The organism is Streptomyces sp. NBC_01717 (genome assembly GCF_036248255.1).
In the GTDB taxonomy this organism is placed as follows: Bacteria; Actinomycetota; Actinomycetes; order Streptomycetales; family Streptomycetaceae; genus Streptomyces.
Map to the genome: position 1 here is coordinate 228411 of NZ_CP109178.1, position 113674 is coordinate 342084.

A 113674-nucleotide genomic window follows, 5' to 3' on the forward strand; every position below is an offset into this window, starting at 1 on the left:
ATCGCCACACTGGTCTCCGATGAGAGCCGCTGGGTCACCGCTCAGAACATCGAGGTATCGGGCGGCTACAACCTCTAGCAGAAGATCAGTCAACGTGACCCGGCCCTGAAGGGCCGGGCTTGGAGGTAGCGCCCGACCGGCTGCTGGGTTGGCGCAGACGCGGGATCAAGGCGGTCATCCGGGAAAAGGCCGATCAGGCCGCGAACCGTAAGAAGCGCGGCAGGGACGGCGGTCGACCGGTGGCCCATGACGCTGAGCAGTACAAGGAGCGCAACACGGTGGAACGCTGCATCAACAAGATCCGGGCGTGGCGGGGCCTGGCCACGCGCTACGACAAGACGCCCGCAAACTACACGGCGGGGCTCCAACTGCGCGGATCCATCATCTGGATGCGCAGCCTCAACCCGAACCCGCGGTTGCGGCGCCCGGCTTGCCGGCCGGGCGCCGCAACCGCTCAGGTCAGGCCGACACGGTGACCGCTCCGCCGAGGTGCCGGGCGAAGAACCGGACCGCGCTGTCGACCTCGAACCGAGGCAGCTCCTTGTGCTTACCCGAGTTCACGTGCAACGACTTCTCCTTCGAGGCAAAGGCGTCGAACAGCGCGAGACCCTCCTCGCGCGAGATGTGCTCGTCGTCCCACTGCATGTCGAACTCGATCGGGATGGTGATCTGCTTCGCCTTCTCGGCCAGGACATCGGGCCAGTGCTGACCGAAGACCGCGGCGGCGATCCTGGGTTCGATCGCCACAAGCGGCACGCCGATCGCCGTGCCCATGTTGATGCCCCAGAAGCCAACTAGCCCGTCGGTGCCGATCTCCGGGAGTTCCTGGAGGGCATCCAGGGTCGCCTGGTACTCGGGCACGGCGAGCTCCGCCAGGTGGTCGTTGTAGCGCACGACGATCGGCCCTTCCGGCTCGCCCGCCGCCCTCGCCCGGAACAGCTCGGCGATTTCCGCCTCGTCGTGCGCGGTGCGCGGCCGGTCGCCATGACCTGGCGCGTCGATGACGGCGGCATGGAAGCCGCAGCCGGTCACGACGCGCTGGGCGCGGCCGGACATCGCCGGGTGCTTCTTGTGGTTGCCGCCGCCGTGGGCCATCAGGATCAGGGGCGCGTGATCGGCCGTATTGGAGGCCGGCGACCACAGGACGCCGGGGACGTCGCCCACGGTGAAGTCGCGCTCGACCATGCCGTTCGACGACGACTCGGCGGTGAACTGCAGAGAGTGCATAGGTGTTGCCTTTCGGAAGTGCCTTGTTGTCGAGGCGCTCCCGGCGACACCTGCGTCAATCGCCTGACCGTGATGAGAGGGGGAGCACCCATATGGGTACAGCGTTCATGGGTCTCACCTCCTCGGGCGGTGTCGCGGTCGACTGAAAGCTAGCAGCCCGATCGCGATCCCGCCCACCCCATTTTTTTTCCGCCACGTGATCACAACTCCCGACAGGCCCTGGTGGCGGGCCGTTTCGTTCTTCCGCGCCCATTGCAGTCGCTCGGCAGAGGCGGACAGGAAAGCAGCCTCGCCGACGGGGGCGGCAAGGCTGCAGCCAGTGTGGCAGGACCAGGCGACCGTTGCGCCCGATTCGCCGCACAGAGCGGGTAGAGCATCGGCGGGCGTCGGCTGCCCGCACGGCTACCCCGATCGGGAGGGCGGGACACCAGCCCACCGTCCGCCCGTGGACCTTCAGAGATAGACCACTGCTGCATTTTCGTCCGAAGGCCTCTTCTCTCACCCCGAGCACCTGCGGACCCGAAGCCATCACGGTACGTGTTGCATCCGCGACCCTGCGGCCGACTTCAGCGCTGACACCGGCCAAGTAGGCAGTTGGCTCGTCCGGCCGACTACGGCGCTCAGTCGTCAGCGATTTGCAGGGCCAGCGCGAAGTGCTCGCCCTGCATCCCCGCGAGCAGGCTGTCGAAGACCGGGGTGAGCCCGTTCACGGCGCCGCATTCGGCATCGTGGTTAGTCCACCAGCTGGCCTCCGGTCCCAGTAGGGCCACCACCCGCTCTGCCATGCGCTCCGCCGCCTCGGCGGGCAGGTGCCGATGACTCCGCCAGACGAGGTCGACGCCCGCGACCTGGGCGAGGAACGAGGCAGCCTCGTGCGTTTCCACCGGTTCCAGAGAGGCGCAGATCGCAGGAACGGACGGCGGGGTGTACCCGGGCAGGAAGCGCCGCCAGGCATCGTCCGCCGCGATCGCGGCCAGCAGCGTGCGGATCCGGGCTGCCAGCTCTGGCAGGTCAGGTTCCGGCTCGGTGAACCGCCCGGCCTCCACGTACACCCGCATCGGCGTGGCCAGCTCTGACATGCTGACTTCCAGCTCGGCCAAAACCTCAATCGACGTCACAGTGGGATTCTGCCCTACGCACCGCCCGCTCCATGTCGCACACCCGGGCCGACTACAGCGCATGGTGTGACGGAGCACGGCTGTTGGCCCGAAGGGACAACTACGAAGCTCAAAACGCAGAACGCCTCAACCCTGCGGCTCCAGGTAGGAGAACCAGCGCTGCCTGACTCAATACTGTGACGGGGTCGCTGTGGGCGATCGATCAGCAGCCTGTCACCGGAGGTGCATGACGCCGGGAGCGCGATCGTCAAAGATCTCGACCAGCCAGTCGAAGACAACGGTTCCGCAGCGTTGCCCGGTTGGGTCAGTGACCTGCAAGGGCGTCCTCTGATTCCACGACCTGCGCCAGCAATCCGTAGTACTGACTGGTGCGGCTCTCGAAATCCGCCCGTGCTGACAGGCCGAGGTTCCGGTCGTCCGGTACGCGCAGCAGGTCGACAGATGTCTGGGCGAAACGGGCGGGGAGTCCTTCTTGTTCGGCGATGGCCATGAGGGAGCGCAGCTCTATGACGGCGGAGCGGGCGTTCTCGCGCTGTTCCCGTCCGGCGCGCAGCATGCTCAAGTACCCGGATGCGGGTTCGGCCTCAGTGAGGACCCGTTCGAGCTCGCCGGCGAGTTCCTCGCCGGCGCGTGCGGTCTGGTGGGCCTCGCCCCCGGCTTCCAGCAGGACTTGCAGCGCGACGAGCAGGGCGACGGTGTGCGGTCCGGGGACGACGGAATCGACGCGCACCAACAGGGTGGCCTCCATGTTGTCGGCAAGGCGCCGGGCGGCATTGTAGGCGTGTTCGGCCGACCTGCGGTCCATGCCCATGTGCCCCAGACCCGGCACTCCGGCGTCGAGTACATCGCGCGCGGTGCGGGCGCCGGCCGCCTCTACATCCTGCACCGCCCGGCTGACCGACGCTTCCTTGAACAGTCGCGCGACGGGGACGGCGCTCAGCTTCGCGTCGATCTGCTCGCGGCGCAGCGCGGTCCACGTCACGCGCACGGCGTCGCGAGCCTGTGCGTGGTCCCGGGCTACCTGGTCGGCGACCTCGTACAACTTCCGTGCCCTTGCCACGGTGTTGGGGCGTACGCCGGCCAGGCGTATCGAGGCGCGGCTGTTCCCCCCGATGAGGCCGACGGCGATCAGGGCCAGTCCGATCAGCACGAGCACGTCGGACAGGCCGTAGGGCTCCTTCTCCTCGAGCGACGGCTCCAGGTCGCCCTTGTGCTGGCCTTCGGTGAACATGAAGGCGCTGTCCCAGCCGTACCCCGTGTCCTCGTCGTAGTTCGGTGGCTTGAGCAACGCATCGCGGTCCGGATCGCACTGGTAGGCGGTCTCACGCCAGCGGCCCCCGTCGCTGTACGGGTCCTTCCAGCGAACCGTGCACCGGCCGTCAGGCTTCTCGCTGGTCACAGTGAGGTCGACCTGCCGCGTCTCGGGATACGACGCGTAGAGGTACGCCGACCAACCGAACAGCAAAACGCCGAGCGTCAGTACCCAGCGAAAGAACGGCCGGTGCCGCATAGTGTCTCCCCCTCGTCCCCCGGCCGACCTCGCACCCCGACCGCTGCCTGGCCAGCCCGAGTTCATGGTCTGCCTGCACGGCACCTTTGCTCAAGCCTTCAACGGTCTCTCTTGCGCGACGACCGCTACGCCTCACCCCGGTCATCGCGGACCCGCAGAACCCCACGATCGACCAGATCAGCGCCATCATTCCGCTCCGCGAGCCACCTATCGCGCACACGGGCCGGCTATCAGAGGGGCCAACTATCGCGCTCAGTAACAATAATGTGACTGAGCGTTGCACTTGGCCCGTCTGGCCAAGTAGGTGCTCTGTGACTGACCCGGTCGACCGCCGCGCGGGGCGCGGCAATGCGAGAGGCAAGCGGTCCACGCACGGTGCGCAGGGGGAGCAGGGCGTGGTCATCCTCGGGACGGGCCGCTGCCGGAGCGTTGTACGGCGGCCCACCGAATGTGTGTGACTGGGCACGTAGTTGGCCAAGATGAGCACCGCAGTCTCGCCTTGGGCCTCAAGGTAGGACCTTTGTCAGGCCCTCACCCCGGGCTTGGCCCAGTAGCCGTGGGTGATCACCTTTTCCTGCATCAGCCTTTCCAGCTCCGTGTTCGACAGCGGGTGCAGCGTGTTCAGGAGGCGGTGCAGGCCGGGTTCGTCGAAAAACTGGCTGGTGACCTCGACCTCCGCGTCGTGGTGGCGGCGGGTGAGGGTGATGTCGCGGGTACCGCCGGGGAGGCGGCGGATCATACGCATCTCGCCGTGCACGTCCACCGTGCAGGTCACGCTCTTCTCCACGAGTTTTGGGCATCGTGGTGTCTGCGTGAGCGATGGACGCACCACGAGGCCCACGTACCCCAACTCGTATCCCTCCCGGACAGGGTGGTATTCGACGCTGAAGTAGGCGGGCCCGACCACGGCACGGGACAGCCGCATTCCACGCGGCGGAGCGCCCAGATACATCAGTTCCGGATGCTCCCGGTAGCGCGCGATCTCCGCCGCGTGTCGGCGCTGCTGTGCCTGCACCGGGCCGATGGAGCCCCCGTAGACCACGCCGGCCGCCAGCACTGCCACCGCCCCGAGCCGTACCCACCGGCTTGGCACGAAGAACGCCGCGGCGACGGCGTACGGCACCCCCGTCAGCGCGACCCGGGTGCCGGCACTCCCCAGGTCCACGTCCCCGCCGTAGGCGGCCAGGCCCGCCAGGACGCCGAGCGTGCCGAGGGCGAAGACCACGGCAGCCCAGCCGATCCGCCGGCGCACCGAGCCACACAGCGGCACCACGGTCCTCGCCGGTATGCCCGCGATGGCCAGCAGGCCGACCATCAGCGGCACGCCCAAGGCCAGGACCGGCACCGCCGCCCCGGCACCGCCGCCCCAGGCCGTCACCACCAACTCGAAGCCGAGCACAGGCATCGCGGCCGTCATCGTCGCCCAGACCAGCAAGAGATGCAGGGCCGTCAGCGTCCCTCTGCCACTTGTCATGCCGCGGAGCCTGCCAGCCCGCCTCCTGACGCACATGAGTTCTCCTACTCAGTACGTCCTCTCCCACCCTCCACCGGAAGGTGCTCATCCGCCCTCGCCGAACCGAAGCTGGAAACGACCACTGCGAAGGGGCACTGTCAGTCCGTCAATCAACGCTGTTTGTCGATGAGTACGGCAGGCGACTGGAGTGGAGGCCGGGTTCAGGTGGCCACTACCGGCTGGCCGTTCGGCAGCGGTTCGCTGTCCTGGCTGATTGAGGCCGGCAGCGGCAGGGATCTCGCCTATGGGCTATGAGCGTCACGCACCGCGCGTCACGACTGCGATCTTGCTCGCTGGGTCGGCTGAGAGACGGGTAAGGCCACCGCTGATCATCGGTGTGTGAAGCCTGAAGATCTTGCGGTGGCGGCGGGTCGCGGCATGGACCCTGCCCGCTGGCAGGAGGCGCTCGAGGTCCTGATGGGCCGGATAGCAGGTCGGTTCACGCGAGTCGAACCCCGGCGCCGGGTGATGGACTTGGCGCGGGGGCTGCTGTCGGACCTGCCACGCAAGAATTGCTGAACGATCACCGAGTGGGCCGGGGAGGCCAGTCCGGACGGCATGCGTGACGACGTGCGTCAGTACTGGAGCATCCGCACGATCTACGTCCTGCCCAAGTGTGTGCGCAACGAACTTGGGCTGGATCACTGAGATCTGCCGCACGCATGGTCGCCCAGGCGCCGAGGAGTTACTGGGCCGCGCGATCACTGCGCCTCTATCGTCCGGATGTCGTCCAGGTGGTCCTCGACCCAGTACCTGAGACCGGCGAGTGGCTCGGCGACACTGTGACCGAGCTCCGTCAGCTCGTACTCGACATGCAGGGGAACGGCCGGGTAGACGGTCCGGGTGATGAAGCCCTTGTCCTCCAGACGACGCAGGGTGTTGGTCAGAACCTTCGGACTGACACCGTCCAGGCGCCGCTGCAGGGCCCCGAAGCGCTGGGCCCCTTCCTCCATCGCGCCGATCGCCAGCGCGGACCACTTGTTCGCCAGTAGGTCGAGTACATCGCGGCACGGGCACTGGGCCGCGTACACATCGTGAACATCGTGCCGATCCGTCGCACAGCTCATAGTCATGACTGAGCCAACCTCTCCCTCACGTGGTTACTTCCCAAAGGAAAGTACTTGCCCTTGCAGGTTACTACCACCCCCTAGGTAGTTTCGACAGTGTGATCAACCACCCCGCTCGCGGGGCTGAACCAAGTAAGGGAAGAAGCATCATGAGCACACCCACAATGCGCGCCATCAGCCAGGACCGGTTCGGAGGCCCCGAGGTTCTGCGGCTCGTGACGGTGCCCCGTCCCGAGCCGCTGCCCACCGAGGTGCTGGTGCGGGTTGTCGCCGCTGGGGTCAATCCGGTCGACTACAAGACCCGCGAAGGCGGCGGCATGGCCGGTGTCCTGGGCGACCCCCCGTTCGTGCTCGGCTGGGACGTCTCCGGCGTCGTGGAAAAGGTCGGCTTCGGCGTTCACACACTCAACGTCGGCGACGAGGTGTACGGCATGCCGTGGTTCCCGCGCCCGGCCAACGCCTACGCAGAGTATGTGACCGCGCCCGCCCGGCAGTTCGCCCGCAAGCCGGCCACCATCAGCCACGACCAGGCCGCCGCCGTTCCGCTGGCGGCGCTCACCGCGTGGCAGACCCTAGTCGACGCCGCCCATGTCGAGGCGGGCCAGCGGGTGCTCATCCACGCCGCAGCCGGCGGCGTCGGCCACTTCGCCGTCCAGTTCGCCCACCACCTGGGCGCCCACGTGATCGGAACCGCCAGCTACGCCAAGCACGATTGGCTGCGCAAGCTCGGCGCCGACGAGCTCGTCGACTACAGTGCGGCGCGCTTCGAGGACGCAATCAGCGACGTCGACGTCGTCATCGACCTCGTCGGCGACGACCACGACCACACCAGCACCCGCTCGCTGGACACCCTGCGCCCCGGCGGCCTACTGGTCGCCGTCCCCTCCGGCGTCTCCACCGAACTGCTGGACCACGCCGAGGCACGCGGCCTGCGGGCCAACGCATACCTCGTCGAGCCGGACGGGCACGCACTGGGCCAGATCGCGGAGCTCATCGACGCCGGCGCCGTCTCTGTCGAGATCGAGGAGGTCTTCCCCCTGGAGAGGGCCGACGACGCCCACCGCCGCGGCGAATCGGGACGCACCCGCGGCAAGCTCGTCCTGCACATCGCCGACTGACTCCTACCACCCACCACGGAAAGCGCCGCCCCGGTTGGGCTTCGGGAAGGTGGCACATGCGCACCCACGAGGTGCGCTCGACAAGGGGCGCGCGTTCCGTGGCCGTCGGTCGTCCAAGGCGGGCTGAGCCCGTCGGCGCGGGCGATGGTCCCACCCCAGCCCCCAGGACCGGCGCGTGAAGGCCGGCATCACTCGGAGGCGGCCAACCCGGTCGCCGTACCGGGTCAGCTGCGGCGACGGAACAGGGCGCGGCGAGGCTTGCCCGGCTCCTGGTCGTGGTCGTCCTCCGGCTTGGGGATACGGCGGCCTGGACGCCGGCGGCTTCGGCGGCAGCTTCCCTGCCGGCGAGGTAGTGGTCGTAGCAGTTGTGGCACATGGACGGGATTGCCGACCTCCCAGGCGTACCCGGGTGTGGTGGTCTCCTCCCATCGCTGGTCGGTGAACTTCTCACTACACCGCGTGCACACCGGCCGCTGCGCCTCCCGCTCAGCGGCCCGCCGCTGCTCCTCTTCCGCTTGGGCCTGCGTGGCCGGGCGGCGGTAGAGGGCGTCGCCGTCGGGGTTGTCGAGCGCGGCCGTCAGCGTCTGCTCGTCCTCGCGCCCCAGGAGGCGGGCGCCGGGGTCGGTCGACGCCGGCGGCCACGACGGTCTCGGCCAGCCACGCGTTGTCCCGCTCGATGCGCGCTTCCAGCACCCTCTCCGCGAGGCCGTCTCTGGAGGCGCCCTCCCGGGGCCGCACGGCGGGCCTCTGACGGCGCGATCTTTGAAGTCCCCACTCGCCCTTAGCCCCAGTCGATTGCGGGCTCAGCGAAGAGGCACATCCCCACAACCAGGCCAACTGTGGCATGCATCACATCGATCTCATGTCACGGACCGGCTCGCTGCCTCCATCCACTGGTCGTCAACAGCGAGTGCAGGAAGGCAAAGCGATGAACGCACGGCACGAAACCGGCACGGCGACCACCACCCACCGCGTTCTGATCCTGGGCGCGGGTTACGCGGGCATGTCCGCGGCCATACAGCTCGCGCGCCGGGTCAAGCGGCGCGACGACGTGCAGGTGACCCTGGTGAACGCACAGGAGCGGTTCACCGAGCGGCTGCGGCTGCACATGACGGCGACCGGGCAGCAGCTCGCCGAGCTGAGCATTCCGGAGCTGCTGGAGGGGACGGGCGCACGGTTCGTGCGTGGCTGGGTGACGGCGGTGGATGCGGACGCACGGACGGTGCGGATCGACGACGACCGGGTCCTGCACTACGACACGCTGGTGTTCGGCTTGGGCAGCATGGCCGATACCACTGCGGTGCCGGGCGTCGACGACCACGCGTACACCCTCAACGGTCCCAAAGACGCCGAGGTGCTGGCCGACCGGCTGGCGCTGCTCGGCAACGGCACGGTGGTGGTCGCCGGCAGCGGGCTGACCGGCGTCGAGTCGGCCGCGGAGATCGCCGAGCGGCACCCGGAGCTGAACGTCGTACTGCTGGGCCGGGACGAACCCGGTGCGGCCATGAACCCGAAGGCCAGGACGTATCTGCAGTCGGCGCTCGACCGCCTCGGCGTCCAGGTGCGCAGCGGCGTCGAGGTGGTGAAGGCGCTGCCCGGGTCGGTAGAACTGGCGGGCGGGGAGAGCCTCGCCGCCGATGTCGTCCTGTGGACGAGCGGTACGCGGGTGCCGCAGCTGGCAGCAGCCGCCGGACTGGCCGTCGACGAGCACGGCCGTATCGTCACCGACACCGTGCTGCGTTCGGTGTCGCACCCCGACGTGTACGCCATCGGTGACGCCGCGGCGATCCGCCAGGGTTACGGCGTCATGCACGGCACCTGCCAGGGCGGGATGCCGACCGGGGTGCACGCCGCGCTGTCGATCATCCGCACACTGAAGGGCAAGCAGTCCAAGCCGTTCCGCTTCGGCTACTACCACACGCCGGTGAGCCTGGGCCGGCACGACGCGGTCGTGCAGTTCACCCGCCCCGACGACAGCCCGCGACGCATTCATCTGACCGGTCGGATGGCGGTCCGGTATAAGGAAACGGTGACCGCCTCGCCCTGGCCGACCTTCGGCCGTATGAAGAAGATGCCCGCCTCGGGCGCGTTCTGGCCGCACGGCGGCCGCTTCACCCGCGTCGCCGACGGTGCCCAGTGAGCACCGGCCAGCAAGTCTTTCACGAGCACCGCAGACTGCTGTTCTCGGTCGCCTACCGCGTCCTCGGCTCCGCGGCCGACGCCGAAGACGCGGTGCAGGACGCCTGGATCAAATGGTCGTCCACCGACCGCTCTCAAATCACCCAGCCCAAGGCCTACTTGACGCGGATCGTGTCCAATCTGGCACTGGAACACCTGCGTTCCGCCCGCCACAAGCGCGAGACCTACGTCGGCCCGTGGCTACCCGAACCCATCCTCACCAGCGGCGACACCACCGACACGGTCACGGACGCCGAGTCGGTATCGATGGCGATGCTCGTGGTACTGGAGACGCTGAGCCCGCTGGAGCGCGCAGTCTTCGTACTGAAGGAAGTCTTCGGCTTCAGCCACGCCGAGATCGCGAAGATGGTGGAACGGTCCGAGGCGGCGGTACGACAGGCCGCACACCGCGCGCGTGAGCACGTACGGGCCCGGAGGCCCCGCTTTGCCGCCGACCGCTCTCAGCAGCGCAAAGTAACCGAGCGATTCTTCGCCGCAACTACCGGTGGTGACATCAACACCCTGATGGAGCTGTTGTCGCCCGACGTCACCCTGTGGACCGACGGCGGCGGCAAGGTCCGTCAAGCGCTCAAGCCGGTCGTGGGAGCGCAGACGGTGGCCTCGTGGTTCGCGGCCATCAGCACGGTCACCTACCAGGGCGTCCAGCCCGCCGACATGCGCGCCGAGCTCGTCGAGATCAACGGCGGCCCAGGCATGGTGTTCAGCGCCCCGGACCGGGTGATCGCCACCGTCACCTTCGACTTCGACGCCGACGGCCGTATCACCGCCATCCACAACGTCGCCAACCCCGACAAACTCCACGCCATCACCAACCGCACCACCCACGACGTCGCGACGCGGTGAGCTTTGGGCGGGAACTACCGCTCGGCACCGAGGTGCAGCCGGCAGGTCTCCCTAGCCTCCGTCCTCACAAACGCGGCAGTGACGTCGCCGCGGGCCGCCGCGCCCCGGGCCCTGAACCAGGGGGTTCATGTTTCCGTGGCACTCTCGTGCATCCTCTGGCTCAGCTACGTGGTGAAGCGCTTGGCCGCCGGTACTTTCCATAGTCGTAGCCGCCGCCGGCCAGCAGGACGTCCGGCCGTCGGCACGGCCCGCCGACCCGTCCCGCTACCGCCGGGATCTTGTCCAGCGGAGGCAGGAGCTGGGTGACGTCGTTGCGGTTCCTGCCGGTCAGTGACACCGCGAGCGGGGAACTCCTGGAAGGCAAAGGCCTCCTGGGGGATCCTGCGACGGGTCATGAGCGCGCGGGGCAGATGGCCGGGCCGCGAACGGTGATGTGCCGTGCCGGTGCAGGGCGCCCGCTGGGTGCGGGCCATACCGGCCGCGGCTGGGCACGGCCGCTGTCGGCCCCGGGGTGGAGTCAGATGGCGAGTACGAGCGCCACGGCGGTGGCCGCAAAGAATGGGATAAGAACGACGGCGGCCAGGGCATTCCCCCGTGTCTCGGGGTTGGCGTAGTCGCCCACCTGAATGTGGTATCCCACTGCACCGATCATCATGAGGGCCATGCCGATGGCGGCCGCGATGCCCAGGGGCTGCCAGAAGAGTCCCACGATCAGGCCTACCGTGGCGGAGACCTCGGCCAGTCCAATGAAGCGGACGAGGCCGGCACTCAGCCCCATGTGCGACTGCAACCCGGCGGAGACGTCGCCCTTGAGGACCGTCTTGGGCGCACCCGCAGCCAGGGTCACGAGGGCCAGGAGCACGCTGAGGACGGCAGCGGTGACGTACATGAGGTAGTTCCTTTCTTGCGGCCACGCCGGGATGGCGTGGTCCTGATAGTGCTTGACCTGTCAAGGAGTAATTGGAAGGACATTGGGTGCGTCGCCGACCAAGCAGACGAGCTATTCCTGCTCGCGGCCCCGCGGAAGAAGGTCCGCGAGCTCGAGGAGGAACCCGAGGTCCTGCGGAGGGCGGCGAAGCACTTCGTCGGGGAGACGCGCTGATAGATCGCTCCCAGTTCGTCGCTGATCACCAGCACCGCCTCAGCGTGAACCGGCCGTGCAGCGTTCTGGGCATCGCCCGCTTCAGCTTCTCCCCTGGCGCCACGTGCGGCCCGCCGGCGACCCGACGCGGAAATGAGCGCGAAGCCGGCCACTTCCTGACGTTCACCAGCGTCGCTGGAAGCCTCATCTGCTACCGCAGGGGCCTTGTGGTCGGAACGTCGGGGCGCGCGGGCCGCCGCCGGAGCGGGCGCCCAGCCCGACCTCAAGCGGCCCGGTTGACCGCTTCGGCCTTGCAGTCCGGAATGTGCGAGCTGCGGGTAGCGCTACCAGGCGCTCGCGCCGCCGTCGACCGCATAGTTGGCGCCTGTGATGTATGCCGCCCGGTCAGAAGCGAGGAAGGCCGCCAATTCGACGATCTCCTCGGGCTGGGCGAAGCGCTTGAGGAGCGTCTTGCGGGTGATCGCGTCCCGGGTCGCCTGGTTGTCGCCGAGATCGCGGTCGCTGGCCGGGGTCAGGACGGGCCCGGGGCTGATCGCCACCGCACGGATCCCATGGGGCGCGCCTTCGAGCGCGAGCTGTCGCGTCATGCCGATGACGCCGGCGTTCGCCGCAGTGTGCCCGACCATCGGGGGGTTCTCGCCGGCGATCATGCCGGCCATGGACGCGACGTTGATGATGACGCCGCCACCGCGCCGGGCCAGGTGCGGCCATGCGAACTTCGACACGAAGAAGGGTATGTCGAGTTCGCCGGCCACGGTCGCCCGCCAGTCGTCGACAGAGAAATCGGGCATCGAGCCGAAGCGCAGCGAGGCCGCGTTGTTGTAGACCACATCGAGCCCGCCATAGGCCGCCACGGCGCCTTCGACGAGCCGCTGCGCCTGTTGCGGGTCGGTGAGGTCGATCGGCGCGATGCCCGTCATCTCACCGCCCGCGCGACGGACGAGTTCGACAGTCTCCTCGTTGGCATCGACCTGGATGTCGCACCCGACGACCTTTGCGCCTTCTCTCGCAAAAATCAGCGAGGCGACACGGCCCATACCTCCTCCGGTGCCAGTGATCAGCACTACTTTCTGTTCGAGCGTTCCCATGGAAATTCTCCTATCAGTGCATTCTCCGGTGGCTCTGTCATTGCGTCCGCGGGTGGTTCTCCGGGCGCATCCTGTGTGCGGTGTGCCCGGAGGACCAGTCGACCACCGAGGCCGAGGCCAGAGCCTCCCGCCAAGGCCCCGAGTGAGTCGCCGGGCAGCACTACTCGAGGCTGGGGGTCTCGCCACGGAGCTCGTCCAGGAACACACCGAAGTTCCCTTCCGACCAGTGCTCGACGGACTGTCCCTTCACCACGCGGTCGATGGAGATGCCACTGAGGTGGACCTCCCGGCCAGACGCAGGGATCCCGAAGATCGTCCCTGTGTGAACGCCTCCGAAGCTCCAACGCGTGACGACCTTGTCGCCTTCGACGATCTGGTCCAGCACAGTCATCTTGAATCCGTTGAGCCCAGCCTTGATCTCGAGGTCTCCCTTGATCCAGTCCTCGCGGCTCTCGGGGCCGTTGAACCCGTGGAGCACCAGGTCCTTCGAGATGTACCGATCGAAGGCAGCGGCCAGGTCCCCGTTGTAGCTGTTGTAGTACGCCGAGGTGACCTGCAACGGCGACAGGTGGTGGTGCTGCGAGGACGAGTGTCCGGACGCCGCACCGTGCGATCCCTGACCCTGCGCCGCGGCCGGGACGGCTGCAGCGACCAGGGTGGCGGCGACGGCAAGGCCGGTCATGGCGCCGTTCACCCTCTTGCGCCGTACAGGCGCGGAGGCCGGGGTGAGGGCGGCCGCGGCCTCGCGGGCCTTCTTGGAGATCATGGGGCAACTCCTGTCGAACGCGGTCGGTGACTTCCGACCGGCATTTCCTTGACTCGTCAAGCATGCATCCGAGCCTGACAAGCGTCAAGCGCTTCATGATCGGTTGCGCGCAGCCACCTGCACCCGTTTCCGGCATGACAGACTTCGGGTTCGTGACAAGTCGCCGAGCGGCAGCCCGTGTGGCGGCGAGCGAAGACCCTGGGTGTCCGGATCGGCTCACCAGTCCATGCGCCGGTACCGGCAGAGGCGGCGAGCTCGACAGAGAGCGCAAACGATCAAGATCAGGGCGACTGAGGCCGAACGGAGCGACGCCGGAGTGACCGACGGAACACAGGCAGAGGCGGGGACCTTGCCGGCGCGCGGGAAGTACGCCCCCGTGCAACTGGACGAGAGAGAGATTCTTCGGCGGGGTCTCGACACCTTCGCCGAACTCGGTTATGCCGCAACCACGGTGAGGGAGCTGGCGCGGCGGCTCGACGCCAGTCACAACTTCATCAACGATCGTTACGGGTCGAAGGAGAACTTCTGGCGCGCTGCGGTGGACTTCGCACTGCGGGACGCCCAGCCCGCGCTCAACCAGTTGCTGGCGGAGTGCCACGACGATGACGAACGGCTGAGGAAGGTAGTCGTTCAGCTCTATCGTCTGGCCGCGAATGCCTCGGGTTTGAATCGGTTGATGTCGGATGAGTCAACTCGCGACTCCAGCCGCTTGGACTATCTCCACCAACGGTTCGTCAAGCCGTTCTGGGACAGCATCGAGCCGACTGTCAACAGTCTCATGGCGGCCGGACGCATTCCACGTGTGCCGGCGCACATCCTGTACTTCGCCGTCACCGGTCCCGCGCTGGCCCTGGCACAGGACCCGATCGCCGACCGGTTGAACCCCGCGGCCTCACCGACGGCGGAGCAGGACAGAAGCAGCATGGCCGACGCGCTCTCCGGTCTTGTCCTTCACGGCCTGCTGCCGCCCCCGGGCCAGTGACGGAGCCCGCGGCAGGGCAAAGACCGACACCCGCGACGCACCGGTGATCGCCGACCGGGCCCGCGGGCGTCACGCGTAGTGGCGCAGTTCGGGCCACATCTCACCCCAGGCGCGGCGAGGGCCTGTGCAGACGTAGACGTGGCCGCCCCATTCGACGTTGTGCACGCCGTCGGGGTTGGAGAGGGTAGCGGCCACGCGGACGTGTCCGAAGTACCGGCGCAGGTAGGCGGCATACCCGGGGGCGTGGTCGGGGCCGGGGGCGATGGCCACCACGGTCGTGGCGTGCGGATTGCCGGGGCCCCACCACCAGTCGGTGTTGTGGGCGCTCACGGCCGTGGGCAGCCCGGTACCGCGGCCGAGTTCGTTGATGGCGCCGACCTCGCCGTAGTCCGCCGCGAAGATCACTGCGTTCGCGCGCTGTTCGGGCGGGAGCCCGGTCCATACCTGCCGCACGGTGCCCACCAGTTGGGGCCAGCCCAGGGATTCCCCAGAATTGGCGCTGATGCCGTACGTCCAGGCCGCGCTGGAAGGCGGCAGTACCGGTAGCACGATCACGGCGAGCAGCGCCGCCGAGGCGGCGGTTCCGATCATCAGGCTGCGCAGCCGGTCCGGGCGGGAGTGCAGCCACCCGTCGAGTCCCACCGCCCCGGCCGCCAGCAGACACACGTACAGGCCGCCCAGGTAGTACACCTGCGCTCCGGTCGTCACGGCGAACAGCACGAACAGCACGGCGTACGCGGTCACCAGGCACCGCCACAGCGGCCGGCCGGACCGCCACAGGAACCGCAGGCCCGCCACCCACAGCACCGTCATCGCCAGACAGGACATCCCGAGCTGCCCCACGATCCAGGTGAGGATGTTCCCCGCGCCTCCGTTCTCCCCGTTCAGCGCCCGCGTCATCGCGAACATGGCCCAGCCGTGCCGCGCCTGCCACCACAGGTCGGGCAGCACGAGCACCACGGCTATCGCAGCGCCCGCAAGCAGGCGGCGATCAGCTACGGTCCCGCGGGCCGGGCCGAGCAGCGCGGCGGCCAGCAGGACGATCCCAAAAATGGCCGCGAGGTGGTTGAATTCCGCGCCGAGGCCGACCAGCGCGCCCGCAGCGAGCCACCACCGCGTGTCGCCCGTGCGGCCGATCCGCACGACCACGAACGCGATCGCCGCCCACGCCAGCACTTCGTACGACGTCGTGTTGGCGACGTGCGCGCCGCCCAGCAGCACGGGCATGGTGCCGGTCGCGACCGCCGCGAGCAACTGCGCCCGCCGCGCGCCACCGAACTCCCGCGCGGTCAGCCCGCCCACGATCACCGTGCCCGCCGCCGCCAACGCAGGCCACAGTCGCAGGCCGGCCTCCGAGACCCCGAACAACGACAGCGAGAGCCGGGCCAGCACCGGCGCCAGTACCGGCTGGTCCACATAACTCGCCTGGAGATGCCGGGCGCAGTCGAGGAAGTACAGCTCGTCGATGTGGAAGCCGTAGCGCGGGGACAGCGCCATCAGCAGGGCGAAGACCGCCCCCGCGACGGCGAACACCCGCCGGTCCAGCGGTACGATCCGCCCGCCGGCCTCCCCGACCTCGCCAGCACGCCCCACGTCCACCATCCCCCGGTCCTCGGCCCCTCGGTCGCACCGTCCGCGCGACCGAAGTGGCCCGGCACGCACGGCCCTTGGGCCGCTCGTACCTTACGCACCCGGCCGCGCACGGTGAAGAGCCCCCGACCGGCACTTCCGGTCGCGGGCCCGCGAGGCCGAGCAACAGCGCGGCCCGGGCCCTGCGAATGCTGCATCACGGTCCGGATGCCCGGACGGCCGCTTCCTGAGGCCTGGATGATCATCCGCTTCGCCATCCGGGACCAGATCACCGGCGTCGCCGGCTGACCCACCACGGCGTGAACACTGACCCGAAGCCCGACCTCCGCCACTCCCAACGCGCCGTCACGGACCTGCGCACCCGACAAGTGGCAACGACCCGACGCAGCATGTCGTCTGCGCTACCGCGCACCTCGGTCGGCCGTGCCGCGGAGGGGGACGATCAGCGGGAGGCGAGGGGCGTTTCGGACTCGACGCGGGTGAGCTTTTCGGGGTTGCGGACGTAGTAGAGGCCGGCGACGCGGGCGTTCTCCACTCGGAAGGCCAGCACGCCGTCGATCACACCGTCCAGGCGCAGGATGAGTCCGGGGTTGCCGTTGACCGTCGTGGGCTCACTGACGAGGGTGCCGCCTGCCTTGTCGAGACTGCCGGCCATGTAACGGAGCACCTTGTCGGCGCCGACGACCGGCCGCAGGGCCGCCAGCCTGAGGCCGCCGCCGTCGCTGACGAAAACAACGTCCGGGGCGAGTACGTCGAGCAGCCCCTGCAGGTCCCCGGTCACGAGCGCGGACTGGAACGAATTCAACGCTGCCCGGGCTTCTTCCGGGGAAACCGGTGTGCGCGGCCGACGGGCGTCGACGTGCCGGCGGGCGCGGTAGGCGATCTGGCGTGTGGCGGCGGGGCTCTTGTCGACCGCGGCCGCGATGTCGTCGTAACCGATGTCGAAGACCTCGCGCAGCACGAAAACGGCGCGTTCGGTCGGTGAGAGGGTTTCGAGGATGAACATGAGTGCCAGTGACAGGTTCTCGGACAGCTCGATGTCCTCGGCCACGTCCGGCGCGGTGAGCAAAGGCTCGGGCAGCCAGGGGCCGACGTAGGCCTCCTTGCGCCGTTTGAGGGTGCGTAGCCGATTGAGTGCTTGCCGGGTCGTGATCCGTACCAGGTAGGCGCGCTGGTCCCGCACCTGAGCCAGATCGACCTTGACCCACCGCAGCCAGGCCTCCTGGAGGACGTCCTCGGCGTCCGCCGCCGATCCGAGCATCTCGTAGGCGACGGTGAACAGCAGGTCGCGGTGGGCGACGAAGGCCTCCGTCGCGGGGTCGGTGAAGTGGTCGTTCATGTCGTGCGCTTCACTCTCTCGTGATCGGCCCCATGGGCCGGAAGCAGGCCGTGGAACATGTACCCGGTCTGATGACGGAGTTGTCGGCAGCAGCCCCTCACTGATCAGGCCGTGTGGGGCGGGCTGGTGGGGATGTCCCCCCGGCACCCGGCCACGGCGTACGAGGCGTTGTGTGTTTGTCGCTCCGGCTCGGTCCTCCTTGGCGGCTAGGCCGCGCGTCGGGTGCTGGACGGCGTCGTGCGGTGTTCCGACTGAGACGATTCCGGGCGGTCGGTGCTGTCGCCGTGGGATGCGCGGGAACTGGCCTTGCGTGCCCCGGACACCAACTTGTTGAGGGTGAACTGGCAGGCGATCTCCTTGACGCCGGCACCTGGCCGCCCGCTGATGTGGAGTGCGTTCACCCTGTCGTTCAGGTAGGAGAACTGGGTGACGCCCTCGTTTCGTCCGAGGCTGAGGCACTGCCCGGCGAACCACATCCGGACGGGAGCGGGTGTTTTCCCCGCGATCCGGCGCAGGATCGTGGCGGCGGCTGCCGGGCCCAGCTGCACGGCGGCCTGGCAGCTCATGCGGAACGGCCGGCCCGTCATCACCGCCGCGTCCCCGGCGGCGACGATGCGCACGTCGTCCACACTGGTCAGCGTCACGTCGGTGAGCAGGCGGCCCTCGGTGTCGGTGCGCAGCCCGCTGCGGGCGGCCAGGTCCGGGACACGGAATCCCGCGGTCCAGATGGTCACAGCGCTGGGCAGGTCGCGGCCGTCGTCGAGCTGTACGCCGTCGCGGGTCACTTCCGTCACCCGCGCACGGGGACCTTCGAGGACGGTCACACCCAGCTTGGTGAGCCGGCGGGCGACCGGGCGGCGGCCCCGGGCATGCAGGGAGGGGCCGATCACGTCGCCGCAGACCAGGGTGACCCTGCGACCCTGTTCGGCCAGCTCGACGGCGGTCTCCAGGCCGGTCGGGCCCGCCCCGACCACGGTCACCGGAGCGGACGCGGGCGTCGCGGCAAGCGCCGACCGCAGCCGTTCCGCCCCCTCGAGATCCGACACCGAATGGGCGAACTCCGCCGCTCCGGGCACGCCGGGATCCGAGGCGCCGCTGCCCACGGCATAGACGAGGTAGTCGTATGAGACCGTGCCGCCGCCCGCCAGCGACACCCGGCGCTCGGCAGCGTCGATCCGGGTCGCGGTGTCGACCACCAGCCGGACGTTCCCGCCCAGAACCTCACCGAAGCCCTCGACCGCGTCATCGGAGCCGGTCACGAGCTGGTGCAGGCGGATCCGCTCGACGAAGTTGGGGCGCGGATTGACCAGGGTCACCGACACGTCCTCGTGCCGAGCCAGGCTGTTGGCCGCCGTCACGCCCCCGTACCCGCCGCCGACGACGACCACCTCGACGTTCCCGTTCATCATGTCTCCCTCGTGTTGTGGACTCGGCATGGAGACACCAGCCGCCCGTCCGGTATAACGGTCCGCGGATGAGACATAGCGCACATCGGACTCGGCGGAAACGTCGGCACGGGCGGTGTCGCCGTGCCGGGTCAAACTTGAACTGTCCACATGAAGTCGGAGATCGGGGTCGGCATCATTCGGCTGCTGACCTTCTACCTGCTGCCGCGCATCAAGCGGATCAACAAGGTCAAGCTGCACCGGTCGGCGGCCGGTGAGGCGGACGCCTACCCCCGCCTCACGCCGGCACTGACTCGCCCGATCCGCTGGGAATTCATCGCCCAGCAGTACGACCATGGGGTCCTTGGTGTTCTCCCCCGCGCAGCGGGCCAACCTCGGGCGCGACCAGCGTCAGCTCGGCAAAGTCGGCATCGCCCTACCGGATGACGTCCTCCGCGCCGCCCAGGATCCCCAACTCGGCGCGGGTGGGCAGTCCTTCCCAGTCGCCGGGCACTGTGCAGGCGAAACACCCGAGGTCACGGCGCTATCCAGGCGTACGATCGGTGGCGCGTCGGCCAGTAGTTCGGAGGCGACGCGTTCTGAGACCACACCAGAGAATCTCTGACTCAGGTCACTAATAGGGCTTGGTCAGCTTCACTCGTGGGTGGCGTGTCTGCTTGTTGGTGAGTGTCGTTGAGGTGGTGTGACACCTGAAGAGATGGCCGGGGTCCGGGAGGACCTGGAGGCATTCACGACGGAGATGTTCGACGGGTTCTTCCGTGCGGATCAGCGGCGGTGGGGGCAGGTGTATGTGCGTGGGCTGCTGCTGGAGGGTCGGCGCAAGTCGGTGGAGCCGATGGCGGCGCGTCTGGGCGAGGACGGCAACCGGCAGGCGCTGGCCCACTTCGTGACTACCAGCCCGTGGGATCCAGCGCATGTGCGGGCCCGGCTGGCCTGGAAGATGCAGGATGTGATCGGCGCGGAGGCGCTGATCGTCGATGACACCGGCTTTTTGAAGGACGGGGACGCCTCGGCGTGTGTGTCCCGGCAGTACACCGGCACCGCGGGCAAGGTCACCAATTGTCAGGTCGGGGTGTCGTTGCACCTGGCCCGCGATCATGCCTCGGCCGCGGTGAACTGGCGGCTGTTCCTGCCCGCTTCCTGGGATCCGGGCTCGCCGGAGGCGGATGCGGACAAGGTCGCCCGCCGGGGCCGCTGCGGCATTCCCTCCCAGGCGGGGCATGTGGAGAAGTGGCAGCTGGCCCTGGACATGATCGATGAGACCCGCTCGTGGGGCATCGACCTCCCCTTGGTCGTCGCGGACGCCGGATACGGTGATGCCGCCGCCTTCCGTCTGGGCTTGGAGGAACGCAACCTGCCTTATGCGGTGGGCATTTCTTCCCGCCACACCGCCCATCGGGCCGGCGCCCGGCCTGTCCAGCCTGCCTATGCGGGCACCGGCCGGCCACCGAAGATGCAGTATCCCGAGCCTGCACAGACCATGAAAAATTTGGTCATCGCGGCCGGCCGGGCTGCTGCGAGACCGGTGTCCTGGCGGGAAGGATCCCGGCCAGGCCAGGGCCAAAGCGGCTTCAAGCGCATGCACTCACGCTTCGTCGCTCTGCGCGTCCGACCGGCCGGACGCGGTGCCCGCACAGCCGGCGACGGTCCAGAACTACCAGAGCGCTGGCTGCTGGCCGAATGGCCCGCCACCGAGCCCGAGCCGGTGCAGTTCTGGCTCTCGAACCTGCCTTCCGGGATGCCGCTGGCCACACTGGTGCGGCTGGCCAAACTACGCTGGCGCATCGAGCACGACTACCGCGAGATGAAACAGGCCCTGGGACTTGCCCACTTCGAAGGCCGCACCTGGAACGGCTGGCATCACCACGTCACCCTCGTCTCCGCAGCTCATGCCTTCTGCACCCTGCAACGACTGGCACACCACCCAAAAGACTCAGCGCAGGTCTGAGCCTCTACCAGGTCCTCCGCGAACTCCAGACACTCCTCGCCCTCTGGGTCGGCGCCTGCCCCACCTGCCACCGCAACATACCCACCCCCATACGAACCTGACCAAGCCCTACTAAGGGCTGTCCCGTAATCCCTGGCGGGCGCGCGACGACAGCTACGGCACCTCGCCGCGTTGTCGGAACGCCCGAATACGCCCAGTATGAGGACGCCCCTCCGCCTTGCGATGCACCGCATCTGACGCCGCCCGCTGATCCACCAGGGATTACGGGACAGCCCTTAGCGGGTCAGCGTCTCGAAGCCGACATCTCCGCAGTACTGCACGACGCGCCCCTCCGCCTCGGAGTCACTGTTGTTCATCGCCGCCACCGTCGCCTCCGCCAAGGTGCGGCCTCCGCCGACGGGCTCATCACGCAGCGGTCGCATTGCGAGGAAGGCGTCCTGAGCGACCGCCCCGACCTCGTCGTACCCTGACGACTCCGGAGTGTCCGTGGCCGCCGCGTTCCGCGCTTTCTGCCACGCCCCCAGCTGCGTGCAGTAGTTCTCCCGCTGCGCGGTCAGCCGCTCCTCGTCCTTGCCCTCGGACGAGGAACACCCCGCCGCCACCGCCACCAGGGCGAGGACCGGGACTACCGCCTTAAGCACGCGCACCACGTTGCCCCCCGGCTGAAACTGCGTCCGCCCGCCCCTGCCACCCTCAACTCCCGCAGCAGAATACCCGCGCCGGATACCTTGCCCCCACTCGCTCCCCCATTGAGCCGACCCGAGGCCGCCGACAACACATCAAACCCGGGCGTAGCCACCACCCGAAGAGACCTATCGGCACCTGGCTGAGGCGCCCACACATCCGCGGCCAAAATCAAGAAGAAGTGTTCGGCTACAAAGGTCCAAATGGCTGCGCGGCATCGAGTACATGGCGCAGGACTACCGCGGATTCTGGGAGGAACGCGGCGACCACAACATCGCCGACCCCGGGGCCGGCCAACGCCACTCGCGGCCCGGTCATCGGTGGGACCCGGGCGGCCAAGTCTCTTCAGCCACAAGCGGCAACACCTCACCAGCCCCTCCCGGAATCCCCAGGCGACGGGACCCTACGAATGGCCCAATCCACCCGCCTAGAAGGTAGGACACCTCATGCGGCTAAGCCATCAAAGGGAGAACGGTCCCCGGCGGAAATCGGGTACTCGATGCGGACACAGCCTGGGAGGCTGTGCGGGTGACTGAGACGACCCCCTATGACGCCGACCGTGCCCGATTCACCCGCCAGGCGCTGGCACGCCTGGTCCTCTGCGACCACGCCGTGGACGTAGCCGATAGCGCAAGGGGCCTGGTCGCCACCGAGAACGACCCTGACGCCGGTCCCGGGGGTCGGATCAGCCAAGCGTTCCAGCTCATCGAACTCACGGAGCGTGCTCTGGTATCGGCCGTGATCTACGAACGCGAGCGAGGGAGCTCCTGGGCGGAGATCTCCCAGTACCTGGGAATCGGTCCAGCGGAAGCGGAAGAGCGTTTTGCTGCCAACTTGGACGGCTGGAACACGGCCTTCGACGTCCCGTACCGGCTCGACGACACCGGCCGCAAGCGCATACCCCAGCTGCCCACGGCAGCGTACGACCCCGCATGGGCCTGCGACCACCTCGACCGCTGGGCCTACCTCCAGCGCCTTGGGATCGATCAACACCAGGCCGTGAGTTCCGGACTGATCACGGCCGCGCCGGAGGACGAGTCCTCGTCCGTCACCCCGTAGCGGCGTTCACTGGAAAGGCGGTCACTTCGTCGAACGGCGGGTCTGAAGGCAGTGGCGGAGCTGTCCGAGCATGCGGTTGAACAGGTGTCGCAGAGTTTGGACCAGTCGCCTGCCTCGCGTCGTCGCCGCTAGTGGGCCTTCGCTCCCTTCGAGTGTGTGAGGGAGGCGAAGGCCCATAGGTAGCCGGCGCAGTTGGTCGGTGATCTTGGTCAAGAATCCGTCCACCATGGGCTTCGCTGAAATTTCAACTCAACTGCCAAGCTCACGCAGCAGTTTACGAACCGCCCGTCGGTGTGTGGATCGGCAACGCCATGGCGCGCCCGGGCCTACTGGGGAGTCGTGAAGCGGGCTCGCCACAGGTCCCGGAGCAACGCGATCTCGGCCATGTGGTGGATGAATTCGAGGCTGGCCCCCCACAGCACGGAAATGAACGGTTCCTCGGGGTCGGAGCCGTACGGGTACTGCGAGAGGCCGACCGTGTCTAGCTGGTCCTCGGTGAGGGCGCCGACGTCGGCGCGCCAGCGGTCGATCACCGGCCAGAAGCGCTCCAGGGTCAAGGCCGCCGAGGGGGAGAAGTCGATCATCTGCTTCGGGTCCTGCCGTCGTTCGCCGAAGGTCCACTCCCAATTGCCCGCGAACTCGTAGTGCAGGTGGCCCAGCCGCCACGCGATGGTCGTGACCGGCGTCTCGTCCGGCTCCGGCTCGCCGGTGTGGGCCAAGATCTGCTCGACCCGCTCGACGGTCACGCTCCAGTCCTCGGCGATCTTCTCCACCGACATGCCGCCGGCCGCCTGCCGGGCGACCTCCGCGTACTCGCTCGCCGGGATGTCCGCGGCGCCCAGGTCCAGCAACCACTCGCCTGGCCCGAACGCCCGCGGCGTCGTCGCCTCGGCGCGCCGCCGGAGCGACCAGCAGCCGGGCACCGGCTCCCACAGATACTCCTCGTCGCCGAGCCCCGCCAGCCGCACCCCAGCCATCTCCCTGGCCTTGTCGAACTGGTCGAGCAACAGGCCCAAACGGTCGGTCCGTACACCCTCGATCTCCATGAACAGCCCCCTTCGCGATCGTGTGTCGTACCCCACTGCGCTCCGGCGGAGGTTAACGACCCACCTCACAGGGCGCGACCGATTTACGTGCCCACGAAGCGGTGCAGGTGTGCCGCCGACACGCCTCCCCTCACCACAACTCCCAGGGGCGGGGCGGCTCCCGGCTGAAGGCAGGAGGAACGGGCGCCCCATGAGGCTGTGCACCCTGCGCCCACAAGTACGGCGCACCTGGACCGTGGAACTACCCCCGCAGCAGGGCGGAACCGCGCTCCATTGCGCCTTGTGCGCACTACGCGGTCACGCTCAGGCAGCGTCTGCGGCCCGGCCCACGGTCCTGGCGCACCTGACCCACCACGCGCGGCACGATGTGCTGCCCCCGCACCTGCGTACCTGCCAGTGCCATGAACGCGGATGCCGGTTGCGCCGGACCCGTCCTGCTCGTCCTCGCGCGTGAACGCGGGGGTCGTCTCTGGCATCTGGCCGACGTCTGCGGGTCGCCCATCTCGGCGACGCGCACGTGCGCGGTGCCCCCGGCGCCCTCGATCTCGGCCTCGCCTTTGGCCTTGGCCGGCTTGTCCGCGCTGTGGGCCACCGGGACGGGGATGCCGCCCTAGGCAGCCACCAGCAGCGCGGTGGCGCGTCCGATGCCCGAGGAAGCACCAGTGATGACGACGACTTTGTCGGTCAGTCGCAGATCCATGACGTTCTCCTTCGGGGGTGAGGTCAGTGGGGTGTCGGCCGGGTCAGCGTGAGGTCCCGGGCCCCGCGTCAGGAGAGCTGGTCGAGCAGGTCCTGACGGTGCGCGGCGGCCCACGAGGCGAAACGGATGGGTTCGCGGCCGAGCAGGTCCTCGACCGTGCTGGTGGTGACTGCGGAGTAGTCCATGCGGCCTTCGAAGGTCTGTCGCGCCCAGATCAGCGTGCTGGCCGCGTACGCGGCGTCCATGTTGGGAGGCGCGGTGTCCAGGCCGGCATCGATCATGCGCTGCAGATCGTCCGGGGTCATGACCAGCGCGGGGATCTCCCGCCCGACGGCGGTGGTGAGGACCTCGGCTACCTCGGTGCCGTTGAGGAGATCGGCGGACAGTTTGTAGACCTGGCCTGCGTGCGTCTCGGGGCCTTCGGCCAGGACCTTGGCCACGACCGCCGCGATGTCGTCGTTGGCGATCCAGCCGACCTGCTTGTCGCCCATCGGCCACACGAACTGGCCGTCGCGCAGCCGGTTGATGCCGAGCAGGTTCTCCATGAACACGTGCGGGTGCACATTCGCCCAGGCGATCTTGGAGCCGGCGATGTAGCGCTCCACCAGCTCGTGCCAGGCGAAGTGCGGGTCGGTGGAGCGCCCGTCGCTGAACACGCCCAGGTGCGCCAGGAAGCTCACGCCGGCGTCCTCGGCGGCGTCCACCAGCGACTTGGTCTGGTGGTTCATCGCCGAGGTGTAGCCGGTCATCACGAACAGCCGGTCGATGCCCTCGAGCGCGGCGGGGAAGGTGTCGGGGTCATCGAGATCGATACGGACCGCGTCCTTACCCTCCTTGATCCACTGGTCGACGGTGGCCTGGCTGCGCGACGTGCGCACCGGGACCACCTGGCCGGGGGTCTCCTCCAGGATCTTCGCGACCGCCGCTCCGGTGCGGCCGGTGGCCCCGAGAACCAGTACCCGCGGGGTGTCCGTCTTCTGCATCTGTCTCTCCTCCGAATCATACGAAAGCAATCACTTTCGCATGACGCGATAGTGGCTGCTGTCGTATGCTCTGTCAAGTCACCGTGAGACCGGAGGAAGATCGTGCGTACCTGGGCCGAGAACGACCCCAAAGCGCGCCTGATGGCGCGAAAGCGCGAGGCGATCATCAACGCCGCCCTCGCGGCCTTCCTCGAAGAGGGGTACGGCGGAAGCTCCGTCAACCGCATCGCCGCGAGCGCAGGCGTGTCCATCACGACCCTGTACCGGCACTTCGACAGCAAGGACGATCTCTTCGTCGCCGTCATCCAGGAGGCCTGCGACACCTCCGCGCAGACCGCAAACCCGCAATGGCTGAACCTGCCGCCTCTGGAAGGCCTGACGGAAGCGGGCTGCGAGCTTCTCCAGCACATCCTGTCCGAGCAGCAGTTGGCGCTGTTCAGGGTGGTGACCCGGGACGCGCAGCGCTTCCCCGAACTCGGCCGCCGCTACCAACAGGAGATTCTCGGCGACCGCGTAGCCCTGTTCACACGGCACCTGTCCCACTGGCCGGAAGATCTGCGTGCCAAGGTCAGCGACCCGACAAGGGCCGCGCACGTCTTCTCCGCCCTCGTCCAGGCGGAGATCGTCGACTCCGCCCTGCTCGGCGGACCGGTCCCCGACCCGACCGGCATCCGGATCCGCTCCCAGCAGGCCGCGAACGACCTGCTCGCCCTCGCTCAGGCCGGACGGCTGTGAGCCGACGCCGAAGTGACCACGCGCGCACGCATGCACCGCACACCAGCCGCGCCACGTCGCCTCGCAAGACCGCCTCGACTCGCCCGGTCCCCGCGCCTGGCCCCACAGCCATCCGCGGACAGCACGCTCGGCGCGCCGCCGACGAGCAAAGCCGAGTCAGCCGAGCCCGAACGCCGTGGGCACGCCCATCAACACCGCGAACCGAGCCAGGCCCACGGCGACCATCACCGGCCGGCCGTGCCGGCCTGCGGCGGCGGATGCGGGACCATCTGCGAGGCCTCTCGCCCCCGCCGGCCGCAAGAACGGCCGGCAACTGGCCGAGCTCGCCGGGCACCGTACCCCTGACGGCCTCCAGTGACCGCCGAACGGGGCGACCTGGAACACCGACGACGTCCTCCAGCCCTACGCAGCCGAACGCCTCGCCCACGATCGCGGGGTGCTCAGTGCTCGCCACCGACGACACCGGCTTCGTCAAGAAGAGCACCACCTCTGCCGGGGCCAGCCCCAGTGCTCCGGCACCGCCGGCCGCACCGAGAACTGCCAGTGGGGCATCTTTGTCGCATACCGTCATCCAAGAGCCGCACCCTGGTGCGCTGGGAACGGCATCTGCCCAGGTCCTGGCCGACCGCGAGCTCTGCCGGGCGGCGAAGGTCCCGACGAACGCGTCTTCGCCACCAACGAAAACCCGGCCAGGCGCCTGATACTGCACACCCGGCCTCAGACCTCCCTCTCCCCTGGGTGGCCGAGAACGGCGCCTACGGGCAGGACGCACACCTTCGCCGCATGCCGGAGCAGTCCGTCTCGACTACGTGCTCGCAGCGCCTGATCCAGAAGGCGTACGCGAGACGCGTCAGGCGCCCGAGCCTTCACTTCTCCTCATGCGGGTACACGCATGGATGCCACAACCTCCACCAATGGCGCGAGCTCCGGGTTCCCCGCCGCCTCCTCGTAGGCCTCGCGCAACGCCGCATTGTTGGTCGGACGCGCCTCTTCGAGAAGTTCGAGGCCCGCCTTGGTGACGTTCGTGTAGATGCCGCGACGGTCGGTGGGACACAAATAGCGGGAGAGCAGACCACGGTCCTCGAGCCGGGTGACCAGCCGAGTGGTGGCACTGTGACTGAGGACGACCGCGTCGGCAACCTGCTTCATCTGCAGGTGACCGCCGTCACCGTCGTGCTGGCGGCTGAGTACGTCGAGCAGGGAGTACTCGCGCGCACTCAGGTTGTGCCCGGCCTGCAGCGCGCGCTCGATGCGGGCCTCGATCCGCCCATGCAACAGGGAAAGAGCGCACCATCCCTGGGCAAGGGCGGTGAGCGAGGGATCCGTTGCGGTCATCGTTGCCTACTCCTCCGTCACACTTCGCTACCGACCACCCTACGACATAATTGAAAAAAATAAGCGTGCGCATTTATTCCGCGAATGCAAGTAATTTTCGGAATGTTCACCGCACAGTGACACTCACCGGCGCCCCCGTCGCTCCGCCCCCGGCCTCACCGCGGCCCTCTGTCACACTCCAGACAATCAACTCAGCCGTCAGCAGCGACAAACAGCGTCACCCGTCCAGCCAAACGATCGATAACCACGCAGCTCATGGAAGCAGTCGTGCACACGCCCCCGGCCGTGGAAAGCCTCGCCCCCGAGCTCGCTCGGGTAGTAGATACGGTCAGCTGCGACCAACGGGTTGAAGACGAGATTGGCTATGCCGGTCTCGTCCTCCAGTGCGCCGGCCGCCCCGTTGGCGGTCGGCGGACGCTGCAGGTACGTGGCGAGTCCGCCGAGCCGTAAGCGGGTCTGGTCGGCCAGGCCGCGTACGGCTCCGGCGGTCACCCTTGCGCCGTTCCTGCTCTGGTCAAGATCCGTTTGCAGACGGACCAGAACGCCCTAGCGGACGAGAGCTTCGGATACGGCCCACAGCCGGGCGGCGTTGTCCCGGTCCAGGGCGTACGGTGCCACACCGGCGATGGCACCGGCTCGTTCGGTGACCGTCTGGGCCTGTGCGCAGTCCTCGAAGTAGCGGCCGGTGATGCCCTCAACGATCGGCGAGGCCGCCAGCAGGACCGAGGTCGCAGCACCCTGCTCGATGGTTTTCCCCGGAGGCAGCGCGAGTCCGGTCGTGTCCATGAAGCCGGCCAGTTGCTCCAGGTCCAGGTGCCGGGCCAGCGACGTGTCGGCGATGTTGCCCGGCATCAGCGCGTTGGCGGCGATGCCGTCGTCGGCCCACCGTTCGGCGGCCCCGACGGCGAACAGGACGTTGGCGGTCTTCGACTGCCCGTAGGAGGTCCAGGGGTCGTACGGGCGGAAACGGTAGTCCAGGTCGTCGAAGACGACTGGTGAGAAGAGGTGACCGATCGAGGCGACTGAGACGATCCGCGCGCCGTCAGCCGCCGCGAGTGCCGGGCGCAGGCCGACGGCGAGCGCGAAGTGCCCCAGGTGATTGACGGAGAACTGCATTTCCCGGCCGTCAGGCGTGCGGGTGAGTTGGGGCAGGGCCATCACGCCCGCGTTGTTGACCAGGATGTGCAACGGGCCCGTCCAGTCGGCCACGAACGTCTCGACCGTCGACCGGTCGGCCAGGTCGAGCCGCCCTACCGTCAGCTGTCCCGACTTGGGCGGCAGTTCAGCCTCCAGGCGCGCCGCCACATGGTTTCCCGCGTCGGTGTTCCGTACGGCCAGGGTGACGTCGGCGCCCGCGGCCGCGAGCGCCCGAGCCGTCTCCACCCCGATTCCGGAACTGGCTCCGGTCACCACGGCTCGACGGCCGTGCAAGTCCACGCCGTCGATCACTTCGGTGGCGGTAGTGGTTGCCCCGAACGTGTGGGGCGCATGGGGTACGGACATGTGGGGATCTCCTGACTTGAGGAACGTGAATTTCAACGCGTGCGGCTCACTCGCCGAGCATGTGCGCCAACCCCGGACGGGTGGGGTTGCACGGTCCGGGTGGGTCGGGCCGCACCCGGATCATGCATGTCCACTCGGGTCACCGGTGTGCGGCGAGCGGCCGAGAGGCGCCCAGGCGTAGGCGTCGCCCACCGATGTGACACGGCCGAACACACCGTCCGTGAAGTGCCCGGCGGCAAGCACGGTGTCCGGTCGTGCCAGCACACGGTCGCGCACGACTCGGGCTTGGTCCGGAGCGACATCGGAGGAGAACACCAAGGCGGGATCGCCGACCTGGGCCGGGGAGTGAAGGATGTCTCCCACGATGCACACCGATTCGGGGTTGGCCCCCGACGGGTCACGCACGACGATCGCCAGGTGCCCCGGGGTGTGTCCGGGCGTGGCCTCAACGGTCACACCGGGCGCGATGCTGTCACCGCTCTTGACGAACTCGACGATGCCGTCGAGTGGCTTGAGCACTGCCTCGGCGTCCGGTCCGCCCAGGGCCGCTGCGCTCGTCGACCAGTACTGCCACTCGTCCTCCGACATCAGGTGGCGTGCCCGGGGGAAGGTGAGGCCCGTGGGCGAGCCTGTCGCGGGAGCGTTCGGGAGCGGCGCGACATCGCTGGTCCAGCCGACATGATCGAGGTGCAGATGGGTGTACACGACCGTGTCGATGTCCTCAGCCGACAAGCCCTCGTCGGCGAGGTTCTGGAGAAGTGAACCGCCCTTGAGCTGAGCGACGCCGGGCACGTCCACGTCGATCTTCCCGACGGCCAGGTCCACGAGGACCCGGCGGTCACCCGCGCGAATGAGGAAGGAGCCGAACGAGAGCAGGAGTTGCCCGTCCTGGAGGTGGCCTGGGCGCGTCGTCCAGTCCACGCCAGGGAACAGGACGTCGGGGTTGTGTACGCCGAAGCCGTCGGGGAGGTAGGTGATCGTCGTGTCGCCGATGGTGATGCAGGACCGTTTGGCCGGCTGAGGCATGGCGGGGTCTTTCGAGGTTCAGGAACTGATGTTGTGTGTGGGACGGGGGTGTTCTGGCCCCCGGGGTCCGGCGGGTCTCAGCCGTCGAGCGTCCCCATCATTTCGGGTGCGTAGCGGTCGCCGCTGACGACGCCGTGCGGGGCGACCTCCTCGACGGCGGCGATGTCCTGGTCGGTGAGGGTCACCTCGGCCGCGGCGATGTTCTCCTCCAGGTAGCGGCGGCGCTTGGTACCGGGGATGGCCACTGCGCCCTGCCGCTGCACCCAGGCCAGGGCCAGCTGGGAGGGGGTGACGTGGTTGACGGAGGCGATACGGCGGACCTCGCGGACGACATCGAGGTTCCGGTCGAAGTTCTTGCCCTGGAAACGGGGATCGGTGCGGCGCCAGTCGTCCTCGGCGAAGTCGTCGGGGCTGGTGATGGCACCGGACAGGAACCCACGGCCCAGCGGGGAATAGGCGACCAGGCCGATCCCCAGCTCCCGCAGGGCATCGAGCACACCGTTGCGCTCGATGCCGCGCTCGAAGAGCGAGTACTCCGTCTGCACTGCGGTGAGTGGATGCACGGCATGGGCACGTCGGATCGTCTGCGCCGACGCCTCACACACGCCGATGTGCCGGACCTTGCCTTCGGCCACCAGCTCGGCCAGCGCGCCGACGGTCTCCTCGATCGGCACGTTCGGGTCGATGCGGTGCAGGTAGTACAGGTCGACGTGATCGGTGCCCAGGTTCCGCAGCGAACGCTCAAGGGCCCGGCGCACGTACTCCGGCCGGCCGTTCAGGCCGACCATCCGACCGTCGTCGGTGATCTCCACGCCGGTCTTGGTGGCGAGGACGGCCGCCTCCCGGCGTCCCGCAAGGGCCTTGCCGAGAAGCTGCTCGTTGACGAACGGGCCGTAGCTCTCCGCGGTATCCAGCAGGGTGACGCCGAGCTCCAGCGCGCGGTCGATGGTGGCCAGCGACTCGGTCTCGTCGGCGGCCCCGTAGAAGACGCTCATGCCCATGCAGCCCAGGCCCTGGACACTGGCGATCAGGCCCTGGCTGCCGAGTGCGCGGTGTTCCATGAAGTTCAGTTTCCTCTCTATAACTAACTGGATAGATACAAACTTAGCTTCTCTTTGACGGATGTCAATAACTGGATAGTTACTTGGTAGGGTGACCGGCATGCCACGCGACTCCACCGCCACCAAGGCCCGGCTGCTTGACGCCGCGTTCACCGAATTCGCCGCCTACGGCATCGCCGGCGCCCGGGTGGATCGGATCGCCGAGGCCGCGGCGGCGAACAAGCGGCTGATCTACGCCTACTTCGGCAACAAGGAGCAGTTGTTCGACGAGGTTCTGCGACGGGCGATGACGGCGGGGGCCGAGTCGGTACCGTTCGACGTCGATGACCTGCCCGGATACGCAGGCGCGATCTTCGACCACCTCGTCGCCCGGCCGGACCTCATGCGCCTGCGACTGTGGAAACTCCTGGAACGCCCGTCCGCCACCGGACTCGAACCGGACACTTTCCAGCACAAGACCGCCGAAGTGGCCCAGGCGCAACAGCGCGGCAGCCTCGCCCGGGACATGGGCCCCGAAGATCTGCTGACCATGGTCCTCGCCGCCGCCCAGGCGTGGTTCTGGGCCGCCGAAGGCGGCGACATGGACGGAGCCGGCCACCCCTGGTCGCCGGAGCGGCTGGCAGAGCATCGCGCGGCGGTCGTGGAGGCCGCCCGTCGGCTAGGCGAACCGAAGACGGCGCGCTCTTAACGGCCCCAGAAAGCGCGGTCAACCGGTTCCGGCACCCACCGGGGCGGTTTGCTCGGAGCCAAAACCGTGGCAGCTCAGGCCCTCGTGCGGGCGCGGACTTGCTGTGGGTCCGCCCACGGGCCGATGCGACACCTACCGACACTCCGGCAGAGCGAAGATCAACTCCTCATGGCAGGCGCCCAGCAACCGGGCGCAGATCTGTAGAACGTTTTCGCTCACGAGGCTGCGCTGTCCGCTCGGCGGAGAGACGGAGAACCGAACCCAGGCCGACAGCGGCCGTCACCATCAGGACGCAGGCGCACGTGACCAAGGCGGCGACTGGTCCCTTGAAGCGGGCCGGGGGGGCCCGCCCATGCCATCACCAGACCACAGGCCGCTGTGACGCCCTGTCGTCGGAGGCGACCGAAGCGCACTACCGAGAGCGCGACCAGCAGAACGCTCCCACTCCGTCCACCCACGATCAGTCCCGCGAAGGTCGCACGCCGTGCCGAGAGCGACAGAAGAGCGGAATCAGAAGTGACGTGATGGGGAGAAGGAATCCCGCGGCAGCCGCAGTGAGCATCAGCGTGGGACGCAGCACGGGGTGGCGCAGAGCGATTCTGATGCCATCGGCGATCTGCTCGAGGATGTTCTGCCGGGAAGACGGAGAGTCCACGCTGATGGCCGACCGGATGGCGATGAGGACCCACAGGACGAGTGCGCTTGTGCGGGCGTCTGGAGCGGGGGCGGGTTATGCGGATCCTGATTGCTGAGAAAGAACCGTTCCTCGCGCGGACCCTGGCCGCTGGGCTGCGCCAGCAGTCCCTGGCGGTGGACATGGCCACGGACGGGGCGCAGTCAGCGGCGCAGGGATTTTCCGCCTCCACTCGTATCAACAGCGCCTCACGGCGTAAGCCGGCGTCCTTCCAGAGTAGTTGGGTCGTTCCGGTGCATCCGATCGCTCGTGTCAGCGTTCGAGATTCCGCTCGAACCGGTGGTGCGCGTACTGCTCGGTGTTGAAAGCCTCGACCTCTACGAAACCCGCGGCCCATCCGCAGATGACCGGCGTGGAGTGCAGCGAGAGCGCGGCGATGCCCCCCGTAGGGCGACCCACTCTCCTGTGGGTCGCCCAATGCTTACCGACCGGCACGCAGGTACCGCCCCCAGTGAGGATCCACCACGCTCGAGGAGGTGCGGCTGCTGGAGAGAACTACTTCTGCAGGAAGGACTGCAGTATGGCCGTCACTTCCTGCGGCTTCTCCTCGGTCACCCAGTGACCCGAACCCTTCAGGACCCGGCCGTCGACGTTCACGGCATAGTCACGCCATTGGTCGGCGATCTTGCCACCGAACGATGCCTGTCCGCCGATCGCCAGGACGGGCATCTTCAGTTTGCCTGCGGCCAGGAACTTCTTGTTCTGCTGGACGTCTTCGCGGAGCTGGCGGTACATGCTCATCCAGGCCGTCGTACGGCCGGGCTGCTTCAGGTAGTGGGCGTAGAAGTCGTAGTCAGCCGGGCTGAACGCGGACTTGTTGGCCAGAAGCTCCCCGCTGAAGCCCTGAACAAAGGGACGCTCGTGACCGGCGATGAGCTGCTCGGCGAGAGGTAGCTGGAACAGGCCGAAGTGCCACATCGACGGGGTTTTCGGGTTGGCCTCCAGAGCCGGGAAGGTGTAGAGGCTGTCGTCCGGGATGGGAGCTTCCATCACGGCCATGCGGCGCACCTCCGACGGCCACTGCGCCGCGTAGGCGTAGCTGACCCACAGACCGACGTCGTGGCCGACGATCTGGACGCCGTTGTTCAGCTTCAGCTGCTTCAGCAGCTGATGCACGTCCGCAGCCATCTGCGCCTTCTCGTAACCGCTCTTGGTGACCTCGGAGTTGCCGGCGCCGCGCAGGTCGACGGCGATCACGGTGTGGGTCTTGGAGAGCGGGCCCATCTGATGCCGCCACTCGGCCCACGTCTGAGGGAACCCGTGGATCAGCACCACCGGTGAACCTTTGCCGCCTTGCAGTAGTTGGCCGGGTGTCGCTCGTATCGGTGGTTGAGTCTGCGGTAGCCGGTGAGCCAGGACATGGTCCGCTCGATGACCCATCGGCGGCGCCCTAATCGTTCACTGGATTCGGTGCCCTTGCAGGCAATCCGGACTCCGATGCGCTTGCCCCATAACCATTTCCGCAGGTGAGGGACGTCGTACGCCTTGTCCGCATGGAGACGTTGGTGCTTGGATTCGGCTGCAACGACCAAATGCCCTCGCCGCTTCGGATCGAACGCCCGGATGTCTTTGACCGCCTTCGCCGTAGGCGCTTGAGGCAATACCTCCCGCTCGAACGTCTGGGCGGGAAGGTCGGTACTGCCGGTGGGAAATCCCGTGGCCGTCGGCATCCGGCGACGACCCGTTCCCAGGGCGATGCGGAGGCAGCCAGGTGCGAGCGCCGGTCGCCGGGTCATCTGCCTGAGGGGGTGTCACCCCGCTGGTGCGCCCGGCGGGGAACCCGGCTTCTTATCGTCGGCTCCGCCCCGCGGAGCGCGGTCCTGTGACGTGACCGCCGAAAGCGGCACAGCGATCTGTTCCAGCGACTTCTGTTCTGCCGCCACCGCGAAGAAGACGGCCACCAGGCCCGCGATCACCATCAACGCCGCCCCCACACAGAACGCGAGAGCGGCGTCCCCGACGACTCCGCTCTGCGTCAGGCCCGCGAAAAGCAGAGGGCCGGAGATGCCACCGGCCGCCGTCCCGATCGCGTAGAAGAAAGCGATCGCCATGGCTCGTGTCTCCATCGGGAAGATCTCACTGACCGTGAGGTAGGCCGAACTCGCACCCGCCGACGCGAAGAAGAGTACGACGCACCAGCACAGCGTCATCGTGACGGCATCGAGCCGTCCGGCATCGAACAGCCAGGCAGTGAGGAACAGCAGAACTCCGGAAAGGATGTAGGTCCCCGCGATCATCGGCCGGCGGCCCCAGGTGTCAAAGAGACGGCCCAGGAACAGGGGGCCCAGAAAGTTGCAGAACGCGATGGCGGCAAAGAAGTAGCCGGTCGTTCCGGTGGAGACGTCGAAGAACGTGACCAGTATCGAGCCGAAGCCGAAAGTGATCGCGTTGTAGAGGAACGCCTGTCCGACGAAGAGCGCGAAACCGAGCGTCGCACGCTTGGGATAGTCACGGAAGACGGTCTTCCCGATCTCGATGAAACCGACGCTGCGTCGCTGTTCGACAGTGATCTCGCTCTCCGCCTCGGGAAGCGGGCGGCCCGACTCCTCCTCGATCTCCCTCTCCACCTCGTCGACGAGCTTCTCCGCTCCCTCGGCCTGTCCGTGGATGAACATCCACCTCGGGCTTTCCGGCACATGACGGCGTACCAGAAGAATGACCAGGCCCAGAACGACCCCGAGGGCGAAGGTCAACCGCCAGCCGACATCCTTGGGGAAGATACCGGTATCGAGTGCGAGGACCGACAGGAGAGCACCACCCATCGCACCCAGCCAGTAACTGCCATTGATGATCAGGTCGACGCGGCCCCGGAACCTGCTGGGGATCAGCTCGTCGATGGCGGAGTTGATGGCCGCGTACTCTCCACCGATACCGAACCCGGTCAGGAATCGGAAGAGGAAGAACCACCAGACGGAGAAGGACACGGCGGTGAGCGCGGTCGCCGCGAGGTAGACGGTGAGAGTGATCAGGAAGAGCTTCTTACGGCCATAACGGTCCGTGAGCCAGCCGAAGAAGAGAGCGCCGGAGCAGGCGCCCGCCACATAGAGCGCTGCCGCGACGCCCGTGACCTGAGCGCTGCTGATCGGCAGGCCACTGCCGGCCTCGGAGAGCCGGCCGGCGATGTTCCCGACGACCGTAACTTCCAGGCCGTCGAGGATCCAAACTGTGCCCAGGCCGATCACGATCATCCAGTGCCATCGCGACCACGGCAGGCGGTCCAGCCTCGCGGGCACCTGTGTCGTGACCCTTCCGGTGACTGCTTCCCCGCCTCGACTCATAGGACTCTGCCTCCTGACAGGGCAGCTTGCGTCGCCGCCCTTGGCACTGACGCCGGGTACCCCGGGTCCAAACGGATAAACAGCACCACGAAGCAACGCCGTCCCAGGGAGGCGCGCCGGTCAACCCGGCAAGGACCACACCCGACCAGGTCCTGTCATGAGCGACCTAGGGACTCTCGTTTGGAGAGTGCCGGGCTCGCGGGGTCTGGCACGCTCATCCGCCGCGTTGTCATCAGTCGCCGCCGCTCCGCGTGGGCTCCGTCCTCCGCTCTGCAGCTACACGCCTCACCACCCAATTGGCTCACGGACTCCGGACCGAAGACGCAATCGAACCGCTTGGGCGGAGCCGCCGATGTCGGCCCACGGCCCGATCGCCTCAGGGCCTGTCACCCGCCCGACCCGTCCCGGGGTGCGCCCACGTCCGACACGATTCCCCGTCCTCACCGGAACGCACTGTCCGTTGCCCATCACAAGGGCGCGCGGAAGCTCAAGAGGGCGCAGGTACGGGGGCCATGCTCTGCGGGGCCGTACACACCTCAAGATGCCACTGTGCCTGGACGTAACTAGCGTCGAAGCCGAGACGAGGATCTCCGGTCCCACTTCATGGCTTCGGACCAAGAACAGCCGGAGAACCGATGGACTACCCGCTCAAACGGTGTCGTACGGCCCTGATCGCCGCCTGCCTGGCCGTTGTGACTGCAGGGTGCGCCTCCACACCCACCGCCCCCACGGCCCCCGCTGCGCCTGCCGCGCCCGCGGTACCCAGCCGGCGGTCGGAGGCGCAGGCCGCCAAGGACCAGACAACCGCCCCACCACACGCCACCTTCGCCGCCCCGCATGGTCTGCCCGTCACCGTGAAGGAGATCGGACCCGCTGAGCAGCCGGTCGACCTGCAGGTCGCAACGCTGTTCAACCAGGCATCCGAGCAGGCGTTCGTCGAGTTCCCTGGCAAGTCCTTCTGTTCAAATCCTCTGACGGTTCTGGCTCCCTAGTCAGAGGTCGCGGCATCGCAGCCGAGCCTTCGCCTGGGTCGTCCCCTCTGTCAGGTTGTCGTTTTGGGGAACGGGACGATGTTGTCGGAGGTCGGTCCGTGTTCTGCTGGCCTGTCGCTTGCCTGGGTGAGGACGGCGTCGGCGAGGGTGAGCCTGGTGACCAGTTGGCGAAGCTCCTGAATCTCGGCTTTCTGGTTGGCGACGGTCTGCTTGAGCTTGGTGACGGTTCCCGGAGTCGCTTTTCGGATTCCGGGGTCTGCCGGGTTTCTGGGATCGTCGGGGATGCGCTGGCCGGACAACTTCTGCGCCTCAGCCTCAAGGAGCGCTCCCGGCAAGCTGACGTGGCAAGAGACGCTGGATGGCTTTGGCGTCATGACCGCCCTCCGCACATCGGACGGCGAGCAGGTCAGCTCCACCACGTCCATGGCCGCGAGGTCCAGTGCCCGCGCCGTGGCACAGAATTCTTCCGGCGCCGCCGCGCTCAACACCCGCATCGGTGACAGCTGTTGACCCGGAATCGTCGAAGCAGGCCAGCCGTTCCTCGTCTGAGTCAGCCGTGCTGGTGCTGGACGAGCGCGGGCGGTGTCCTGCTCATGTACCAACCCTCGACGCGGGGGCCGACGAGGTCGGACGGCCAGCCGGCCGTCTCGACGGCGGCATCGTAGACAGCGTCACCGAACGCCACAATGGCCTGGTGCGGGTCCGCTGTCTCCCTAAGCTTGGCCCACGGCAGACGAACCAGACCGGCGTCGGGGTGCCAGGCGGCGCCCTCAACACCCCAGGACCGGCCCCCGAGACCATCCGGCTGGGGCCAGATGTACGCGTACATGCCGACGTTCGGCGCCTCGGCATCCCCAAGTGAGAATCCCACAGACACGTACGCGTCGAGCTGGGCGTTCTGCATGAACGGCGGCTGGTGGGGCGGCGGCACGGTGGGCTGCGCCCGGTAACGCGTGGCGGACAGGTCGAAGCCGCCCCACATCACACCGACCCGGGGGTGGTGTCCCAGGAAGGGGGCCTGCCACGCCTCGAGCCCGTCGGCGGCGAGGTTAAACGCTGTCCAGATCAGTCGGGCCGCGTGGCCATCCCAGGTGCGTTCGACGTTATCGTCCTCGAAGCGCGGCGGGGCATCCGGAATCTCGCAGATCAACGAGCTGCGTGGTCGGTGTATGCCGAGCTCGTCTACCGCATCGCAGAAGGACGCATAGAACGTGGCGACTGATCCCTGGGACAAGGGCACCGTCCGCGAGCCACTGTCGGCCTCGATGACCACGCCACCGTCGAGCAAGTTGTAGTGCACCGTGAAGGTCACGCCTCGCTGCCGAAGGGTTGGCGTACTGAGCCCCCGGGGGGTGACATCGAGGACGATGTTTCCCCAACCGACTTCGAAGGGCTCGTCGAGGGTGTACTTGCCTGCGACCTGTACCACCCGGTTCACGTAGTCGACCATGGGCGCCAGGTCCTCATAGTCCAGCGTCGGCCACGCATTGAGACGTTCGCTCACGGAGAGCCTCCCAGCGTGTCGATGGGATCAGCGGGAGAGGACGTCCGGTGCCGCGCACGTTCCCCGTGCAGCGACGGGCGGGTCTCGGACACCGAACTGCGATCCAGTACCCAATTTTCACACGCAGGTCGGGGTCCTGCCCGCTCGGTGGCGCCAGGCGTCCGACGTGCTGGGCCAGCAGCCAGGATCGCCGCAGCGCGGGCCCAGAGAGGGTCCACGGCATGAAAGCGCCCCCAATCTGCGCCATAAGCGCAGATCGTGGGCATGATCACTGAACCTACCTCTTCTTGCCCTGGTTCTTCACGGGCTCGATGGCGGCTGCCGCCGCATGTGGGTCGAGGTACGTGCCGCCCGGCTTCAGGGGGCGGAAGTCGGCGTCCAGCTCGTAGGCGAGCGGAATGCCGGTCGGGATGTTCAGGCCCGTGATGTCGGCGGCGGAGATTTTCTCTGGCAAGTCCTTCTGTTCAAATCCTCTGACGGTTCTGGCTCCCTAGTCAGAGGTCGCGGCATCGCAGCCGAGCCTTCGCCTGGGTCGTCCCCTCTGTCAGGTTGTCGTTCTGGGGAACGGGACGATGTTGTCGGAGGTCGGTCCGTGTTCTGCTGGCCTGTCGCTTGCCTGGGTGAGGACGGCGCCGGCGAGGGTGAGCCTGGTGACCAGTTGGCACCGATTGGACGGCGGAAGACCAACGCATGGCTCGGGGGCGGCGCTTTGACGAGCACAGCTGTCCACCCACGAGGCAGGTTGCCTCCCCGCCGCCGCTGTCCGAAGCGGAGATCTGCGAAGCGGAGGCGGAGCTGGGCATCGCGTTCCCGGACAAGTACAGAGAGTACTTGCTCCGGCAGAGCGCCGGCGGCGCGGTGAACCGGCTGTGCCGATCCACGGCAGGCTGGGGCTGGCATGGGGACTCGAGCACCAACTACGACTTGCTCACCACTGACTTCTCGCATCCCGACTCCTACCGTGCTTACGAGGATGAGCTGGACGCGCGCGAGCCGGTGACACAGGACTGTCCGAACCACAGCGCCTACCAAGCGGCATGGGAGCAGTGGGACGCCGAGTACGGGGTGCTCCAGGAGCGCAAGACGTCCGGCGCCGTGTTCATCCAGGACAACGGCTGTGGCCTCTCGACCCTGCTCGTTGTCACCGGTCCACACCGGGGCTCACTGTGGTTCGACGGCCGGGCCACCTGCGACCAGAGCCTTCCTCTGAACCTGGGCGGTCAGCCCGTGTCGTTCATGGACTGGATCACTCGCAGATCCATGGATCTGGTCGGCTGGTGAACGCTGCCGGTCGGCACCGGGCGGAGCCGGCCCGGCAGCCCCGTCGCAGAATTCCTGACTGAACCACCGATGAGAACTCGGTCAGGCTAAGAGTTTTCCCGTAAACCCTGGTGGATCGGCGCGCGGCGTCAGATGCGGTGCATCGCAAGGCGGAGGGGAGTCCCCATACCGGGCGTATTCGGGCGACCCGACAACGCGGCGAGGTGCCGTAGCTGTCGTCGCGCGCCCGCCGGGGATTACGGGACAGCCCTTGATCGCGGGTCAGGTCGTCAGGCTTTACGGGCGAGCAGTTGAATCTCCTGGAACTGCCGTCGGTCGGTGGGCTGAGGCTCGCGAACCATCCGGGCTACCTCGGCCAACCCGGCCTTGCGCAGCACCGCGGCGAGGTGATCAGGCGACCACCGATAGGCCAGGGCGACTGTGTGATCGAAGACCTGCGTCAGGTGAGACGGATCATCGCTTCCCGAAAAGCCGACCAGCAGGTGGCCGCCAGGTGCCAGCACGCGGTGGAACTCCGCCAAGATGGCGGGGAGTTCTTGCGGCGGAGTGTGGATGATGGACCAACGTGAGAGTGCGCCGCCCAGTACGCCATCAGCGATGTTCAACTCGGCCATCGAGCCCACGTCGAACCGCAGGCCCGGATATGCCTGTCGAGCCAGCTTGATCATCGCAGGAGAGGCATCAACACCAAATGCCGTCAGCCCCAGCTCGTCCAGATAAGCGGTGATATAGCCAGGCCCACACCCCAGGTCCGCGACCTGACCGTCCCCACTCGCACTTACGAGCTCGGCGAAGGCACCCAAGATCGCACGGTCCAGGGGACTGTCACGCAGCGAGTCGCGGAACAGCTCGGCATAGGTGGGGGCAGCAGCGTCGTAAGCCTCGCGGGTAACGCTGAGGGCATCGTGTTCGACCATGCTCGCGACAGTAGTTCCTGGCCCCGAGGCGTGCGGAGAGAATCACGATCTACCCTCCCGCCCGTTCCCTCGAGCTGTCGCTGGTTCAGAGAAGCGTGTTCCCGCTGCTCTCCGCTTCGCCCCGAGCCGGGATCGTGCCCGAGCTCGATTTCACGCTCCACACCCATGACCTGGTGGAGATCTCGATCGACGACGTCGGCACCACATGCGCAACCCGGTGACGGACGACAGGACCGCACTGGATTGGCCGGCCGAGGCGATCGACCGTCCCCTGGTACGCCGGGCGCATCGGGCGTACGCCCACGGGGGGCAGCCATGACGACCATCCGTCCTGTCGACGGGACGGCCACGAAGCGCAGACACCCGCCGAGCACAGGTCGCCGTCCTCACGTCACAGAGGTGGCCGCCGGTTCCTCGCTGCTCGTCTCGTGCGACAGCACCGTCTCGCGGAACGAGGAGACAACCGGGCGCAGGTCGATGTGGTGCCAGACGGCCCACAGGTGAACGGACGCCTCGCGCCAGGGCAGTTCACGTACAACCACGGCATCCGTCACGCCTCGCACCATGCTCTTCTGCACCAGGGCCAGACCAAGGCCGGAGGCGACAAGGCCCAGTGCTGTCAGGGGCTCCGGAGCGTCGAGCCGGATGTCGGGGGTGAAGCCTGAGGCAACACACGAAGCGACGAATGCGTCCCGCCATCCGGGATCACCCTCTTCCTCGATGGCGATCCATGGCCGGCCGTCCAGGTCCTGAGCCGTGACCGCATCCTGTGCGGCCAGCGGATGGCCGGCTGGAAGGACGAGCAGCAAGGGGTCCTCCAGCAAGGGCGCTGCCCGCAGCACAGGATCGTCGCGGTCCGGTGGTTCCCGCACCAGGGCGATGTCAAGGCTGCGCTGACGCAGCCCTTCGAACTGCTCCGAGGCGGACATGTTGTACAGAGCGACGTGAATACCGGGACGCTCCTCCTGCAGGCGGCGCAACGCACCGGGAAGCACACCCGTGTGCATGGCATCAGGCGCGTAGCCGATGCACAGTCCGCCCTCTTCCCCACGGCCCAGTCGGCGGCCGAGGTTCTCCAGGCGGTCGGCGTGGCGCAGGAGCGCTCTGGCCTCGCTCAGGAACACCGCGCCGTCACGGGTCAGGCGGATGCGCTGCTGGGTGCGCTCGAACAGGGTGAGACCAAGCTTCTTCTCGAGCTGGGCGATCTGTCGGCTGAGCGGGGACTGCGAGATGTGGAGCTGTTCTGCGGCGCGGCCGACGTGTTCGGTCTCGGCCACGGCGATGAAATAGCGAAGTTGCCGCAGGTCAAGCATGTAAGACCTCAAGAGACTCAAGTGTGCCCAAGGAAGTCTTGGACAGTCTGATGTCCCCATCCTAATGTCGAAGAGGAAAGAACGACGGACCGGCTGAAGGGCCGGAAATCCGGTTTCCCCTCTGTGCAAGGACCTGCCATGACCATCACATCTCTCCTTCCCGGCCGTATCGGTTTCGGGACTGCGCCCTTGGGCAACATGTTCCGCGCCATCCCGGACGAGGAGGCCGCCGCGACTGTCCAGGCCGCGTGGGACCAGGGCATCCGCTACTTCGACACGGCCCCGTTCTACGGTGCGGGTCTGTCCGAGGAACGTCTCGGTGCTGCTCTCGCCGGAAAGGACCGGGACCAGTACGTCCTGTCCACGAAGGTGGGCCGCGTGATCCTGGACGAGCGCGAGACGGGTTCTCGTGACCTTGGCGAGAAGGGCGGCCTGTTCGAGCACGGGAACCCCAACAAGATCGTGCACGAGTGGACCGCCGAGGCAACCGAGCGTTCGATCGAGGACAGCCTGAAGCGGCTGGACGTGGACCGCCTCGACATCGTCTGGGTGCACGACATCGCCCAGGACTTCCACGGCGACCTGTGGCTGCAGAAGTTCGAGGAGGCCCGCACCGGCGCCTTCCGCGTGCTGTCCCGGCTGCGGGATGAGGGCGTCATCAAGGCGTGGGGGCTGGGCGTCAACCGCACCGAGCCCGTCGAGCTGGCCCTTGCCCTGGATGAACCACAGCCCGACGGGTTCCTCCTCGCGGGTCGCTACTCACTGCTGGACCACGACCACGCCCTCCAGCGGCTGCTGCCCATGGCCGCCGAGCACGGCGTCGACATGGTCGTCGGCGGCCCCTACAGCTCCGGCGTCCTGGCCGGCGGCACCCACTTCGAGTACCAGGAAGCATCCCCGGAGATCATCGAAAAGGTCCGGCGTATCAAGGACATCGCCGACCGGCACGGTGTGAGCATCAAGGCCGCAGCCCTGCAGTTCTCCCTGGCCCACCCGGTCACCGCCGCCGTCGTCCCCGGCGCCACCAAGCCCAGCCGAATCGCCGAGGACCTCTCCGCCCTGCACGAGAACGTTCCGGCCGACTTCTGGGCCGAACTCCGCAAGGCCAACCTGGTCAGCCCCCAGGCGCCGCTCCCGGGCAATGCCTGAGTTGTCACGCGACCACCGTTACCGAAGATCAAACGATTCTTGGAGAAAGATCATGGCATCGACATCAGTGAGCCGGGTCGTACCGACCTCCCCTGAGCGCGTGTGGCAGCTGATCGGGGGCTTCGATTCCCTGCCCGACTGGCTCCCCTACATCGCCGAGAGCACTGCTCTGGAGGGCGGCCGCGTCCGCCGGCTCGCCAACCCGGACGGAGAGGTCATCGTCGAGCGCCTCGTGGATTTCAACGAAACGGAACGTCACTACAGCTACGCCATCCTCGAAGCGCCCTTCCCCGTCGTCGGCTACATCTCCACCCTGCGCGTGCATGAAGTGCCCGGTCAGAAAGACGTAGCCGAGGTCCAGTGGTCCGGACGGTTCACCCCCCAAGGGGCAAGCGAGGACGAGGTGGTCGCCCTGTTCACCGGGATCTACCGCGACGGCCTCGACGCCCTCGACAAAACACTCAGCTGAAACCGCAACCCCTGGGTCCCTCGAGGCCCAGGGGTTGCGGCCATGCCTTACCCCGTCGGCACCGCGTGCTCACTGCAGCAGGGAAGAGACCTGACCGGAGTGAAACCGTTCCTAGCCAGTGCACATAAGTGAGTCCTGGACCCACTGGTGCGTGCTGGGTGCATCCCGAACGGTGTTGGATGCACTGGTCCCCCGCTTTCGCTTCCCGCTCGGCGGCGGCCCTCCGGGGGGCCGGTCCGTGGTGGGTGGGCGGGTTCCCTCACGTCCCCGGTCGCCTGGTTCGGCCTGGGCGGTCCGATGCCCCGCACGATCACTCTGGTCGTGTGGGGACGGTGCCGTCCGACGCCGGACCGGGTGTCCAAGGGCGCGTCTCCCGATCGCGATACCGGCGGCATCGTGACGGGACATCTTTCGGCGCGGGGTGGCCAGTGGTTTCTGCCAGTGCTGAGCACCCCACAGGCTGGTGTAGGCCGGGTCGACCGCGACAATGCTCAGGCCGTGCTCGGCGGCCATGGAGACCAGCCGGGCCTTGAGCTTGGCGGTGGGGATGCCGGAGATGAGCTGCCGGAACCCCTTGCGGCCCCCGTGCTTCTCGCGCGTCTTCTCGGCGGTGAAATCGAGGTCCTCGATGCCGATCACGGCGACACCGACCCGCACCGCCCAGTTGATCAACCGGGTCAAGGCATGCCGGATCTGTGCATCTCGGTGACCGGCCGAACCGGACAGGTCGTAGAAGAACCGCCGGGGCCCTCCGATGGGGTTGCCGTGCCGGTCGAGCCGGTAGGCGGCGAAGTGGTCCGCGTTGGTGTCGACGCCGATCATCCCCCGGGCGCGGGCGGTCTCCAACGGGATCGTCTTCACGGCGGGGCGTTGCCACGAGGCCGTGCGGTAGGCGACGGCCCGGTTCGCTTCGATGCGGTCGGCCCACTCCGCACCCCGATGCGCGAACCCGATACGCGCGGTGAGGGTGTACCGGCCGTGCCGGGTGTTGGCCAGGTGCGCGAGCGGAACGGGCAGCCTGATGGACACTTCGCCGTCCGGGGCGACGCGGATCGTCTCGTTCCCGAACCGCTTCCCCGACTCACCATCAGCAGCGATGAACCAGCGCTCCGCCTCCCACCGTTGTCGCCACTCGTCTTCGGTGAGACGAGCCTCGGTGAGATGGTGGCGGGTATTCAGGAGACGCTTACCGCCCCGCACCACCCGCACCCGTCCGGCCTGCCAGTCGGCTACAGCAGCGGTGTGCCGCGCCTCGAGTGCCGCGAGGCGGCGGGACTTGCGGAACCACTCGCTCTTCGACCGGTAGCCGCCCGTCGCGCGCTTCGTCCCGGACGCCCCGAGCGGGAGGGACAGCCGGTGCCGCAACGTCCTGATCCCAGCAGCCAGGTTCCGGATCTGCGCAGCCTGGCAGCGGCGCGCCAGCGCCCACTGATCGTGGGCGGCCTTCGTGATGGCCCCCGCGATCCGCGACGACGGCACCCCGGTCAGCTCCCGCTTACGCGCTGCCCAGGTGTCCGCACTGTGCTCCAGACCGTCCGCACAGCGGGCCTTGAGATCACGGGAAGCAAGCGTGCCCTGATGCGCACCGACCGCACGCAGCACCCCCTCGTCCTGCGGCGTGAGGTGCTTGAGACGGTCCCGGACCGCCACCCCGCAAGGCCCGGACACCACGAAGGACGTCGCCAGCTTACGCAAACCACCCACCACATCACCCCCGCCCTCCATGCAGCACCCCTGCCACCCAGCCAAACGAGCCGCAACCGCCAAGGTCACCCATTCGATCCCAGAACCCCCGTTCCCACCCCCACAAACCCACCCACAGGACTCGCTCCCGCTCGCTACAACTCACTCTTCAATGCAGCAAACCGAAAGCAGCTCGTAACCCCTGCATGAAGCGCTCGGAGGCAGCAACCGGGTCAACCCCGCGCTCTCGCCGTCAGATGCGGCTGGGTCTGATCCGGCACGCATGATCGACGTCAATGTCCGTGGACTTCTGCATGGAATCTCCGCGGCACTGCCGCTCATGCAGACCCAGCGCCACGGCCAGTTCGTCAATGTTGCCTCCATCGGCGCCCACGCCGTCTCCCCGACGGCGGCCGTCTACTGCGCCACGAAGTATGCCGAACTGGCAGATTCCATCTCCGGCCCGGTGGGCCGTGAGGAGATGCGCACCTACCGCCAGGTGTCCATCCCCGCCTCCGCGGTCGCTGAAGCCATCGCCTACGCGATCGGCCAACCGTCGGAGGTCGACGTCAGCGAGATCATCGTGAGGCCGACCGCAAGCGCAGCCTGACCCCACCCGGTGGTCAACCCTTCCGGTGCCGGCGCCCTGCACCCCGGCACCGGCCTCAGAAGTCACCACTACCTGAACCTTCTCCAGCTTCGAGACAGTGCGGGCAGACGGGACCCCAACCCATGATGAGATCGAAAGGCCCTGGCGACAGTAGCGCTGGTATTGAACCGGCCCTCCGGCGGGGTGCAGCATCGCTCCGCAACAGGGCGGAGAGCTGCGCGGTTGTAGGCGTCATTGGTTGTTATCGGTCATCGTCGGTCCCCCTCGGACGGCCCACAGACGGCCCAGAAGAAAGCCAAGCGCGCCAAGAGGGCCCAGGTCGTAGGCAAGTAGAACTCGAAGGCTCCGCCGCTCCCACAGGCAATCCCGGCGGCCCCGCTGAGTGACGTGCTATGCCGGGGCAAGAGGAAACCCCAGGTCGGCGACGATCTACCTGGGGTCTCTGGCGCCGCCTTCGGGATCCGAACCCGAGACCTACGATTGCAAGTTGTCGGATCTTGTTCCGCGGCCGTCCGGAGACGTCCACCAGACACGCGTTTCCGCAGCTCCCAGCGAGGTGGACAGACCCGCACTATCCCGGACACCTGCGGATCGAACCTCGAATGAGACTGCAACTGAGACTGGCTCCAACGGCCCCCCGGGCGCCTGATCTCAGCCAGACACACCTTCCGTCTGGCCAAAGACCGCTCCGGCTGCGGCCTTGCCACCGGTCCACAGGATTTGACAATTGTGCTGGTGGGCGCGGACCGTCTCGAACCGCCGACATCTGCTTTGTAAGGGCGGCGCCGATCACAGGACGGTCTTGGCTGGTCAGCAGCCGTACAACAGCGCCCAGCCTGTCAGTGGGTCTCTGCACCGCCTCGCACCCCGATTGACCGTGACTGACCGCTCGATCTGGCACGGATCTGGCACGCGCCCCCGGCTAATGGGGCGCCTGCGGCGAGCTGCGGGCACTCATTGCGCAGCTGCTGCGCTGCCTCCGGGCGGTGGTGTGAAGTAGGACGCTGAAGGGACAGCCGGCCCGGCTGCCAGCGCCTGCTCGTACATTTCGTCCATCAGATCGATGAAGCGTAAGCCTCTGCGGTCGCCTTCGGCCGTGGCGTACTGTCGCCACGTAGCGGCGCACACAGCCCAATGGTCCCGAGCGGCTTCGCCCTGAAAGTGGATTTCGAGCTGCACCCGGGCGGCTGGCTCATTCGCTCGCCGCAGGCGGTAGTCAGCGCTCCAGTTGCTCACGATTAGGTTTGTGTACAGCACCTTGCGCGCCTGATCCTCGGACCGCACCCCGCTCATCGGCTCCCAGCAGGCCTGCAGCTCCGGATGCTCCAAAGCAACCAGTAGGCGCTGCCGATGCGAGGCGCGTTGCGCCTCTTGGTTGGTGATACTCGTCTGTCGTGCTTGGTACGCGATTGAGGCGACGACTCCAAGCAATGCGGCTGCCGAGAAGAAGACAGAGGCTGCGCCGTAGGTCTGGCTCACAGCGCTCAGCTCATCCCAGTCCTTCCCGGCCGGAGCTGCTCGCTCCAACAGAAACGGCGTCGAAAGGATCGCCATCAGCGCGACGAGTCCTGCTCCAAACCAGAAGGCCCACCTGCGTTGTTGGGGCTGCATTGCCCCCATAGTCCCCCCGGGTCAGCACTACGGCCTCCATCATCGACAACAGCAGTGCGAGCGGCAAGACCGCAGCTCCGACGCTGGCCGACCTGACCGGCTCGTACAGCGCGGCGCAGCGGGACAGACGTTCAAGCAATTCATGAGAGATGAGGGCTTGCCTCAGCCGTGGTCGGTGCGTCTCAGAACGCTGGCATCTGCTTTGTAAGTTCAGCCGGGGCGCCTTGAACTCCGGCCGTCTCCCGGAGAGGACCGCCGCCGGAGACCGCCAACGCTGCCACTGTCCAACGCCGTTGATGTCAGCTTTGGATGTCAGGTGCCCTTCGGCCGGGCAGCAATCACTCCCAACGCGAAGATGGCAAGAATGGGTACGAAGCTCACCACGTCACAGATCATCACGACTGGGAACGGGGCCCCAAGGAGCCTCGGCAATTTCCTCCCGATCGCGACTACTCCAAGTGCAAAGATCAACAAGGTAGAGATTCGGTAGCGCAACCGATCAATACCTGGCTGCGTCCGAGCCTTCTCCATCAGACGGGCACACACGCTCGCGCCGACCAAGATGAACCCAAAACCGACGATCCCCCAAGACAGCCAGTCCACGGCGTCCTTCACGGCGTCCCCCTCGACCTCTCGTGTCCGCCCTCGGGGGGGTATCCACGCGCTTGTGGTGCTCTTGCACCTTAAGGACCAACGACAGTTGCTGATAGTTGCTGTGGTTGCGGTACTTCTCTGCTGTACTGCTGGCCGAGGGGATGAACCGATGCGGGGTGGTGGAACCGTGAGTGCAGGAAGCCGCGGAGTGCTTGGAGTCGTGGGCGCGGCAACCGATGGAGTCGAGCAACTCCGCACCGGCCTGGTCGAGCCAGCGATCGCCCTCGGCTGGCAGGTAGCCGTGACCCTGACCCCAGATGCCAGCAAATGGCTGCGGGCGAACGGCGAACTGGACCGACTGGAAGCCGTAACCGGCCTCCCAGTCCGGGATACGCCTCGCCTACCGACCGAGGCTCGCCCACACCCGGTCGCCAACTGCTACGTCGTCGCCCCGGCAAGCGCGAACTACGTTGCCAAGCTCGCAACGGGCATCGCCGACAACCAAGCACTGACGCAGGTGAGCGAGGCACTCGGCACGATCGACGTTCCGGTCGTGGTGTTCCCGCGGGTCAACGCAGCACACGTACGGCACCCAGCGTGGGACGGGCATGTCGCGGCCCTACGGAAGGCGGACGTAGAGCTCATCTACGGTCCTGACGTCTGGCCGCTCTATGAACCCCGCGAAGGGCCAGCAGTTCGACAGCTCCCCTGGGCCGCGATCACGGAGTCCATCCAGCACGTGACAGCCCGGGCTGCTCGACACCCGCTTTAGGAGCGTGGTGGGGCGAGTTGGGGTCTGACCTGCGGGATACCGACTTCGGCGTCTGCTGGCTGTGGCCCCCGTCAGCAGCCGCTGTACCCCGTGGGTCCCCGTCCGTTCTGGCGCGGTCGTGGCACGGGAAATTTCTAGGGGTCACCCGTCCCTGAGGCTTCCTTCAACGTGCGGTCAGACCACCAGCGCCGAGTGCAGCGCATCGAACATCTCACGAAGTTCCCACGTGGCGATTGGACCGATCTCCATCTGCAAGTGACACACGTCGTCATCGCCGTTCGGGGTCAGGCGCACGAAGAAGGCGAAACCGTCCCCGACGGGCTCCGCATTCAACGTCAGCGGATTGTTGCGGCCGGGAGTCACCGCCGCCGAAAAGCGTCCACCCGACGGCGCGCGCAGGCGAGAGAGCATCCGCGCTGCGAAGTCCGCAGCCTCCGCAGCGCTGAGATCCGCGGTGAAGTCAGCTGTCAGGCAGGAGGACCAATCTGCGGTGACCTGCCAGCTGTCCTCACCGGTCCGAGTCAGTTCCAGCCACACGGTATCGCTGCCGAGACGTATCCGCGGCTGTTCCATCGTCGCCCTCCGACATCCGTGCCTGAGCTCAAGATCCTATGGGGCGGATCTCCGCCATCGGAAGTCGTCGCAGCTCATCCATGGTCAGAGCACTAGGGACACCCTTACGGGCTGGCCCGCAGGATTTGAACCTGTGGCCTCATCCTCATCAGGTCGGTCCGGCATCCCTGTTACGCCGAGGGATCCAGCTGGTTCACCGACCGTGGCGATCGCTGGTGATCGGCCGTAACCGCGGGTGTTTGCTGCGGTTGGTGTCAAGCGTTGATGTCAGGATTCACGTCCGCCCGCCGGCGCTTCGCCGAGTCGCCCCCCATAGCGGAAGGCGCTAAGCGCGAGGGCTACGGCCGCCATGCCTCGCGTTATCGCGTCGTCTTCCACGATCACCAAGATCAGGATCGGCACCACGAACACCAAGTGCCATCGCGGGTGATCCCACCTGCTCGGCTTTGTCATCTCGCCCCCTCGATCGGCACCCTAGCCGACGGTGGTGGAGCCTGAATGGCCGAGTCAAGCTCCGCCGCGCGAGTACCAGAGCACTTGTTTGGAAGACCCCGTATGTGGACGGGGCCTGACCTGCAGAGATGCTGACCTGCGGATGAGCTGCCAGGTACCCGCAAGTCCCCGTGGTTTCCCGCTGTGTACCTCTGGTTCGGGCACGCGGCGGGCACGCTTACATCAGCTTGATGGTCAGGGGCGTGAGGGCCGTGATGAGGCTAGCTGCGGCCGCGACCAGGGACGTGATGCGGTGACGGTCACGGCTCTCTGCTCGTTGTGTTGGGCGATATGGCCCGTCCCGTGATCATGTGGCGGGATGGGCAGTCCCTTGGGGTGGGGGTCGGCACAGGGCCGGAGAACGGCTGCGAACGTGGGGGTGTTAGTTTCCCTCCCGTGTTGGAACACCAGGACGAGACCAGGGCGGCCTACGACGGGGTCGTCGAGCTGTATGCGTCGATGTTCGCCAATCGGTTGGAGACACAGCCGTTCGCGCGGAACATGATCGGCACCTTCGCTGAGCTCGTGCGTGATACGGGGAACCTGCGGGCAGCCGACGTCGGGTGCGGACCCGGCCATCTGACGGCCATGCTGCACGGCTTGGGGCTGGACGCCTTCGGGCTCGACCTCTCCCCGGCGATGGTCGACCACGCCCGGCGGGCCAATCCGGCGCTGCGGTTCGACGAAGCGCGGATGGAGGCCCTGCCGGTCGAGGACTGCGCGCTCGGCGGCGTGCTGGCCCACTACTCGATGATCCACACCCCTCCTGGGGAACTACCCGCGCTGCTCGCCGAGCAGGTGCGTGTCCTGGCACCAGGGGGCCTGCTCCTGGTCTCGTTTTTCGCGACCGATGAACCCGAGCCGGTCCGCTTCGACCACAAGGTGGCGCCCGCCTATAGCTGGCCGGTGGACCGGTTCGCCGAGCTGCTGGCCGGGGCCGGGCTCGTCACGTTCGCCCGGCTGCTCCACGACCCGGCCTCCGAGCGGGGCTTCCTCGACGCCCACCTGCTGGCCCGCCTCCAGTAGAGCGTGCCCGCACTGGCTCTACCAGGGCGCCATGCAGTCCGCCAACGCCGTACGGCCCGGCGTCGACATCAAGTCCACCATGGCCTACGCCCGGTGGCTGGGTCCCGGCACCGGCACCATGACGGCGCTGCCGGATGTCGTCCGCGCACTGGTCGTGAAGGAGCCCACCGCAGTCCGGCCGACGGCCGTCACCGTGCCCTCACTGGTCGGGGGTGGGGAGTGCCCTCACCGCATGCCCGCCTATCTGGACCGCGGCATCGCCATGGCAGAGCAGCGCATCACCGCGGCTTCCAGTGCGGTGCACGCCACCGTCTACCGGACGTTCCTCGCCGTGCTGTCGGCCCACGGCCGGTGCGGGTGCCTCACCGAGGCGCACACCGCGCGGCTGTTCACCGCCGCACAGGCCAAGGGGGAGTCGCCCCGGCACTGCACGGACAACCGTGCCTTCGATGACGCCCCCAAGGCCGATGACGGCCCCACGACGGCCCAGGGGGTTGAGGACGGAGGAAATGCCCAGGTCAGACCGCAGGTAGCCTCAGTAGCGCTGGTTCAATTCACGAGTAGTGGATCTGGCTCAGCTTTTGTCATCCTGACCGCGAATGACGGCGCAATGTCCGGGATCAGATATGGACACTCACTCCGCAGGTTCCATGATCGGGCGCTCGCGGAGCACAAGCGGTCAGCGGCGGTAGCAGTACGAATCCGAGGAGGCGTCGCCGCCCTGCAGGCGCGTCTGGTGCACGCGCAAGCCGAGGAAGTCCGAGCCGTGCGGAAAAAATCGGCTGTCGACGGAGAGCCCGCCGTGCGAGGTGTCGGCGTCGAGTTTGACCATCCACGGGTCGATGCCCGCGGGATAGAACTGCGCGTCCCAGGCGGCGTACAAGGAGTTCGTCAGGTACACACGCCGCCCGTCGCGGCTGATCTCGACCATCTGCGCTCCGCCGGTCAGCGGAACGTCCGGCTCGGCGGGATGCGGCTGTCGGCCAACCATGCCGCCGAGACGCACGGACGCGGTCTGCCTCGGATGGAACGGGTCGCTCACGTCGTACTGGTACAGCACGCCGGTTCCCCATGCGGATACGTACAGCCACTGGTCGTCCACCGACAGGTCGATGTCGGTGATCATCGGGGGCGCGGCGCCGAACGGCTGCAGCGCCGGGGGCAGGTCCTCCGTTCGCGCGGGCCGGGCGGGGATGGTGATCACCTTGCGGACCACGAAGTCCTCGCCCTCCCGGTTCCACAGCCACACCGACGCCGACAGGTCCTCCACGTTGACCACGGTGTTTGCGAACCCCCACGTTGCCTCGGGGTCGTGCGCGGGACGCAGCTCGAGAACCATCTGGTTCTCATCACCCAGATCCACGCGCTGCAGGTGTCGGCCGGAGTCCAGCTCCCAGAAGTGCAGGGAGTGGCCGTACCGGCGACCCAGCAGCAGTTCGGGGACAAGGCCGTCCTCGATCATCGAGGGGGACCCCCACTCGCTGGTCACGGCGATGTTCTGGCGCAGATGCCACCAGACGTCGTAGGCGAGGCGTTGCGGTCCTCGGTCGCTCTCCCAGGCTCGCAGCACTTCGAAGCTTTCGTGGTCCAGCAGCGCGATGCCGCCAGGCCCGTCCATACCGTCCGCGCCGCCCAGGCAGGACAGGAACACTCCGTCAGGGCCGCAGTGAAGAGTGTGCGGACGCGAATATCCGGCCTTGGCTGCCAGCTCCTCGGGCTCGACCACCTTCACCAGTCGGGGGCGGGCGGGATCGGGGCTGGTGTCGAAGATGTGCAGCCGGGAGGAGCGCAGTCCCGGGACGATGAGGTAGCGCCGCGCAGCGTGATGATGACCGGCGTGCGCCAGCGCGCTCGAGCAGGCGTTCCAACCGAAGTGGTGCAGTTCGTTGCCCAGGTCGGGCAGGTCGGCGTGAGAGATCACACGGCCGTACGCGGGGGATTCGGGGTCGGTGCCGACGGTGAACAGCGCGTCCGCGCGCTGGGCGGTCGGGTCGAAACCGACAAGGTCGGGTCACTGTGGTCGTCGCGGTCGTGAGCGTGCTCGGTCGTCGTCATGGCTGTTCCTCACTCCCGAACGGGGGCCCGGGTCCGGGGGACTCCGCAGGCAGCCGGGCTCACCCGTTCGAGATCGATGTGCAGACGCGGGACAGATATGCCATAAAACGAGCGTTTCACAGCCGCGGAAGCCTGCCAAGGCGGCAGCGCGGGGGCGCGGACCGCCTCGATGTGCGGCTCGTCTCCGTCACGCCCGACCAGATCCTTTCCGATCGATCAGGCCAGATCAGCGAGCGACGTCTGACACGGCCGACTGGCAAGACGGCCGGAGGCACGGTGTCCGCTCGGCGCAGCCGCTTTTTCCCACGGGCTCGTCATGGAGCACGGTGCCGATGTGTCCCACCGGATGGTGCGACGCTACGTCTCCGACCGGCAGCCGGAGATCCTCGCGGCCTCGGGCAAGGCCCCGGTGGAAGCGTTCGTGTCGCAGACCCACCTGCCGGGACAACCGGGCCAGGGCGGAGACCGACCGGTGGATCGCCTTCCGCTCGCACTTCAACATCGAGAGCTTCTACTGCCGCCCTGGCGTCGAAGGCGCCCGGCTGACCGCGCGTGGCACGACTCCACGGCCCGCCTCAGGGCAGCCCCAGAAGACAAAACAGCCCGACCGGGGCCAGCCCTGAGGACCGGTCACTTTCGCCAGAAGAGGTGGTGCGTCACCCCGCTCGGGCTGGGAACGACCTCCAGGTGGAACCGGTCGAGCAGCTCATCGGGGGACTCCCACAGTCGTAGTCCGGACCCGAACTTCACCGGCGAGACCGCCACATGCATGGTGTCGACGAGGTCGGCATCGAGAAACTGCCTGATGGTGGTGACTCCGCCGCCGAGTCGGACGTCCTTGCCCTGCGCCGCCTCTCGGGCCTGGTCGAGGACCGTGGCAGGGTCGGCGTCGACGAAGTGGAACGTGGTGTCGGAGAGTGTGAGCGAAGGGCGCTTGTGGTGAGTCAGGACGAATACCGGGGTGCGGAACGGGGGCTCGTCACCCCACCAGCCCTGCCACTCATGGTCGTGCCAGGGCCCGCGCTGGGGCCCGAACTTGTTGCGACCCATGATCTCGGCGCCGATGTTGCGCGCGTAATCCCGCGTGAGGTAGTCGTCCAGGCCTCGGCTCCCCCCGGGGTCGGTGCGCATGGGCCAGCTCGCAGTGGCACCGGCCCAGGCGAACAGCCTCTGGGGCTCGACATGACCGAACGGCCTCTCGAGGGACTGGTCCTCACCGGCACCGATCCCGTCACTCGAGACGTTGAAGTTCTGGACTCTCAGTAGCTGAGCCACGTGCTCCTCCTGGGTTGTCGACAACGGTGGTGAGACTTGCCGGGCCGGGAAAACTCATCGCTGACTCCGTGACCGGTCAAGAACTGGGTTACCCAGTTTCCCGGCCTGTGAGGTTTACGTGGTTTGCGGCCACCAGGTCGAAGTAGGTGGTGACGGTCCAGTCGGCGTCCGCGACGGTCGTGGAGTCACGGATATGGCTCTGCCCGGACTACTGATGTGCCGGCCGGAGCGGGCGCCCGCTCTGGACGCCCGCTCCTGCACCGGTCAGCTCGCCGGAACGGTGTCCTCGAAGGTGGTGCCTGCCTGCCGGTAGGCGTTGATCTTGGCGGCCACCTGCGCGGGAGTGAGGACCTGGTCCTTGACGTGCAGGACGTAGTCGACACCCTCGTCGTACGCGCGCGCGGCGGTGCTGGTCTGGCCGTTGAGGTCGATCAGCCACTGGTTGAAGTTGATCGACATGCCGCGCTCGGGGAGATACGCGGCGTCATGCGTACCGAAGAGCTGCCCGTCGATGTAGTACTTGATGGTGCTGTTGTCGATGGTCAGCACCAGGTCGTGCCAGCCGGTGAAGCTCTGCCGCGATTCTGTGTGCTGGTTGACGGCTTGCCAGGGATCAGGGTTGTACGTCTCCCAGGATGTCGTGTAGAGGATATTGCCCGACTCGCCCCAGCCGCCGTTGGGCAGGTACTCGAAGTCGTACTCCGAGTAGTCGTCGGCCATCGGCGCCTTGAGGTCGTTGATGGTGAAGAAGGTCTGGACGAGATGGTCGCCGTCGGGTCCCGACTTCGGCGCGTCGCTGAACTTCACCCGGGCCGCGTAGGTGCCGTTCTTGAACTTCATCGACTTGGTGAGGACTTCGGTCTGCTCGGTCGACTCGCCGGTCCCGGACGACGAGGTCTCCAGGTTCATGAGGGAATTGCCGCTCTCGGTGGAGAAGGTGACGTTCTGCGGCGACCAGGTCGCGCCGGGGACGCCCGGGCCACCAGAGTTGGAGCGTACGTTCCAGCCGTGCTCCGAGAGCTTTGCGTCGCTGTGACTGGTGTAGTTGAAGTCGTCGAAGAGCGTGGCGCCGTCGCCCGGCGGGTCGGTGGGCGGGTCGGTAGGCGGGTCGGTGGGGCCGCCGGGGTCGTTGCCTTCGGGGGCGGTGCCCCACTCGAGGCTGGAGCCGACCTGGGCGGTGACCTTGTTCCAGTCTCCGTACGAGTTCTGTGCGGCTCCGAAGGAGTAGTCGTCACTCTGCTTCACACTCTGCCAGTTGGACTGGTAGAAGCGCAGCTGCAGGTCTCCGCTGTCGGCGCCCGGAGCGAGGGATCCTGCTCCTGAGGTGAAGCCGACCTCGAGGTAGCGATCGGCGGTGGCGGTCGGATGGGCGAGGGTTCCGAAGGTTCCTGTGACGTTGGCACAGCCCTTGACCGCCCAGGAACATGCGAACCTGTACGTGGCGTCCGCCGAGTCCGCCTTGAAGTAGTAGCGGACCTTGACCTGGCTGAGCTGCAGGGAACTGTTGCCGGAGTTGATGACCTTCAGCCAGGGCTCGCTCTGGTCAGCCGTGGCGCCCGATGCGCCGGTCTTGTACTGGACCGTGAGAGCTCCGGCTGCGCTGGCCGTGGACGGCAGCGCGAGCAGTCCTGCGCAGCCGAGACCTAACGCCGCGGCGGCTGCCGCGACGGTGTGCATACGGCTCTTCGCTCTTGTTGTCACTGCGGTGTTCTCCTTCATGGGGGGTTGCGGGGGTTCTCGCGCGGGATTTACAGGGGGCGGTACCGGACGTCGAGGGCGTCCAGGCGGCTCTCGTGCAGCCGCATCCGGGCGAGGAAGTCCCCCCAGCCGGGTTCGTCCGACCAGGCGCGGTCGGCCAGGGCACACAGCCGGGGGAAGCTGAGGTATTCGAGGTGGGCGGGGGTGGCGGCGAACTCGGTCCACAGCTGGGCTTGGGTACCGAGCACCTGTGCTGCGGCTTCGTCCTCCCAGTCGGCCGGGGCGGGGCGGTAGGTGTGCACGGACTTCAGGTCGACGACGGCGCCGGGCTGGCCGGGTGGTTCGGTGAGGTCGTCGGACTGGGCGTAGTCGAGGTAGGTGGAGCGGTAGTGGGCCATCACGACCTGCTGGCCGCGCCGCGCCGCGGCAAGGCCGTGGGACGGGTCGCGCCAGGTCGTCACGGTGAACTCGGGCGGCAGATCGGTGCCGGTCTCGGCCCAGCCCATGGGGCGCCGGCCGTGGCTGGTCAGGAATCTCCCGATGTGGCCCATGAACCAACCGTGCAGTTCCTCGGGGCCCGCCAGTGCCTCGTCCTCGACCCTGCGGAGTGCGTCCGCGGAGGCCGCCCACTCGACGGTGGGGCACTCGTCGCCGCCTATGTGGATATGTGATGCGGGGAAGACGTCCATGACCTCTTCGAGGACGGTGCGGCAGAAATCCAGGACCAGGTCGTGGACGCCGAGGGTGGTGTCGCACACGCCCCATTCGGTCCATACGCCCAGGCGCCGTTCGGGGCGGTTGCCCAGTTCGGGATAGGCGGCGATGGCCGCCCGGGCATGTCCGGGCATCCCGATCTCGGGCACGATCGTGACGCCCCGCGAGGCGGCGTACGCGACGAGTTCGCTGAGCTCCCGTCGGGTGTAGCTGCCGCCGTGTGGCGTCCCGTCGTACACCCCGCTCCCCGAGGGGCCGACCATCGACTGGGCCCGGTGGCCACCGATCTCGGTGAGTTCGGGGAAGGCAGAGACCGGCATTCGCCAGCCCTGGTCGTCGGTGAGGTGCAGCTGCAGGACGTTGAGCTTGTGGAAGGCCAGCAGGTCCACGTAGCGGCGTACGAAGGAGACCGGCTGGAAGTGGCGGGCCACATCGAGCATTGCTCCGCGCCAGAGGTGGCGTGGGGCATCGGTGATCTCGACGCAGGGCAGCTGCCACGAACTGCGGCGCTGCGGGGTGTCCAGCAGGGCTTCGGGTGGAAGCAGCTGGCGGATGGTCTGGATGCCGTGCAGGAGTCCGGTTTCGTGTGCGGCGCGCAGGAGCAGGGCGTGCGGCCCGATGGTCAGCCCGTAGGCCTCGTCTCCGAGGCTGCCCAGCTGCGGGTCGAGAAGGAGGTTCAGCTGCCCGTCCGGGGAGGGGGCCAGTGGCAGCCCGGTGACCGGGGCGAGGAAGGAGCGCAGAAGGTCTGCGGCGCCCTCGGTACCCGGGGCAGCCCGTATGGACGTATCCGCGTCGAGGGTGAATCGGCCCGCCCTGACAGAGAGCTTGCTGGGTCGGGGAATGAGCGGGAAGTCGAGGTGCGCAGGCATGGGTCGGCCTCCGGTGCCGGCAGGGTACGGTCCTCGCGGGCCAGGGGTGTGGTCCAGATCAGCCCTTGACTGCGCCGCCGGTCATCCCGGTCGAAACGCGTCGCTGGAGGGCCAGGAAGAGGATGAGGACGGGGAGTGCGAAGAGCGTGGCGGCCGCCATGGTGGCGCCCCAGTCGGTGCCGAAGACATTCGAGAACGAGGACAGCCAGACGGGCAGGGTGCGGTCGTCCTGGTTCTTGATGATCAGCATGTTGGCGAAGGCGAATTCGTTCCACGCGGTGATGAATCCGAAGAGCGACGTGGCGAGCAGGCCGGGAGCGAGGAGCGGGAAGGTGACGCGGCGGAAGGCCTGGGCGCGGGTGCAGCCATCGACCTGTGCCGCCTCCTCCAGTTCGACGGGGATGGCGGTGAGGAAGCTGCGCAGTGTCACGACGGTGAAGGGCAGCGTGGTCATGAAGTAGATCAGGGTGAGCATCGACAGCTTGTCGAGCATGCCGGTGTCGCGGGCGATGATGTACATCGGGATCAACATGGCTTCCCAGGGAGCCACTTGGGCGATGAACACCATGAGGATGAAGCTGCGCCGTCCCCGCCACTTCATCCGTGCCACGGCGAAGGCCGCACCGAGCGCCACGACGAGGGCGAGCAGCACTCCGCCGAGCGTGACGGTGAGACTGTTGCGCCAGAACATCCAGAAGCCGTCCGCCTGCACGGCCTTGGTGAAGTGGTCGAACGTGAGGTGGGTGGGCAGGAAGATCGGGGTGTCGGCGGTGATGTCCTTCGTGGGCTTGAAGGCAGTGAGTGCCATCCAGTACACGGGGAAGATGGAGAGCGCGAACACGACGAGGGCCGTGGTGTTGAGCGGGAGCCTGCGGAGGAATCGGCTCCGGACGCTGCGTGCACGTATCGCTGTGAGGCTCACAGTTCAGCCTCCTGCTTGAACATCTGGCGGAAGTAGGCGATGAGTACGGCGACGAGCAGAAGCACAGTGATGGTGGAGGCGGCTCCGGCCAGGTCGTAGCGGTGCAGGGACTGGGCGACCTGAAAGGCGTAGATCGGCAGGGTGGTGGTGGCGTCGTCGGGGCCGCCCTGGCTGATGGCCCAGATCTGGGCGAAGCATCGGAAGACCCAGATGACTTCGAGGCACAGGACGAGCCCGAAGATCGGCCGGAGCATCGGCAGGGTGATGGAGCGGAACATGCGGGCGGCGCTCGCGCCGTCCATCCGGGCCGACTCGAAGACCTCGGCGGGGACGGTCGTCAAGGCCGAGTGCAGGGTGATCGCGGCGAACGGCACCGACTGCCAGACGACGAGGATCACCAGGATGGTGAAAGTGGCCGGGCCATGGGCGAACCAGGTGTAGCCCTCGAAGGAGTCGAACCCGAGCCGGACGAGGAGCCAGTTGACGACACCCAGCTGGGACTGGAACAGCCACTGAAAGACAGTGGTCGCGGCGATCTGCGGGGTCGCCCAGGCCAGCACCAGACCGCTCATCACGACGGTCCGCATGCGCTTGCCCAGACGCTGCAGCATCAACGCGACCAGGGTGGACAGCACCATGATCAGTGAGACGTTGACAGCCGTCCACAGGATGGTGCGGCGCACCACCGCCCAGAACTCGTCCCCGCTGAGGATCTCCCGGTAGTTGTCCCATCCCGCGAAGCCGGGGCCGCCGCGAATGAGTTCGCCCAGGCCGAAGTGCTGGAAGGAGATGACCACATTGCGGATCAGCGGATACACAAGCAGATAGGCGGCGCCGACTACGGTGGGTGCGACGAGCAGATAGGGCCAGAGGCCGGCGTTGGTCGTCCCACCTGGGGTGCGTCGTCTCGCGGTGCGCGTCTTCCCGGGAGGCCGTGTCTTCTCCCGTGGCGGGGTGTCGGGTACGGTTCCGGTCCGCGTGGCTGCGGTCACGGCCTCCTCCTTCCTCGGAGACGGGTTCAGGACTTGGTGTTCAGGGTCTTGGTGATGGAGTCCGATGCCTTCTTCGCGGCGGCCGCCAGGTCGCCCCCTGTCAGCACGGCCGTCTGGTACGCCTTGATCGGGTTGTTGGCCTCGACTGCGGCCCAGTTGGGCGAGTTGGGGGTTGCATGGCCCTGTGGGGCGGCTGCGGCCATCACGGAAGCGCCCTCGTCGCTGCTGAGGACTTCGGCGAGCGAGGTCCTGTTGGGCACATAGCTCATGGTCTTGGCCATCTCGGTCTGCCATTTGTCGCCCGCCAGCGCCTTGATCACCTCGTACGCGGCATCCTGGTGGGCGGAGGCCAGGGGCACGATCAGGTCGGAGCCGCCGAGGACGACCGAGCCCGGCTTGTCGGCCGTCTTGCCGGGGATCGGGAAGAACCCGATCTTCCCTTTCAGCTCGGGATTGGCGTGCTCAATGATCTTGGCACCGCCGGGTACGGAGATCTCCTGGGCGACCATGCCCTTGGCGAAGACGTCGTGTTGCAGCGGCTTGGCCTCGTCAGCGTCCTTGGGGCCCTTTCCAAGTGCCTGGAGCTGCTTGTAGTACTCCATTGCCTTGACCGCTTCAGGGGTGTCGAGCGCGCCCTTCCACGTGCCGCCGGATTCGGTGGCGAGGTCGCCGCCCTCGTCCCAGATGAACCCCGACAGCAGGTACCAGTTCTGGCCGGGCAGGTAGATCCCCTGGTCTCCCCCCTTGTTGAGCTTCTTGGTCGCCGTGATCCACTGCTCCCGGGTCTTGATGGCGCTCGCGTCCACGCCGGCCTTCTCGAACAGGTCCTTGTTGTAGATCACGACTCGGTTGGCCGCGTACCAAGGAATGCCGTACTGCTTGCCGTCGATGCTGCCCGGCTCGGCAAGGCCCGGCAACCAGTCGTCGCCCTTGAGCTCGGAGGTCTTGTCCGAGAAGTCCTTGACGCCGCCGCTGGCGGCGTATTGCGCGACCTGAGTGTTGCCCACCTCGATGACGTCCGGGGCGTCGTTGCTGGCCAGTGCGGCGGTGACCTTCTGCCCGATGCCGTCCCACTCCTGGATCTGGATGTCCAGGGTGGCGTCTTTGTGGGTCTTCTCGAAGTCCGCCTTGAACTGCTTGAGGTAGTCGTCCGTGACACTGTCCTTCATGATCCACACAGTGAGCTTCTGAGGACCGCCCGCGGAATCGGAGGCGTCGGAGGAGCTGCACGCGCTGAGCCCGGCTGTCAACACGAGCACAGATAGGCCGGCAAGCAATCGGAACTTCACAGTTCACCTCTGAGGGACGGGGCTCCAACCAGTTGACCACTACTGGTCAACTGGACAACTTACCTATCGGTGGTGGATGAAGTTGGCATAGACCACTGATGTCGTCAAGTACCCATGCAGAGGCCACTGTTGCAGTCCTATGACGGGATCATGCAGCCAGCCGCTCCTGGTCCCCGACTCCAAAGCAGATTGACCAGTAGGCCGATTGCAGCTTGTCGCACCCAACTGGTTAACTTTGAGACAGACCAGAAAGGGCGACACATGGACAACAAGGCGCCGGAGACTCTGCTCAAGCGGGAGCGGGTGCGCGACCACATTCTGGAGCTGATCGAGGCCCGCAGACCCGGCGACGCCATCCCTTCGGAGCGCGCACTCAGCGCCGAGCTCGGCGTTTCCCGGCCCACCCTGCGGGCGGCAGCCGACGAACTGGTGGCCACCGGCCTGCTTGTACGCGAGCATGGCCGCGGCATGTTCGTCGCTCCCCAGAAGATCACCCAGGAGTTGGTCTCCGGGCAGCATTCACTGAGCGCACCTCTGGCCGGCGGCAGCTGGTCAAGTCGGCTCCTTGAGTTCGCGACCGTGCAGGCCGGCGCCCGCGTGGGCCGCAAACTGCAGCTGTCCCCCGCAGCCTCGATCGTCTACATCGCACGGCTTCGACTGGTCGACGGCGCCCCCATCGCCATCGAGCATCTGCACATCCCGGCGGAGCTCGTACCCGATCTGTCGGAGCAGGAACTGGAGGCCGGGGACCTCTACGAGCACCTGAGGGATCATCACCAGGTACAGGTCCATGAGGCGGTCCAAGCCATCGAGCCCACGGTCGTCACGCAGGCGGAGGCTGCTCTGCTCGGTGTGCCCGAACTCTCCCCCGCCCTACTCTTCGAGCGGCTCACCACCGACACCAGAGGGCACCCCGTCGAATACGTCCACTCGCTCTACCGCGGTGACCGCTACCGCATCGTCTCCCGGATCACCCTTGGTCCCGCGCCCGCCGTCCCCGAGGCGCGCAGCGAACATCATCCCGGCATCCCGCCAGGGGATTTCGCACACCGCGACCCCATCTCCTCGTCCACTGTCGGAGATGTCCAGTCAGGTAGGTAGCACAGGCCCGTCCGGAGTTTCCCGGACTGCACGATGAAGGCGGGGCAGTAGGAGCCGGCCCCGGCATCTACGGGACAGCCCTCAGCGAGCACGCGCCACATTTGGAACAGCGAAGGCCCCGGACCAACGAGGTCCGGGGCCCGCCCTGCGGTGAAGGGCTACTCGTCCTCTTCGAGGCAGTCGAGGCATTCGCACGCGCCGGCGTGGCCGCAGTCGCAGCCGCACGAGTGGGCGGCGCTGAAGCAGTAGCAGACGCAACCGGTCTCGCCGCAGGGCTCGGTGTGCCTGGTCATGGGGTCATCCTCTCGTCAGCGGCAGCGCGGTGGTTGGCGGCGGCCGCAGTTGCGCCCCGGACCATGAGGTCCGGGACCCAGTCGTGCGGTGAGGTCCAGAGTCTTTCGTTTGGATCAGGCTGGATCAGGGAGCGGCCCGCCGCGGAGCGGCTGATGTCGCCCCGTGGTGCGTGCAGCTGCAAAGCAGAGGAAAGAGCCCACGCGGATCGAATAGGGTCTCCCCTGCTCGAGCGAAGCCGAGAGCTGGGGGAAGACTGACGACAACGCCGCGGATGTGCCTACCAGACCCCGCGAGCCCAGCAAGATCCAGACGAAAGGCCCTGGCCGAGCGTGGTGGTGGTGAGCTTGCCGTCCTCGGCTTCCGTGCCGCCGAGCTGGGCCTTCCCCCGGTGTGGCACCTCGACCTGATAGAACTTCTCGCTCTTCGGGACGTCGTCGACGGCGACTTTGCAGTCCTCCGCGTACTCGGAGGAGCCAAGGTTGCCGGTGACCGCTACTCCCCCGGCGGCGGCGTGGACGGTGGCTGAGATTCCCTCGGCCATGTCGTCGTAGCCTCCGGCTTCCTTTCAGCCAGTGTCGGCAGTGTGAACGACTCCGACATTGAGGGCGAGTGCGCCGGTGAGTGAGAACGTGGCCGGTTCGTCGTCGCCACTACCGACCGTGATGGCCCAAGCCGCTCCGACGATCCCCGCCCCCTGCGACCATGCCCACGAGACCTGCGATCGCGGGGTTCACCAGCCGCTCGGCGGGCGGTGCCGCGGGCGCGGGCGGCATGGCGGGTACGGCGGGCATTTCAACGGATGGTGGCAACACTTCGGTAGTCATCGTCCCCCCCGGGATTCGTTCGAGATCGGGATGGTATCCCGAATCGGCGCAGGTGGGCCAGGGTTTACGACCTGATTCAGAGCTGGATGTCACTGACGCGATGTGGGACCGGATCGAGCCGCTGATGCTTGCCGATCAGGTTGGTGGACGACGATGGGCCGCTCGGCATCCTGCTGTTCGTGCTCGGCCCGCTGAAACTTCTCGCTTGCCGCCGGACGGCTGCCGACGGGGTGAAGGCGCTCTCCAGTCGGCCGGCGGCCCACCGCTGCCGAATCCTGAGGCAGTGGCAGCAGCCGGACCCTGCACCGGATTGACCACCCCTTGGCGACGGTTGGCCTGGGCGCAGGATGCGCGGTGCACCTGTACGGGGACTGCAGTGCGGTGAGCAGAAGCAAATGGGGTTTCAGGGGCCAGTTGTCGGTCACCCGCAACGTAGCAACCGAACCAGGACAACCATCGGGAGTGAGGCACATGGAGAACTGGCGTATGCAGGCGGCCTGCCGTGACGAGGACCCCGACCTGTTCTTCCCCATCGGAAGCACCGGCCCGGCGCTCGTGCAGACGGAAGACGCGAAGGCGGTATGCCGCGAATGCCCGGTTCGGGAGCCGTGTCTGGAGTGGGCCATGGAGCACGGTCAGGACTCCGGCGTATGGGGTGGCCTGGGTGAGGCCGAACGGCGTGCACTGAAGCGCCGCACCCGCAGGCGGGCTCAGGAGTCCGGATAAGGATGGACGATGTACCCATGGATCCCACGGCTTGGCTTCTCGTCGGCGCGGTCGCCGCACTACTCACCATGGGGGTCGCCGGCGTCCTCCTGATCCGGCTGATCCGGGCAAGGAAGCTGCTGATCGACGCAGGGGTCCCGCTGCGGAACAAGGCGTTGGTGTGGGCGGCGGCGATCTACACCGTCTGTCCCGTCGACCTGATCCCCGACCCCGTCTATCTGGACGACATCGGGTTCCTGCTGCTGGCGCTGCGCTCGCTCTCAGCCCACGGGCCGGACCGCTCGGGCGCCGCCCTCCCTCATAAGGGCAGCCCGCCCCGATAAGGGCAGCCCGCCCCGCGCGAACCGGATCCCGGCCGACCGGTGGCATACGGCACTTGTCCAGCCGCCGTCGAGCAGCGAGCGAGCCTCAGCCGCCTGCAGCAGGTTGACTGCATTTGCCACCGCGCGCAGGCCGCCGACGGCACGAGCCGGTCCGTACCAACCGGGGTGCTCCGATACGGCGCCCCCAGTTCGCAGCGTCGATCGCAACCCACACGCCAGCACCCTCGCACCCGGCCGCAACCTACCTCCCCCGTGTCCAGCGGGGGCCTCTGGAGTCATTCCGTCAGGAGTCGTCAGCGTCGGCTCCGGAGGTACTTCGGGGCTTGCTCATGCCGCCGGCGCGCCGGCGGATTGCGACTTCCCCGCCAAGAGGGCGTTCAGTGTGGGCGGATTGCCCATGATGCCCTGGTAAGCGCCTCGCCAAGTGGGTGTTGTCTGGGCTCGGTCCGCTTTGACGGACATCGGAGATCAACCGGTACGTCACCCAGTGGGGTTCCCGGACTTGCGTGAGACGGGGGCAAGGGCAAGCGTCTCGACGATCGCCGGGCGCCCCGTGGTCGGCTCCGTTGCCTCAGTGTCGTTTCGCCCTGGTCCCCCCGGGTGGCTCCGCTCGGCTGAGAGACTTCGGTCTTGTGAATTCTTCGAGTCTTGCCCACCAGATCCATGCCGCGTCCCACCTGACCGGGAACTTCGTGCTCCGGTCCGGCCTCACGGCAACCGAGTACTTCGACAAGTACCGCTTCGAAGGCGATCCCGTTCTCCTGGACTCCATCGCCAGGGAGATGGCCCAGCTCGTGCCGGAAGGCACGGAGGTGTTGGCCGGCCTTGAAATGGGTGGGATTCCGGTGGTGACCGCCCTCGGCCGGCACACCGGGCTGCCGTGCGCCTTTGTCCGCAAGCAGGCCAAAGGCTATGGGACGCGCCGCCTCGCGGAAGGTGCTGACATCGTGGGCCGACGAGTCCTGATCGTGGAGGATGTGGTCACCAGCGGCGGACAGATCGTGTTGTCCACTGCGGAGTTGCGTGCTCTCGGCGCGGACGTCCGTGAAGCTTTGTGCGTCATTGACCGTCAGCAAGGTGGCGTCGAGGCGCTGGCAGGCGCAGGGATCGGACTGGTTTCGTTGCTGACCGCGGACGATCTCCGTGCAGCGGCCTGACCCATTCGGATCGTCGGGACCGCCCAGCACAGTCAAGGGCAGGATAGGGCTCCCATCCCAGTCGCGCTGTTGGCCACTCCGGGACCGGACGCCGCGAGGGGTTCCGCAACGATGAGCCGGGCTTCGGTCGAATTCGGCTGCTGCGGGGCCTACTTGTCCTCACCGGGCTTTCCAATGTGTTCGCCATCGCCTGGGGTGTCGCCGCCGGGCTTGGCTGGAGCGGTGGAGGGGGGTTCGGTGTGGTTCCCGCCGTCGCCGGACTTGCCGGTGGTACCGGAGAGGTTGAGCTGAAAGACGAAGAGGAGGGCGGCCACGGCGAGGGTGACGGTCATCAAGATGGTGATGCGGCGCATGTGTGCTCCCGTTGATGAGTGAGGGTTTCGGTCGGAGTGGTGGGTCTACCAGGCGAACTCTTCGGTGTGGATGTTGTCGCGGTGGGCGCCGGCGCCGTCGGCGGCCTTACGAACGGCGGTGATCCAGATGGGCGGGCCGCAGACGTAGATGTCGCAGTGAGGGATGTCGGGGACGAGGTCCTTGAAGACCTGGGCGTCGTCGCTGAGGTGGGCGGGGCCGGTGGCCTGCCAGGAGGTCTCGGCGCGGCGGGGCCCGGGCAGGAAGATCAGCTCGACGCCACGGCGCGCGGCGATCTCACGGAGTTCGTCGATGAAGACGGCGTGCTGGGTCTCGCTGTAGCGGTAGATGAGGGTGACCTCACCGGGGGCGTAGTCGGTGTCTTCGAGGAGGGCGCGCATGGGGGTGATGCCGATACCCGCGGCGATCAGGAGCATGCGCGGCTGCCGGCGCCGACGGGCGGTGAGGGTTCCGTAGGGGCCCTCGATCAGGACCCGGGTGCCGGGCTTCAGCCGTGCGACGCGTTCGCTGCCGTCGCCTGCGGCCTTGATGGTGATGCGCAGCCGGTCGGCAGTGGGGGCGGCGGAGAGGGTGTAGGGGTTGCCGCGGGACCACCCGGGGCCGTCGAGGAAGCGCCAGATGAAGAACTGGCCGGACGCGGTCTTCATCTTGTCCAGGCGGTGGCCCTGGGCGGTGACAGAGACGACACCGGGCGCTTCGGTGACCACGGACTCGACGCGCAGGCGGTGGTAGAAGGAACGCCACGCGGGCAAGGTGAGGCGGTACAGGAAGGTGACGGCGAACGCGAAGCCGTACAGGCACCACCAGTAGATGCGGGTCCAGGTCTCGTGGAAGTCGGCGCCGTCGACGAAGGTGTGCGGGAACGTGGCGGCGATCCCGGCGTATGAGTACAGGTGGATCAGGTGCCAGGACTCGTAGCGCAGGCGGCGGCGGGCCGTGCGGATCGAGGTGACGACCACCATGATCAGCAGGATGGTGCCGACGGTGGCGAACAGCATCCACGAGTCGGTGATGAACACCCGCATAAGCGCGTCCAGCATCGCGTCGGGTTCGCGCACCGCGCGTTCGACGGCGAAGAGGACGACGTGGGCCATCATCAGCCAGAAGGAGGCGAAGCCGATCCAGCGGTGCCGTCGGGTGAGCAGGTCGTGGCCCCAGGATCGTTCGACCCAGGGGATCCGGGCGAGCATGATCACCTGAAGGATCATCAGGTCGGAGGCCAGCAGTCCTGTGAGCAGGCCGAGGGAGCCCGTCGCCCGGTCGGGTGCGGTCAGGCTGAGCGGGCCGCCTTGGTTCATCACCCATAGGGCTACGACCGCGACCGCGGACAGGATCGCCAGAGCGCCGAGCGGGTCGGCCAGGGTGAACCCCCGCCGTCGGCGTTCGGCGGGCAGTTTGCGGTGCCCGCGGGGCAGCACGGTGGAGAGCGTCATCAGCGGATTCCTTCGGCACGGATCACAGGGCGCCGCCCCGGACGGGGCGTGGTCCTCACCCTCGTCGGGCTCTTTGTGGCATCTCTAAGAGACCGACACTCGACGCGGAGTCGTTGTCGTCGGCTGGAGGTTGTGACCTGCGCCCGTCGTGCGAGTGGCGGGGGACGGCGGAGGGGACGGGCCGCGTGGTTCTTAGACTTCCTTGTCCTTCGAGGCTGATCCTTGACCTGGAGCAGCCCCTGTCGGCGGGGGCGCCGGTGAAGGGCTGAGGTTCAACAGATGGCAGGAGTGGGCCGGAAGCCTGAGGTGCTGGTGGTCGACGACGATCCGGGCCTACGTGAAGCCCTCGACCTGGGTCTGGGACTGGAGGGCTTCACGGTGCGCCTGGCCGAAGACGGCGAAATGGCGCTGGCGGAGGTCGCCGCCCGACTGCCCTCGGTGATCGTTCTGGACGTGACGATGCCGGGCCCGTCAGGCGTCGAGGTGGTGCGCCGGCTGCGGGCCGAGGGCCGGACGCTGCCGGTGTGCATGCTCTCCGCCCGCGACGAGGTCGACGACCGGGTCGCGGGACTCGCAGCCGGCGCGGACGACTATGTCGTCAAGCCGTTCTCCATCGGCGAGCTCGCCGCCCGCCTGCACGCCATGGTGCGCCTGCACGAGTCCACCGCGCAGCGTCCCCTGGTCATCGGCGACATCACGATCGAACCGGCCCGCCGCACCGCCTCACGCGCCGGACGTGACCTGGGACTGACCGCCCGTGAGTTCGATCTCCTGCTCGCGCTCGCCCACCGGCCCGGCCAGGTCCTCTCCCGGGCCCAGCTCCTGGAGCAGGTCTGGGGCTACACCTGGGACGTCGACACCAACGTCGTGGATGTCTTCATCGGCTACCTACGCAAGAAACTCGAAGCCGACGGCAGCCCCCGTCTCCTGCAGACGGTGCGCGGCATCGGTTTCGTCCTGCGGACCGGGCCTTGAATCTCCTCCCGCGCAGCCTGCGCTCCCAGATCACCGCGGCGGTCGTCCTCCTGGTGACCGTCGTGGTGGCGCTCGCCGGGCTGATCATCGTCGCCCGGATCGACCACCGCGACCGCACCGACGTCGACCGGCAGCTCGCCGGCCGCGCCGAGAAGGTTCGCCAGGACGCCGACAAGCTCCTCAAGCAGGGCGGCCACGACGGCGGTGACGAGGGCCGGGACGACTACGGCGGCCTGCTGGTCGGCAGCCAGAGTCTGGTCCGCCTCATCTCCGACGGCCAGATCACCGCCCAGCGCGGCGAGACCCCGCCCTTCCCCCTTCCCGTACCCGAGCGGGACGGCTACGCCACTGTCGCGGCCGACGGGCAGACCTGGCGTTCCCTGACCCGCCCCCTGAACAATGCCGGGGACCGCCTCGAAGTCCTCCAGGACATCGACTCAATCGAGCGGCGACTGGCGGACAACACCGCGATCGTCGCCGCCGTCACCCTCCTCGCCGCCCTCACCACCGCCGCCGGCGTCTGGCTGATCACCCGGCTCCTCCTCCACCCCCTTCAGCGGCTGCGCACCGGTGCGCAGGCCATCAGTGCCGACGCCACCGGCCCCGGCCTGCCGACCCTCGCCCGCCCCCAGGAGGTCGCCGACCTCTCCCACGCCCTCAACGCCATGCTCGACCAGCTGCGGACCAGCATGGAAGCCACCCGCCGCTTCACAGCGGACGCCGGACACGAGCTGCGCACCCCGCTCACCACCCTCGGGATGACGCTCGAGACCCTCCAGCGCAACCCCGACCTCTCCCAGCCGCAGCGCCACCGCGCCCTGGAAGCGATGAACGCCGAGCACCACCGCATCACCACCCTCCTCACCGGACTCCAGGCCCTCGCCCGTGGCGACTCCCGGGCCCTGCCCGACCGCACCCCCGTCGACCTGACCGCCCTGCTTGCCGAAGCCGTGACCCACGCCGCTCGGCGCCACCCGCCCGTCACATACCGCCTCACCCCCGCCGACCCCGTGACGGTCCAGGGGTGGGCGGCCGGGCTCCGGCTCGCCGTGGACAACCTCCTCGACAACGCCGCCCTCCACGGCCACCCGGACGGCACCGTCGACATCCGCCTCACGCACGACCACAGCACAGCCCGGATCACCGTCAGCGACAACGGCCCCGGCATCCCGCCCGACCAACGCCAGGCCATGAAGGAGCGCTTCACCCGAGGCGCCCGAACCCGCGCACCCGGATCCGGCCTCGGCCTCGCCCTCGTCGAACAACAGGCCCACGTCCACCACGGCACACTGCATCTGGGAGAGAGCCCCAGCGGCGGGCTGCGAGCGATCCTCGCCCTTCCTACGGCAAGCGAGCACGTACCCTACGAGCCGGGCTCGGGCGGCCCTCCATCGGTTTGACCAGCGCGCATTCACGGTGCGTTCGGGGGCCGGTGCTCCGCACCAGCGGCGAGGCTGCATTCAGCGTGACAGGGCGCTCCGCCGTGTGCCGCCGACAGCGAGGCCGGGGTCTACCGGCAGCCCGGCGCGGCCGTCACGAGCGACTCTCGCCGTTCACCGCTCGTGTCACCTCGCTGACGAAGGCGGGCCCGGCCTACCGCAACACGCACCCGCAGGACGCGGTCCTGTCCTCGGATACCTGCCCTTGACGGCCGTGCCGGACGATGTGGCCGAGCGCACCGGTCCTGCACCGCCTGCTCGCGCGTCATCGCGCCCAGTTCGGTGCGGCAACGCCATGAAGTACGTCACATTGCCGTGTGCGGGACCGTGTTCGCTGTGGGTTCGCGGTGCCGACAACGGCCCACCGCTGTCTGCCGATCTGAGGGTTCCCCGTCGACGCGCCGGACACTGCAGCACTCCGGGCCGACTTAGGCCACCCTTCCCTGTCTCTGCAGTCGCCTGGTAGATGTGGAATTCCGACATCTCATCGAAGGTCGCACAATGAACGAGGAAAATCGCACAGGTCACATACCCTTCACCATCGATCTGACCTTCGAGGAAGCTCGACGACGGGCGGAGGTCGTGACCGCACTCGGGCCCGACTGGGACCCGGTCGCCGCTCTCCAGAGCGAGGACGAGGCCTACACGCTCCTTTACTCGAACCTCGACGCCGAGCAGCAGCGCACCTACGACCTGCTCGTGGCGGCCGGCGTCCTGCCAGGAGGGGAGCCGGGCCGTGCGGCTGCCCATTGATCCACAGGCGGACGTCGCCCGCCGCGCCTGGCTCGCCTGCCCCGTCTGCGACGACGCCCGCCACTGCGAGCCCTGCGCCGACCGCCGCAACTGCGGAGAGCACTGGCGCTATCTGATATCCAGCAACGGACCGGTCGTTCACCTTCAGTGTCCGCAGTGCACACACATGTGGTCAGTGAACACGCGGCCCGGCATCACCCGCCGCGACGACAACACCTCCGGTTGGTGACCGACGGCAGCCGGCCCAGCACGTGGCCTGTCGGTCACAGGACTTGGGACTGGCAGTCCGTCTTGACATTCATGCAGGTCAGGGCCATTTTGCGTCGGCGCGGATCAGCAAGTCGTCAGCATCGGTCCCGGTCCTGTCCGCGGTTGCTGACTGTCCGAGTGCCCGCGCGCGGTCATGGTGACGGGGACAGCGGTGTACGGCCGCGTTGTGAGAGATCGCCGGCCACTCCGCCATTGGCACCCCGAGGCCTCCGCCGGCTCGGTCCCACAAGTGATGGGGTCGGTCAGCAGGCCCACGTGACGAGGGTGCCGGGCATGTCGAGCGGGGACGTCGAATATTCCGTGCAGTTCCGGTCGGTGGAGTGCAGACTCACTGCATGGCGGACATGCAGGCATTTCGGGACGCGGTCAGCCGCTGGGCGGCTGGTGGTGCCGGCGAACCGGCCAGTGATCTGGCTGTGCAACTGGGGCTGCGGACGGCGGTGCTGCTGGAAGGACCGAGTGACCTCGAAGCCGTCGAGACGCTGGCCGCACGGAGTGGCAGGGACCTGGCCGCCGAAGGGGTGTGCGTCGTGCCGATGGGCGGGGCGATGAGTGTCGGCCGCTACGCCGGTCTTCTCGGGCCACCCGGTCTTGACCTGCGTCTGACGGGACTGTGCGACGAGCGCGAGCAGCGCTTCTACGCCCAAGGCCTGGAGCGGGCACGGGCACCGCACCGGGGCTTCTTCGTGTGCGTGGCGGACCTGGAGGACGAACTCATCCGCGCGCTGGGCACGTCCCGGGTGGAGGAAATCATCCGGGACGAGGGCGACCTGCGGGCCTGGCAGACCTTCCTGCGCCAGCCTGCACAAGACGGTCGGCCCCGGCAGCAGCAGTTGCGGCGCTTCCTCGGCACGAAGAAGGGCCGCAAGATCCGCTACGGCCGTCTCCTGGTGGAGACCCTCGACCTCGGCCAAGTACCGGCCCCGCTCGACGAACTCGTCACGAGTCTGTGACCGAGGCACGAAAATCACAGCCCCCTCGAGCGCTCTGTCCCGCCGTCCGCCCGAGGTGGTCAACCGAAGGGTTCGATGGCCAACGGCCCCACGCCATGAGCAAGCCGACGAGTCATCTCACCTGCGACCGCGAAGAGGAAGAGCACCTCTAAGGGCCCGTAATCCCTGGCGGGCGCGCGACGACAGCTACGGCACCTCGCCGCGTTGTCGGAACGCCCGAATACGACCAGTATGAGGACGCCCCTCCGCCTTGCGATGCACCGCATCCGACGCCACGCGCCGATCCACCAGGGATTACGGGACAGCCCTTAGCGTGTGCTTCGAGAAGGTCCACCGACCAGCCCGGAGATGCCATGCCTCTGCAGATGAAGTTGGGTGCGATAACACTCGATTGCCCTGATCCGCCGGCTCTGGCGGCGTTCTATCAGCAGGCCACCGGCCTCGAACCTCACCCGAAATCGGACGCCGACTTCGCCGGTCTCAACGGTGCGGACGGACTTCTCATCGGCTTTCAAAAAGTCGACGACTACCGAGCTCCGAGCTGGCCGGACCAAACCGTTCCCCAGCAGCTTCACATCTGCTTCAACGTCGGGGACGACCTGGACGACGCCGAGGCCCAGTTGCTGGATCTGGGTGCGGGCAAGCCGGATCACCAGCCTCATGATGAGGCCAGGGCGCGGGTCCTCACTGATCCGGCTGGGCATCCCTTCTGCCTGGTCAAACGCTGACTGCCCTTCAGACGCTCGGTCCGGGCGTCTATCAGGGTTGGTCCGGCACCTCCCCGGCCTCCCGGAGGGCCGCCAAACGGCGTACGAACTCGTCTCCGAGGTGCCGGTGAGGCCCTTCTCGGATGCTGCCGTCGCGGTCCTACTTCGGGCGGCGATCTCGAAGCCGCCGGGTCCAACGGCCGGCACCCGAAGCGCACCTCGTACCCGCCGCACTCGGCCGCCTGGGGCTGGGCGGCGTGCCGGGCGAGGTGCTGGCGACGGGGGATCTCCCTGGCTCGGAGGCTGGTGCGCAGCAGTCCTCAGCGGCCGCCGCGTGGCGATGGGCACGTGTGCCGAACCTGGGCCCGATACTCACTGAAAGCACCCAGTTTGGGTTGCTTTATCGTGCCGAGGAATGCCGCGGAGGAGAATCCGGTGGAGCTGAATCTCACGGACAAGGTCGCCGTCATCACTGGAGGCAGCAAGGGCATCGGCCTGGCCGTCGCCGAGGCATTCGGCCGTGAAGGCGTGCGCGTCGTTGTTGGCAGCCGCACAGAAACACCTGAGCTCGCTGCCTTGAGCGAGCGGTTCGACGTCGCCTTTCATCCGGTCGATCTGGCCGATGCCGACGGTGCGGACGGGCTGATCCAGGAGGCGGCCGGTCGTCACGGCAGAATCGACGTACTGGTCAACAACGTTGGCGCCACCAGCCCACGCTCCAGCTTCCTCGATGTCGATGACGCAGCATGGGTACGTGCCCTCAATATGACGTTCTTGAGTACGGTGCGCGCCAGCCGCGCGGCATTGCCGCACTTGCTGGCTCACGGCGAGGGGGCGATCGTCAACATCAGCTCCATCAACGCCCGACTGCCCTTCCCCATGGTGGTGGACTACTCGGCAGCCAAAGCTGCCCTGAGTAATCTCACCAAGGCCTTGTCCGAAGAGTTCGCCCCCCGCGGTGTCCGCGTCAACGCCATCGCTCCCGGCCCCGTACGCACCCCGTTCTGGACCGCCCCCGGCGCCTTCGCCGACACCGTCGCGGCCGGTACGGGCGGTACCGCGAAGGAGGCCTTGGACGAGGTCGTGCCCCAGCAGATGGGCATCTCCACCGGACGGATCACCGAACCTCAGGAGGTGGCCGACCTCGCTGTCTTCCTCGCCTCCCCGCGTGCCGGCAACATCACCGGTGCCGAATTCGTCATTGATGGGGGCCAGATCAAGACCACCTGAGACGGGCTCGGGCGAAGCGGGGGCAGCTCACGTCCTCAACTGCCGAAGCAGGCCCGGCGATCCGGTCGCCACGGCGCTCCGCCACCGTGGCGGGCGCGGCCACAGTCCCCCGGTGCCGCAGGCGAGGGCACTTTTCAGCAAGCGCTGCCCCGCCTGCCTGCGACCAACAACTGATGCAGCGCCCATCCGCGCCCCCGCGGGTCGAGCGGGCGAGTGGCCGCGCCGAAGATCTCCGCTGCGCGGCGGTACGAGAGGCGGCCACGACTCGTGGTGAACAGCGGCCCGTCGACTCGGCCGAGCACCAGCAGGGGGAGCAGCCGGGCCGTGCCTTCGCCCCAGCGCACGGGCAGGTCCGCGCGCTGCAGGGTACGGCGGCCGGGCACGTCCAGGTCGTCGATGTCGAGGGCGAGGGCGCGTTCGATCGGCGCACCGCTCTCGTACAGCAGATGCCAGAAGGTCTGCTCGCGCAGCGAAGTGGGCAGTTCCAGGATGGCTCGGACCTGAAGGGTGTTGAGCCGAGCGCCGTCAACTGGTGGCTTCGGAAAGGGGAGGGGGCGAAGTCCGGCTGTGGGGTCGCCGGTCAGCCAGCTCTGCGCCCGCCACCAATTGACCGCTCCGACGAGGATCGACAGCTCCCGGTTGGCGGTTCTGACACCGACGACTGCGGACCGTGCGGCGAGCGCCTTCTGCAGCCGGGGTGCGGCGTGGTCGGCGTCCAGGAGCGCCAGTGGGAGGGCCGGCGGCACGGCGTTGCGGCGGTCTGCGCCTACCGGTGGGGTGCGGTCCACCATGGCCCAGGCCCAGGTGATCAGGGCGATCCGGTAGATCCGACGTGAGTTGGTGCCCAAGGACGCGGCGGACAAGTACCGGTCGACGGCGACCGCGTACTCCACAGGCCGGCTCAAGTGATGCCCCTTCGTCAAATTCCGATGCACCGCAGTAAATTACTCGGGCGAAAGCCCCTTGGCCATTCTAAGTTGACTTCACTCGACTCAAGTTATTGCGCCGCGCTACTAGCGTGTCGGCGCCTGGATCTTGCACCCTGCGTTCATGCCCCTCGACCGACGTCTTGCGGTGATGCGTGAGCGCGACTTCCGCCGCTTCTTTCTCGGCTACACCACCTCCCTGCTGGGTTCTGCGATGGCCTCCATCGCGCTGACCTTCGCGATCCTGGAAACCGGCGGGGGTGGTACGCGGCTGGGCTGGGTCATGGCGGCCCGAATCCTGCCGCTGGTCCTCATGCTGCTCGTCGGCGGAGTGGTCGGTGACCGCCTGGGCAGCCGTCAGGCGATGCTGACGGCCGACGCCGTACGCTGCCTCACCCAGCTCGGACTTGTCGCAGTCCTGCTCGACGGCGAGCCGCACCTGTGGACGCTCGTCGGTCTGGTCGCCCTCTGGGGCGCCGCAGAGGCGTTGTTCACCCCGGCCCTGGGTGCCCTCGTTCCGCACATCGTGCGCCCGGACGCACTGTCCGACGCCAACGCTCTACTCGAGGTCACTCGTTCGGCAACGTCCATCGCGGGCCCGGTGCTCGCGGGCCTGCTGACTGCTGTGGTGGACGCGTCCACCGTGCTCGCGCTGGATGCCGCCAGCTACGCGGTAAGCATGGTCGTACTGCTGCTGTTGCCCCGCGCGACACGGTCCACCATTGCGACCGCCTCTTTCTTTGGAGAACTCGCGGAAGGCTGGGCCGAGTTCAGATCCCGCACCTGGTTGTGGGTCACTACAGTGCACATCTGTCTCTTCAACCTCTTCGTCTGGGGACCGTTCCTCGTTCTCGGCCCCGTCATCGCCGAGCGGCGGCTCGGTGGAGCGACCTCGTGGGGTCTGGTAATGGCCCTTTACGGGGGCGGTGCGGTGGCCGGCGGCCTGGTGATGCTCGGCCGCCTACCGCGCCGGCCGCTGCTTGTGGCCACAGTGGCGACCCTTGGCTGGTCGTTGCCGTCTGCCGCCCTCGCCACTGGTCGGTCGCTGCCGTGGGTCTGCGGCACCGCGCTGGTCGCCGGCGCCGGATCAGCGGTGTGCGGCACTCTCTACGCGACCGCCACACAGCGTCAGGTTCCGCCGGGCATGCTCGCCCGCGCCAACGCCTACGCCTCCTTCGGGGCATTCGCTCTCGGCCCCATCGGGCTGGCCGCCGCCGGGCCGATCTCCACACTCCTCGGCACCTCGGGCGTCCTGGGCTTCGGGGCCGTGTGGCAGGTCGCGGCTGTCACCGCAGTCCTGACGCTTCCCTCCATACGGGCCGGGCTTCCCACGTCGTCTCATGAGGGAACCCACAACCTGAGGCCCGGGCGTCGACGCGGCGGCGAGCGCGAACCCTCGACGCCGCGAACTCGCGCTGATGACGATCCCCGCAATTCCCCACAGCAGCTCGACTGACTCCTCACCGCAACAGGTGGCGCGGCCGGTCGGTCGAACCCTTTGTGCGTGAAGCACTGGTTCGCCTGCTGCCTGATGCGACTTACGGCCGGGACCGCATCGGCGTCATCGGTGAAGGACTCCGGGCGCAGGAAGTGCGGGCAGTGGGGGACCTGCTGGAACGTGTCTGGAAATTGATCTCGTGGTGGGGCGTGGTGAGCTGACGGATGCGGCGTGGGATCGGATAGCGCCGTTGTTGCCGGGAGTTGACGGTCGGGGTCGTCCGTGGCGGGATGACCGGCGGGTGATCTACGGAGTGCTGTGGCGGTTGCGGACGGGTGCACCATGGCGGGTCGCGCCAGAACAGTACGGGCCGTGGCAGGCTGGTCGCATCGCAAGGACGACGTCCTGAGCGACGATTCCGGCCTCCTCGTACGCTGGTGACTCCGGCGTATCCGTGCCCGTGGCGTTCCGCGCCTTCCGCCACATCCCCAGCTGCAGGCAGTAGTTCTCCCGCAGCCCAGCCAGCCACTGCTCGTCGTCCCCTCGGACGAGGAACACCCCGCTGCCGCCACCGCCACCAGGGCCAGGACTGGGACTACCACCTTGAGCACGCGCACCGCGTTACCCCGGCTGAAACTGCGTCCGCTCGCCCCTGTCACCTGCAACTCCCGCAGCAGGATACCCGCGTGGGACACCTTGCCCGCCGCGGCGGTCGCTGACTGAGCGGCGCAGCGCCCGTACGAAACGCGTTGGCGGGCCTTCCTCCAACCTGTCGAAGCCCGCGCACAGATGGCGCGGGTCGGCCGGCGGCAGACCGCCCGGCTTCGACCGCGAGCTCTGCAAGGCCCGCACCGCCGGAGCACGCAGCTCGGCTCGCGACACCGCCGGCAGACCGGTCCCGGTTCCCCCGTCGGCCGGCCCGGAGGTACACGCCGGTGGGCGGGTGGATCCGACCGTGTGAGATCTCCGAGGGCGGGCACGCGAATGATCGAGAGGGAAACGCCGGCTCTGATCAACGGCGAATTACAGATCTCTCAACCCGCACCAAATGAAGGAGCTAGGCATGAGCGACATCTGGGGATACCAGCCGACGACGGGCTACACCGCCGGCACGAACCTGACCGGTTACAAGGTCGAGGCGACCGACGGAAGCATCGGCAAGGTCGACAAGCACTCCGATGAGGTCGGCTCCTCCTGCATCGTGGTCGACACCGGCGTCTGGATCTTCGGTAAGCACGTACTGCTGCCTGCCGGAACCATTACCCTCATCGACGCCTCGGAGAAGAAGATCCACGTCTCGCGCACCAAGGCCGAGATCAAGGATTCACCCGAGTTCGACAAGGACAGGCACCTTGGCGACCCGAGCTATCACGACGCGGTCGGTGAATATTACGACGCCCCCCGCGTCTGACACGAGCCCATGAAGCGCGAGGTCGGGGTGGGCCAGGGATTCCCTGGTCCACCCCGGCATATCCGCGGCGGACCGGGGTCGGGGGAACGGTGGCGGCCGTCCCAGCAGGGCAGCTGAGGTGAGCCATTCGCCGATGCCCTCAGGTCAGACGTCGGGCGACGGGGAAGCGGGCCACGGGACGGTGGTCTCGGCTGCGACCCCGTAGTCGACGCCGGGAACGTCCCAGCCGTAGAGCTGGCCGACCTGGTCGCGGAACCAACCAGTCTCCGCCCTGGTGACAATGGTGTCGGCGTCAACCTGGTCCCACGTGGCGCGGACGGCAGCCTGAACCCCGGGATTCATCTCCCAGTCGTCCAGCCGGATGCGCTCCTGGTCGTCCAGGTCGAGTTCGGCGTCACCGGCGAGCTGGTTCCACAGGGCCGCTGCCTGGTCGACGGTGGTCTGCCAGCTGTCTCCGGTAACGCGGTGAAGGATGCTGGTGTAGAGCGCGATGCTCGGGATGGCGGTGGAGGCCTGGGTGACGGCCGCGCCCGCGACGACGGTGTAGGCGTGGCGTTTGCCCTTGAGCTGGGTATTGATGGCGCGGGCGGTGTCTTCCAGGTGCTGCTTGGCGGCGCCGATGGTTCCGGCCCGGTAGATGGGGGCGGTGATGTCGGATCCGACATACGAGAGGGCGACGGTCTGGAAGCCGTCGGCGAGCAGGCCTTTGGACTGAAGGGCGTCGATCCACATCTGCCAGTCGGCGCCGCCCATGACCTGCACGGTCGCGTCGCGCTCGGCCTCGTCCGCGGCCTGCAGGTGCAACTCGCCGATCTGCGGGACGCCGTCCTCGAACACAAGAGTCTTGGCCCGGTAGTCGGTACCGAGCGGCTTGATGACGGAGTGGTGGACCTCGCCGGTCAACGGGTCCGTGCGACGCGGGGCCGCGATGCTGTAGATGAGCAGGTCGATCTTGCCGAAGCGGGCGGCGAGCTGGTCGGCGGCCTCGTCCTTGACGCCATCGGAGAAGGCGTCGCCGTTGAGGAAGGTGAAGTCAGCACCGGCCTCGGCGGCGAGTTCGGCGGTCCGCGCGGTGCGGTACCAGCCCGCGCTTGCGGTGCGGCGCTCGGTCGCGGTGGCCTCGAAGGCGATGCCGAGTCCGCGCATCCGGTGGGCGCGTAGGCCGACCAGAGTCGCGGCCAATCCGTAGCCGGCGCTGGAGCCGATGACGAGGGCGACCGGGCCGGGCCGGTCGTCGGCAGGCTCTGGTGTCCGCTGCCACATGCGGTCGACCACGGCTTTGCAGCCGGTCGGATGGCTGTTGACGTAGAGGTAGCCGCGGTTGCCGGGCTTGATCTCACGGAGGCTCACTCGTGCGGTCCTTCGGGTGCGGGGATCGTGGTCGCCGCGGTGTGAACGGTGCCACGCAGCGGTGGATGTCGTCGACGGAATCCGGCTGGCCGGTGGCCTCGTCGGGGATGACGATGCCGAACGTGCCCTCCAGGGCGGTGACCAGACGAGGTTGTCCATGCCCCGGGTCTCGCTCCGGTCGGGCCCTGCCCACATCCTCGGTGAGCAGGGCCCAACCGGTGATGGTGATCTTCGCTAGAAGTGGCCGCAGATTCTTGTCTGTGTCCTATTCGGTCATGTCACACCACCTGACGGGTCCGGATGCGGGAGAACAGCGTCTCGGTGGGGACCGCCGGCATGCTGCGGGGGCGGCGGCGGCGAGACCAGTGCGGGGCGATTGGTTACCGAAGTCGGCGCCGCCGGAGCCTGTTGAGCAGCGGGAGTCCGGGAAACGGTCGCGGCGATCTTCTCCCGCAGCGGCGGCGTGCAGGGGCCCGGGGCCTGGTCCGGCATCACGAGTTCAAGTTCCGTAGCGCTTCGCCTGCAACGCTGCTCGATGGGGGCTCAGCCATCCGATTGCCCAAGGTTTGGGCGTCGTGGCCACCCCCCGGCGCACGTTCGCAAGCGGGACTTGCGACGCCGGGTCGCGGACTGCGCCGCCTTACGCGTGACCGCTCGGACCGCCGACTGGCCCGCACCGCGCAGGGGGCGTTTCATCGAAGAGTGACCTGTCTGCGTATCGATGTGCACGCTCACCTGTGGACCACGGGGTACCTGGACCGCCTCGAACGACTGGGGAAGACCGATACCGACACCCAGCGCGGGATCGGTGCCGACGCGACCGAGGCCGATCTGGACCGGCGTTTCGCGCTGATGGACCAGGCAGGCATCGACCTTCAGGTGCTCTCCGTGGCACCGCAGTCCCCACACCTGCTGGGGGAGCCCCACGCCGTGGCGCTGGCGGCCTCGGCGAACGAGTCGTACGCAGAGCTGGTGGCCCGCTTCCCCGGGCGCTTCCGGGCGTTCGCCGCGCTGCCCCTCCCCCATGTCGACGCGGCCCTGCGTGAGGTCGTCCACGCCCTGGACGACCTCGGTGCGGTCGGTGTCGGCGTGACCACGACCGTACTCGGCCGCACACTCGCAGACCCGCTTTTCGACCCCCTGTACGAGGAGCTCGATCGGCGCGGTGCCGTCCTGTACGTCCACCCGGCCGGCGAAGGGGCCGCCAGTCCGCTGATCACCGGGCACGGCATGACGTGGATGGTGGGAGCTCCGGTCGAGGACACGGTGGCGGTCATGCACTTGATCCTCGCGGGCATCCCCGTGCGCTATCCGCGGATGCGTATCCTGGCCTCGCATCTGGGTGGGGCGCTGCCGTTGTTGCCGCGCCGACTCGACAACCATCTGGCGTTCGAGTCCCCTGAGACGCCCGAACTGCCTTCGGTGGCCCTCGGTCGCCTCTGGTACGACACGGTCAGCCACGTGCATTCGCCGGCGCTGATCGCCGCCGTTGCGTCATTCGGGGCGGACCGCCTCGTACTCGGCACGGATTTTCCGTACGAGGACGGAGAGGTCTTCCTGCGGGCCGTGGACTACATCGCTGACTCGGGGCTCGCCCCGGAGGAGGCCACGAGGATCCTCGACACCAATGCGGCACACCTGCTCGGCCTGTCCGGGCCGTGACCCTTCGGCCACGCGTCGTCCGGCCGGTCCACGATCGCCCGTCGTCTCGGCTGGTCCGACCGGCAACGACGCCACCAGGCTCGATCCCAGGCCAGCCGCTATCGGCGACAAGCCGCAGTCGCTGCCCCGGTACGGATGTGGACGTCGCGCAGCCAGCGATGTCGTCCTGCGATCACGACGTCGTCGGCCAGGTCGCGCCAGATGACGCACCCGCCGACGAGTCGTCCGCGTGACCGGGGGTGACGGCACGGGGCACGACACAGCGGTGGCCGTACGCAGCCGATCACGACTCGGCTTCAAAGGTACGGTCGTCGGCCGTCGTTGCCCACGCGGCGAAGCGCCTCGCCCCCGCGGGCGTCACTCCTGCCGCAGACTCGTGACCAGCTCACGCGGCAGACCATGAGTGTCATGGAGGTAGTGGAAGTCCTCCTCGGTCAGCCTGCCTTGGAACCGGGGTCGGGCGAGCACCTGCCGACCGCGCTCCAGGAGCCGACGGAACCGACGCTCCTCCTCGAGCAACACCCGGAGCACGTCGCCTGGGCGCATGTCCTGCCGGAAGTGGTCCAGGGTGTGCTGGACCAGTTCTTCCGGCAAGTCTTCGACACCACGCGAGGGATCGTCCCGCCAGAGCACGGTGAGCACCCGTCGTACCAGACGGCGCAGCACGTAACCCTGTCCGGTATTGGCCGGGCGCACGCCGTCGCCGAGCACCACGATGGCGGAGCGCAGATGGTCGCTGACCAGACGCAGCGAGGGCTCCTCCAGGGGCCACAGGGGCGGCACGAGGCGGCGCCACGGGTCGAAGACGTCGCATTCGAAGACGGACGACTTGCCCTGGAGCAGTGAGGCCAGCCGCTCCAGGCCGAGTCCGGTGTCGACGTTGCGCTGGGGAAGAGGCACCAGGGAACCGTCTTCGAGCCGGCGGTGGGTCATCATCACGTGGTTCCACACCTCCACCCAGCGGTCGTCGCGGGTGGGTGTCGACTGGGGTGGGCAGTCCCCGCTCCACAGGAAGATCTCCGAGTCAGGACCGCACGGTCCGACCGGTCCGTTGGACCACCAGTTGTCCTCCACGGTGAGTTCGACGGGGACGCCGCGGTCCTGCCACAGCTGAAGGGAAGCGGTGTCCGGCCCGGTCTGGCTGCCACCGGCATAGACGGTGGCGTGCAGCAGGCCGGGATCGATACCCAGCCCCTCGGTGAGCAGCCCGTATCCCCAGTCGAGACTGAGCGGGCCTTCGTAGTCACCCAGCGACCAGGTGCCGAGCATCTCGAAGACGGTCAGGTGAGTGGCGTCACCGACCTCCTCCAGGTCCGTGGTGCGCAGGCAGCGCTGCACGTTGACCAGCCTCGTGCCCAGCGGATGGGCGCGGCCCTCCAGGTATGGAGTGAGGGGGTGCATGCCGGAGGTGGTGAAGAGCACGGGGTCGCCGGGTGGTGGCAGCAGCGTCGAGCCGACGATCCGGCGATGGGCGCGCTCTTCGAAGTGCTCGATGAACGTACTGACCAGCTGTTCTGTATTCATGGGATGACTCCTTCGCATCACAGCGGGGAGGCACCGGAGACGGGACCGTTCAGTCGTCCGGCCGGGGCCAATGGCGCCACGGCACTACCGACGGACCGTTTCCGGTCGCCGGGGAAGGGGGAAAGGGGAAAGTCAGGCGGCGGCAACCGGCGAGCTGGTCGCTCGCGCGGTCGCGATGGTGCTTGGGCCGGTGACGTTCATGCGGATGACCATAACGCGCCCCTTGCCGCCGGAGCATTCGAATTTTCCGCCAGAACATCCCGAGCGACTGTCCCGTGAGACAGAGTGGCTGGGGCTCCTTGGCCTTTCAATTGCCCTTCGTTGCGTGGTCAGCCCGCTGGGGTGCCGGCGATCTGGGTGACGAGGAAATCGAGCCGTTCCTCCTGGCCGATCGGTGATATGCCTTGGGCTTGGGGCTGTCTGCCGCCGGCGGAAACCAGGTGACCTCGGCGTACCACCTGGGTAAGGTTGGGCAATGCCCGAGCTGAAGCGGCTGCATGTCAGCCATGTCCCGGCGGTCTTGGCCTTCGAGTTGGCGAATCGCGCCTACTTCGCTGCCTCGGTCTCCGACCGCGGCGACGACTTCTTCGCCCAGTTCACCGACAGGTACAACGCCTTGCTGGCTGAGCAGGAGGCGGGCATCTGCGCCTTCTACGTGCTCGTCGCCGAGGACAGCTCGGTACTCGGCAGGTTCAACCTGGTCGACATCGAGGACCACACTGCGGAACTCGGCTACCGGGTCGCGCAGCACGTCGCCGGCCACGGCGTGGCGACCGCGACTGTCCGGGAAGTGTGCCGACTGGCGGTGGCCCAACACCGGCTGCGCACATTGCGAGCGGCCACGGCCCACCAGAATATCGCGTCCCAAAAGGTGCTGACCAAAGCCAGGTTCGTCCCCGTCGGCCCCGCCGACCCAGCCCACATCGGCGGTAAGGCAGGCACTTGGTATCAGCGCGACCTGGTGGTCCAGCCATACAGCGCGATCTTGCCTGGGGACCGGCTGCGGGAGGACCGCGGCCACCGCTGATCACCGGTGTGTGATGGCTGACGATCTTGCGCTGGCCACAGGTCACCGCGTGGTCCCTGCCTGCCGGCAGGGGCGTTCGAGGGCCTGGCGGGCCGGATAGCGGGCCGGTTCGCGCGGGTCGAGCCCCGGCGCCGGGTGAAGTACTTCGTGCTCGAGTTGCTGTCGGACCTGCCACGCACACACTGCTGAACGATCGCGGAGTGGGCCGGGGAGGCCGGCCCGGACGGCGTGCACGGAGTCAGCTCGGTGTTGGCCGCCAGGCGGCTTCGGCGGCCTGGGCGGTGGGGTGCGTGGGGAAAACCTGTTCCAGGCCCACGATGCGGAAGATGCGGCTGACGCGGTCGGGGACCGCCGCCAGGACGATGGCCGCGTCCGCTGCCAGGGCGTGGTTGCGGGCAGCTATCAGGACAGTGATCCCGGTGGAGTCGCAGAAGGTGAGGCGTCCGAGATCGAGGACCAACTGTTGCCCCGCTCGCAGGTCGAGATCCAGTAGCGCGGCGCGGAAGTCGGAGGCGGTGTGGCGGTCGAGTTCCCCGGCCAGTTCGATGATCGGTCCGGCGTGAGTGGCACGGGTATGGAGGGTCAGTTGCTGGGTCACTGCTGCTCTTCACTGGTCGGTCGGGGCACGTTGATGGCCAGGACGGCGGTGTCGTCGTCCACGCCGGTGCCGAAGGTGTCGAGCAGGTCGCGGATCGCGACGATCGTGTCCGTGGCAGTGGTGGGTGCGAGGGTGCGGGCGAAGTCGAGGAGGGCTTCGTCGCCGTAGCGGTCGCCGGCTCCGGTACTCGCGGTGTGGGCTTCGGTGAGGCCGTCGGTGTGCAGCAGAAGGGTGTCACCGGGGTTCAGGTGGATCGTGGTGGTGGCGATGTGAGCGTCGGGCAGGACGCCGATGAGCTGGCCGCCGGGGGTGGGCAGGTAGTCGGCGGTGCCGTCGGCACGCATCAGCAGGGCGGCGGGATGTCCGCCGCTGGCCAGGGTGAGGCGGAAACCGCCCTGGTCGCCGTAAGGGGTGAGCAGGCCGAAGATCACGGTGCAGAACCGGGGGTCGGTCCCGCTGTACTCGTGGTTCAAGACGGTGTTGAGGTTGCCGAGCACGGCTGCGGGGTCCGGGTCGTAGACCGCGGCGGCACGCAGCGTGTAGCGGGCGAGAGAGGTGACGGCCGCGGCGGTTGCACCTTTGCCGCACACGTCGCCCAGGAACAACCCCCAGGTGCCGGCGGCCAGCGGGAAGAGGTCGTAGAAGTCGCCACCGACCTCGTCGGCGGAAGCGATGTGATAGTGCGCGGCGACGTCCAAACCGGGCACGTTCGCCAGGGCCGGCGGCAGCAGAGTCTTCTGCAAGGTGGTGTTCAGGCGCTTGAGGCGTTCGCGTTCCCGCTCGGCTTCCTGGCGGGCGCGCAGCAGCTCGGTTTCGTAGGCACGACGCTCACGGGCGTCGAAGAGGGTGGTGCGGATCAGCAACGGCTGCCCGCCGCTGCCCGTCTTCACCGTAGAGGTGACCAGGACCGGAAGACGGGAGCCGTCGGCGGCCTTGAGCTCCAGGGCGATACCGCTGATCTCACCCTGCATGCGCAGCAGCGGCGCGAAATGCGTCTCGTGATAGAGCCGCCCGCCGACGCTCAACAAGTCGGAGAAGTGCTTGCGGCCCACCAGCTCGCCGCGCTCGTAGCCGAGCCAGTCCAGCAATGTGGTGTTGACCTTGGCGATCTGGCCGTCCAGCAGAGTGGACAGGTAGCCGCACGGGGCATGCTCGTACAGGTCCTCGGCACTGTCCTCCAGCAGCACGGAGAACTGCGCCTGCCCGTCGACCGGCTTCACGTCCCCTTCCAGGCCCCGGCCCTCTCCCCCATCGCCGGACCTGCGCATCATCTGGCGGTTCCCACGAACGTGGCGATCGCGGCAGCGGTCTCCTGCGGCGCGGCGAGCTGGGGACAGTGCCCCGTCGCGTTCAACGTGACCAGTCGACTGCCGGGTATCTGGGCGTGGACGAACGCGCCCACCTCCGGCGGCGCGATCGCGTCGCTGGAGCACTGAGCGACCAGCGTGGGAACACGCACCCGGGCAAGGTCCGCGCGGTTGTCGGACAGGAAAGTCACCCGCGCGAAGATGCGTGCGATGTCCGGATCGGTGCGGCAGAAACTGTTGGTCAGCTCCTCGCCCAGCTCCGGCCGTTCCGGGTTACCCATGATGACCGGCGCCATCGCACCTGACCATCCCAGATAGTTCGCCTCCAGCGACTCCAGCAGCTCATCGATGTCCGCGGCACTGAACCCGCCCCGGTAGCCAGTGGCCGGATCGTCGACGAAGCACGGTGACGGGGCGAGCAGCACCAGACCGGCGAACGCCTCCGGCTCCCGCGCGGCGGCCAGCACGCCCATCATTGCGCTCACCGAATGCCCCACGAAGATCACCGGGCCGAGCGTCAACTCGTTGCAGATCTCCAGCACATCGTCGACGTATCCGTCCAACGTCGCATAGCGCTCCTGGCTCCACGCCGACAGGTCCGAACGCCCCGCGCCGACGTGGTCGAAGAGGACCACGGTGAATTCGCGCTCCAATGCCGGCACCACAAGACGCCACATGTTCTGGTCACACCCGAACCCGTGCGCCAGCATCACCACCGGCGCCCCGGAGCGCCCGGTCACCGTCACATGGTTCCTGCTCCGTACATCCATGCGGCACATCCTCCCAGACCGAAACCACCGGGCATCCTGCCTACCCAGTTCCCATGGGCGGACCCTCCCCGCAGCTTTGTCGACGGTTCACGAAGCCGCTTCGGATCGGCCCCCTCCCTCGTGGGACTGCTGGGCCTCCCGCACCAAGAACAGCCCTGGGGCGCGGCAACGGTCGTGGTGTTCCCGCGTTCCCGCGTTCCCGCGTTCCCGCGTACCCGCGTACCCGCGTCTCCGGCCCGAATCCCTCGTCTGGCTGAGGGGCAGGCCTTATGTACTCCTCGCCGGTCATCCGACCTGCAAGTCTGTTGACGGAGCCGCGCGGGCTCGCGCAGGCCGCCACGGTCATCAGAGTTTGGACCGATGAGTCTCCGCGCGCCACGGCGTCCAAGGAGTGGAGACGGTCGCGTCTCCCCGCCGAAGCGGCTGAACAGGGCCTCGAGGTCGAAGAGAGAGTGGTGCGTGATGAAGCTGGTTGTGCAGGAGTTCCTGACGCTCGACGGTGTCTCCCAGGGGCCGGGGTCCCCGGACGAGGACACCAGCGACGGGTTCACGCGGGGTGGCTGGTTCGTGCCACACCTGGACGAGGAGTTCGACCGGCTCGTCGGCACCTGGCTCGGCCAGGCTGACGCACTTCTGTTCGGCCGCCGTACGTACCAGAACTTCGCCCGGGACTGGCCGAAGATGACCGACCATCCCTTCGCCGGCATCTTGAACGGCCTGCCGAAGTACGTGGCCTCCCGCAGCCTGACCAAGGCGGAGTGGAACCCGACCACGATCCTGTCGGACGACATCCCCGCCCACGTCGCCGAACTGAAGCGGCGGCCCGGCCGGGAACTGCAGATGCACGGCAGCGCCGAGCTGGCCCAGTCCCTGCTGGCCGCCGGGCTGATCGACACATTGCGGCTCGTCATCGCCCCGGTCGTGGTGGGCCAGGGCCGACGCCTGTTCCCGGACGGCGGAGCACCGGCCGGCCTGCGGCTCGTCAGTCATGTGACGACACCGGGCGGCCTCTCGGTGCACACCTTCGAATCGACGGGGCTTCCGGAGTACGGGACCTACGGGGCCGACGCGTAGGCCCCTGGTGCCGGATCGGCACCGACGGACCTGATCGCCGGACGAACTCCCGTACCTCGACCGGCGATCACGAATGATCCCATGTACGCGTTCCGCAAAACGTGACGGGTCCAGGCCACGGGCACCGCACGCGCTCTTGTTGGCGTGTTCATGACCTGGGAGCCTCTCTTCGCGTCGGCCTGCCGCCCGAGTGGGCCCCATCGACACGAGGAGTGTGCATGCACCCCCACTCTGCCCACCGCCCGGCGCTCATCGCCGCGATCGCCGCCGCCCTTGCGGGGCTGCTCATGGCGCTGACCCCCAATCCCGCCGAGGCCTGGGGCTACGGCGTCAACCGGATCCAAAGTGCCGCCGAGGACAGCCACGCCCAGACCGGGATGGGCCCTGGGTGGGTGCTGCTGAGCTACAAGGCCAACGGCCCGATGGTCGGCTACCTGTTCGGCCAGGACTTCGCCTTCGCCGACGGCAGCGTCAAGCCCGGCCCCGACCACATGGACATCCGCGACACCGGCGACGCCACCGCCGGCAACACCGAGGGCATCGACCGCTGGCCCTGGGGCTATGCGGGCGGCAGCTTCGATGGCTGCGCCTACGCGTACGGCACCAGCAAATTCGCCTTCGAGCACGGCGGCTTCACGTCCGGCAGCTGCGCCGGCGGGCCGAACGTCATCGGCTCCAGCAACGCCGACGGCAGGCCCGACCAGCTGAACTGGTGGCATTCCGAGAACGTGTTCTGCACGGACACAGCCGCCGATGCACTGTGTAGTCCGTGGGGCGTGTGGAGCGAGAACAAGGGCGGCGGCCTGAAGGTCACCTCCTCCATCACCTCCTGCACCGTCTACGGCAACATCGGCGCCGCCGCGGCCTACGGCTCCGGCGCGGCGGTGCCCGCGCACCCGCTCGGCACCGTGCCGCCCGGCCAGCAGGTAGACGTGCGCTATGTCGCCAAGAGCCGTCAGTGGGTGATGGCGAAATGGAACGGCCAACGCCTGGCGGGCGGCATCGCCTGGGCGTTCTTCCCCCGCAACTGCCTGGCCTGAACGGGTGGCAGGCGGCTCCACGCCGCGGTTCGTGGGATGGAGGGGCGTGACTCGATCAACCATCGTGGTTCTGGCTCAACTTGCTTGGTTGAGCCACTCCCCCCGTGCCAACTGAGATTGAGTGGAGCCGTGTGTACCAGGCGACGAGGGCTCGAGCCAAGGCGTCAGAGGGCGATCAGCCCGGCCGGCGTCTCCCTGAAGCCACAGGCATCGAAATAGAACGAACGCACATGTTCCTCGAAGTCGACGTGAAGCCACTCGCACTTCGCCGCACGGGCTTCCTTGGCCGCGACTGCGACAAGCGCGGCGCCGACCCCCCGCGAACGGCGATGCCGGGCGACCACCGTATCCAGGATGAAGGCGTGAGCTCCGCCGTCCCAGGCAACGTTGACGAAGCCGCTCAGAGCGCCGTCTTCCCACGCGCAGACCCAGCCGAGGCTGTGGCGTTCAAGTCGTGCTCGCCAGTCGGTCTGGACGACCGGGGTGCCGAAGCCGTCGGCGTGCAGCGCGTTGAGGGGCGCATTGTCGAAGTCGCCCCGCCACTCGTACTTGATCGTCACGCATGGATCTTAGTGTCGCCCCCAGTCCGGTACTGACCGGGTACGCTGCCCGCTCGCTGAGAACCGCTCCGGGAGGAGCAACAAGGGGGTGCGATCGTGCGCAGAGCTGCGGGAATCAGGCGGAGGGGCATAGCGGCCGTCGCCGTACTGGCCACTGTGCTCACGGCTGCGGGGTGCGGCACGGACTCCGAGTCGGCCGACTCCCGGACCGCCGGCTCCGCCGATACGACGGGCCCCGGCGGCAAGGACATGGCGCCGAGGGCCCCTGCGAGCACCCTCACTTGGGAGTTCGAGCACATCGCGGAATTCAGCGGAGACCTCACCGATGTCGCCGTCCTGGCCGCGGACGACATCTGGGCGGTCGGAACCGAGAACAACGGCGCGCCCAACGCCCACCTGCTGCACTACGACGGTACGCAGTGGAAGCGCGAGCCCCTTCCCGAAGCTCTCGGCCCCACCGACTACCCGCCCGTGCTCGAAGAGGTCGGCGAGGAAGCCCTGTGGCTGCGACCGCAGACCTATGAGAAGGGCAGCGGCGTGACCCCCTGGGCGAGGTGGGACGGCACCCGCTGGTCCGCGGTGCCGAGCCCCCCGCCGGGATCTGTCGGGGACTTCGAGGCCTCGGACCCGGAGGACATCTGGGCCCTCAGCGGCGAGCAGACCGCCGAGCACTGGGACGGCACCCGCTGGACCACGACCCGGCTGCCGTACGGCGCCTCCGACCTCGCGGTGGTCGGACCGGACGACGTGTGGGCGGTCGGCAGCCGCTCGACCGGGCCGGGCACCGAGCTGAGCTACGGCGAGCGGTACAGCCAGCCAGTCTCGATGCACTGGGACGGCACCTCCTGGAAGTCGGTGGAGACTCCGCAGGCCCGCTTCGAGGAGCCGATCCCGCCGGAGCCCAGCGCCGGTCTGGGCCAGGTCTTCGCGCTCGACAGCGGTGAGGTGCGCGCGTACGGCAACAACACCTTCAACCACGGCGAGGTCGAGAACGAACCCGCTGACGAGTCCATCCGGCTGCGCTGGGACGGCTCCACATGGGTCCAGCAGGAGCGCGTGCCCGGCGGGTGCGCTCTGCGGACCCCGGTGGGCCAGGACGACGAGGGCCTGTTCCTCGACGGCAACTGGTACCTGACCGACGACGGCCGGTGCGTGAAGATCAAGCGCCACCGCCTGCCCGTGTCGACCGGTGCCCGCAAAGGTTCGAACCAGTCGCTGTGGCTGAAGGAGATCCATCGGGTGCCCGGCACCGACGAGTGGCTGGGCGCCGGACACGTCCAGGTCAACCAGTCGGGCGCCCCCTTCGGAGCCCCCGTCCTCGTACGCCTGAAGCGCGGCGGCTGACCTCTGATTCCCCATGGGGCGTCGCGCAGGGCGCAGCGCGCCTGCCCCGAGCGACCCCCCGTCGTCGGCACCATCGCGGTGAGGGAGAGGGCGGCCGAGACCGACGCCTCGTCGAAGTGGCGGCCGAGCAGACGGGTGAACTCCTCGTCGCCGAGCGCGGCGCGCTGTTGGCGCAGGGCCGTGATGTTGAGGACCGCGTTGTCCGACTTGACCTGCTCGTTGAGGGAGAGCGCCCGCACCATCAGCGGCACCGCCTCTTCGGGAAGCCCCTGTTCCGCACGCACGTTGCCCAGCTCGCCGTAGTCGAGCGCCACCTCCGTCCACGCACCCTCCGCCTCGTCGATGGCGAGGCACTCCAGGTAGCACTGCTCGGCCAGCTCCAGATCGCCCCGTAACTGAGCCACCCGGCCCAGGTGGAACGTGCTGTTGGAGACCCCCGCCTGATTGCCCAGCTGTCTCTTCACAGCAACCGAGGCGCGGAAGTACTCCTCCGCCTCCCCGTAGGCGCGCCGGTCCTGGCAGACCCGGCCCAGCTGGTGGAGCACGATGGCCCGGTTGGTGTGGTTACCCATCTGCTCGAAGATCGTGAGCGCCGCCCGATAGCTCCGCTCGGCAGCCTCCAGGTGGCGGGTCTCCAGGTTCACGAGCCCGAGGTCTTCGTGGCACTTGGCGATGGCCTCGGTGTAGCCGGTCGCCTCGCACACCGCGCGGAGATCTCCCGACGGATGCCGACCGCCGGAACGGCGGAACGGGCGGCGCTGGAACGCGGACTGGCCACGGCCCACCGCAACATCGCACGGACCGACCCGTATCTGCGATGGCTGCTGGCGACCGCCCACGCCTGGATCGTGCGGGAGAAGCTGCGCAAGGCGCGGCGGCACATCTTCCTCTCCGCCTTACTCGTCATCGCCGGCGCGGTGGTGTTCCTGGGCGCGACCGGCCGCTGAGAACGCCAGGAACTGCCCCGTAATCCCTGGTGGATCAGCGCACGGCGTCAACTGCGGTGCATCGTGAGGCGGAGGGACGTCCGCGTACTGGATGTATTCGGGCGCTCCGACAACGCGGCGAGGCCTGCTGCCCGCAGCGCACGGCTTCGCGTTCCCGACCCCTGGGACTGCCCGGAAGGCGATGTCGGAATCGCGCCAGCCCGGCCCTTGGAGACGGAGCAGCATGGTCTTCGAACCCGCTCGGAACAGTGTGACTACCAGGACATCTTCCTGTGTTGTGCGGGACGGGAATCCGGTCTCAAAAAGAGGGAAAATCGTGGATCTGAAGCTTCTGGACCGAGTCGCCATCGTTACCGGCGCGTCGAAGGGCATCGGGCTGGCCGTCACCCGTTCGCTGCTGGAAGAGGGCGCGAAAGTGGTGGCCGCCTCTCGCCGGATGACACCGGAACTTAAGGATCTTGAGGGAGTCGGCCTCCTCCATGTGTCGGCCGACTTGATGGACCCGGATGCGCCGGCCCGGATCGTCGATCGCGCGATCGGGCACTTCGGTGCCCTTGACATCCTGGTGAACAACGCGGGCGGCCCGCCTCCCGGCATCACCATGCCTCGCACTGGTTTCTTCGACGGTGACGACGCCGAGTGGCAGGCCATCTTCGAGTTCAATCTGTTCTCCACCGTCCGTATGACCCGCGCCGCCATTCCCCGGATGATCGAGCGCGGTGGCGGTTCCATCGTCAACGTCTCCACCGGTATGGCCCGCCAGCCCGCGAGCGCCAACATCGAGTACGGAGCCGCCAAGGCGGGGCTGTCCAATCTCACCAAGGCACTGTCGGAGGAGTTCGGACCCCAGGGGATTCGGGTCAACACGGTTTCCCCGGGTGCGGTGCGGACCGCGTGGTGGACCGAGAAGGGGGGAGCTGCGGACGTCATCGCCGCAATGGCCGGCGCCGACCGTGACACCGTCATGGAAACCATGGCCCCGCAGATGATGGGGCAGGTGACAGGCCGTCTGATCGATCCGCAGGAGGTAGCTGACGTCATCCTGCTCCTGGCTTCACCGCGGTCGGCGAGCACGATCGGTGCCGACTTCGCCGTCGACGCCGGGTTCCACAAGAGCTTCTGACGTACGCGGTCGATCGGCTGCCCGCTGCCGCGAAAGGCTTACGACCTTGGGATGGCGATCGGTGGGGTGCGCTCGGCCCATGACGTGAGATGGGCGGCACGGGTTGGGTGAGTTGTGGAGAGTGCATCGCCGAGCAGTTCCGCCACTGCACGGCACCGCGCGCAGATACCGGTACTTCCTACCGAAGCGGGCCGAGCAGCCCATCAGGAAACGGACCTTTCCGCCGGCCCGTCACGGTCCCCGCCATGTTCTGGGCCACCACAGCCACCGTTTGCCGTCGCAGCCCCGGGTGCCGGCACAACGCCCGCCGTCCCCCGGGCCGTTGCGCGCTCGGAAGACGGCGGGGGCCGCTGACGTCACGGAGTGGCATCAAGGTCGCGGGCGAGGAGTATGGCCAGCTCCTCGACCGCGGCTTCCGCGCCGTCGCCCTCCGCGGCCAGGACCACTGAGTCGCCGTATTGGGCCGCGAGGGCGAGCACGGAGAGCAGACTCCGGGCGTCGACCCCGCTCTGACCGTCCCGGCCGATAGTCACCTTGACCGGCTGCCGAGTCGCTGCCCGGACGAACAACGAGGCCGGGCGGGCGTGCAGACCGCTGCGGGAACCCACGACGACAGTGCGCTGATGCATGGTGAACTCTCCTGTTTGGTGATGGGGGAACGGAGTTACGGGGCAGACCGTCAGGCGGCGAAGGAGATCTTGGACTCTTCGATCGCCGGGGCCGGAACCGGCGCCTCAGCGGTCCTGCGCATCCCCTTGAGGAGCACAACCAGTGCTGTCGCGACGGCCGTGCCGGCAGCGATGGCCAGCAGATAGAGGAACGGATCGCCGATGAGGGGTACGACGAAGATGCCACCGTGCGGGGCTCGTAGAGTGCAGCCGAAGGCCATCGACAGCGCACCGGTCACCGCGCCGCCGGCCATGACCGACGGGATCACACGGAGAGGGTCGGCCGCCGCGAACGGAATCGCGCCCTCGCTGATGAAGGATGCGCCCAGGACCCAGGCCGCCCTGCCGTTCTCCCGCTCGGTCTTGGTGAACAGCCTGCCGCGCACGGTGGTAGCCAGTGCCATGGCCAGCGGCGGCACCATGCCCGCTGCCATCACTGCGGCCATCACCTTGAGGCTGCCCGGCGTCGGGTCGGCCAGGCCTCCGACCGCGAAGGCGTAAGCCACCTTGTTGAGCGGCCCGCCCATGTCGAAGCACATCATCAGGCCGAGGACGACTCCGAGAATGATCGCGTTCGAGCCGGAGAGCCCGTTGAGGCCGTCGGTCAGGGCCCGTTGGAGCGAGGCGATCGGCTTGCCGACAACGATGAACATCAGGAAACCGACGACCACCGAGGCGATCAGGGGAATCACCAGCACCGGCATGATGCCGCGCAGCGTGGGATGGACTTTCACCCGTTGGATCGCCATCACCACCGCGCCGGCCAGCAGACCCGCCGCGAGGCCGCCGAGGAAGCCCGCGTTGATGGTGAGGGCGATGGCACCGCCGACGAACCCGGGGACGAGCGCGGGCCGGTCCGCCATGCCGTACGCGATGTACCCGGCCAGTACCGGCACCAGGAAGGCGAATGCGGCGGTGCCGATCTGGTTGAGCAGAGCGGCCCAGCTGTCGGCCTCTCCCCAGACGAAGTGGTCCGCGACGGATTTGGCACTGGCGATCTCGTAGCCGCCGATGGCGAACGACAGCGCGATGAGGAGGCCGCCTGCGGCGACGAACGGCACCATGTAACCGACGCCGGACATCAGGTAGGTCCGCAACCGGATCCCGAAGTGTGCGTGGTCACCGCCGGTCGTGACTCCGTCGTCCGGCTGAGCGGAGCCACCCGTGACCGTGCTGGTCGCGCCGCGCTCCGCCTGCCGCTTGGCTTCGGCGATCAGAGCGGCGGGTCGGTTGATACCGGCCTTGACCCCGGTGTCGACGATGGGCTTGCCGTCGAACCGTGCCTTCTCGCGCACCTCGACGTCATGCGCCCAGATGACCGCGTCGGCAGCGGCGATGAGCCCTGGATCGAGCCTTTCGAACCCGGCTGAGCCCTGCGTCTCGACATCGAGCACCACGCCTTCGGCGCGGGCCGCGGCTGCCAGCGACTCGGCGGCCATGTAGGTGTGCGCGATGCCGGTCGGACATGACGTGACGGCGACGATACGGAAGGGTTCGTCGGCCGGCGCGGCACTGTCCCCGGCAGGACCGTCCGCTGCTGCACCCTCCGAAGGCGAGGCGTCCGAAGTCGAGTCGGCCGACGTGGCCTCCTCGCCTCGGATCAAGGCCGCGGCCGCGGCCGGGGCACGCTCCGCGCGCAGTGCGCTCGTGAAGTCGGGGTCCATCAGCCGCCGTGCCAGGGCAGAAAGGATGGTGAGGTGGTCGTCGTCGGCCCCGGCCGGCGCCGCTATCAGGAAGATCAGATCCGCTGGACCGTCCGCCGCACCGAAGTCGATGCCCCGGTCGCTGCGGCCGAAGGCGAGCGTGGGCGCGGTGACATGCTCGCTGCGGCAGTGCGGGATGCCGATGCCGCCGTCCAGACCGGTCGGCATCTGTGCCTCACGGGCGGCGACGTCGGCGAGGAAGCCGTCGAGGTCGCTGACGCGGCCCTCGGTGACCATCCGCTCGGCGAGCGACCGGGCGGCGTCGTCCTTCGTCTCGGCAGACAGATCGAGATCGACCAGTGCCGCGGTGATCAGTTCACTCATCGCGGGGCTCCTTGCTCGTGGACCGTCCTGCGGGCGGCTCGGGGGACTCGGGGCGGTGTGGGCTGGGTAGCGGATGCACGGCAGTCATGAAGCCGGCTCCGTCAGGGGTCGGTCCAGGGCTATGTCGGTGGTCGTGGTGACCGCCGACAGGTCGAGTTCCGCGGGGGTCGGCATGACGCTGCCCGGCAGCTGCACGGCCGCCGCGCCGTGGGCGACCGCCGCGGCGAGCGCGGCCGGGCCTCGTCCACCCGCGGTGAGGAAGCCCGCGAGGGAGGCGTCGCCGGCTCCGACATTGCTGCGGACTGCGTCCACCCGGGCGCTGCCGAAGTACGTACCCGTACCGTCGACCAGCAGCTGCCCGTCGGCCCCGAGGCTGGCCAGAACCGACCGGGCACCGCGCTCGCGGAGCTCCTCCGCCGCCTTCACGGCGTCGCCCACCGTCTCCAGTGGGCGGCCCACGGCCTCGGCGAGCTCCTCCGCGTTCGGCTTGATCACATCGGGGCGCTCCCGCAGCGCCTCGATCAGCGCCGCGCCGGAGGTGTCAAGGGCGATCCGGGCCCCGGCACGGTGGCTCCGCGCCACCAACTCGGCGTACCACTGCGGGGACAGCCCGCGCGGCAGACTGCCACAGCAGACGATCCAGTCCGTGGTCGCCGACCGGGCTCGTACGGCATCCAGCAAAGCCTCTGCCTCGGCCGCAGTGATCTCCGGGCCCACCGCGTTGACCTTGGTCAGCGTTCCATCGGGTTCGACGAGCGTGATGTTGATACGCGTGCTGCCGACGATCGGCACTCCGGCCGCCTCGATGCCGTGCTCACCGAGCAGCCGGGCGAGCAGTGCGCCCTCAGGCCCGCCGAGCGGTGCGACAGCGACCGTACGGTGGCCGGCTGCCGCAACCGCGCGCGAGACGTTGATGCCTTTGCCGCCGGGGTCGACTCGGTCGTAGGTGGCCCGGAGCACGGCGCCGCGGGTCAGCCCGGGCAGCTCGTACGTACGGTCCAGGCTGGGATTGGGGGTGACGGTGAGGATCATGCGCGTACTACTTCCGTGCCCTGGCCCTCGACGGCGAGGGCGTCGTCCGAACCGAGTCCGGTGTCGGTGATGAGCAGATCGACCTGCGCGAGATCACCGAAGCGCGCGAAGTGTTCCTGGCCGAACTTGGCGGAGTCTGCCAGGAGCACGACCCGCCGGGCGGCAGAGATCATGGCGCGCTTGACGGCGGCCTCGGCCAGGTCCGGCGTGGTCAGGCCTCCCTTCGGCGAGAAGCCGTTGGTGGCGAGGAAGACGACATCGGCGTTGATCTCGCTGTAGGCGTTCAACGCCCAGGCGTCGACGGCGGCGCGGGTACGGTGCCGGACACGGCCGCCGACAAGGTGCAGCGCGATGCCAGGGTGGTCGGCGAGCCGGGCGGCGACCGGCAACGCATGGGTGACCACGGTGAGGTGGGCGTCGAGCGGGATGACCGCGGCCAGCCGAACGGCCGTGCTCCCCGCGTCGATGATCACGCTGCCGTCGGAGGGGAGCTCACCGAGCGCGGCGGCCGCGATGCGCTCCTTCTCATCGATGGCCACCGCATCGCGCTCGGCGAGATCGGGCTCGAAGTCGAGCCGCCCGGCCGGAATCGCACCGCCATGGACGCGCCGCAGCAGTCCGGCCCGATCCAGCGTCTTCAGATCACGCCGCACGGTCTCGGCAGTGACCTGGAACTCCTCGGCCAGGGACAGCACATCGACCCGGCCGCTCTCGCGGGCCAGGCGCAGGATTGCTTGCTGCCGCTCCGGTGCATACATGTTGTTTTGGATCCGTTCCATGCCCGACTGTGTGGATTCGCGGTCACGTTACGCCCATAGTTCGACGATGTAAACAGACTCGGGCATGTGTGGGCACGAACGGGCAGGGGGCGGTCCCGGGTGCGGTACGAGCACCCGGGCCCGAAGGAGAACACACCATCGACGCCGATGCCCGGCGGGCATGCGGCTGGGCCTCCGCGATCGCGACGGTGCCGCGGTGGGTGACGGCGGTACAGCCCAGCCGCTCGGCCTCGGGCGGGATGAGCTCGGGCGGCGGGGCTACGGGCGCCAGGTGCGCAGCAGTTCGGCGATGCGGCCGGCGGTACAGCGGGGGTCGTACAGCTCGCGGGCCAGGCCGGCCAGCTGCTCGCGCGCGGGGTCGACAGGTATGCCGCTGGCGTTCAGGTACATCACGGCTACGGCGCAGGCGGCGGTGAGGTTGGAGCGCTCCAGCCAGCGGCAACAGCCGAGGGTGTGAACCAGAGCGGCGGCACGGGCGTAGGGCCCGCCGTACACCGGCTGTTCGAGCAGTTCGGCACGGTGGCGAGAGACGGCCGCAATCGGGACGCCGAGGTCATCGGGTGCGGGATCGCGATGACCGGCCCGTTCGGCGACTTCCAGGATCCAGGACAGGTCGACATGCAGCGACATGCTCACGCAGCGGCGCCCCGGGGGCTCGGGGCGGCGGCGTACTGCGCGTCGAGGTCGGCTTCCAGGTCGGCGAGGAAGTCGCCGTGGTGGTCGATGAGGCGCTGGGCCGCAGCCATGCCCGCCGCGCGGGCACCACTGGTGTCCTCGGCGATGAGGCGCTCCACGTAGCGGTTGAAGTCCAGCCCACGTGCGGCCGCGGCATCCTTGCCGGCGGCGAGCACATCCGGCTCCAGCCGCAGCTGTGTCTGCTTCTTCGAGCTGCTCATACGGCCAAGGTAGCAGGGTGGTAGCAGAAGAGTGCGACGTTCGGGGAATCAGCGTCCCCAGCCGCACGCCGGAGCCTCCTGCGAGTACCCGGCGACCGTCTTGTAGCGACGGATCGAGCCCCTGTCGGCGGGGCCGATTTGCGCGCGACGGATTCCCTTGTGCGGGTTCGCGATCGACCACGCCTCGCACCCAGCCGTCATCCTCGTCGCCGACACAACCGAACTGGTCCAGCAACTCACCCTGGACAGCAGGGAATTCATACCCCATATGACACCGTCCGCCTACGGGTGCCGGACGGCTCGCCGCTCGGCCTTCGCGGCCCCTTGACCTCAACTCGCAATAGGTCCTACATTTTCGACATGTTCTTAAGTGTGTTCTCGATTCATGAATGTGAACCACTCTCTCTTGAGCGCGCTCCCGTCCCCGAGCGGGTGGATGCGGCGGCACCCACCATCGACACGCACTGGCCGTGGAAGACCAAGGACCTCCATCAGCCCGCGGCCCAGTCGTTCGCGGACGGATCGGTGCAGGTCCCCAAGGGGCCGGGGCTGGGCGTGGAACTCGACCGTGACGCACTGGCCCGGCTGCACAAGCATGTGAGTTTTCCGGACAGAAGGGAACCAGCGCCTCATGCGTAAGGAAGGCGTTCACAGCGACGTCACCGTCGTGGGCGGCGGCCTGGCCGGAGTGTGTGCCGCGATCGCTGTCGCCCGGCTGGGCCGTACCGTCGCGCTGGTACACAACCGACCGGTGCTGGGTGGCAATTCGAGCAGCGAGGTGCGGGTGTGGGTATGCGGGGCGACTGCCCACGGGGTGCACCGCTGGGCCCGCGAGACCGGCATCATGGGTGAGCTGTACCTGGAGAATCAGTACCGGAATCCGGAGGGCAATCCCTATTACTGGGACCAGGTCGTGCTGGACGCCGTGCTCGCCGAGTCGAATCTGCGGCTCTTCCTCAACACGGATGTCCGTGACATCACCGCGGAACACGGGAAGCGGATCGAGTCGGTCACCGGTTGGACCATGGGCGCCGAGAGGCTGACCACGTTCACTTCTCCGGTCTTCGTAGACTGTACCGGCGACGGCTTGATCGGCCATCTCGCGGGAGCCGACCATCGCATCGGACGCGAGTCCCGCGCGGAGCACGGCGAGGAGTGGGCGCCGCCGGAGCCCGACCGGCAACTGCTCGGCAGCACCATCCTGTTCTATACGAAGAACGCCGGACACCCGGTGAAGTACGTGCCTCCGTCCTTCGCCAAGAACATCCTGGACACGCCCATTCCCGAGCACCGGTTGATCCGTACCGGCGACAACGGCTGCGACTACTGGTGGGTGGAATGGGGCGGCCGACTCGACACGGTCGACGACAACGAGCGCATCCGCGACGAGCTGTGGTCCGTCATCCACGGTATCTGGGACCACATCAAGAACAGCGGCAGATTCGATGCCGGCAATCTCACTCTGGAGTGGGTCGGAGCCATCCCCGGCAAGCGTGAGTACCGGCGCTTCCTCGGCGATCACGTGCTGACCCAGACCGAGGTGATGGCCCAGAATCCTTTCGACGACAGGATCGCGTTCGGCGGCTGGTCGGTGGACCTGCATCCGGTCGAGGGCATGTACGCCGAGGAACCCGGTGCCCGTCAGCGCTACTCCGACGGCGTCTACCACATCCCCTTCCGCAGCATCTATTCACGGAACGTCGGCAACCTCCTCTTCGCCGGGCGCAATATCTCCGCCACCCACATCGCGTTCGGTTCCACCCGGGTCATGGCCACCTGCGCCACCATCGGGGAGGCCGCGGGCACAGGCGCGGCTCTGTGTGCCGCGCTCGGCGTGACACCCCGCGAGCTGCACGGCGGACAGCTCACGCTCCTTCAGCAGACCCTGCTCCGGCAGGACGCCTCGCTGATGGGCGTGCGGAACACCGACCCGGACGACCTGGCCCGTGCGGCACGCGCCTGCGCCTCCAGCACGCTCACCCGGCTCGTCGTGGAGCCGGGGCCCGACACGACCACCACGCCGTTGCCGCTGGACCGTGACCTGGCCTTCGTGCTCCCCGTCGATCCGCGGCTGGACGACGTGGAACTGCTCGTCGACGTGCGCACCGGCACCGAGTTGACCATCGAGCTCTGGGACACACTGCGCGGCGAGAACGCCGTACCTGCCCGACATCTGATCTCCCGCACGGTGCCCGTCCCTGAGGGTAAGGAGCAGTGGGTGTCCGCCCATCTGCCCTGGCAACCGGATGAGCCGCGCAACGCCGTCGTGATCGTACGGGCCGATCCGCGGGCACATCTGCACCTCGTCGACGAACGGCGCACCGGCGTGCTGTGCCTGGCCCGCAAGCGCGTCGGTGAGTCGGGAGTGGACCACGACATTCCCGAGGAGAGCGACCAGGCGGTCGCCGAGTGGGTCGCTCGGGGCCTGCGCCGACGCAGCTTCTGCTTCCGCGCCGGGCCGACCCGGGCGTATGCCCCGGACAAGACCGTCGGCGGCTACCAGCGGCCCTTCGGTGGACCCCAGATGTGGCACGCGGGCGAGCGGGGCGAGGCGTGGCTGCGGCTCGACTGGGACGCCCCGGTGGAGATCAGCGCGGTGCATCTCGTCTTCGACGACGACGTGGACGAGTACCTCAACAATCTCCACCGGCATCGTACGGAGTTCGAGGTCATGCCGGAGCTGGTCCGTGACTACCGCATCGAGACGCTGGCGGACGACGGCGGCTGGACGCCGGTCGCCGGGGAGACCGGCAACCGCCGCCGGCACCGGATACACCGGTTCGCCCCGTCCCGGACCACCGCGCTGCGGGTGGTGGTGGAGGCGACGAACGGCGCACCGGAGGCACGCATTGTGGCGCTGCGTGCCTATGCCTGATCCGCCGCCGGCCTTCGCCCGGTCGCGCGCAAGCGGTCGGGCGCAGGCGTGGCCGTGCCCGGAGGGTTTTCTGGGCACGGCCGCAGCGAACCTGTTCCTACAGGGTCCTTGCCTCCATCCACTCCGACCAGGCGCTGGCCACACCGTCGGCGCGCAGTGCGCGGATGCGGACCCGCACCTGGCGCCCGGAGCCCAGCTCCTCGATTCGGCTGAAGCCGCGGAGCGTGGTGGGCCAGGTGCGGATCAGCTCACCGCTGCGGGCGTCGACGGCCCCGATGGCATAGGCCCGGTCCGCGTCCGCTCCGCGCCAGTGGAGAACGGCGCCGCCGGGCACGGGTTTCAGTACCTGCGCATCCGGCGGCAGCGGCCCGGCGTCCGCCCGGGGGGTGAGCCCGGCCCTCCACGCGGAGGCGGTCTCGCCCGCCGCGCAGACGGCTAAGACGCGCACCCGGTACGGGGTTCCGTTCAGCAGCCCCGTGATGTCCGCGTGACCATCCTTGTGGACGGTGCGGGAACGGGTCGCCGTGCCGGTTCCCCCCTGCGTCGCCTCGGCACGGTAGGAGTCGGCTCCCGTCACATGGTCGAAGACCACCCGTAGGGCGCCGTCAGCCGCAACGATCTGGGCGACGCGGGGGGTGCCCGGTGCGGCCAGAGGGTTGTCCGCGGCGGCGACTTCGTACCCCTGCGGGTCGATCAGCCCCACGTGCTCGGTGACGGCCTCCTCGCCCTGCCACCCGTCCGTCCGCCATCCGATGTCCTGGCTGAAGGGCGCGGCGCCTGGGATGATGTCCGGCAGCGGGACGCGCCGCTCGACGACGATCTCGCCGCAGGCGTCCACCGCACGCCAGTGCAGACGGTGGCCACGCAGAACGCGGCTTGGCAACTCGCCCCCGCGCCGTGGGACGACCGTGATCCGGGTGCCGCCGTCCGCCGTGGTCAGGAACAGTGCTCCGACCGGGGCGAAGGCGACGCGCATCTGGTCGTAGCTGCGCTTCAGCCCACCCCATTCGGTCTGCACGCCCCACCCGCGGAGCTGGTTGACGGAGCTGCCCTGGAAGCGGCTGCGGTAGTCGTCGAAGGTCCACCGGGAGGCCCCGATCACCCACGGCAGGCGGGACAGCTCCGCCGGGATCCCGCCGTCGTGGCGTGAGGTGTGCTCGAGGCTCTCCCGGTCGGGGGTGAACGTGTAGCCGTCGCTGCTGAACTCGCTGACGAAGACCGGCTTGTCCGGGTAGTGAATGCGCAGCTGTTGCAGCCGCTCGGTGTAGTCCCGGTACATGTTGACCGCGATGAAGTCGGTGTACTGAAGGGCTTCGTCCTGCGGACCCTTGATCTCGCCGAAGGTGTTGCTTACATACGTCAGGGGGCGTGAGTCGTCGAGCTCTGCGCGGGTGTGATCGATCAACGCCCTGACGAAGTTCCGGCCCGCTTCCTCGGTGCCCTTGATCTCGTTCGCCACGGACCACGCGAATATGGAGGGATGGTTGGCGTCTCGCTGCACCATCTCACGCAGCTCGGGGATCCAGCGCTCGGGGTCGAGGCAGGCTCCCTGTCCCCAGAGGGAGATCTCGGCGATGTTGAGCATCCCGACCTCGTCGAGGTGGTCGAGGAGATCGGGCGACTGCGGGACGTGGTGGATGCGGGTCATGCCCGCCCCGGCCCGCTTCATGTGGCCGATCTCGGCGCGGATGACGGCCGGCGGCTCCGTGGCGCCGTGTACGCGGTCGCCGGGGACGCGGTTGAAACCCACGGTGCGGATGCGTTCGCCATTGAGCATCAGGCCGTCCGGCAGTATGTCGATCCTGCGGATGCCGAAGCGGTCGGAGAGGGCGTAGGAAAGCTCGTCGCCCTCGCTGAGGGTGACGGTGGAACGGTAGAGCGTCGGGTGGTCCAGGGACCACAGTTCGTACGAACCCGCGGGCAGGACGGCCGTCAGGCGGACGGCCGTCGTGGAGCGGGCCGGCACGGTCACGTCCCGGCCGACGGACGGCTCGGGGTGCAGTGTTCCGCAGTTCAGCGCGCCGCCCTCCGTACCGGTGAGTGTGCCGCCGAGGCGTACGGTCCGGTCGTGGTCGAGGGCATTGGACACGGTGACCTCGGTGGTCACCTCGGCGGTGCCCTCCACGAGTGCGGGGTGGGCGGTGACCTGCTGCCGTTCGATGCGTACCGCCGGGTCGACGGTGAGGGCGACGGGGCGGGATATTCCTCCCCAGATCCAGCCGGCGCCGACGGCCTCGTCGTTGTTGACCCTGACGGTGAGGGTGTTGGGACTGCCGTCGGTGGTCAGCAGCTCGGTGACGTCGTACTCGAACGGTGTGTATCCGCCGATGTGGGTGCCGAGCCGGGTGCCGCCCAGCCAGACCGTCGCGGTGTGGCAGACGGCTCCGAAGTGGAGCCGGACGACCTGCGTGTCGCCGAGTCGGGGTGTGTCGAAGGTCCGCCGGTACCAGGCGTCGCCCTTGTGGTCGGCGTACCTGTCGTGCACGTCCCAGCTGCCCGGTACGGGCAGTCCGTCCCACTCGGGCGCCTCGGGGTCGGTCGTGAAATCCCAGATCCCGCCGAGGTCGGTGGTGTGTCGCCCGGCGGGGATCTGGTGCCCGGGCCCGTCGGGATCGGGGGCGGCGGCGCACAGTGCGGGAGCGTCCGTGGCGGCGGGGGCATCGGCAGTGCGGTCATGGTTCATCTGGCCCGCCACCGCAGCGCCGCCTTCGGGCGTGAGAGCCCGCCGTTCCCCCCGTCGGGGGGCAGCAGAGAGGCTTCGGTGCCCACGGCAACGTGCCGGCTGCCCGGAGCGTCGGTGACTCGGCCTGTGGCGCCGGGAGACAGCGGCCCGTCGACGGGTGGCCGCCGGGCCGGCCACGGTGGGAGGGAGTGGCCGTCACCGGTCATCGCGGTCCCCCTTCGACGGATCGGTCCAAGCCCGTGGTTCCTGTGTGCATGAGGTGTTGCTCCTCTGCCGAGCCGGATGGGTGGGCGGATCGGGCGGGCCCGGACCGGAGTGGTCACGCGCCGGTGGAGCGCCGCAGCCGCAGTTCGCCGCCGATGGTGATCTGGGGTGCCACGTCCTCGTTCCGCAGTTGCGCCAGCAGCGTGTGCGCGGCGATCTGCCCCATCCGGCGGTAGTCGCAGCGGACCGTGGTCAGGGCGGGGGTTACGTAGCTGGCCAGGCTGATGTCGTCGAACCCGGCCACGGCCATCTCCTCGGGGACCTTCACTCCGTTCTCCGAAAGGACGGACAGCCCGGCGATGGCCATGAGGTCGTTGGCGTAGAAGATCGCCGTGGGGCGCGGTGACCTGTCGAGCAGTTCGCGGGTGGCCTGCGCACCGCCTTCGGTGGTGAAGTCGCCCGTCACCACGGGACCGGGCTGGAGCCCCGCTTCCACCAGGGTGTCCTCCCACAGCTGACGGCGGCTCCGGGCGTGGCGCAGGCTCGGGAGTCCCGAAACATGGGCGATGTTCCGGTGGCCCTGGGCGATGAGGTGGCGGGTCAGTTCGCGGACCTGGTCGGCGCCGCCGGTGCTGACCCAGGGGAACGGACAGGTTCGGCCGGGTGATCCGGCGACCACCGCCCGGGTGCCCAGCTGGCTGAGCCACTCGAAGCGGGGGTCGCGGTGGCGCAGGTCGGTCAGCAGGAATCCGTCGACTCGGCGTTCTCCGACCATCTGTTCGTAGCACTCGCGCTCGGTGTGGGAGTCGTCGACGAACCGCAGCACCGCCGCGTACCCCACCGAGGTGAGCGCGCTCTCCGCACCGGACAGGAACGCGGGGAAGAACGGGTCGAGTTCGAGGAGTTCCGTGGGCCGGCGGAGCACCATCCCCACGGCGTGCGCGGGGCCACCACCGACGGCGCGGGCCGCAGTGCTCGGCGTCCAGTTGAGTTCGGCGGCAGCGGCCCGAATCCTGGCCATGGTGCCTGGGCTGATGCCCTTGCCCCCGTTGAACGTCCGGGACACGGCGCCTTTGGACACCCCGGCACGAGTGGCGACATCGGAGATCGTCGGCCGCCGACGTGAGTCCTGCTGCTCTTCGGTCACGTGCTCAGGTTAGCGCCCATCGAACGATTGCGACCCCTCCAGGTATACCGGTTTCCCTAGGGGAAGACCGTTGACGCTTCGTCAAGTCCTTGATTCCACAGTTCAATTTGGACAATACCAGTCATAATGGTCCGTCAACTACATTACAGATTCGCAGAGTTGGAAGCCTTGACCCTTCCCAACCCGCTTACTACTCTCCCAACTCAACCGATTTACTTCGGCGTGAGTTGGAGCCGCACCACTGGCAGCGCCCGGTCAGCCACCCGGCAGACGGGCAACGAGTCGTGTCCGACGAGATCGCGGCCGACTTACCACTCCTTCACCACACCCGCTGCGCATCCGCGCCGCGGGCACCCCTTTGCCGAAATTCCGCGCGCCGAGGACAAGGAGTCATCAAGATGAGAACACCATGGTCCAGACTTGCCGCCTGCTGTACCGCGGGGATACTCGCGGTCACCGCGGGGGCCTGCTCGTCGTCGGACTCCAGCAGCGATGCCGCCGGCGGCAAAGTGACCATCACGGTGACGGACATGCCCCCGACCACCCAGATGACCTTGCGCAAGCAGTTCACCGACCAGGTGGCTGCCTTCGAGCGGGCGAATCCGGACATCGTTGTCAAGCCGAGTGAGGCGGTGTGGGATGCCAAGACCTTCGCCGCCCGACTGGCCGGCGGCCAGCTCGAGACGGCGTTCATCGTGCCACTCACCGAACCTCAGGGCCTCATCAACCGACACCAGATCGCGGACATCACCGACCAGGTGAACGCGCTACCGCGTGCCGACCAGTTCGACAAGCGCGCCCTGGCACCGGGCACGGACACCAAGGGGCACAACTACGGTCTGCCCACCAGCGAGTTCGCCCTCTCCCTGGTCTACAACCGGGAGCTGTTCAAGAAGGCCGGACTCGATCCGGACAACCCGCCGAAGACCTGGGAAGAGGTCCGGCAGGCGGCGAAGGCGATCTCGGAGAAGACCGGCCTGCCGGGATACGCGCAGCCCACGACGAACAACACGGGCGGCTGGACGCTGACCGCCATGTCGTACACGTACGGCGGCCAGATCGAGAAGGAGCAGGGCGGCAAGCAGGTCGCGGCCTTCAATGACACACCGGTGCGACAGGCCCTGGACTGGCTCAAGGCGCTGCGCTGGGAGGACGATTCCATGGGCACCCAGCAGCTTCGGGACGCGGGCGAGATCCAGAAGTCGTTCTCGGCCGGCCGTATCGGCATGATGATGGCAACACCCAGCACGTACGTCGAACACATCACCAAATACAACGGTGACCCAAAGATCTACGGTGTCGCCGCTCTGCCCTCCGCGAGCCGGTCGGCCACCATGCTGGGCGGCAAGATGGCAGTGATCAATCCGAAGGCCAGTGCCGCCCAGCGCGAAGCTGCGGTGAAGTGGATCGACTACTACTACCTCAGGGTCAAGCACGACCCGACGGAAGCCGGCGCGCGTGCGAAAGCGGAGGCCGCCGACGGCATCCCGGTGGGCACGCCGACCGTTCCCCTCTACCGGCCCGCCGTCAGCGGACCCGTCGACGCGGCCAGGAACGAGCACGCCACGGTCCCGCTCAAGAACTTCGATCCCTTCATCAACGGTGTGAAGCAGCAGGAGTTCGTCGTCGAGCCCTCGGTGGCCGCGCAGGACGTGTACGCCGCGCTGGACACCGCCGTGGCGGCCGTGCTCACCCGCAAGAGCGCCGACCCCCAGGCCGAGTTGGACAAGGCGGAGAAGAAGGCCGTGCCCGCGCTGGAGCGGGCCCAGCGATGACCATCGTCCAGCCGGCCGGTGGCGCCACGGCCCCACCGCAGACGGAGCAGCCGGACACCCGGACGGACGGTCGCGGCCTGGGCACCGCCTCGCTCCGCAGGCCGCGCCGCCGCGGCTTCGGGCTTGCCTCGCTGCTCTTCCTGCTGCCGCTGCTGCTGCTCTTCGGCTGCTTCGCCTGGTGGCCGATCGGCCGCAGCGTCATCCTCGGCTTCCAGGAGACCGACCTGGTGAACCAGCCCACCTGGGTCGGCCTGGACAACTTCCACTTCCTGTTCACCGACCCGCTGCTGTGGACCACGCTGCGCAACACCGCGTGGTTCGTCGTCCTGGCCCTGGTGATCGGGTTTCCGGTACCCATCATGCTGGCGATGCTGGTCACCGAACTCAGGCGGCTGGGCGGGGTCTTCCGGGTGCTGATCTACCTGCCCGTGGTGGTCCCGCCGGTTGTTGCGCTGATGCTCTGGCGCTGGTTCTACGACCCGGATTTCGGGCTCTTCAACCAGGTACTCGGCTACATCGGCCTCGGCCCCTACCCCTGGCTGCAGTCGGCGACCTCCGCGATGCCGAGCCTGGTGCTGGCAGCCACATGGGCGAACGCCGGCAGCACCACGCTGATCTACATGGCTGCGCTGTCCAGCGTGCCGGCCGATCTGTACGAAGCCGCCGAGCTGGACGGCGCATCGATCCGGCGGCGTATATGGCACGTGACCCTGCCGCAGCTGCGCGGAGTCATCCTGATCATGCTGCTGCTCCAGATCATCGGCACCTTCCAGGTCTTCACCGAGCCTTTCATCCTCACCGACGGCGGACCGGAGGACTCCACCGTGAGCATCCTTCTGCTGATCTACCGGTACGCGTTCCTCAACGGTGACTACGGGACCGCCGCCGCCCTCAGCGTGCTGCTCGCCCTGGTGTTGGCCGTACTGTCCGCCGTCTACCTGCGCCTGACCCGCAAGTGGAGCACATCATGAGCGACGACGACGGATCCCGCGGCGTGATCTCGGCGGCCGACCGGCGCCGCCCTTCCGTGCGCTGGATCCTGAGGATCTCCCAGCCCGTCATTCTGACAGCTGTCGCAATCGCAGGACTCGGGCCGATCCTGTGGACGGTCAAGGGCGCCCTGTCCCCCACTCAGGAGGTCCTCAAGGATCCACTGCGGCTGTGGCCCTCCGTCTTCCAGTGGGGCAACCTCGTCACCGCCTGGGAAAATCTGAGGCTCGGCCGTTATCTGCTCAACACGGCGGTCCTGGTGGGGGGCTCCTGGTTCTTCCAACTGCTGGTGGCGACCTGCGGCGCGTATGCCCTGTCGGTGCTGCGCCCCCGGTACGGCCGCGTCGTCTACTACGCCGTGCTCGCCACGCTCTTCATACCCGGTACCACTTCACTGGTTGCGCTCTACCTGGTGGTGCTCCACCTGCCGCTCACGGGAGGGTCGATCGCCAACACCCCGTGGGCGGTGTGGCTGCCGGCCGGAGCGCACGCCTTCAACGTACTGATCATGAAGCAGTTCTTCGACAGTCTGCCCCGCGAACTCCACGAGGCGGCGCAGGTCGACGGAGCCGGACCCTGGCGACTGTTCTGGCAGATCATCATGCCGATGTCCGGCCCGATCGTAGCGGTCGTGTCCCTGCTGGCGGTCATGAGCGCATGGAAGGAATTCCTCTGGCCCATGATCGTCATCTCGGACCCCGACGCACAGCCACTGTCGGTCGCACTGCCTCGACTCGCCGAGACGACGCAACAGAACCAGGTCATTGCCGGGATGCTCATCACGATCATCCCCCCGCTGCTGCTGTACCTGGTGTTCCAGCGCCACATCGTCCGCGGAATCAGTTTCACCGGTCTGAAGGGATGATCCCATGACCGCACGCATGACCTTGCGGCAGCACCGGCTGCTACGCATGGTGCTGGCGGTGCTGCTGACGCTCCTCTCCGTACAGTTGCTGGGCGCTGAGCGCGCCCGGGCCGAAACAGTCACCGACGGGAACTACTACTCCAGCAGCCCACCCACGTCGGGGTGCCTGGACACGGTCGGAAACCGTCTGGTCGCCTTCCAGGACAGCAAGCTCTTCAACGGCAACACCGCCGACTGCGTCGGATGGGAGGGTTCCTCGAGCGCGCCCAAGAGCGTGACCGTTGTCTTCGACCTGCTGTACGACCGCCCGCTCAGCAGCATCTCGATCACGAGTACGGCGAAGAACACATTCTGGGGCTTCGACGAGATCGAGATCACCTATCGGCCCGAAGCGGGCACCGCCTACCGCGTCGCGCACAGCGAAGCCTGGGACCGCAGCCGGCTGGACTACCAGCGCACGGTCGCGATGAACAACGCGCAGGCCCGGTTCGTGCGCATCAAGCTGACGCGCGTCAACCAGTACCTGCACTTCCCGCTCTCCGAGGTCACCTTCACCGTCGGCAGCGGCACCGTCGACCCGACTCCGGACCCGTACACCCAGGAGGAGATGGATGCGGAGGTATCCGTCCCCACCCGGCTGGTCGACGTCCACGGCCAGTACCTCTACGGGACCTGGTCCGGCAAGCTGACCTCTGACCAGCAGCTGCAGCAGGACGCCACGGACGAGGCCGCGGCGCTGGCCGGCGTCACGCTGGACACGACCACGTACGACCAGTACGGCGGCGTGAAGGCGCTGGGCAGAAGTACCACCCACACCGGCTTCTTCCGTCTGGAGAAGGACGTCCAGGGCAAGTGGTGGTTCATCACCCCCGACGACTACAAGTTCATCCTCAAGGGAGTCGACTCCACCTCGGCCACCGACTGGGGCTACGCCACGGTTGTGAAGGACACCGAAGGCGACCCGCTCGGGAAGTTCTCTGCCCTGCCCGACGAGGCAACCTACGCCGCTGCTTACAGCAGTGACCGCACGGAGATGAGCTTCGTCAAGGCAAACCTGATGCGCAAGTACGGCGTCACGGGCTGGGAGACCCCATGGCGCGACATCACCAAGAAGCGCCTGATCAAGTGGGGCTTCAACGCGCAGTCCAAGTGGTCCCGCGACGGGGGCCTCCAGATGCCCTGGATCGGCCAGATCACGGCGCCGGCCAATGTGAAGCGCATCACCCCGTACGCCATCGACCCGTTCGACCCGGCATTCGCCACGGAGCTCGACAAGCAGCTGAGTCCGACAACCAGCATCGTCCGGACGAACGTCAACAGTCCCTGGCTGATCGGCTACTTCTTCGACAACGAACGGGGCTGGGACGACGACGTCATGACCGCGATACTGAAAGACACTCTCGGCCGGTATCCGGCCAAGTCAGCCTTCGTCGCCTACATGATCGACACCTACGGCCTGACGGAGACCAACAACAAGCTGGGGACCCCGGGCGCCACACAACACGACCTGGAGACCTGGAACCTCTCGGAAAAAGTTCCCAGTGACAGCGCGCTGCGCACCGAGTTCATCGGCGAGGCTTCGAAGGCCTACTACTCGACCGTCCAGGCGGCCATCAGCAAGTACGACGACAACCACCTGTTCCTCGGCTCCGCCCTGGTGCCGGGCTGGCGTTCCAGCCTGGCGTGGGAGGTCTGCGGGCGCGAGTACGTGGACGCGATCTCCCTCGACGTCTACCGCAACAGCGCGGACTACCTGGACACGTACGAACCGTACGACACGCCTGTGCTGAACCTGGAGCACTCGTTCAACGTCCACGGCCGGGGCCTGCGCAGCATCAACGGCTCCGTCCGCGCCGACGACATCGCCGACCGCGGCACCATGCACCAGCAGTTCAGCTGGGCACAGGCCGAGAGCCCGGTCTTCGTGGGGTCCGGCTGGTTCAGCTACTACGACCAGGCCATCACCGGTCGCGCGGCCGACGGCGAGAACTTCAACTTCGGCCTGGTCAACCAGCAGGACCAGCCCTACACCGCGATGACCGACGTCATGGCGCAGACCCACCAGCAGCTGGAACAGCGACACGATGATGCGCCCCTCCCCATCACCGGCACCCAGTCCGTGTGCCCGGACTGAGCAAAGGAGCCCGATCGATGATCTCGCGACGCACCCTCCTAAGCAGCGCTCCCGCCGCGCTCGCCGGATCGCTCGCCCTGCGCTTCGCCTCGCCCGCGTACGCGGAGGCGCCGGCTCAGCTCGCAGGCGACACCTGGCTGGTCGACCGCTACGGGCAGTACCTCCACCAGGACTGGCCCGGCAAGGTCGTCTCGGACGAGCAGCTGCGCAGTGAGTACGCAGAGGAGGCCGCCCGGCTGGCCGATGTCGCACCGGACCGGATCCGGTACGACCGGTACGGCGGCCTGAAGGAGCTCGGACGACACAAGGCAACCGGCTACTTCCGGCTGGAGCAGGTCGACGGCCGATGGTGGTTCGTCACCCCGGACGGCCACCTGTTCATCCTCAAGGCCGTCGACGCCTTCTCCCCCCAGGAATGGGGCTACGGCACCTGGTGGAAGAATCCGGACGGCACGCTCATCGACCTCTTCGAGGAACTGCCGGACCCGGTGCAGTTCGCGTCCTGCTACACCGAGGACGACAAGGGGCACGTCGTGAGCTTCCTCAGGGCCAACCTCGCACGGAAGTACGGGGACGACTACCGGCCGAAGTGGCGCGAGACGGTCGCCAAGCGCATGATCGACTGGGGGTTCAACGCCCAGGGCAAGTGGACTCTCGACACGGAAGTCGTCATGCCGTACCTCGCCCAGGCGCCGACACCCACCGACGTGATCCGAGTGCTGTGGGGAATCGATCCGTTCGACCCCGACTTCTCGGCCAAGCTCGACCGCACCTTCGATCTGCGCCCGAACCGCAAGGACCCGTGGCTCATCGGGTACTTCTTCGAGAACGAGCGCGGCTGGAGCCGTGACGTGGTCGCCGAGGTGGTCAAGCGCGACTCCACTCTCGCGGCCAAGAACGCCTTCGTGCGCTACCTGGCCGACACCTACGGCGACGACGTGGACCGGGTCAACGTCGTTCTCGGCACCGACGCGAAGTCCTTCCACGCCCTGAGGGACACACCGATCAACATCGCCCGGGTACCCGCCGCGGACGTCACGGCGTTCATCACGCTGGCCTCGAAGACGTACTTCAGGAAGGTACGCAAGGCGATCCACAAGCAGGACCCCCACCACCTGTTCCTCGGCGGCTCCCTGGTCCCCACCTGGCGTACCAGCCCGGAGTGGAACGTCGGCGGGCGCGACCACCTCGACGCCATCTCCTTCGACTGGTACTCGACCAGCGTCGACTACCTGCGGCAGTACGAGGGATACGGCAAGCCGATCCTGACCCTGGAGTTCTCCTTCATGTTCCCCGAGAGGGGGATGACCGCGGCCAACGCGGCGACCACGGCGACCAGCCAGCAGGACCGGGGGGAGAAGTACCGGGCCTTCGTCGAGGCACAGGCCGGGAGCCGGGCCTTCGTCGGCTTCGCGTGGTTCTCCGCCTACGACCAGGCGGTGACCCGCAAGCCGGGGGCCACCGAGGCGTTCAACGTCGGTCTGACCAACCAACAGGACCAGCCCTACTACCACATGCTCGACATCATGCGGGAGGTGAACCGCGGCATCGAGGCGGTCCACCTCCAGGCGCCGCCCGCCTGACCCCCGGCCCCGTCCACCCGGCCCGGGCCGTGGCGGCCGCCTCCGCCACGACCCGGGCCGGTCACCCAGTGAACGAAACGGAGAGCAGATGACCGACTCCAGTTCCCGCCCCACCCCCGAGACCGGCAGCAGCACCGCTGTGCCACGGCCGGCTCCCAGACTCGACTCCGGACCCTGGCTCGGAGCGAACTACTGGTCACGGCACGGCAGTCTCTTCATGTGGCGGGACTACGACGACGAGGTCGTCCGCGAGGAACTGCGCACCCTGCGCGAGCACGGAACCAACGTCACCCGGTCGTTCCTGTTCTGGCCGGACTTCCACCCGGCCCCCGACCGGATCGACGAGGACTTCGTCGAGCGGTACCGGCAATTCCTGCGGACCAGCGCGGAGGTGGGTCTGCCCACCATCCCCACCTTTCTGGTCGGGCACATGTCCGGAGAGGACTGGGACGTGCCATGGCGGGAGGGCCGCAACCTCTACACGAACGGCTTCATGCTGGGCCAGCAGGCGTTCTTCATCCGGGAGATCGTCCGGCGGATCGGCACGGACCCCGCGGTCGCCGGCTGGCTGATCAGCAACGAGTTCCCGATCTTCGCGGGACCGGCCACTCCCGACGAGGTCCGGGCCTGGGGCCTGATATGCACCCAGGCCGTACGCGCGGGGGGCTCGCGGCTGCCGGTGTCGCTGGGTGACGGCGCCTGGACCATGGAAACCACCGGCAAGGACAACGGCTTCCGGATCCGGCGCCAGGACGACCTGGTCGACTTCGTCGGCCCGCACACCTATCCGATGGGCGATGACCAGGTACGGGTGCACACCGCAGCGGCATGGGCCTGCGAGATGAGCCATTTCGGCAAGCCGGTGGTGATGGAGGAGTTCGGCGTCTCCGCGTCGTTGTCCTCGGAGCGGAACGCCGCCCACTACTACCGGCAGGTGCTGCACCACACGCTGCTCGCCGGGACCACCGGCTGGCTCGCCTGGAACAACACCGATTTCGCTCTGGAGTCGGTCGACCCCTACCGACACCGCCCCTTCGAGTTGGGCTTCGGCATCACCCGCTCCGACGGCACGCCGAAGCCCGCCCTGGTCGAGATCGGCGCCTTCCGGCGCCTCCTCGACGCGGTCGACTTCGACAACTGCGCCCGGCCGGACACCGAGACCTCGATCCTGATCCCGTCCCACCTGGAGGAGCACCCCCGGGTGTCGGTCGTGGAACGGACCGCGATCGCGAGGGTGAGCCACCACGCGTACCTCGCGGCGAAGGCCGCCGGTCTCACCCCGGCCCTGAGCCGCGAACTGGACGCGCCGCGTCGCTCCGGTCTGGTGCTCGTCCCCTCCAACAAGCTGCTGACCGCACCGACTTTCGATCTGCTGCTGGACTGGGCACACGAGGGCAGCCATGTCTACCTGTCCTGGTTCGCAGGCGCGGGCGGTTCCCACCGCGGTGCCTGGTGGCCGCCCCTCGAGCGGCTGATCGGCGCTTCGCACACACTCCGGTACGGTCTGAACGAACAGGTCGATCCGGTCGTCACCTGGGAGTTCACCGAGCCGCTGGGTGACCTCAAGGCCGGTGACACACTGCGCTTCCGGGTCTCCGGACCGATCGACGCCCAGGCCATGTTGCCCCTGGACGAGGAGACCGCCGACTGTGTGGTGGTCGCCCGCGACAGCCGGGGCCGCCCGGCGCTGGTGCGGCGCGACCACGGAAGGGGCGCGGTGCATCTCGCCACGTACCCCGTGGAGTTCTTCGGGTCCGCGACGCCCGACGCGCACCGCGACGACGAGGTGCACCGCCTCTACCGCGCCCTGGCGGCACAGGCGGGCGTGCGCCCCTTCCTCACCGTGGACGATCCCCGGATCCATGTCGACGGCCTGGTGCACGCCTCGGGACAGCGGTACGTATGGCTGGTCAATGTGTCCGGCGACATGGTCACCGTGCACCCGGAGCCGGACGGGGCCGGCTACCGGCTGGAGGACGTACTGGACGGCCGGGACCTCACTGAGCAGGTCGTGCTGGAGCCGTTCGGGGCTGTGGTGGCACGGGCGGTGGCTTCGTGACCGGGTCACAGCGAATCGCCGCCACGGCCCGGCCGGCGACTGCAGCGGTCCGGGAACACCGGGAGGAGTGGGGACAGCCGGTGTTCTCCGTGGGCCGCTTCGGGGCCGTGGCCGACGGCCGTAACAAGGACACCGGGGCGATCCAGGCAGCGATCGACGCGGCGCACGCCGCGGGCGGCGGCGTCGCCCACCTCCCGCCCGGCACGTACCTGTCCGGCGGCATCGAACTCAGGAGCCGGGTCACCCTGCACCTGGAGGCCGGGGCGGTCCTCCTCGGCAGTACGGACCTCGCGGACTACCCACCGCACGAAGGACCGCCCGCAGACTGCGACGCGGGTCAGCGGCACCTGGTGTTCGCCCGGGGCGCGACCGACATCGCCATCACGGGTGCAGGCACCATCGACGGTCAGGGCCCGGCCTTCTGGGAGCCGTCCGGGCGGCCGCCCACTCCGCCGGACCGGTTCTGGGCCGATGTCGTCACCCACAACTGGAAGCCGGTCGGTAACAATGACCGCCCCTCGCCCATGGTCGAGCTCGCGGAGTGCCGGAACGTGCGCATCGAAGGCGTCACCCTGCGCAACTCGCCGGGCTGGACCCTGCGCCCGATCGCCTGTGACACCGTACTGATCCGCGGCATCGTCATCCGTAACCCGATCGACGGCATCAACACCGACGGCATCGACCCGACCGCCTGCCAGAACGTGTTCATCGCCGACTGCGACATCGAGACCGGGGACGACGCGATCTGTCTGAAGAGTGAGAACCCCTACGGTGATCTCCGGGTCACCCGGAACGTCGTCGTCACCAACTGCGTACTGTCCTGCTGCTGCAACGCCTTCAAGCTGGGCACCGCGACCCGGGGCGGTTTCGAGGACATCACGTTCACCAACT

General features: G+C 68.0%; 102 protein-coding genes and 9 pseudogenes (2 of these 111 only partly in view). 51 read left to right on the forward strand and 60 right to left on the reverse strand.

All coding sequences use genetic code 11. The features are described from left to right. Together OHB49_RS01030 and OHB49_RS01035 are read left to right on the forward strand one after the other, a co-directional pair. Nucleotides 1-78: the 3' end of an SDR family NAD(P)-dependent oxidoreductase gene (locus OHB49_RS01030; protein WP_329157096.1), read on the forward strand. It extends 684 nt beyond the left edge of the window; the window shows 78 of its 762 coding nt (coding positions 685-762); its start codon lies off the left edge, out of view; the stop codon is at nt 76-78. Between the two features lie 74 nt (nt 79-152). Further along, a pseudogene (locus tag OHB49_RS01035) lies at nt 153-401 on the forward strand (IS5/IS1182 family transposase); the annotation flags it as partial. Between the two features lie 58 nt (nt 402-459). Here the strand turns inward: OHB49_RS01035 and OHB49_RS01040 are convergent. The 4 genes from OHB49_RS01040 to OHB49_RS01055 form a co-directional block, all read right to left on the reverse strand. Further along, a complete protein-coding gene (locus OHB49_RS01040) occupies nt 460-1227 on the reverse strand; it encodes an alpha/beta hydrolase (RefSeq protein WP_329157097.1) in 768 nt (255 codons plus the stop codon). Nucleotides 1228-1847: 620 nt separating this feature from the next. Continuing rightward, nucleotides 1848-2345 (reverse strand): hypothetical protein, encoded by a 498-nt coding sequence (locus OHB49_RS01045; protein ID WP_329157099.1) that lies wholly within the window; start codon nt 2343-2345, stop codon nt 1848-1850. Between the two features lie 304 nt (nt 2346-2649). Next, entirely contained in the window at nt 2650-3855 is a 1206-nt protein-coding gene (locus OHB49_RS01050) for a hypothetical protein (protein WP_329157101.1), read from the reverse strand. Nucleotides 3856-4378: 523 nt separating this feature from the next. Further along, entirely contained in the window at nt 4379-5329 is a 951-nt protein-coding gene (locus OHB49_RS01055; protein WP_329157102.1) for a hypothetical protein, read from the reverse strand. A gap of 399 nt (nt 5330-5728) precedes the next feature. Between OHB49_RS01055 and OHB49_RS01060 the strand changes: the two are divergent. Continuing rightward, a pseudogene (locus OHB49_RS01060) lies at nt 5729-5884 on the forward strand (IS701 family transposase); the annotation flags it as partial. A 185-nt stretch (nt 5885-6069) separates the two neighbouring features. Here OHB49_RS01060 and OHB49_RS01065 read toward each other — a convergent pair. Further along, entirely contained in the window at nt 6070-6441 is a 372-nt protein-coding gene (locus OHB49_RS01065; RefSeq protein ID WP_329157103.1) for a winged helix-turn-helix transcriptional regulator, read from the reverse strand. A 143-nt stretch (nt 6442-6584) separates the two neighbouring features. On the opposite strand from OHB49_RS01065, the gene OHB49_RS01070 reads away from it, so the two are divergent. From OHB49_RS01070 to OHB49_RS01080, 3 genes are all read left to right on the forward strand, one after another. Further along, nucleotides 6585-7553, forward strand: a complete 969-nt coding sequence (locus OHB49_RS01070; protein ID WP_329157104.1) for an NADP-dependent oxidoreductase — start codon at nt 6585-6587, stop codon at nt 7551-7553. Nucleotides 7554-8481: 928 nt separating this feature from the next. Then, the gene (locus OHB49_RS01075) at nt 8482-9693 is read left to right on the forward strand and encodes an NAD(P)/FAD-dependent oxidoreductase (RefSeq protein ID WP_329157105.1); all 1212 of its coding nucleotides are present in this window, start codon (nt 8482-8484) and stop codon (nt 9691-9693) included. Further along, on the forward strand, nt 9690-10595 hold the full coding sequence (locus tag OHB49_RS01080; protein WP_329157106.1) for an RNA polymerase sigma-70 factor: 906 nt from the start codon (nt 9690-9692) through the stop codon (nt 10593-10595). Before OHB49_RS01075 ends, OHB49_RS01080 begins: the two co-directional genes overlap by 4 nt. Before the next feature lie 187 nt (nt 10596-10782). Here OHB49_RS01080 and OHB49_RS01085 read toward each other — a convergent pair. The 4 genes and pseudogenes from OHB49_RS01085 to OHB49_RS01100 form a co-directional block, all read right to left on the reverse strand. Continuing rightward, nucleotides 10783-10944: pseudogene (locus tag OHB49_RS01085) on the reverse strand (IS5/IS1182 family transposase); the annotation flags it as partial. Nucleotides 10945-11112: 168 nt separating this feature from the next. Then, on the reverse strand, nt 11113-11484 hold the full coding sequence (locus OHB49_RS01090; protein WP_329157107.1) for a DoxX family protein: 372 nt from the start codon (nt 11482-11484) through the stop codon (nt 11113-11115). A 536-nt stretch (nt 11485-12020) separates the two neighbouring features. Continuing rightward, complete coding sequence (locus tag OHB49_RS01095) at nt 12021-12785, reverse strand: SDR family NAD(P)-dependent oxidoreductase (RefSeq protein ID WP_329157108.1); 765 nt, start codon at nt 12783-12785, stop codon at nt 12021-12023. A gap of 160 nt (nt 12786-12945) precedes the next feature. Then, nucleotides 12946-13551 (reverse strand): ester cyclase, encoded by a 606-nt coding sequence (locus tag OHB49_RS01100; protein ID WP_329157109.1) that lies wholly within the window; start codon nt 13549-13551, stop codon nt 12946-12948. Between the two features lie 316 nt (nt 13552-13867). Here OHB49_RS01100 and OHB49_RS01105 point away from each other — a divergent pair, with 316 nt between their 5' ends. Continuing rightward, a complete protein-coding gene (locus OHB49_RS01105) occupies nt 13868-14533 on the forward strand; it encodes a TetR/AcrR family transcriptional regulator (protein ID WP_329157111.1) in 666 nt (221 codons plus the stop codon). Nucleotides 14534-14602: 69 nt separating this feature from the next. Here the strand turns inward: OHB49_RS01105 and OHB49_RS01110 are convergent, their stop codons facing one another. The 3 genes from OHB49_RS01110 to OHB49_RS01120 all read right to left on the reverse strand — a co-directional run bounded on the left by OHB49_RS01110 (nt 14603) and on the right by OHB49_RS01120 (nt 18868). Continuing rightward, the gene (locus tag OHB49_RS01110; protein WP_329157113.1) at nt 14603-16135 is read right to left on the reverse strand and encodes an ArnT family glycosyltransferase; all 1533 of its coding nucleotides are present in this window, start codon (nt 16133-16135) and stop codon (nt 14603-14605) included. 430 nt (nt 16136-16565) lie between these two features. Continuing rightward, nucleotides 16566-17462 (reverse strand): RNA polymerase sigma-70 factor, encoded by an 897-nt coding sequence (locus OHB49_RS01115; RefSeq protein WP_329157115.1) that lies wholly within the window; start codon nt 17460-17462, stop codon nt 16566-16568. A 206-nt stretch (nt 17463-17668) separates the two neighbouring features. Next, on the reverse strand, nt 17669-18868 hold the full coding sequence (locus OHB49_RS01120) for an NAD(P)/FAD-dependent oxidoreductase (RefSeq protein WP_329157117.1): 1200 nt from the start codon (nt 18866-18868) through the stop codon (nt 17669-17671). 150 nt (nt 18869-19018) lie between these two features. On the opposite strand from OHB49_RS01120, the gene OHB49_RS45690 reads away from it, so the two are divergent. Then, nucleotides 19019-19294, forward strand: coding sequence for a Tn3 family transposase (locus OHB49_RS45690; RefSeq protein WP_443079469.1), 276 nt, complete (start codon nt 19019-19021; stop codon nt 19292-19294). A gap of 271 nt (nt 19295-19565) precedes the next feature. Further along, complete coding sequence (locus tag OHB49_RS01130) at nt 19566-20816, forward strand: IS701 family transposase (RefSeq protein WP_329166300.1); 1251 nt, start codon at nt 19566-19568, stop codon at nt 20814-20816. Nucleotides 20817-21091: 275 nt separating this feature from the next. On the opposite strand, the gene OHB49_RS01135 is transcribed toward OHB49_RS01130, so the two are convergent. After that, the gene (locus OHB49_RS01135; protein WP_329157118.1) at nt 21092-21457 is read right to left on the reverse strand and encodes a hypothetical protein; all 366 of its coding nucleotides are present in this window, start codon (nt 21455-21457) and stop codon (nt 21092-21094) included. Nucleotides 21458-22028: 571 nt separating this feature from the next. Between OHB49_RS01135 and OHB49_RS01145 the strand changes: the two genes are divergently transcribed. Beyond that, nucleotides 22029-22559 (forward strand): hypothetical protein, encoded by a 531-nt coding sequence (locus tag OHB49_RS01145; protein WP_329157120.1) that lies wholly within the window; start codon nt 22029-22031, stop codon nt 22557-22559. Nucleotides 22560-22885: 326 nt separating this feature from the next. On the opposite strand, the gene OHB49_RS01150 is transcribed toward OHB49_RS01145, so the two are convergent. Next, nucleotides 22886-23605 (reverse strand): DinB family protein, encoded by a 720-nt coding sequence (locus OHB49_RS01150; protein WP_329157122.1) that lies wholly within the window; start codon nt 23603-23605, stop codon nt 22886-22888. Nucleotides 23606-24373: 768 nt separating this feature from the next. Beyond that, on the reverse strand, nt 24374-25288 hold the full coding sequence (locus OHB49_RS01155; RefSeq protein WP_329157124.1) for an NmrA family NAD(P)-binding protein: 915 nt from the start codon (nt 25286-25288) through the stop codon (nt 24374-24376). Between the two features lie 102 nt (nt 25289-25390). On the opposite strand from OHB49_RS01155, the gene OHB49_RS01160 reads away from it, so the two are divergent. Next, nucleotides 25391-26023 (forward strand): TetR/AcrR family transcriptional regulator, encoded by a 633-nt coding sequence (locus OHB49_RS01160; protein WP_329157126.1) that lies wholly within the window; start codon nt 25391-25393, stop codon nt 26021-26023. Between the two features lie 876 nt (nt 26024-26899). Here OHB49_RS01160 and OHB49_RS01165 read toward each other — a convergent pair. From OHB49_RS01165 to OHB49_RS01185, 5 genes are all read right to left on the reverse strand, one after another. Beyond that, complete coding sequence (locus OHB49_RS01165) at nt 26900-27358, reverse strand: MarR family winged helix-turn-helix transcriptional regulator (RefSeq protein ID WP_329157128.1); 459 nt, start codon at nt 27356-27358, stop codon at nt 26900-26902. A gap of 198 nt (nt 27359-27556) precedes the next feature. Beyond that, nucleotides 27557-27850 (reverse strand): hypothetical protein, encoded by a 294-nt coding sequence (locus tag OHB49_RS01170; RefSeq protein ID WP_329157130.1) that lies wholly within the window; start codon nt 27848-27850, stop codon nt 27557-27559. A 54-nt stretch (nt 27851-27904) separates the two neighbouring features. Further along, on the reverse strand, nt 27905-28861 hold the full coding sequence (locus tag OHB49_RS01175; protein WP_329157132.1) for an SDR family NAD(P)-dependent oxidoreductase: 957 nt from the start codon (nt 28859-28861) through the stop codon (nt 27905-27907). 120 nt (nt 28862-28981) lie between these two features. Beyond that, nucleotides 28982-29887: an MBL fold metallo-hydrolase gene (locus OHB49_RS01180; protein WP_329157133.1), complete on the reverse strand. Its 906-nt coding sequence runs from the start codon at nt 29885-29887 to the stop codon at nt 28982-28984. A gap of 77 nt (nt 29888-29964) precedes the next feature. Continuing rightward, nucleotides 29965-30948: an aldo/keto reductase gene (locus tag OHB49_RS01185; RefSeq protein ID WP_329157134.1), complete on the reverse strand. Its 984-nt coding sequence runs from the start codon at nt 30946-30948 to the stop codon at nt 29965-29967. A 100-nt stretch (nt 30949-31048) separates the two neighbouring features. On the opposite strand from OHB49_RS01185, the gene OHB49_RS01190 reads away from it, so the two are divergent. Beyond that, nucleotides 31049-31636: a TetR/AcrR family transcriptional regulator gene (locus OHB49_RS01190; protein ID WP_329157137.1), complete on the forward strand. Its 588-nt coding sequence runs from the start codon at nt 31049-31051 to the stop codon at nt 31634-31636. Nucleotides 31637-32582: 946 nt separating this feature from the next. Here OHB49_RS01190 and OHB49_RS01195 read toward each other — a convergent pair. The 4 genes and pseudogenes from OHB49_RS01195 to OHB49_RS01210 all read right to left on the reverse strand — a co-directional run bounded on the left by OHB49_RS01195 (nt 32583) and on the right by OHB49_RS01210 (nt 35608). After that, complete coding sequence (locus OHB49_RS01195) at nt 32583-32729, reverse strand: hypothetical protein (protein WP_329157138.1); 147 nt, start codon at nt 32727-32729, stop codon at nt 32583-32585. A gap of 96 nt (nt 32730-32825) precedes the next feature. Then, a complete protein-coding gene (locus OHB49_RS01200) occupies nt 32826-33605 on the reverse strand; it encodes an alpha/beta fold hydrolase (RefSeq protein ID WP_329157140.1) in 780 nt (259 codons plus the stop codon). A 23-nt stretch (nt 33606-33628) separates the two neighbouring features. Then, nucleotides 33629-34066 (reverse strand): annotated as a pseudogene (locus OHB49_RS01205) (transposase); the annotation flags it as partial. Between the two features lie 15 nt (nt 34067-34081). Continuing rightward, complete coding sequence (locus OHB49_RS01210) at nt 34082-35608, reverse strand: MFS transporter (protein ID WP_329157142.1); 1527 nt, start codon at nt 35606-35608, stop codon at nt 34082-34084. A 635-nt stretch (nt 35609-36243) separates the two neighbouring features. On the opposite strand from OHB49_RS01210, the gene OHB49_RS01215 reads away from it, so the two are divergent. Then, nucleotides 36244-36600 carry a hypothetical protein gene (locus tag OHB49_RS01215; protein WP_329157143.1) on the forward strand — a complete coding sequence of 119 codons (357 nt, stop codon included), beginning with the start codon at nt 36244-36246 and terminating at the stop codon, nt 36598-36600. Nucleotides 36601-36650: 50 nt separating this feature from the next. On the opposite strand, the gene OHB49_RS01220 is transcribed toward OHB49_RS01215, so the two are convergent. The 3 genes and pseudogenes from OHB49_RS01220 to OHB49_RS01230 form a co-directional block, all read right to left on the reverse strand. Further along, nucleotides 36651-37094, reverse strand: a complete 444-nt coding sequence (locus tag OHB49_RS01220; protein WP_329157145.1) for a hypothetical protein — start codon at nt 37092-37094, stop codon at nt 36651-36653. Between the two features lie 56 nt (nt 37095-37150). After that, the gene (locus OHB49_RS01225) at nt 37151-38104 is read right to left on the reverse strand and encodes a DUF5996 family protein (RefSeq protein ID WP_329157146.1); all 954 of its coding nucleotides are present in this window, start codon (nt 38102-38104) and stop codon (nt 37151-37153) included. 277 nt (nt 38105-38381) lie between these two features. Then, nucleotides 38382-38552 (reverse strand): annotated as a pseudogene (locus OHB49_RS01230) (phosphoglyceromutase); the annotation flags it as partial. A gap of 242 nt (nt 38553-38794) precedes the next feature. Here OHB49_RS01230 and OHB49_RS01235 point away from each other — a divergent pair. After that, complete coding sequence (locus tag OHB49_RS01235) at nt 38795-39385, forward strand: SMI1/KNR4 family protein (RefSeq protein ID WP_329157147.1); 591 nt, start codon at nt 38795-38797, stop codon at nt 39383-39385. A 269-nt stretch (nt 39386-39654) separates the two neighbouring features. On the opposite strand, the gene OHB49_RS01240 is transcribed toward OHB49_RS01235, so the two are convergent. Further along, entirely contained in the window at nt 39655-40302 is a 648-nt protein-coding gene (locus tag OHB49_RS01240) for a class I SAM-dependent methyltransferase (RefSeq protein WP_329157148.1), read from the reverse strand. A gap of 386 nt (nt 40303-40688) precedes the next feature. Further along, complete coding sequence (locus OHB49_RS01245; protein WP_329157149.1) at nt 40689-41615, reverse strand: LysR substrate-binding domain-containing protein; 927 nt, start codon at nt 41613-41615, stop codon at nt 40689-40691. Between the two features lie 138 nt (nt 41616-41753). Here OHB49_RS01245 and OHB49_RS01250 point away from each other — a divergent pair, with 138 nt between their 5' ends. Both OHB49_RS01250 and OHB49_RS01255 read left to right on the forward strand, forming a co-directional pair. Continuing rightward, on the forward strand, nt 41754-42764 hold the full coding sequence (locus OHB49_RS01250; RefSeq protein ID WP_329157150.1) for an aldo/keto reductase: 1011 nt from the start codon (nt 41754-41756) through the stop codon (nt 42762-42764). 52 nt (nt 42765-42816) lie between these two features. Then, nucleotides 42817-43233 (forward strand): SRPBCC family protein, encoded by a 417-nt coding sequence (locus OHB49_RS01255; RefSeq protein ID WP_329157152.1) that lies wholly within the window; start codon nt 42817-42819, stop codon nt 43231-43233. A 111-nt stretch (nt 43234-43344) separates the two neighbouring features. On the opposite strand, the gene OHB49_RS01260 is transcribed toward OHB49_RS01255, so the two are convergent. Beyond that, a complete protein-coding gene (locus tag OHB49_RS01260) occupies nt 43345-44937 on the reverse strand; it encodes a transposase (protein WP_329157154.1) in 1593 nt (530 codons plus the stop codon). A gap of 223 nt (nt 44938-45160) precedes the next feature. On the opposite strand from OHB49_RS01260, the pseudogene OHB49_RS01265 reads away from it, so the two are divergent. Beyond that, nucleotides 45161-45526 (forward strand): annotated as a pseudogene (locus tag OHB49_RS01265) (SDR family oxidoreductase); the annotation flags it as partial. A 954-nt stretch (nt 45527-46480) separates the two neighbouring features. On the opposite strand, the gene OHB49_RS01270 reads toward OHB49_RS01265, so the two are convergent. Continuing rightward, complete coding sequence (locus OHB49_RS01270) at nt 46481-47137, reverse strand: DUF6082 family protein (protein ID WP_329157156.1); 657 nt, start codon at nt 47135-47137, stop codon at nt 46481-46483. A gap of 312 nt (nt 47138-47449) precedes the next feature. After that, nucleotides 47450-47752, reverse strand: coding sequence for a hypothetical protein (locus tag OHB49_RS01275; RefSeq protein WP_329157157.1), 303 nt, complete (start codon nt 47750-47752; stop codon nt 47450-47452). A gap of 166 nt (nt 47753-47918) precedes the next feature. On the opposite strand from OHB49_RS01275, the gene OHB49_RS01280 reads away from it, so the two are divergent. After that, complete coding sequence (locus tag OHB49_RS01280) at nt 47919-48503, forward strand: flavoprotein (RefSeq protein ID WP_329157159.1); 585 nt, start codon at nt 47919-47921, stop codon at nt 48501-48503. Nucleotides 48504-48677: 174 nt separating this feature from the next. On the opposite strand, the gene OHB49_RS01285 is transcribed toward OHB49_RS01280, so the two are convergent. Continuing rightward, nucleotides 48678-49076: a hypothetical protein gene (locus OHB49_RS01285; RefSeq protein WP_329157160.1), complete on the reverse strand. Its 399-nt coding sequence runs from the start codon at nt 49074-49076 to the stop codon at nt 48678-48680. Nucleotides 49077-49964: 888 nt separating this feature from the next. On the opposite strand from OHB49_RS01285, the gene OHB49_RS01290 reads away from it, so the two are divergent. Both OHB49_RS01290 and OHB49_RS01295 read left to right on the forward strand, forming a co-directional pair. Then, the gene (locus tag OHB49_RS01290; RefSeq protein WP_329157162.1) at nt 49965-50594 is read left to right on the forward strand and encodes a class I SAM-dependent methyltransferase; all 630 of its coding nucleotides are present in this window, start codon (nt 49965-49967) and stop codon (nt 50592-50594) included. A 10-nt stretch (nt 50595-50604) separates the two neighbouring features. Beyond that, nucleotides 50605-51030, forward strand: a pseudogene (locus OHB49_RS01295) (DNA primase); the annotation flags it as partial. A gap of 243 nt (nt 51031-51273) precedes the next feature. Here OHB49_RS01295 and OHB49_RS01300 read toward each other — a convergent pair. From OHB49_RS01300 to OHB49_RS01330, 7 genes are all read right to left on the reverse strand, one after another. Then, entirely contained in the window at nt 51274-52560 is a 1287-nt protein-coding gene (locus tag OHB49_RS01300) for a selenium-binding protein SBP56-related protein (RefSeq protein WP_329166302.1), read from the reverse strand. Between the two features lie 719 nt (nt 52561-53279). Beyond that, complete coding sequence (locus OHB49_RS01305; protein WP_329157164.1) at nt 53280-53924, reverse strand: dihydrofolate reductase family protein; 645 nt, start codon at nt 53922-53924, stop codon at nt 53280-53282. 264 nt (nt 53925-54188) lie between these two features. After that, nucleotides 54189-55643: a cellulose binding domain-containing protein gene (locus OHB49_RS01310; RefSeq protein ID WP_443079470.1), complete on the reverse strand. Its 1455-nt coding sequence runs from the start codon at nt 55641-55643 to the stop codon at nt 54189-54191. Nucleotides 55644-55672: 29 nt separating this feature from the next. Continuing rightward, nucleotides 55673-57205, reverse strand: coding sequence for a beta-N-acetylhexosaminidase (locus OHB49_RS01315; protein ID WP_329157166.1), 1533 nt, complete (start codon nt 57203-57205; stop codon nt 55673-55675). 58 nt (nt 57206-57263) lie between these two features. Continuing rightward, on the reverse strand, nt 57264-58013 hold the full coding sequence (locus OHB49_RS01320; protein WP_326828125.1) for a carbohydrate ABC transporter permease: 750 nt from the start codon (nt 58011-58013) through the stop codon (nt 57264-57266). A 110-nt stretch (nt 58014-58123) separates the two neighbouring features. Next, nucleotides 58124-59119, reverse strand: coding sequence for a carbohydrate ABC transporter permease (locus OHB49_RS01325; RefSeq protein ID WP_443079471.1), 996 nt, complete (start codon nt 59117-59119; stop codon nt 58124-58126). A 26-nt stretch (nt 59120-59145) separates the two neighbouring features. After that, on the reverse strand, nt 59146-60408 hold the full coding sequence (locus tag OHB49_RS01330; protein WP_329157168.1) for an extracellular solute-binding protein: 1263 nt from the start codon (nt 60406-60408) through the stop codon (nt 59146-59148). A 261-nt stretch (nt 60409-60669) separates the two neighbouring features. Here OHB49_RS01330 and OHB49_RS01335 point away from each other — a divergent pair, with 261 nt between their 5' ends. Continuing rightward, nucleotides 60670-61509, forward strand: coding sequence for a GntR family transcriptional regulator (locus tag OHB49_RS01335; RefSeq protein ID WP_329157169.1), 840 nt, complete (start codon nt 60670-60672; stop codon nt 61507-61509). Nucleotides 61510-61667: 158 nt separating this feature from the next. On the opposite strand, the gene OHB49_RS01340 is transcribed toward OHB49_RS01335, so the two are convergent. Continuing rightward, nucleotides 61668-61802 (reverse strand): hypothetical protein, encoded by a 135-nt coding sequence (locus tag OHB49_RS01340; protein WP_313941129.1) that lies wholly within the window; start codon nt 61800-61802, stop codon nt 61668-61670. Nucleotides 61803-62080: 278 nt separating this feature from the next. Next, on the reverse strand, nt 62081-62344 hold the full coding sequence (locus OHB49_RS01345; protein WP_329157174.1) for a hypothetical protein: 264 nt from the start codon (nt 62342-62344) through the stop codon (nt 62081-62083). Nucleotides 62345-63098: 754 nt separating this feature from the next. On the opposite strand from OHB49_RS01345, the gene OHB49_RS01350 reads away from it, so the two are divergent. The 3 genes from OHB49_RS01350 to OHB49_RS01360 all read left to right on the forward strand — a co-directional run bounded on the left by OHB49_RS01350 (nt 63099) and on the right by OHB49_RS01360 (nt 64833). Further along, a complete protein-coding gene (locus OHB49_RS01350; protein WP_329157176.1) occupies nt 63099-63353 on the forward strand; it encodes a WhiB family transcriptional regulator in 255 nt (84 codons plus the stop codon). Between the two features lie 17 nt (nt 63354-63370). Beyond that, nucleotides 63371-63676 (forward strand): YkvA family protein, encoded by a 306-nt coding sequence (locus tag OHB49_RS01355; protein ID WP_329157177.1) that lies wholly within the window; start codon nt 63371-63373, stop codon nt 63674-63676. A gap of 692 nt (nt 63677-64368) precedes the next feature. Then, nucleotides 64369-64833, forward strand: a complete 465-nt coding sequence (locus OHB49_RS01360) for an orotate phosphoribosyltransferase (RefSeq protein ID WP_329157179.1) — start codon at nt 64369-64371, stop codon at nt 64831-64833. A 149-nt stretch (nt 64834-64982) separates the two neighbouring features. On the opposite strand, the gene OHB49_RS01365 is transcribed toward OHB49_RS01360, so the two are convergent. Together OHB49_RS01365 and OHB49_RS01370 are read right to left on the reverse strand one after the other, a co-directional pair. Continuing rightward, a complete protein-coding gene (locus OHB49_RS01365; RefSeq protein WP_329157181.1) occupies nt 64983-65186 on the reverse strand; it encodes a hypothetical protein in 204 nt (67 codons plus the stop codon). A gap of 45 nt (nt 65187-65231) precedes the next feature. Continuing rightward, entirely contained in the window at nt 65232-66638 is a 1407-nt protein-coding gene (locus tag OHB49_RS01370) for a ferredoxin reductase family protein (RefSeq protein WP_329157182.1), read from the reverse strand. A 279-nt stretch (nt 66639-66917) separates the two neighbouring features. Between OHB49_RS01370 and OHB49_RS01375 the strand changes: the two genes are divergently transcribed. From OHB49_RS01375 to OHB49_RS01405, 7 genes are all read left to right on the forward strand, one after another. Beyond that, nucleotides 66918-67613, forward strand: coding sequence for a response regulator transcription factor (locus OHB49_RS01375; protein WP_329157184.1), 696 nt, complete (start codon nt 66918-66920; stop codon nt 67611-67613). Next, nucleotides 67610-69013: a HAMP domain-containing sensor histidine kinase gene (locus OHB49_RS01380; protein ID WP_329157186.1), complete on the forward strand. Its 1404-nt coding sequence runs from the start codon at nt 67610-67612 to the stop codon at nt 69011-69013. Before OHB49_RS01375 ends, OHB49_RS01380 begins: the two co-directional genes overlap by 4 nt. A gap of 540 nt (nt 69014-69553) precedes the next feature. Next, a complete protein-coding gene (locus tag OHB49_RS01385; RefSeq protein WP_329157188.1) occupies nt 69554-69805 on the forward strand; it encodes a DUF6400 family protein in 252 nt (83 codons plus the stop codon). After that, nucleotides 69789-70034, forward strand: coding sequence for a hypothetical protein (locus tag OHB49_RS01390; protein WP_329157189.1), 246 nt, complete (start codon nt 69789-69791; stop codon nt 70032-70034). Before OHB49_RS01385 ends, OHB49_RS01390 begins: the two co-directional genes overlap by 17 nt. 376 nt (nt 70035-70410) lie before the next feature. Beyond that, a complete protein-coding gene (locus tag OHB49_RS01395) occupies nt 70411-71028 on the forward strand; it encodes a TOPRIM nucleotidyl transferase/hydrolase domain-containing protein (RefSeq protein ID WP_329157191.1) in 618 nt (205 codons plus the stop codon). Between the two features lie 353 nt (nt 71029-71381). Further along, the gene (locus OHB49_RS01400; protein WP_329157192.1) at nt 71382-71756 is read left to right on the forward strand and encodes a VOC family protein; all 375 of its coding nucleotides are present in this window, start codon (nt 71382-71384) and stop codon (nt 71754-71756) included. A 414-nt stretch (nt 71757-72170) separates the two neighbouring features. Next, nucleotides 72171-72965: an SDR family NAD(P)-dependent oxidoreductase gene (locus OHB49_RS01405; protein ID WP_329166308.1), complete on the forward strand. Its 795-nt coding sequence runs from the start codon at nt 72171-72173 to the stop codon at nt 72963-72965. Nucleotides 72966-73099: 134 nt separating this feature from the next. Here OHB49_RS01405 and OHB49_RS01410 read toward each other — a convergent pair whose 3' ends face one another. Beyond that, on the reverse strand, nt 73100-73870 hold the full coding sequence (locus tag OHB49_RS01410; RefSeq protein ID WP_329157194.1) for a hypothetical protein: 771 nt from the start codon (nt 73868-73870) through the stop codon (nt 73100-73102). A gap of 145 nt (nt 73871-74015) precedes the next feature. On the opposite strand from OHB49_RS01410, the gene OHB49_RS01415 reads away from it, so the two are divergent. The 3 genes and pseudogenes from OHB49_RS01415 to OHB49_RS01425 all read left to right on the forward strand — a co-directional run bounded on the left by OHB49_RS01415 (nt 74016) and on the right by OHB49_RS01425 (nt 76740). Further along, nucleotides 74016-75347, forward strand: a complete 1332-nt coding sequence (locus tag OHB49_RS01415; RefSeq protein WP_329157196.1) for an MFS transporter — start codon at nt 74016-74018, stop codon at nt 75345-75347. 181 nt (nt 75348-75528) lie between these two features. Then, nucleotides 75529-75726 (forward strand): annotated as a pseudogene (locus OHB49_RS01420) (transposase); the annotation flags it as partial. Between the two features lie 666 nt (nt 75727-76392). Continuing rightward, on the forward strand, nt 76393-76740 hold the full coding sequence (locus OHB49_RS01425) for a PRC-barrel domain containing protein (protein ID WP_313941119.1): 348 nt from the start codon (nt 76393-76395) through the stop codon (nt 76738-76740). Nucleotides 76741-76884: 144 nt separating this feature from the next. On the opposite strand, the gene fabV is transcribed toward OHB49_RS01425, so the two are convergent. Beyond that, nucleotides 76885-78090, reverse strand: coding sequence for an enoyl-[acyl-carrier-protein] reductase FabV (gene fabV, locus OHB49_RS01430; protein ID WP_329157198.1), 1206 nt, complete (start codon nt 78088-78090; stop codon nt 76885-76887). A gap of 702 nt (nt 78091-78792) precedes the next feature. Here fabV and OHB49_RS01435 point away from each other — a divergent pair. Continuing rightward, nucleotides 78793-79752 carry an amidohydrolase family protein gene (locus OHB49_RS01435; RefSeq protein WP_329157199.1) on the forward strand — a complete coding sequence of 320 codons (960 nt, stop codon included), beginning with the start codon at nt 78793-78795 and terminating at the stop codon, nt 79750-79752. Nucleotides 79753-80109: 357 nt separating this feature from the next. Here the strand turns inward: OHB49_RS01435 and OHB49_RS01440 are convergent, their stop codons facing one another. Then, nucleotides 80110-81276 carry an alanine--tRNA ligase-related protein gene (locus OHB49_RS01440; RefSeq protein WP_329157201.1) on the reverse strand — a complete coding sequence of 389 codons (1167 nt, stop codon included), beginning with the start codon at nt 81274-81276 and terminating at the stop codon, nt 80110-80112. Nucleotides 81277-81751: 475 nt separating this feature from the next. Between OHB49_RS01440 and OHB49_RS01445 the strand changes: the two genes are divergently transcribed. After that, nucleotides 81752-82303 (forward strand): GNAT family N-acetyltransferase, encoded by a 552-nt coding sequence (locus tag OHB49_RS01445; RefSeq protein ID WP_329157203.1) that lies wholly within the window; start codon nt 81752-81754, stop codon nt 82301-82303. Between the two features lie 238 nt (nt 82304-82541). On the opposite strand, the gene OHB49_RS01450 is transcribed toward OHB49_RS01445, so the two are convergent. Genes OHB49_RS01450 through OHB49_RS01460 form a run of 3 tightly spaced genes read right to left on the reverse strand, consistent with a single transcriptional unit; the run spans nt 82542 to nt 84978 of the window. Beyond that, the gene (locus tag OHB49_RS01450; RefSeq protein ID WP_329157205.1) at nt 82542-82901 is read right to left on the reverse strand and encodes an STAS domain-containing protein; all 360 of its coding nucleotides are present in this window, start codon (nt 82899-82901) and stop codon (nt 82542-82544) included. After that, complete coding sequence (locus tag OHB49_RS01455) at nt 82898-84169, reverse strand: SpoIIE family protein phosphatase (protein WP_329166309.1); 1272 nt, start codon at nt 84167-84169, stop codon at nt 82898-82900. Before OHB49_RS01455 ends, OHB49_RS01450 begins: the two co-directional genes overlap by 4 nt. Continuing rightward, nucleotides 84169-84978 carry an alpha/beta fold hydrolase gene (locus OHB49_RS01460; protein ID WP_329157207.1) on the reverse strand — a complete coding sequence of 270 codons (810 nt, stop codon included), beginning with the start codon at nt 84976-84978 and terminating at the stop codon, nt 84169-84171. Before OHB49_RS01460 ends, OHB49_RS01455 begins: the two co-directional genes overlap by 1 nt. Nucleotides 84979-85440: 462 nt before the next feature. Here OHB49_RS01460 and OHB49_RS01465 point away from each other — a divergent pair, with 462 nt between their 5' ends. Both OHB49_RS01465 and OHB49_RS01470 read left to right on the forward strand, forming a co-directional pair. Further along, a complete protein-coding gene (locus tag OHB49_RS01465) occupies nt 85441-86052 on the forward strand; it encodes a dihydrofolate reductase family protein (protein ID WP_329157208.1) in 612 nt (203 codons plus the stop codon). Nucleotides 86053-86270: 218 nt separating this feature from the next. After that, a complete protein-coding gene (locus OHB49_RS01470; RefSeq protein ID WP_329157210.1) occupies nt 86271-87092 on the forward strand; it encodes a hypothetical protein in 822 nt (273 codons plus the stop codon). A gap of 164 nt (nt 87093-87256) precedes the next feature. Here OHB49_RS01470 and OHB49_RS01475 read toward each other — a convergent pair whose 3' ends face one another. Continuing rightward, a complete protein-coding gene (locus tag OHB49_RS01475; protein WP_329157212.1) occupies nt 87257-87652 on the reverse strand; it encodes a GNAT family N-acetyltransferase in 396 nt (131 codons plus the stop codon). Nucleotides 87653-87748: 96 nt separating this feature from the next. Here OHB49_RS01475 and OHB49_RS01480 point away from each other — a divergent pair, with 96 nt between their 5' ends. Both OHB49_RS01480 and OHB49_RS01485 read left to right on the forward strand, forming a co-directional pair. Next, a complete protein-coding gene (locus tag OHB49_RS01480) occupies nt 87749-88996 on the forward strand; it encodes a hypothetical protein (protein ID WP_329157214.1) in 1248 nt (415 codons plus the stop codon). A 116-nt stretch (nt 88997-89112) separates the two neighbouring features. Then, nucleotides 89113-89391 carry a hypothetical protein gene (locus OHB49_RS01485; RefSeq protein WP_329157216.1) on the forward strand — a complete coding sequence of 93 codons (279 nt, stop codon included), beginning with the start codon at nt 89113-89115 and terminating at the stop codon, nt 89389-89391. Here OHB49_RS01485 and OHB49_RS45695 read toward each other — a convergent pair. After that, nucleotides 89392-89568, reverse strand: a pseudogene (locus tag OHB49_RS45695) (tetratricopeptide repeat protein); the annotation flags it as partial. Here OHB49_RS45695 and OHB49_RS01490 point away from each other — a divergent pair. After that, nucleotides 89557-89943: a hypothetical protein gene (locus tag OHB49_RS01490; protein WP_329157218.1), complete on the forward strand. Its 387-nt coding sequence runs from the start codon at nt 89557-89559 to the stop codon at nt 89941-89943. The pseudogene OHB49_RS45695 and the gene OHB49_RS01490 overlap by 12 nt on opposite strands. Before the next feature lie 223 nt (nt 89944-90166). Continuing rightward, complete coding sequence (locus OHB49_RS01495) at nt 90167-91066, forward strand: SDR family NAD(P)-dependent oxidoreductase (RefSeq protein WP_329157219.1); 900 nt, start codon at nt 90167-90169, stop codon at nt 91064-91066. 356 nt (nt 91067-91422) lie between these two features. Here OHB49_RS01495 and OHB49_RS01500 read toward each other — a convergent pair whose 3' ends face one another. From OHB49_RS01500 to OHB49_RS01525, 6 genes are all read right to left on the reverse strand, one after another. Then, complete coding sequence (locus OHB49_RS01500) at nt 91423-91695, reverse strand: HPr family phosphocarrier protein (RefSeq protein ID WP_329157220.1); 273 nt, start codon at nt 91693-91695, stop codon at nt 91423-91425. 50 nt (nt 91696-91745) lie between these two features. Then, nucleotides 91746-93761: a PTS fructose transporter subunit IIABC gene (locus OHB49_RS01505; protein WP_329157221.1), complete on the reverse strand. Its 2016-nt coding sequence runs from the start codon at nt 93759-93761 to the stop codon at nt 91746-91748. Nucleotides 93762-93845: 84 nt separating this feature from the next. Then, entirely contained in the window at nt 93846-94793 is a 948-nt protein-coding gene (gene pfkB, locus OHB49_RS01510; RefSeq protein ID WP_329157222.1) for a 1-phosphofructokinase, read from the reverse strand. After that, entirely contained in the window at nt 94790-95551 is a 762-nt protein-coding gene (locus OHB49_RS01515) for a DeoR/GlpR family DNA-binding transcription regulator (RefSeq protein WP_329166311.1), read from the reverse strand. Before OHB49_RS01515 ends, pfkB begins: the two co-directional genes overlap by 4 nt. Before the next feature lie 279 nt (nt 95552-95830). Then, a complete protein-coding gene (locus OHB49_RS01520) occupies nt 95831-96202 on the reverse strand; it encodes a fic family toxin-antitoxin system, toxin component (RefSeq protein WP_329166312.1) in 372 nt (123 codons plus the stop codon). A 2-nt stretch (nt 96203-96204) separates the two neighbouring features. Further along, entirely contained in the window at nt 96205-96468 is a 264-nt protein-coding gene (locus OHB49_RS01525) for a hypothetical protein (protein ID WP_329157224.1), read from the reverse strand. A gap of 360 nt (nt 96469-96828) precedes the next feature. Here OHB49_RS01525 and OHB49_RS45700 point away from each other — a divergent pair, with 360 nt between their 5' ends. Both OHB49_RS45700 and OHB49_RS01535 read left to right on the forward strand, forming a co-directional pair. Then, nucleotides 96829-97107: a hypothetical protein gene (locus OHB49_RS45700; protein WP_443079472.1), complete on the forward strand. Its 279-nt coding sequence runs from the start codon at nt 96829-96831 to the stop codon at nt 97105-97107. Then, nucleotides 97100-99343 (forward strand): FAD-dependent oxidoreductase, encoded by a 2244-nt coding sequence (locus OHB49_RS01535; protein ID WP_329157226.1) that lies wholly within the window; start codon nt 97100-97102, stop codon nt 99341-99343. Before OHB49_RS45700 ends, OHB49_RS01535 begins: the two co-directional genes overlap by 8 nt. A 97-nt stretch (nt 99344-99440) precedes the next feature. Here OHB49_RS01535 and OHB49_RS01540 read toward each other — a convergent pair whose 3' ends face one another. Together OHB49_RS01540 and OHB49_RS01545 are read right to left on the reverse strand one after the other, a co-directional pair. After that, nucleotides 99441-102026 carry a glycoside hydrolase family 2 TIM barrel-domain containing protein gene (locus OHB49_RS01540; RefSeq protein ID WP_329157227.1) on the reverse strand — a complete coding sequence of 862 codons (2586 nt, stop codon included), beginning with the start codon at nt 102024-102026 and terminating at the stop codon, nt 99441-99443. A 319-nt stretch (nt 102027-102345) separates the two neighbouring features. Continuing rightward, a complete protein-coding gene (locus tag OHB49_RS01545; RefSeq protein WP_329157229.1) occupies nt 102346-103377 on the reverse strand; it encodes a LacI family DNA-binding transcriptional regulator in 1032 nt (343 codons plus the stop codon). Between the two features lie 398 nt (nt 103378-103775). On the opposite strand from OHB49_RS01545, the gene OHB49_RS01550 reads away from it, so the two are divergent. The 7 genes from OHB49_RS01550 to OHB49_RS01580 all read left to right on the forward strand — a co-directional run. Beyond that, the gene (locus OHB49_RS01550) at nt 103776-105152 is read left to right on the forward strand and encodes an ABC transporter substrate-binding protein (protein WP_329157231.1); all 1377 of its coding nucleotides are present in this window, start codon (nt 103776-103778) and stop codon (nt 105150-105152) included. Then, complete coding sequence (locus OHB49_RS01555; protein ID WP_329157233.1) at nt 105149-106123, forward strand: carbohydrate ABC transporter permease; 975 nt, start codon at nt 105149-105151, stop codon at nt 106121-106123. The genes OHB49_RS01550 and OHB49_RS01555 overlap by 4 nt, the downstream gene beginning before the upstream one ends. After that, a complete protein-coding gene (locus tag OHB49_RS01560; RefSeq protein ID WP_329157235.1) occupies nt 106120-107007 on the forward strand; it encodes a carbohydrate ABC transporter permease in 888 nt (295 codons plus the stop codon). Before OHB49_RS01555 ends, OHB49_RS01560 begins: the two co-directional genes overlap by 4 nt. Before the next feature lie 4 nt (nt 107008-107011). Next, nucleotides 107012-109141, forward strand: coding sequence for a hypothetical protein (locus OHB49_RS01565; protein WP_329157237.1), 2130 nt, complete (start codon nt 107012-107014; stop codon nt 109139-109141). 17 nt (nt 109142-109158) lie between these two features. Beyond that, nucleotides 109159-110724 (forward strand): hypothetical protein, encoded by a 1566-nt coding sequence (locus tag OHB49_RS01570; protein ID WP_329157239.1) that lies wholly within the window; start codon nt 109159-109161, stop codon nt 110722-110724. Nucleotides 110725-110812: 88 nt separating this feature from the next. Continuing rightward, nucleotides 110813-112783 (forward strand): beta-mannosidase, encoded by a 1971-nt coding sequence (locus tag OHB49_RS01575; RefSeq protein ID WP_329157240.1) that lies wholly within the window; start codon nt 110813-110815, stop codon nt 112781-112783. Continuing rightward, nucleotides 112780-113674, forward strand: the 5' portion of a protein-coding gene (locus tag OHB49_RS01580) for a glycoside hydrolase family 28 protein (protein ID WP_329157242.1). Its footprint extends 767 nt past the window's final position; 895 of the gene's 1662 nt are visible here — the first part of the coding sequence; the start codon lies at nt 112780-112782; its stop codon lies beyond the right edge, outside the window. The genes OHB49_RS01575 and OHB49_RS01580 overlap by 4 nt, the downstream gene beginning before the upstream one ends.

What these genes read in the sequence shown, in the direction of transcription:
- OHB49_RS01040 (WP_329157097.1), bottom strand. Translation starts at nt 1,227, where the DNA reads ATGCACTCTCTGCAGTTCACCGCCGAGTCGTCGTCGAACGGCATGGTC.
- OHB49_RS01050 (WP_329157101.1), bottom strand. Translation starts at nt 3,855, where the DNA reads ATGCGGCACCGGCCGTTCTTTCGCTGGGTACTGACGCTCGGCGTTTTG.
- OHB49_RS01055 (WP_329157102.1), bottom strand. Translation starts at nt 5,329, where the DNA reads ATGACAAGTGGCAGAGGGACGCTGACGGCCCTGCATCTCTTGCTGGTC.
- OHB49_RS01065 (WP_329157103.1), bottom strand. Translation starts at nt 6,441, where the DNA reads ATGACTATGAGCTGTGCGACGGATCGGCACGATGTTCACGATGTGTAC.
- OHB49_RS01070 (WP_329157104.1), top strand. Translation starts at nt 6,585, where the DNA reads ATGAGCACACCCACAATGCGCGCCATCAGCCAGGACCGGTTCGGAGGC.
- OHB49_RS01075 (WP_329157105.1), top strand. Translation starts at nt 8,482, where the DNA reads ATGAACGCACGGCACGAAACCGGCACGGCGACCACCACCCACCGCGTT.
- OHB49_RS01090 (WP_329157107.1), bottom strand. Translation starts at nt 11,484, where the DNA reads ATGTACGTCACCGCTGCCGTCCTCAGCGTGCTCCTGGCCCTCGTGACC.
- OHB49_RS01095 (WP_329157108.1), bottom strand. Translation starts at nt 12,785, where the DNA reads ATGGGAACGCTCGAACAGAAAGTAGTGCTGATCACTGGCACCGGAGGA.
- OHB49_RS01100 (WP_329157109.1), bottom strand. Translation starts at nt 13,551, where the DNA reads ATGATCTCCAAGAAGGCCCGCGAGGCCGCGGCCGCCCTCACCCCGGCC.
- OHB49_RS01110 (WP_329157113.1), bottom strand. Translation starts at nt 16,135, where the DNA reads ATGGTGGACGTGGGGCGTGCTGGCGAGGTCGGGGAGGCCGGCGGGCGG.
- OHB49_RS01115 (WP_329157115.1), bottom strand. Translation starts at nt 17,462, where the DNA reads ATGAACGACCACTTCACCGACCCCGCGACGGAGGCCTTCGTCGCCCAC.
- OHB49_RS01120 (WP_329157117.1), bottom strand. Translation starts at nt 18,868, where the DNA reads ATGAACGGGAACGTCGAGGTGGTCGTCGTCGGCGGCGGGTACGGGGGC.
- OHB49_RS45690 (WP_443079469.1), top strand. Translation starts at nt 19,019, where the DNA reads ATGAAGTCGGAGATCGGGGTCGGCATCATTCGGCTGCTGACCTTCTAC.
- OHB49_RS01130 (WP_329166300.1), top strand. Translation starts at nt 19,566, where the DNA reads ATGGCCGGGGTCCGGGAGGACCTGGAGGCATTCACGACGGAGATGTTC.
- OHB49_RS01150 (WP_329157122.1), bottom strand. Translation starts at nt 23,605, where the DNA reads ATGGAGATCGAGGGTGTACGGACCGACCGTTTGGGCCTGTTGCTCGAC.
- OHB49_RS01155 (WP_329157124.1), bottom strand. Translation starts at nt 25,288, where the DNA reads ATGCAGAAGACGGACACCCCGCGGGTACTGGTTCTCGGGGCCACCGGC.
- OHB49_RS01165 (WP_329157128.1), bottom strand. Translation starts at nt 27,358, where the DNA reads ATGACCGCAACGGATCCCTCGCTCACCGCCCTTGCCCAGGGATGGTGC.
- OHB49_RS01175 (WP_329157132.1), bottom strand. Translation starts at nt 28,861, where the DNA reads ATGTCCGTACCCCATGCGCCCCACACGTTCGGGGCAACCACTACCGCC.
- OHB49_RS01180 (WP_329157133.1), bottom strand. Translation starts at nt 29,887, where the DNA reads ATGCCTCAGCCGGCCAAACGGTCCTGCATCACCATCGGCGACACGACG.
- OHB49_RS01185 (WP_329157134.1), bottom strand. Translation starts at nt 30,948, where the DNA reads ATGGAACACCGCGCACTCGGCAGCCAGGGCCTGATCGCCAGTGTCCAG.
- OHB49_RS01190 (WP_329157137.1), top strand. Translation starts at nt 31,049, where the DNA reads ATGCCACGCGACTCCACCGCCACCAAGGCCCGGCTGCTTGACGCCGCG.
- OHB49_RS01210 (WP_329157142.1), bottom strand. Translation starts at nt 35,608, where the DNA reads ATGAGTCGAGGCGGGGAAGCAGTCACCGGAAGGGTCACGACACAGGTG.
- OHB49_RS01215 (WP_329157143.1), top strand. Translation starts at nt 36,244, where the DNA reads ATGGACTACCCGCTCAAACGGTGTCGTACGGCCCTGATCGCCGCCTGC.
- OHB49_RS01220 (WP_329157145.1), bottom strand. Translation starts at nt 37,094, where the DNA reads ATGCGGGTGTTGAGCGCGGCGGCGCCGGAAGAATTCTGTGCCACGGCG.
- OHB49_RS01235 (WP_329157147.1), top strand. Translation starts at nt 38,795, where the DNA reads ATGGCTCGGGGGCGGCGCTTTGACGAGCACAGCTGTCCACCCACGAGG.
- OHB49_RS01240 (WP_329157148.1), bottom strand. Translation starts at nt 40,302, where the DNA reads ATGGTCGAACACGATGCCCTCAGCGTTACCCGCGAGGCTTACGACGCT.
- OHB49_RS01245 (WP_329157149.1), bottom strand. Translation starts at nt 41,615, where the DNA reads ATGCTTGACCTGCGGCAACTTCGCTATTTCATCGCCGTGGCCGAGACC.
- OHB49_RS01250 (WP_329157150.1), top strand. Translation starts at nt 41,754, where the DNA reads ATGACCATCACATCTCTCCTTCCCGGCCGTATCGGTTTCGGGACTGCG.
- OHB49_RS01255 (WP_329157152.1), top strand. Translation starts at nt 42,817, where the DNA reads ATGGCATCGACATCAGTGAGCCGGGTCGTACCGACCTCCCCTGAGCGC.
- OHB49_RS01270 (WP_329157156.1), bottom strand. Translation starts at nt 47,137, where the DNA reads ATGCAGCCCCAACAACGCAGGTGGGCCTTCTGGTTTGGAGCAGGACTC.
- OHB49_RS01285 (WP_329157160.1), bottom strand. Translation starts at nt 49,076, where the DNA reads ATGGAACAGCCGCGGATACGTCTCGGCAGCGATACCGTGTGGCTGGAA.
- OHB49_RS01310 (WP_443079470.1), bottom strand. Translation starts at nt 55,643, where the DNA reads ATGAAGGAGAACACCGCAGTGACAACAAGAGCGAAGAGCCGTATGCAC.
- OHB49_RS01315 (WP_329157166.1), bottom strand. Translation starts at nt 57,205, where the DNA reads ATGCCTGCGCACCTCGACTTCCCGCTCATTCCCCGACCCAGCAAGCTC.
- OHB49_RS01320 (WP_326828125.1), bottom strand. Translation starts at nt 58,013, where the DNA reads ATGGCACTCACTGCCTTCAAGCCCACGAAGGACATCACCGCCGACACC.
- OHB49_RS01335 (WP_329157169.1), top strand. Translation starts at nt 60,670, where the DNA reads ATGGACAACAAGGCGCCGGAGACTCTGCTCAAGCGGGAGCGGGTGCGC.
- OHB49_RS01340 (WP_313941129.1), bottom strand. Translation starts at nt 61,802, where the DNA reads ATGACCAGGCACACCGAGCCCTGCGGCGAGACCGGTTGCGTCTGCTAC.
- OHB49_RS01345 (WP_329157174.1), bottom strand. Translation starts at nt 62,344, where the DNA reads ATGGCCGAGGGAATCTCAGCCACCGTCCACGCCGCCGCCGGGGGAGTA.
- OHB49_RS01350 (WP_329157176.1), top strand. Translation starts at nt 63,099, where the DNA reads ATGGAGAACTGGCGTATGCAGGCGGCCTGCCGTGACGAGGACCCCGAC.
- OHB49_RS01355 (WP_329157177.1), top strand. Translation starts at nt 63,371, where the DNA reads ATGGATCCCACGGCTTGGCTTCTCGTCGGCGCGGTCGCCGCACTACTC.
- OHB49_RS01365 (WP_329157181.1), bottom strand. Translation starts at nt 65,186, where the DNA reads ATGCGCCGCATCACCATCTTGATGACCGTCACCCTCGCCGTGGCCGCC.
- OHB49_RS01370 (WP_329157182.1), bottom strand. Translation starts at nt 66,638, where the DNA reads ATGACGCTCTCCACCGTGCTGCCCCGCGGGCACCGCAAACTGCCCGCC.
- OHB49_RS01375 (WP_329157184.1), top strand. Translation starts at nt 66,918, where the DNA reads ATGGCAGGAGTGGGCCGGAAGCCTGAGGTGCTGGTGGTCGACGACGAT.
- OHB49_RS01385 (WP_329157188.1), top strand. Translation starts at nt 69,554, where the DNA reads ATGAACGAGGAAAATCGCACAGGTCACATACCCTTCACCATCGATCTG.
- OHB49_RS01395 (WP_329157191.1), top strand. Translation starts at nt 70,411, where the DNA reads ATGGCGGACATGCAGGCATTTCGGGACGCGGTCAGCCGCTGGGCGGCT.
- OHB49_RS01400 (WP_329157192.1), top strand. Translation starts at nt 71,382, where the DNA reads ATGCCTCTGCAGATGAAGTTGGGTGCGATAACACTCGATTGCCCTGAT.
- OHB49_RS01415 (WP_329157196.1), top strand. Translation starts at nt 74,016, where the DNA reads ATGCCCCTCGACCGACGTCTTGCGGTGATGCGTGAGCGCGACTTCCGC.
- OHB49_RS01425 (WP_313941119.1), top strand. Translation starts at nt 76,393, where the DNA reads ATGAGCGACATCTGGGGATACCAGCCGACGACGGGCTACACCGCCGGC.
- OHB49_RS01440 (WP_329157201.1), bottom strand. Translation starts at nt 81,276, where the DNA reads ATGAATACAGAACAGCTGGTCAGTACGTTCATCGAGCACTTCGAAGAG.
- OHB49_RS01445 (WP_329157203.1), top strand. Translation starts at nt 81,752, where the DNA reads ATGCCCGAGCTGAAGCGGCTGCATGTCAGCCATGTCCCGGCGGTCTTG.
- OHB49_RS01455 (WP_329166309.1), bottom strand. Translation starts at nt 84,169, where the DNA reads ATGCGCAGGTCCGGCGATGGGGGAGAGGGCCGGGGCCTGGAAGGGGAC.
- OHB49_RS01460 (WP_329157207.1), bottom strand. Translation starts at nt 84,978, where the DNA reads ATGGATGTACGGAGCAGGAACCATGTGACGGTGACCGGGCGCTCCGGG.
- OHB49_RS01465 (WP_329157208.1), top strand. Translation starts at nt 85,441, where the DNA reads ATGAAGCTGGTTGTGCAGGAGTTCCTGACGCTCGACGGTGTCTCCCAG.
- OHB49_RS01470 (WP_329157210.1), top strand. Translation starts at nt 86,271, where the DNA reads ATGCACCCCCACTCTGCCCACCGCCCGGCGCTCATCGCCGCGATCGCC.
- OHB49_RS01495 (WP_329157219.1), top strand. Translation starts at nt 90,167, where the DNA reads ATGGTCTTCGAACCCGCTCGGAACAGTGTGACTACCAGGACATCTTCC.
- OHB49_RS01500 (WP_329157220.1), bottom strand. Translation starts at nt 91,695, where the DNA reads ATGCATCAGCGCACTGTCGTCGTGGGTTCCCGCAGCGGTCTGCACGCC.
- OHB49_RS01505 (WP_329157221.1), bottom strand. Translation starts at nt 93,761, where the DNA reads ATGAGTGAACTGATCACCGCGGCACTGGTCGATCTCGATCTGTCTGCC.
- pfkB (WP_329157222.1), bottom strand. Translation starts at nt 94,793, where the DNA reads ATGATCCTCACCGTCACCCCCAATCCCAGCCTGGACCGTACGTACGAG.
- OHB49_RS01515 (WP_329166311.1), bottom strand. Translation starts at nt 95,551, where the DNA reads ATGTATGCACCGGAGCGGCAGCAAGCAATCCTGCGCCTGGCCCGCGAG.
- OHB49_RS01520 (WP_329166312.1), bottom strand. Translation starts at nt 96,202, where the DNA reads ATGTCGCTGCATGTCGACCTGTCCTGGATCCTGGAAGTCGCCGAACGG.
- OHB49_RS01525 (WP_329157224.1), bottom strand. Translation starts at nt 96,468, where the DNA reads ATGAGCAGCTCGAAGAAGCAGACACAGCTGCGGCTGGAGCCGGATGTG.
- OHB49_RS45700 (WP_443079472.1), top strand. Translation starts at nt 96,829, where the DNA reads ATGTTCTTAAGTGTGTTCTCGATTCATGAATGTGAACCACTCTCTCTT.
- OHB49_RS01535 (WP_329157226.1), top strand. Translation starts at nt 97,100, where the DNA reads ATGCGTAAGGAAGGCGTTCACAGCGACGTCACCGTCGTGGGCGGCGGC.
- OHB49_RS01540 (WP_329157227.1), bottom strand. Translation starts at nt 102,026, where the DNA reads ATGAACCATGACCGCACTGCCGATGCCCCCGCCGCCACGGACGCTCCC.
- OHB49_RS01550 (WP_329157231.1), top strand. Translation starts at nt 103,776, where the DNA reads ATGAGAACACCATGGTCCAGACTTGCCGCCTGCTGTACCGCGGGGATA.
- OHB49_RS01555 (WP_329157233.1), top strand. Translation starts at nt 105,149, where the DNA reads ATGACCATCGTCCAGCCGGCCGGTGGCGCCACGGCCCCACCGCAGACG.
- OHB49_RS01560 (WP_329157235.1), top strand. Translation starts at nt 106,120, where the DNA reads ATGAGCGACGACGACGGATCCCGCGGCGTGATCTCGGCGGCCGACCGG.
- OHB49_RS01565 (WP_329157237.1), top strand. Translation starts at nt 107,012, where the DNA reads ATGACCGCACGCATGACCTTGCGGCAGCACCGGCTGCTACGCATGGTG.
- OHB49_RS01570 (WP_329157239.1), top strand. Translation starts at nt 109,159, where the DNA reads ATGATCTCGCGACGCACCCTCCTAAGCAGCGCTCCCGCCGCGCTCGCC.
- OHB49_RS01575 (WP_329157240.1), top strand. Translation starts at nt 110,813, where the DNA reads ATGACCGACTCCAGTTCCCGCCCCACCCCCGAGACCGGCAGCAGCACC.